General features: G+C 64.5%; 108 protein-coding genes and 3 pseudogenes. 78 read left to right on the forward strand and 33 right to left on the reverse strand.

Annotated elements, in window-relative coordinates; all coding sequences use genetic code 11:
• The first annotated feature begins 105 nt into the window (after positions 1–105).
• Together IE126_RS19115 and IE126_RS19120 are read left to right on the forward strand one after the other, a co-directional pair.
• Positions 106–324 carry a DUF7220 family protein gene (locus IE126_RS19115; RefSeq protein WP_189381874.1) on the forward strand — a complete coding sequence of 73 codons (219 nt, stop codon included), beginning with the start codon at positions 106–108 and terminating at the stop codon, positions 322–324.
• A gap of 119 nt (positions 325–443) precedes the next feature.
• On the forward strand, positions 444–1,220 hold the full coding sequence (locus IE126_RS19120; protein WP_229825671.1) for a hypothetical protein: 777 nt from the start codon (positions 444–446) through the stop codon (positions 1,218–1,220).
• Positions 1,221–1,278: 58 nt separating this feature from the next.
• Here the strand turns inward: IE126_RS19120 and IE126_RS19125 are convergent, their stop codons facing one another.
• Together IE126_RS19125 and IE126_RS19130 are read right to left on the reverse strand one after the other, a co-directional pair.
• Entirely contained in the window at positions 1,279–1,851 is a 573-nt protein-coding gene (locus IE126_RS19125; RefSeq protein WP_189381875.1) for a DUF3489 domain-containing protein, read from the reverse strand.
• 90 nt (positions 1,852–1,941) lie between these two features.
• Complete coding sequence (locus IE126_RS19130; RefSeq protein ID WP_189381876.1) at positions 1,942–2,166, reverse strand: hypothetical protein; 225 nt, start codon at positions 2,164–2,166, stop codon at positions 1,942–1,944.
• A gap of 111 nt (positions 2,167–2,277) precedes the next feature.
• Between IE126_RS19130 and IE126_RS19135 the strand changes: the two genes are divergently transcribed.
• From IE126_RS19135 to IE126_RS19170, 8 genes are all read left to right on the forward strand, one after another.
• Positions 2,278–2,838 carry a hypothetical protein gene (locus IE126_RS19135; RefSeq protein ID WP_189381877.1) on the forward strand — a complete coding sequence of 187 codons (561 nt, stop codon included), beginning with the start codon at positions 2,278–2,280 and terminating at the stop codon, positions 2,836–2,838.
• Complete coding sequence (locus IE126_RS19140) at positions 2,786–4,801, forward strand: phage terminase large subunit family protein (RefSeq protein WP_189381878.1); 2,016 nt, start codon at positions 2,786–2,788, stop codon at positions 4,799–4,801. The genes IE126_RS19135 and IE126_RS19140 overlap by 53 nt, the downstream gene beginning before the upstream one ends.
• Before the next feature lies 1 nt (position 4,802).
• Positions 4,803–5,012 carry a phage head-tail joining protein gene (locus tag IE126_RS19145; protein ID WP_189381879.1) on the forward strand — a complete coding sequence of 70 codons (210 nt, stop codon included), beginning with the start codon at positions 4,803–4,805 and terminating at the stop codon, positions 5,010–5,012.
• Positions 5,012–6,523 (forward strand): phage portal protein, encoded by a 1,512-nt coding sequence (locus IE126_RS19150; protein WP_189381880.1) that lies wholly within the window; start codon positions 5,012–5,014, stop codon positions 6,521–6,523. Before IE126_RS19145 ends, IE126_RS19150 begins: the two co-directional genes overlap by 1 nt.
• A 4-nt stretch (positions 6,524–6,527) precedes the next feature.
• On the forward strand, positions 6,528–8,561 hold the full coding sequence (locus IE126_RS19155; protein WP_229825673.1) for a prohead protease/major capsid protein fusion protein: 2,034 nt from the start codon (positions 6,528–6,530) through the stop codon (positions 8,559–8,561).
• A gap of 77 nt (positions 8,562–8,638) precedes the next feature.
• Positions 8,639–8,974, forward strand: a complete 336-nt coding sequence (locus IE126_RS19160; RefSeq protein ID WP_189381881.1) for a DUF2190 family protein — start codon at positions 8,639–8,641, stop codon at positions 8,972–8,974.
• Entirely contained in the window at positions 8,974–9,285 is a 312-nt protein-coding gene (locus IE126_RS19165) for a head-tail joining protein (RefSeq protein WP_189381882.1), read from the forward strand. Before IE126_RS19160 ends, IE126_RS19165 begins: the two co-directional genes overlap by 1 nt.
• A gap of 5 nt (positions 9,286–9,290) precedes the next feature.
• A complete protein-coding gene (locus IE126_RS19170) occupies positions 9,291–9,914 on the forward strand; it encodes a DUF6441 family protein (protein WP_189381942.1) in 624 nt (207 codons plus the stop codon).
• 37 nt (positions 9,915–9,951) lie between these two features.
• Here the strand turns inward: IE126_RS19170 and IE126_RS19175 are convergent, their stop codons facing one another.
• Positions 9,952–10,680, reverse strand: a complete 729-nt coding sequence (locus IE126_RS19175; protein ID WP_189381883.1) for a hypothetical protein — start codon at positions 10,678–10,680, stop codon at positions 9,952–9,954.
• A gap of 215 nt (positions 10,681–10,895) precedes the next feature.
• Here IE126_RS19175 and IE126_RS19180 point away from each other — a divergent pair, with 215 nt between their 5' ends.
• Positions 10,896–11,315 (forward strand): acyl-CoA transferase, encoded by a 420-nt coding sequence (locus IE126_RS19180; protein ID WP_189381884.1) that lies wholly within the window; start codon positions 10,896–10,898, stop codon positions 11,313–11,315.
• 62 nt (positions 11,316–11,377) lie between these two features.
• Here IE126_RS19180 and IE126_RS19185 read toward each other — a convergent pair whose 3' ends face one another.
• Both IE126_RS19185 and IE126_RS19190 read right to left on the reverse strand, forming a co-directional pair.
• A complete protein-coding gene (locus IE126_RS19185) occupies positions 11,378–11,578 on the reverse strand; it encodes a hypothetical protein (protein ID WP_189381885.1) in 201 nt (66 codons plus the stop codon).
• Positions 11,579–11,623: 45 nt separating this feature from the next.
• Positions 11,624–12,067: a thermonuclease family protein gene (locus tag IE126_RS19190; RefSeq protein WP_189381886.1), complete on the reverse strand. Its 444-nt coding sequence runs from the start codon at positions 12,065–12,067 to the stop codon at positions 11,624–11,626.
• A gap of 73 nt (positions 12,068–12,140) precedes the next feature.
• Between IE126_RS19190 and IE126_RS19195 the strand changes: the two genes are divergently transcribed.
• From IE126_RS19195 to IE126_RS19265, 15 genes are all read left to right on the forward strand, one after another.
• Positions 12,141–13,085, forward strand: coding sequence for a phage tail tube protein (locus IE126_RS19195; protein ID WP_189381887.1), 945 nt, complete (start codon positions 12,141–12,143; stop codon positions 13,083–13,085).
• Between the two features lie 2 nt (positions 13,086–13,087).
• Positions 13,088–13,525 carry a hypothetical protein gene (locus IE126_RS19200; protein ID WP_189381888.1) on the forward strand — a complete coding sequence of 146 codons (438 nt, stop codon included), beginning with the start codon at positions 13,088–13,090 and terminating at the stop codon, positions 13,523–13,525.
• A 50-nt stretch (positions 13,526–13,575) separates the two neighbouring features.
• The gene (locus IE126_RS19205) at positions 13,576–13,755 is read left to right on the forward strand and encodes a DUF7697 family protein (protein ID WP_126976333.1); all 180 of its coding nucleotides are present in this window, start codon (positions 13,576–13,578) and stop codon (positions 13,753–13,755) included.
• Positions 13,748–16,210 (forward strand): phage tail tape measure protein, encoded by a 2,463-nt coding sequence (locus IE126_RS19210; protein ID WP_189381889.1) that lies wholly within the window; start codon positions 13,748–13,750, stop codon positions 16,208–16,210. Before IE126_RS19205 ends, IE126_RS19210 begins: the two co-directional genes overlap by 8 nt.
• Positions 16,203–17,354, forward strand: a complete 1,152-nt coding sequence (locus IE126_RS19215) for a hypothetical protein (RefSeq protein ID WP_189381890.1) — start codon at positions 16,203–16,205, stop codon at positions 17,352–17,354. The genes IE126_RS19210 and IE126_RS19215 overlap by 8 nt, the downstream gene beginning before the upstream one ends.
• Positions 17,351–18,211, forward strand: coding sequence for a phage BR0599 family protein (locus IE126_RS19220; protein ID WP_189381891.1), 861 nt, complete (start codon positions 17,351–17,353; stop codon positions 18,209–18,211). The genes IE126_RS19215 and IE126_RS19220 overlap by 4 nt, the downstream gene beginning before the upstream one ends.
• Before the next feature lie 9 nt (positions 18,212–18,220).
• Complete coding sequence (locus IE126_RS19225; RefSeq protein ID WP_089905543.1) at positions 18,221–18,469, forward strand: hypothetical protein; 249 nt, start codon at positions 18,221–18,223, stop codon at positions 18,467–18,469.
• A complete protein-coding gene (locus IE126_RS19230; protein ID WP_189381892.1) occupies positions 18,466–18,684 on the forward strand; it encodes a hypothetical protein in 219 nt (72 codons plus the stop codon). The genes IE126_RS19225 and IE126_RS19230 overlap by 4 nt, the downstream gene beginning before the upstream one ends.
• Positions 18,674–21,808 (forward strand): phage tail protein, encoded by a 3,135-nt coding sequence (locus tag IE126_RS19235; protein WP_189381893.1) that lies wholly within the window; start codon positions 18,674–18,676, stop codon positions 21,806–21,808. The genes IE126_RS19230 and IE126_RS19235 overlap by 11 nt, the downstream gene beginning before the upstream one ends.
• A gap of 51 nt (positions 21,809–21,859) precedes the next feature.
• Complete coding sequence (locus IE126_RS19240) at positions 21,860–22,537, forward strand: DUF2793 domain-containing protein (RefSeq protein ID WP_189381894.1); 678 nt, start codon at positions 21,860–21,862, stop codon at positions 22,535–22,537.
• Positions 22,534–23,400 carry an SPRY domain-containing protein gene (locus tag IE126_RS19245; protein WP_189381895.1) on the forward strand — a complete coding sequence of 289 codons (867 nt, stop codon included), beginning with the start codon at positions 22,534–22,536 and terminating at the stop codon, positions 23,398–23,400. The genes IE126_RS19240 and IE126_RS19245 overlap by 4 nt, the downstream gene beginning before the upstream one ends.
• Positions 23,397–24,395, forward strand: a complete 999-nt coding sequence (locus tag IE126_RS19250) for an FscB (RefSeq protein ID WP_189381896.1) — start codon at positions 23,397–23,399, stop codon at positions 24,393–24,395. The genes IE126_RS19245 and IE126_RS19250 overlap by 4 nt, the downstream gene beginning before the upstream one ends.
• The gene (locus tag IE126_RS19255; protein WP_161764038.1) at positions 24,392–24,682 is read left to right on the forward strand and encodes a DUF6127 family protein; all 291 of its coding nucleotides are present in this window, start codon (positions 24,392–24,394) and stop codon (positions 24,680–24,682) included. The genes IE126_RS19250 and IE126_RS19255 overlap by 4 nt, the downstream gene beginning before the upstream one ends.
• A gap of 83 nt (positions 24,683–24,765) precedes the next feature.
• Entirely contained in the window at positions 24,766–25,440 is a 675-nt protein-coding gene (locus tag IE126_RS19260; protein ID WP_189381897.1) for a YcbK family protein, read from the forward strand.
• On the forward strand, positions 25,437–25,583 hold the full coding sequence (locus IE126_RS19265; protein ID WP_189381898.1) for a hypothetical protein: 147 nt from the start codon (positions 25,437–25,439) through the stop codon (positions 25,581–25,583). The genes IE126_RS19260 and IE126_RS19265 overlap by 4 nt, the downstream gene beginning before the upstream one ends.
• A gap of 7 nt (positions 25,584–25,590) precedes the next feature.
• Here the strand turns inward: IE126_RS19265 and tnpC are convergent, their stop codons facing one another.
• The 10 genes from tnpC to IE126_RS19315 form a co-directional block, all read right to left on the reverse strand.
• Complete coding sequence (gene tnpC, locus IE126_RS19270; protein ID WP_189381899.1) at positions 25,591–27,243, reverse strand: IS66 family transposase; 1,653 nt, start codon at positions 27,241–27,243, stop codon at positions 25,591–25,593.
• A gap of 60 nt (positions 27,244–27,303) precedes the next feature.
• Complete coding sequence (gene tnpB / locus IE126_RS19275; protein WP_189381900.1) at positions 27,304–27,654, reverse strand: IS66 family insertion sequence element accessory protein TnpB; 351 nt, start codon at positions 27,652–27,654, stop codon at positions 27,304–27,306.
• Positions 27,651–28,067: an IS66-like element accessory protein TnpA gene (tnpA, locus tag IE126_RS19280; RefSeq protein ID WP_189381901.1), complete on the reverse strand. Its 417-nt coding sequence runs from the start codon at positions 28,065–28,067 to the stop codon at positions 27,651–27,653. Before tnpA ends, tnpB begins: the two co-directional genes overlap by 4 nt.
• Before the next feature lie 29 nt (positions 28,068–28,096).
• Positions 28,097–28,255, reverse strand: coding sequence for a hypothetical protein (locus tag IE126_RS19285; RefSeq protein WP_189381902.1), 159 nt, complete (start codon positions 28,253–28,255; stop codon positions 28,097–28,099).
• A gap of 202 nt (positions 28,256–28,457) precedes the next feature.
• Complete coding sequence (locus tag IE126_RS19290) at positions 28,458–31,229, reverse strand: DEAD/DEAH box helicase (protein WP_229825674.1); 2,772 nt, start codon at positions 31,227–31,229, stop codon at positions 28,458–28,460.
• Complete coding sequence (locus tag IE126_RS19295) at positions 31,229–31,729, reverse strand: hypothetical protein (RefSeq protein ID WP_189381903.1); 501 nt, start codon at positions 31,727–31,729, stop codon at positions 31,229–31,231. Before IE126_RS19295 ends, IE126_RS19290 begins: the two co-directional genes overlap by 1 nt.
• A 2-nt stretch (positions 31,730–31,731) precedes the next feature.
• A complete protein-coding gene (locus tag IE126_RS19300; RefSeq protein ID WP_189381904.1) occupies positions 31,732–34,965 on the reverse strand; it encodes a DUF1156 domain-containing protein in 3,234 nt (1,077 codons plus the stop codon).
• A gap of 13 nt (positions 34,966–34,978) precedes the next feature.
• Positions 34,979–35,968, reverse strand: a complete 990-nt coding sequence (locus IE126_RS19305) for a hypothetical protein (RefSeq protein ID WP_189381905.1) — start codon at positions 35,966–35,968, stop codon at positions 34,979–34,981.
• The gene (locus IE126_RS19310; protein WP_189381906.1) at positions 35,968–38,712 is read right to left on the reverse strand and encodes a DUF499 domain-containing protein; all 2,745 of its coding nucleotides are present in this window, start codon (positions 38,710–38,712) and stop codon (positions 35,968–35,970) included. Before IE126_RS19310 ends, IE126_RS19305 begins: the two co-directional genes overlap by 1 nt.
• 12 nt (positions 38,713–38,724) lie before the next feature.
• Positions 38,725–39,594, reverse strand: a complete 870-nt coding sequence (locus tag IE126_RS19315; protein ID WP_189381907.1) for a WYL domain-containing protein — start codon at positions 39,592–39,594, stop codon at positions 38,725–38,727.
• 375 nt (positions 39,595–39,969) lie between these two features.
• On the opposite strand from IE126_RS19315, the gene IE126_RS19320 reads away from it, so the two are divergent.
• The 7 genes from IE126_RS19320 (at position 39,970) to IE126_RS19350 (ending at position 48,919) form a co-directional block, all read left to right on the forward strand.
• Positions 39,970–40,314 (forward strand): MerR family transcriptional regulator, encoded by a 345-nt coding sequence (locus IE126_RS19320; RefSeq protein WP_161764220.1) that lies wholly within the window; start codon positions 39,970–39,972, stop codon positions 40,312–40,314.
• Between the two features lie 3 nt (positions 40,315–40,317).
• Complete coding sequence (locus tag IE126_RS19325; RefSeq protein ID WP_189381908.1) at positions 40,318–42,507, forward strand: VIT domain-containing protein; 2,190 nt, start codon at positions 40,318–40,320, stop codon at positions 42,505–42,507.
• A gap of 1 nt (position 42,508) precedes the next feature.
• Positions 42,509–42,832, forward strand: a complete 324-nt coding sequence (locus IE126_RS19330) for a hypothetical protein (RefSeq protein ID WP_189381909.1) — start codon at positions 42,509–42,511, stop codon at positions 42,830–42,832.
• Positions 42,833–43,302: 470 nt separating this feature from the next.
• A complete protein-coding gene (locus IE126_RS19335) occupies positions 43,303–44,064 on the forward strand; it encodes a hypothetical protein (RefSeq protein ID WP_189381910.1) in 762 nt (253 codons plus the stop codon).
• A 473-nt stretch (positions 44,065–44,537) separates the two neighbouring features.
• Positions 44,538–44,726, forward strand: coding sequence for a type II toxin-antitoxin system Phd/YefM family antitoxin (locus IE126_RS19340; RefSeq protein ID WP_099649511.1), 189 nt, complete (start codon positions 44,538–44,540; stop codon positions 44,724–44,726).
• A 3-nt stretch (positions 44,727–44,729) separates the two neighbouring features.
• Complete coding sequence (locus IE126_RS19345; protein ID WP_189381911.1) at positions 44,730–46,271, forward strand: site-specific DNA-methyltransferase; 1,542 nt, start codon at positions 44,730–44,732, stop codon at positions 46,269–46,271.
• An 11-nt stretch (positions 46,272–46,282) separates the two neighbouring features.
• Entirely contained in the window at positions 46,283–48,919 is a 2,637-nt protein-coding gene (locus tag IE126_RS19350) for a DEAD/DEAH box helicase (protein ID WP_189381912.1), read from the forward strand.
• Positions 48,920–48,991: 72 nt separating this feature from the next.
• On the opposite strand, the gene IE126_RS19355 is transcribed toward IE126_RS19350, so the two are convergent.
• From IE126_RS19355 to IE126_RS19385, 7 genes are all read right to left on the reverse strand, one after another.
• Positions 48,992–49,180, reverse strand: coding sequence for a hypothetical protein (locus IE126_RS19355; protein ID WP_189381913.1), 189 nt, complete (start codon positions 49,178–49,180; stop codon positions 48,992–48,994).
• Positions 49,173–49,358, reverse strand: coding sequence for a hypothetical protein (locus tag IE126_RS19360; protein ID WP_189381914.1), 186 nt, complete (start codon positions 49,356–49,358; stop codon positions 49,173–49,175). The genes IE126_RS19355 and IE126_RS19360 overlap by 8 nt, the downstream gene beginning before the upstream one ends.
• A 176-nt stretch (positions 49,359–49,534) precedes the next feature.
• Entirely contained in the window at positions 49,535–50,764 is a 1,230-nt protein-coding gene (locus IE126_RS19365; RefSeq protein ID WP_194678728.1) for an ImmA/IrrE family metallo-endopeptidase, read from the reverse strand.
• A complete protein-coding gene (locus IE126_RS19370) occupies positions 50,764–51,057 on the reverse strand; it encodes a type II toxin-antitoxin system HigB family toxin (RefSeq protein WP_189381916.1) in 294 nt (97 codons plus the stop codon). The genes IE126_RS19365 and IE126_RS19370 overlap by 1 nt, the downstream gene beginning before the upstream one ends.
• A 149-nt stretch (positions 51,058–51,206) precedes the next feature.
• Positions 51,207–51,623: a hypothetical protein gene (locus IE126_RS19375; protein ID WP_189381917.1), complete on the reverse strand. Its 417-nt coding sequence runs from the start codon at positions 51,621–51,623 to the stop codon at positions 51,207–51,209.
• Positions 51,620–52,945 (reverse strand): recombinase family protein, encoded by a 1,326-nt coding sequence (locus IE126_RS19380; RefSeq protein WP_189381918.1) that lies wholly within the window; start codon positions 52,943–52,945, stop codon positions 51,620–51,622. The genes IE126_RS19375 and IE126_RS19380 overlap by 4 nt, the downstream gene beginning before the upstream one ends.
• The gene (locus IE126_RS19385; protein WP_189381919.1) at positions 52,942–53,397 is read right to left on the reverse strand and encodes a DUF2924 domain-containing protein; all 456 of its coding nucleotides are present in this window, start codon (positions 53,395–53,397) and stop codon (positions 52,942–52,944) included. Before IE126_RS19385 ends, IE126_RS19380 begins: the two co-directional genes overlap by 4 nt.
• Before the next feature lie 391 nt (positions 53,398–53,788).
• Here IE126_RS19385 and IE126_RS19390 point away from each other — a divergent pair, with 391 nt between their 5' ends.
• From IE126_RS19390 to IE126_RS19475, 19 genes and pseudogenes are all read left to right on the forward strand, one after another.
• Positions 53,789–55,984, forward strand: a complete 2,196-nt coding sequence (locus IE126_RS19390) for a hypothetical protein (RefSeq protein ID WP_189381920.1) — start codon at positions 53,789–53,791, stop codon at positions 55,982–55,984.
• A gap of 83 nt (positions 55,985–56,067) precedes the next feature.
• Complete coding sequence (locus IE126_RS19395; RefSeq protein ID WP_036763062.1) at positions 56,068–56,313, forward strand: hypothetical protein; 246 nt, start codon at positions 56,068–56,070, stop codon at positions 56,311–56,313.
• Positions 56,314–56,412: 99 nt separating this feature from the next.
• Complete coding sequence (locus tag IE126_RS19400) at positions 56,413–57,135, forward strand: RNA polymerase sigma factor (RefSeq protein WP_189381921.1); 723 nt, start codon at positions 56,413–56,415, stop codon at positions 57,133–57,135.
• Between the two features lie 84 nt (positions 57,136–57,219).
• Positions 57,220–57,414, forward strand: coding sequence for a hypothetical protein (locus IE126_RS19405; protein ID WP_189381922.1), 195 nt, complete (start codon positions 57,220–57,222; stop codon positions 57,412–57,414).
• A gap of 38 nt (positions 57,415–57,452) precedes the next feature.
• Entirely contained in the window at positions 57,453–57,749 is a 297-nt protein-coding gene (locus IE126_RS19410) for a hypothetical protein (protein WP_189381923.1), read from the forward strand.
• Positions 57,749–58,624, forward strand: a complete 876-nt coding sequence (locus IE126_RS19415) for an ATP-binding protein (RefSeq protein ID WP_189381924.1) — start codon at positions 57,749–57,751, stop codon at positions 58,622–58,624. Before IE126_RS19410 ends, IE126_RS19415 begins: the two co-directional genes overlap by 1 nt.
• A gap of 101 nt (positions 58,625–58,725) precedes the next feature.
• Entirely contained in the window at positions 58,726–59,349 is a 624-nt protein-coding gene (locus IE126_RS19420) for a hypothetical protein (RefSeq protein WP_189381925.1), read from the forward strand.
• Positions 59,350–59,363: 14 nt separating this feature from the next.
• Positions 59,364–61,052 carry a DEAD/DEAH box helicase gene (locus IE126_RS19425; protein WP_189381926.1) on the forward strand — a complete coding sequence of 563 codons (1,689 nt, stop codon included), beginning with the start codon at positions 59,364–59,366 and terminating at the stop codon, positions 61,050–61,052.
• A 3-nt stretch (positions 61,053–61,055) separates the two neighbouring features.
• Positions 61,056–61,466, forward strand: a complete 411-nt coding sequence (locus IE126_RS25995) for a DUF6511 domain-containing protein (protein WP_229825676.1) — start codon at positions 61,056–61,058, stop codon at positions 61,464–61,466.
• Entirely contained in the window at positions 61,463–62,233 is a 771-nt protein-coding gene (locus IE126_RS19435; protein WP_189381927.1) for a PD-(D/E)XK nuclease family protein, read from the forward strand. The genes IE126_RS25995 and IE126_RS19435 overlap by 4 nt, the downstream gene beginning before the upstream one ends.
• On the forward strand, positions 62,230–64,551 hold the full coding sequence (locus tag IE126_RS19440) for an AAA family ATPase (RefSeq protein WP_229825678.1): 2,322 nt from the start codon (positions 62,230–62,232) through the stop codon (positions 64,549–64,551). The genes IE126_RS19435 and IE126_RS19440 overlap by 4 nt, the downstream gene beginning before the upstream one ends.
• Positions 64,552–64,891: 340 nt before the next feature.
• Complete coding sequence (locus IE126_RS19445) at positions 64,892–65,431, forward strand: hypothetical protein (RefSeq protein ID WP_229825682.1); 540 nt, start codon at positions 64,892–64,894, stop codon at positions 65,429–65,431.
• Complete coding sequence (locus IE126_RS19450; protein WP_071796301.1) at positions 65,428–65,628, forward strand: hypothetical protein; 201 nt, start codon at positions 65,428–65,430, stop codon at positions 65,626–65,628. Before IE126_RS19445 ends, IE126_RS19450 begins: the two co-directional genes overlap by 4 nt.
• Complete coding sequence (locus IE126_RS19455) at positions 65,621–66,001, forward strand: DUF6362 family protein (protein WP_189381929.1); 381 nt, start codon at positions 65,621–65,623, stop codon at positions 65,999–66,001. The genes IE126_RS19450 and IE126_RS19455 overlap by 8 nt, the downstream gene beginning before the upstream one ends.
• A gap of 417 nt (positions 66,002–66,418) precedes the next feature.
• Complete coding sequence (locus IE126_RS19460) at positions 66,419–67,795, forward strand: site-specific DNA-methyltransferase (RefSeq protein WP_062563481.1); 1,377 nt, start codon at positions 66,419–66,421, stop codon at positions 67,793–67,795.
• 1 nt (position 67,796) lies between these two features.
• Positions 67,797–68,303: pseudogene (locus tag IE126_RS26000) on the forward strand (DNA cytosine methyltransferase); the annotation flags it as partial.
• A gap of 205 nt (positions 68,304–68,508) precedes the next feature.
• Positions 68,509–68,907, forward strand: coding sequence for a hypothetical protein (locus IE126_RS26005; RefSeq protein ID WP_062563483.1), 399 nt, complete (start codon positions 68,509–68,511; stop codon positions 68,905–68,907).
• Positions 68,904–69,119, forward strand: coding sequence for a DUF7220 family protein (locus tag IE126_RS19470; RefSeq protein WP_062563484.1), 216 nt, complete (start codon positions 68,904–68,906; stop codon positions 69,117–69,119). Before IE126_RS26005 ends, IE126_RS19470 begins: the two co-directional genes overlap by 4 nt.
• 44 nt (positions 69,120–69,163) lie before the next feature.
• Complete coding sequence (locus IE126_RS19475; protein WP_062563485.1) at positions 69,164–69,361, forward strand: hypothetical protein; 198 nt, start codon at positions 69,164–69,166, stop codon at positions 69,359–69,361.
• 49 nt (positions 69,362–69,410) lie between these two features.
• Here IE126_RS19475 and IE126_RS19480 read toward each other — a convergent pair whose 3' ends face one another.
• On the reverse strand, positions 69,411–69,983 hold the full coding sequence (locus tag IE126_RS19480) for a DUF3489 domain-containing protein (RefSeq protein WP_062563486.1): 573 nt from the start codon (positions 69,981–69,983) through the stop codon (positions 69,411–69,413).
• Positions 69,984–70,073: 90 nt separating this feature from the next.
• On the reverse strand, positions 70,074–70,298 hold the full coding sequence (locus IE126_RS19485) for a hypothetical protein (RefSeq protein ID WP_062563487.1): 225 nt from the start codon (positions 70,296–70,298) through the stop codon (positions 70,074–70,076).
• A 113-nt stretch (positions 70,299–70,411) separates the two neighbouring features.
• Here IE126_RS19485 and IE126_RS19490 point away from each other — a divergent pair, with 113 nt between their 5' ends.
• From IE126_RS19490 to IE126_RS19525, 8 genes are all read left to right on the forward strand, one after another.
• Entirely contained in the window at positions 70,412–70,972 is a 561-nt protein-coding gene (locus tag IE126_RS19490) for a hypothetical protein (protein WP_062563488.1), read from the forward strand.
• Positions 70,920–72,926: a phage terminase large subunit family protein gene (locus IE126_RS19495; RefSeq protein ID WP_189381930.1), complete on the forward strand. Its 2,007-nt coding sequence runs from the start codon at positions 70,920–70,922 to the stop codon at positions 72,924–72,926. Before IE126_RS19490 ends, IE126_RS19495 begins: the two co-directional genes overlap by 53 nt.
• A gap of 2 nt (positions 72,927–72,928) precedes the next feature.
• Positions 72,929–73,138: a phage head-tail joining protein gene (locus tag IE126_RS19500; RefSeq protein ID WP_062563490.1), complete on the forward strand. Its 210-nt coding sequence runs from the start codon at positions 72,929–72,931 to the stop codon at positions 73,136–73,138.
• Positions 73,138–74,649 carry a phage portal protein gene (locus IE126_RS19505; RefSeq protein WP_062563491.1) on the forward strand — a complete coding sequence of 504 codons (1,512 nt, stop codon included), beginning with the start codon at positions 73,138–73,140 and terminating at the stop codon, positions 74,647–74,649. Before IE126_RS19500 ends, IE126_RS19505 begins: the two co-directional genes overlap by 1 nt.
• A gap of 4 nt (positions 74,650–74,653) precedes the next feature.
• Positions 74,654–76,687 (forward strand): prohead protease/major capsid protein fusion protein, encoded by a 2,034-nt coding sequence (locus tag IE126_RS19510; protein ID WP_229825683.1) that lies wholly within the window; start codon positions 74,654–74,656, stop codon positions 76,685–76,687.
• A 77-nt stretch (positions 76,688–76,764) separates the two neighbouring features.
• Positions 76,765–77,100, forward strand: coding sequence for a DUF2190 family protein (locus tag IE126_RS19515; protein ID WP_062563492.1), 336 nt, complete (start codon positions 76,765–76,767; stop codon positions 77,098–77,100).
• Complete coding sequence (locus IE126_RS19520) at positions 77,100–77,411, forward strand: head-tail joining protein (RefSeq protein ID WP_062563493.1); 312 nt, start codon at positions 77,100–77,102, stop codon at positions 77,409–77,411. The genes IE126_RS19515 and IE126_RS19520 overlap by 1 nt, the downstream gene beginning before the upstream one ends.
• 5 nt (positions 77,412–77,416) lie before the next feature.
• Positions 77,417–78,085 carry a DUF6441 family protein gene (locus tag IE126_RS19525; RefSeq protein ID WP_062563494.1) on the forward strand — a complete coding sequence of 223 codons (669 nt, stop codon included), beginning with the start codon at positions 77,417–77,419 and terminating at the stop codon, positions 78,083–78,085.
• Here the strand turns inward: IE126_RS19525 and IE126_RS19530 are convergent.
• Positions 78,077–78,820: a sulfite exporter TauE/SafE family protein gene (locus IE126_RS19530; protein WP_062563781.1), complete on the reverse strand. Its 744-nt coding sequence runs from the start codon at positions 78,818–78,820 to the stop codon at positions 78,077–78,079. The genes IE126_RS19525 and IE126_RS19530 overlap by 9 nt on opposite strands.
• A 110-nt stretch (positions 78,821–78,930) precedes the next feature.
• Here IE126_RS19530 and IE126_RS19535 point away from each other — a divergent pair, with 110 nt between their 5' ends.
• From IE126_RS19535 to IE126_RS19595, 13 genes are all read left to right on the forward strand, one after another.
• Complete coding sequence (locus IE126_RS19535) at positions 78,931–79,350, forward strand: hypothetical protein (protein ID WP_062563495.1); 420 nt, start codon at positions 78,931–78,933, stop codon at positions 79,348–79,350.
• Positions 79,351–79,375: 25 nt separating this feature from the next.
• Positions 79,376–80,314, forward strand: a complete 939-nt coding sequence (locus IE126_RS19540; protein WP_062563496.1) for a phage tail tube protein — start codon at positions 79,376–79,378, stop codon at positions 80,312–80,314.
• A gap of 11 nt (positions 80,315–80,325) precedes the next feature.
• Entirely contained in the window at positions 80,326–80,763 is a 438-nt protein-coding gene (locus IE126_RS19545; RefSeq protein WP_062563497.1) for a hypothetical protein, read from the forward strand.
• A gap of 62 nt (positions 80,764–80,825) precedes the next feature.
• Complete coding sequence (locus IE126_RS19550) at positions 80,826–80,990, forward strand: DUF7697 family protein (RefSeq protein ID WP_170848957.1); 165 nt, start codon at positions 80,826–80,828, stop codon at positions 80,988–80,990.
• A gap of 27 nt (positions 80,991–81,017) precedes the next feature.
• Positions 81,018–83,480 (forward strand): phage tail tape measure C-terminal domain-containing protein, encoded by a 2,463-nt coding sequence (locus tag IE126_RS19555; RefSeq protein WP_062563498.1) that lies wholly within the window; start codon positions 81,018–81,020, stop codon positions 83,478–83,480.
• Positions 83,480–84,106, forward strand: a complete 627-nt coding sequence (locus tag IE126_RS19560; protein WP_062563499.1) for a DUF2460 domain-containing protein — start codon at positions 83,480–83,482, stop codon at positions 84,104–84,106. Before IE126_RS19555 ends, IE126_RS19560 begins: the two co-directional genes overlap by 1 nt.
• Before the next feature lie 12 nt (positions 84,107–84,118).
• Positions 84,119–84,409, forward strand: coding sequence for a hypothetical protein (locus IE126_RS19565; RefSeq protein ID WP_062563500.1), 291 nt, complete (start codon positions 84,119–84,121; stop codon positions 84,407–84,409).
• Positions 84,410–84,430: 21 nt separating this feature from the next.
• On the forward strand, positions 84,431–85,081 hold the full coding sequence (locus tag IE126_RS19570) for a lysozyme (RefSeq protein ID WP_062563501.1): 651 nt from the start codon (positions 84,431–84,433) through the stop codon (positions 85,079–85,081).
• Positions 85,078–85,287: a hypothetical protein gene (locus tag IE126_RS19575; protein WP_062563502.1), complete on the forward strand. Its 210-nt coding sequence runs from the start codon at positions 85,078–85,080 to the stop codon at positions 85,285–85,287. The genes IE126_RS19570 and IE126_RS19575 overlap by 4 nt, the downstream gene beginning before the upstream one ends.
• Positions 85,284–86,168, forward strand: coding sequence for a DUF2163 domain-containing protein (locus IE126_RS19580; RefSeq protein ID WP_062563503.1), 885 nt, complete (start codon positions 85,284–85,286; stop codon positions 86,166–86,168). The genes IE126_RS19575 and IE126_RS19580 overlap by 4 nt, the downstream gene beginning before the upstream one ends.
• Complete coding sequence (locus IE126_RS19585) at positions 86,165–86,599, forward strand: NlpC/P60 family protein (protein ID WP_062563504.1); 435 nt, start codon at positions 86,165–86,167, stop codon at positions 86,597–86,599. Before IE126_RS19580 ends, IE126_RS19585 begins: the two co-directional genes overlap by 4 nt.
• 9 nt (positions 86,600–86,608) lie before the next feature.
• Positions 86,609–90,607 (forward strand): baseplate multidomain protein megatron, encoded by a 3,999-nt coding sequence (locus tag IE126_RS19590; protein WP_062563505.1) that lies wholly within the window; start codon positions 86,609–86,611, stop codon positions 90,605–90,607.
• A gap of 11 nt (positions 90,608–90,618) precedes the next feature.
• Entirely contained in the window at positions 90,619–91,695 is a 1,077-nt protein-coding gene (locus IE126_RS19595) for a DUF2793 domain-containing protein (protein ID WP_062563506.1), read from the forward strand.
• Between the two features lie 499 nt (positions 91,696–92,194).
• Here IE126_RS19595 and IE126_RS19600 read toward each other — a convergent pair whose 3' ends face one another.
• The 4 genes from IE126_RS19600 to IE126_RS19610 are packed head-to-tail and all read right to left on the reverse strand — an operon-like array spanning position 92,195 to position 95,594.
• A complete protein-coding gene (locus IE126_RS19600) occupies positions 92,195–93,112 on the reverse strand; it encodes a plasmid partitioning protein RepB C-terminal domain-containing protein (RefSeq protein ID WP_062563507.1) in 918 nt (305 codons plus the stop codon).
• The gene (locus IE126_RS26560) at positions 93,109–93,555 is read right to left on the reverse strand and encodes a plasmid partitioning protein RepB C-terminal domain-containing protein (RefSeq protein WP_263567934.1); all 447 of its coding nucleotides are present in this window, start codon (positions 93,553–93,555) and stop codon (positions 93,109–93,111) included. Before IE126_RS26560 ends, IE126_RS19600 begins: the two co-directional genes overlap by 4 nt.
• A 6-nt stretch (positions 93,556–93,561) precedes the next feature.
• Positions 93,562–94,020 (reverse strand): ParB N-terminal domain-containing protein, encoded by a 459-nt coding sequence (locus tag IE126_RS26565; protein ID WP_229825686.1) that lies wholly within the window; start codon positions 94,018–94,020, stop codon positions 93,562–93,564.
• On the reverse strand, positions 94,020–95,594 hold the full coding sequence (locus IE126_RS19610) for a recombinase family protein (RefSeq protein ID WP_100526008.1): 1,575 nt from the start codon (positions 95,592–95,594) through the stop codon (positions 94,020–94,022). The genes IE126_RS26565 and IE126_RS19610 overlap by 1 nt, the downstream gene beginning before the upstream one ends.
• 93 nt (positions 95,595–95,687) lie before the next feature.
• On the opposite strand from IE126_RS19610, the gene IE126_RS19615 reads away from it, so the two are divergent.
• Positions 95,688–96,122, forward strand: coding sequence for a hypothetical protein (locus IE126_RS19615; protein ID WP_062563508.1), 435 nt, complete (start codon positions 95,688–95,690; stop codon positions 96,120–96,122).
• A 270-nt stretch (positions 96,123–96,392) separates the two neighbouring features.
• On the opposite strand, the gene IE126_RS19620 is transcribed toward IE126_RS19615, so the two are convergent.
• From IE126_RS19620 to IE126_RS19630, 3 genes are read right to left on the reverse strand one after another with little or no spacing between them, the layout of a single operon-like run.
• The gene (locus IE126_RS19620; protein ID WP_062563509.1) at positions 96,393–98,681 is read right to left on the reverse strand and encodes a N,N-dimethylformamidase beta subunit family domain-containing protein; all 2,289 of its coding nucleotides are present in this window, start codon (positions 98,679–98,681) and stop codon (positions 96,393–96,395) included.
• A 35-nt stretch (positions 98,682–98,716) separates the two neighbouring features.
• Entirely contained in the window at positions 98,717–99,115 is a 399-nt protein-coding gene (gene dmfA1 / locus IE126_RS19625) for a N,N-dimethylformamidase subunit alpha (RefSeq protein WP_062563510.1), read from the reverse strand.
• Complete coding sequence (locus IE126_RS19630) at positions 99,108–100,112, reverse strand: helix-turn-helix transcriptional regulator (RefSeq protein ID WP_172413068.1); 1,005 nt, start codon at positions 100,110–100,112, stop codon at positions 99,108–99,110. The genes dmfA1 and IE126_RS19630 overlap by 8 nt, the downstream gene beginning before the upstream one ends.
• A gap of 256 nt (positions 100,113–100,368) precedes the next feature.
• Here IE126_RS19630 and IE126_RS19635 point away from each other — a divergent pair.
• Positions 100,369–100,845, forward strand: a pseudogene (locus IE126_RS19635) (IS6 family transposase); the annotation flags it as partial.
• 218 nt (positions 100,846–101,063) lie between these two features.
• Here the strand turns inward: IE126_RS19635 and IE126_RS19640 are convergent.
• Positions 101,064–101,294 (reverse strand): annotated as a pseudogene (locus IE126_RS19640) (ribbon-helix-helix domain-containing protein); the annotation flags it as partial.
• 624 nt (positions 101,295–101,918) lie between these two features.
• Here IE126_RS19640 and IE126_RS19645 point away from each other — a divergent pair.
• The 3 genes from IE126_RS19645 to IE126_RS26020 form a co-directional block, all read left to right on the forward strand.
• Positions 101,919–102,107, forward strand: coding sequence for a type II toxin-antitoxin system Phd/YefM family antitoxin (locus IE126_RS19645; RefSeq protein WP_189381931.1), 189 nt, complete (start codon positions 101,919–101,921; stop codon positions 102,105–102,107).
• A gap of 3 nt (positions 102,108–102,110) precedes the next feature.
• Positions 102,111–103,658 carry a site-specific DNA-methyltransferase gene (locus IE126_RS19650; RefSeq protein ID WP_189381932.1) on the forward strand — a complete coding sequence of 516 codons (1,548 nt, stop codon included), beginning with the start codon at positions 102,111–102,113 and terminating at the stop codon, positions 103,656–103,658.
• Between the two features lie 11 nt (positions 103,659–103,669).
• On the forward strand, positions 103,670–105,309 hold a 1,640-nt coding region (locus tag IE126_RS26020; protein ID WP_229825687.1), incomplete at its 3' end, for a DEAD/DEAH box helicase.

The following is a 105,309-nucleotide window of genomic DNA, read 5'->3' on the forward strand; positions in this document are numbered from 1 at the left end:
TGATCCATGAAACGCGCCCCTCGCAGCCGTCAACGCCATGATTTATATGCGAAATATCACGATTACGACAGCGAAATCAGCGACTTACTTGGAGAATGTGGGTTCATGTCACTGGTCGAGGCCGTCGCCAATGTGATCGTCGGCTATTGCGTCGCGGTCGGCACACAGATGCTGATGTTCCCGATGTTCGGGCTTCACACGACGCTGGCGCAGAACCTCAAGATGGGCGCAGTGTTCACCGTTGTTAGCATTGCGCGTTCCTTCGCCTTGCGGCGGGTGTTCGAGGCGATCCGTTGCGCGATGAACAAGGAAGACCGACGTTAGGCCGATCACCACCAAGCGGTTTCGAAGTTGCCGCTATACCACTCAGATCCTATGGTTTCTCCGAGTTGGAGGCGGCTGCTGATTTAACTTGCTGCCCAGAGATTTGGATCGAGATTGTAGTGCTGCAGAACCAAGAAGACGGAAATAGCGACGCCGCCGACTTGCTTCCAGACGGCCTAGAGGCGTTGCGGCGGGAGCTCGGCCTCAGGGATGTGATGGGGTTGATCGAGAGGACTGCGCAATGGGTCGATCCGCAAACATTCGAGTATCTTCCCGTCTGGTATCCAGAACATGCGCGACGCGCCCTGTTCTATAAGGCGAACTGGTCTGAGCCGCAGATGAACCGTAATCGGCAGACGGGCGCGATCATCCACAAATTCGAAGGAAACATTCACGCGAACAAGGCTCTAACGCTCGCACTGGGCCTTCGTGCCGAGGAAAGGCCGAACTGGTCATGCTGCCATATATGGGGTGTCGATGATGCCGCTTATCAGATCAGCAATGCCGTGGTGCAGGATCGGCGCTTCTTTTCCTGCGTAGCGAACATGGTCCTTCTCCCCACGCCGCTTAAAGCATTCACGGACGTCATGAGCGAAGTGAAGATGATGCTGCGCGTATGCGCGTTGCAACTCTACGGTTGGTCCTGTGACCATGAGGAGGTCGCAGACAACGCGCGGCAGGTGGCGGAATGGTCGGATTGGGAGGCTTACCCGGAAAGCTGGCCGAAGCCTGATCGGCCCTCGCGCCCTCTCGGAACGGCCAACTTCTCGGCGAGGATCAAGGACGCGGCAGACCGCAGGAAGGCCGCCATTCGCAAGGATCTAGCATCTGCGGGCCCGCACTATCCTCGGGATGATGTCCGCAAGGTGCTCGACTACTGGAACATCTTGCTTTGAGACAAATAAGCCGCCGCCGCGAGGGGCGGCGGTATTCCGACTGGCGTGGAGCGCGGCGCTAGTCGCGCGGCAGGCTGTAGACCCGCCCGCGCCCCTCGACCTTCTCTGAGGTTACTTCGAGCCCGAGCTTCTTCTTCAGCGCCCCGGCCATTGCGCCGCGCACCGTGTGCGACTGCCAGCCCGTGGCGGCGGTGATCTCCTCAATAGTCGCGCCGTCTGGCGCGCGCAGCATGGCGATCAGCGTGGCTTGCTTGGTCCCCTCGCGCGGGGCGCGCGCCTTGGGCGCGGGTTCCGACTGTGTAGCGGTATCCGTCGTGGGCGTGTCGCTCGGCGCGCCGTTGGTGCCCGTGGGCGCGGTGCGTGCATCGTCCGGCTCGATGCCGATGGCGGAAAGCCCTGCGTCGGTGGCGACCAGCGTGGTGCCATGGCCGTCGCCGGTCTCGCGCCACACGGGCTCGCCCTTGCGCAGGTCGGCGTCGACCTCCTGCAGAAGGCCTTTGGCGATCATCGTGCCTACCACCTTGGCGGCGCCCCCGCCGCGCAGGCTCTTGGGCAGCGGCAGGGCGATGTGCTCGGGCCGCCGGGCGGCGGCGCTTAGGATCATTGCTTGGGTGTCGGAAAGCTGGGTCATCGTCTTCTCCCGTATCGGAGCGCGCGGGATGCGGGCCCTTCTACGAGGTCGAGCCCGCCAGTCGGCGGGCGGGACCGGAAGCGGGTCGTGTCACTCGGCGTGTTCGCCTTCCTTGAAGGCCATGTCGGTGATCTCGCGCAGCTTGGCGCGGTAGTGGTTCAGGGTGCCGACGTGCCCCCAATTGATCTCGTCGGGGTGGATCTCGAAATGGTCGGCGCTGAGGGCCGCGAGTCGCTCCAGCATTGCGTCGATCTCGGTCTTGGCGGCAATGAAGGCGTCGAGGGCGTTGGAGTTGTCAGTCGCGCGGCGGGTCATCCTGATGTCTCCGTGGTGAGTTTCATCGTCCTTCTGGAGACACGTTCCCTCTGTTCGCAATGCTTATCAACGAGATAAGCGAATGATATTGAATGATAATCGGAGCCGACGATGCAGGGCATGAGCGAGCGCCAGTACGCCGCCCATGTGGGGCTGTCGCGCGGCGCGATCCAGAAAGCGAAGACGGCCGAGCGGCTGGTGCTCTATTCCGACGGCAGCATCAACGCGGCCGCCAGTGACGCGCGGCGCGCCGAGACGACGGACCCGTCGAAGATCCGCAAGCCGCCCGAACCGAAGCTGAAGCCGGTCCCAGAGGCAGCCGTGGCTGCCGTCGGCGACACGCTCCGCGAACAGGGTCTGGCGGTACCCGCCGTCGGCGGGGGCACGACCTTCCTGCAGGCCAAGACCGCCAACGAGGTACTGAAGGCGCAGGAACGGCGCATCCGGCTTCAAAAGCTGAAGGGGGAATTGATCGAGCGGGCCCGCGCGCTGTCGCTGGTGTTCCGCCTGGCGCGTGAGATGCGGGACGCATGGGTGATCTGGCCTGCGCGCGCGGCGGCGCTGATGGCGGCCGATCTGGGCGTCGAGCCAGCCGCGATGCAGAAGGTTCTGGAGAAACATGTCCGCGCCCACCTCGACGAACTTGCCGAGGTCCGGCCCGACTTCCGATAAGAGCAGCGTTGATCCTGATAGCCTGACGGACTTCGACGGCGCGGGCGAGATCCTGCGGTCCTGGGGCAGCGGCCTGCGGCCCGACCCGGACCTGACCGTCTCGGAATGGGCGGATCGCCACCGCATGCTCTCGGGCCGCGCCTCGGCTGAACCGGGGCGGTATCGCACGGGGCGCACGCCCTACATGCGCGAGATCATGGACCGGCTTTCGCCCGGTGACCCCGCGCAGCGGATCGTGTTCATGAAGGCGGCGCAGGTCGGCGCGACCGAGGCTGGCAACAACTGGATCGGCTTTGCCATCCACCAGGCGCCGGGCCCGATGCTGGCGGTCCAGCCCACGGTGGAACTGGCCAAGCGCAACTCGCGCCAGCGGATCGACCCGCTGATCGACGAGAGCCCCGAGCTGCGGGAACGGGTGAAACCGGCACGATCCCGCGATGCGGGCAACACGATGCTGTCGAAGGAGTTCGCAGGCGGCATCCTGATCATGACCGGGGCCAACTCGGCAGTGGGCCTGCGCTCCACTCCTGCGCGGTACATCTTCCTCGACGAGGTAGATGCCTATCCCGCCTCGGCCGACGAGGAAGGCGATCCGGTCACGCTGGCAGAAGCACGGTCACTGACCTTCGCCCATCGGCGCAAGGTGCTGCTGGTTTCGACCCCCACCATCCGGGGGCTGAGCCGGATCGAACGCGAATACGAGGCCAGCGACCAGCGGCGGTATTTCGTGCCGTGCCCTCATTGCGGTGCGATGCAGTGGCTGAAGTTCGACCGCCTGCATTGGCAGAAGGGCAAGCCAGAGTCGGCGGAATATCATTGCGAGGGCTGCGAGCAGCCCATCTCGGAGCACCACAAGACAGCGATGCTGGAGGGCGGCGAATGGCGGGCGACCGCCATGGCCGCCGACCCGACCACGGTCGGCTACCACCTCTCGGCGCTCTATTCGCCGGTGGGCTGGCTCAGCTGGCAACGCATCGCGCGCGGATGGGAGGCGGCTCAAGGGTCGGACGAGGCGATCAAGGCGTTCCGCAACACGATCCTCGGCGAGACATGGGTCGAAACCGGGGAAGCCCCCGACTGGCAGCGGCTCTACGACCGCCGCGAGGTTTGGAGACCGGGTACCGTTCCTGCGGGCGGGCTGTTCCTGACCGCCGGGGCCGACGTGCAGAAGGACCGGATCGAGGTCGACGTCTGGGCCTGGGGACGTGGTCTGGAAAGTTGGCTCATCGATCACGTCGTGATTGAAGGCGGGCCGGATCGGCACGACGCATGGTCGGAACTGACCGCACTGCTCGACAGGTCCTGGCCGCACGAACGCGGCGCGCAGCTCAGGATCGCGCGGCTGGCCATCGACACTGGCTATGAGGCCCCGGCGGTCTATTCCTGGTCGCGGGCGCAGGGGTTTGGGCAGGTGTCGCCGGTCAAGGGCGTTGAGGGGTTCAATCGCTCGAGCCCGGTCTCGGGTCCGACCTTCGTCGATGCGACTGAAGGCGGCAAACGCCTGCGGCGCGGAGCGCGGCTCTGGACCGTGGCGGTGTCGACCTTCAAGGCCGAGACCTACCGCTTCCTCCGGCTGGAACGGCCGACGGCTGAGGAGCGCGCCGAGGGCGCTGCCTTCCCACCCGGAACGATTCACCTGCCGACATGGGTGGAAAGCGAGTGGCTGAAGCAGGTCGTCGCCGAACAACTGGTGACGGTCCGCACGAAGCGGGGCTTCGCCAAGCTGGAATGGCAGAAGCTTCGGGAGCGGAACGAGGCGCTGGACTGCCGGGTCTATGCCCGCGCCGCCGCCTGGATCGCGGGGGCGGATCGCTGGCCCGATGAGAAATGGCGCGACCTCGAGGATCAGCTCGGGGCGGCGCCGTCGGAAACGGATGGCGCGGGGTGGGTCAACTGGCCGCAATCCTCACCCCAGGGAAAACGGCAGTCGGACTGGCTTGGCCGACGCGGAGGATGGTTCTGACATGACCGACTGGACGGAAACCGAGCTCTCGGCGCTGCGCCGGGCCTATGCCAGCGGCACGACCCGGGTCAGCTATGATGGAAAATCCGTCGACTACGGCTCGGCTGAGGATCTGCTGGCACGCATCCGCACCATCGAACGTGCGATCACGGGCACCACGCGGCCTTTGCCTGTGGCCGGGCTGGCGGGCTTCTCGCGTGGGGACCGGTAATGTCGGCGAACTGGTTCGACAGAGCCATCGCCTCGGTCGCCCCTCGGGCAGCTGCTCGCCGAGTTCTGGCACGGCAAGCCTTTGAGACCCTGACGCGGGGCTATGACGGCGCGGCGAAGGGGCGCCGCACGGACGGGTGGCGCGCGCCGGGATCCTCGGCGGATACCGAGATTGGCGTAGCCGGGGCGCTTCTGCGCGACAGGATGCGCGATCTGGTGCGCAACAACCCGCATGCAGCCAAGGCGGTGGCGGTGCTGGTGAATAACATCATCGGCGCGGGGATCATGCCCCGTGCCGCCAGTGGCGATGACACGCGCGACCGGAAAGTCGATGCACTGTTCACCCGCTGGACGGCGGAGTGCGACGCCGACGGCCAGCTCGACTTCTACGGGCTGCAAACGCTGATCTGCCGCGAGATGGTCGAGGCGGGCGAGGTGCTGGTGCGTCGCCGTTTGCGGCGATCCTCGGACGGGCTAGTCGTGCCGTTGCAATTACAGGTGCTGGAGGCCGACTTCCTCGACGCCGCCAAGTCCGGCGCCTTGGGCGACGGACGTCTGGTGCAGGGGATCGAATTCGACCCGGTCGGCAAGCGCCGGGCCTATTGGCTCCATGCCGCGCATCCGGGCGATGCCTGGGGCGCACTTCAGGGCGGGCTCGGATCGCGACCGGTCCCTGCAACCGAGATTGCCCATGTCTATGAGAAACAGCGCACGCAGGCGCGTGGCGTTCCCTGGGGCGCGCCGGTGATCCGGTCGTTGCGCGATCTCGACGACTACGAGGTCGCCGAACTGGTCCGCAAGAAGACCGAGGCCTGCGTCACCGCCATCGTATTCGGCGACGATGAGGCACAACAGGGCATCGCGCCCTCGGTGGTCGATGCCGATGGAAACCGGGTTGAACAGTTCGAACCGGGGCTGATCGCCTATGCCCGCGGCGGCAAGGACATCCGGTTCAACCAGCCCGCCGCCACCGGCGGCTATGGCGAATACAAGCGCGCCAGCCTGCACACGATCTCGGCGGGGTTCCGGGTGCCCTACGAGCTGCTGACCGGAGACCTGTCCCAGGTCAACTATTCCTCGATCCGGGCGGGGCTGGTCGAGTTCCGCCGGATGATCGACGCTGTCCAATGGCAGCTCTTCATCCCGATGCTCTGTGCCCCGGTCTGGCGCTGGTTCATCGAAGCCGCATGGGCAGCGGGACACATCCCGACGCCGGACGTGCCGGTCGAATGGTCACCGCCGAAGTTCGATGCCGTCGATCCCTACAAGGATGCGATGGCCGACCTGCTGGCGATCCGGACTGGCACCATGACGCTGGCGCAAGCCATCGCACGGCAAGGGCACAACCCGGACGCCGTGCTGGCAGAAATCGCCGCCACCAATGCCAAGCTCGACGGCCTCGGCCTCGTGCTCGACAGCGATCCGCGCCGCGTCACCAAGACCGGCAGCGCGCAGGCGGGCGACCCGACCGACGAACCGGCCGCCCCCGCATCCGAACCAGAGAAGGAATAGGGCCATGCCCGACACGATGATGGCGGCCCCGGTCGCCTTGCCGATGCAGCTGCGGCGCGCGCCAATCCTGCCCGCGACCGTTAATTCCGAGTCCAGATCGGTGGACGTCGTCTTCACCACCGGCGCGGCCGTGCGGCGGCAGCGCTGGACCGGGTGGGACACCTCCGTGCCCTTCGACGAGATCCTCGAGGTGAGCGAGCGGGCCGTGGACCTGACGCGCCTCAATGCCGGAGCCCCGGCGCTCGACAGCCATTCGGTCTGGTCGTCCCATTCGCAGGTTGGCGTCGTCGAGCGCGCCTGGATCGAGGGCAAGGAAGGCAAGGCCACCATCCGTTTCCCGCGCGAAGGGCTCGACCAGGCCGCCGACCGCATGTTTGGCCTGATCACCGACGGCATCATCCGCAACGTCTCGGTCGGCTATTCCATCGAGCGGGTGAAGGTGGTCGAACCCGCCGCCAAGGGCGAGGTCGAGCAGCGCATCGTCGAGCGCTGGACGCCACTCGAGGTCAGCTTCGTGACCGTTCCCGCCGATCCCCGCGCGCAGGTCCGCGCCGCCGATCAAGCCAACTATCCCGTCGAAATCGTCGACACCCGCATGCAAAAGGAGGCATCCATGCCTGAGAGCACGACCACCGTGGCCGGGGATGTCCCCGCCAGCACCGAGACCCGCCAGCAGCCCGTCGCGGCCCCGGCGAACCCTGAACCGACGGCAGCGCGCATGCCTGAACCGGCGCTTGCGCCCGATACCGAGGCCATTGCCACTCGCGCCCGTGAGGCCGAGCGCGACCGCGTTTCCACCATCTACGATCTGACCGGTCGCCTGAACCTCGAACGCAGCTTCGCCGAGGATCTGGTCAAGCGCGGCGTCAGCGTGGACGAGTCCCGCCGCCTGATCCTCGATCAGGTCGCGGCCAAGTCCGACGAGACCCGGACGTTCCCCCATGTCGCGATCCCCCTCGGCGGCCGGGACGAGCGGATCACCCGCCGCGACGCGGTGGCCAATGCGCTGCTGCACCGCTACAGCCCGACACTGTTCCCGCTAGAGGATGCCGCGCGCCAGTATCGCGGAATGACGCTGCTGGAACTGGCCCGCGAAAGCCTCGGCAATGCCGGGGTCAACACGCGCGGCCTCTCGCGCGACGAGGTCGCGACGCGCGCACTGCATTCGACCTCGGACTTCCCCGAGATCCTTTCGGCGGTCACCAACAAGACCCTTCGGCAGGCCTATGACGCCTATCCCCGGACCTTCGCGCTCTTCTGTCGCCAGGTGCTGGCTACCGACTTCAAGTCCATGCACCGCGTCCAGCTGGGCGAGGCGCCGCAGCTTCTGGAAGTGGGCGAAAGCGGCGAGTTCAAGCGCGGCACGCTTGGCGAGAGCAAGGAGAGCTACCGCGTGAAGACCTATGGCCGGGTCGTGGCGATCACCCGGCAGGTGCTGATCAACGACGATCTCGACGCCTTCACCCGGATCCCGGCAATGTATGGCAATTCCATCGCGCAGCTGGAAAGCGATGTCGTCTGGGGCATCATCACCGCCAACCCGGCGATGGCCGACGGCAATGCGCTGTTCCACACCACGCACAAGAACCTCGCAGGCACCGGTGCGGCGCTGGATGTGGCGAGCGTCGGGGCGGCGCGGGCGGCGATGGCGCTGCAGACGGGCCTCGACAAGAAGACGGTGCTGAACATCCGGCCCGCCTTCCTTATCGTCCCCGCGGCGCTCGAACTGAAGGCCGAGCAGCTGGTGGCCCAGAACCTCGTCCCCGCCGACAGCGCCAAGGTGGTGCCGCAGTCGATCCGGACGCTCTCACCGATCAGCGAGCCGCGCCTCGACGCGGCCAGCGCTACCTCCTGGTATTTGGCGGCGAGCCCGAACCAGATCGACACCATCGAATACGCCTATCTCGAGGGTCAGCAGGGCGCCTACATCGAGACCCGCAACGGCTTCGACGTCGACGGGGTCGAGATCAAGTGCCGCCTCGACTTCGGCGCCAAGGCCATCGACTGGCGCGGCCTCTACAAGAACCCGGGCGCGTAACCAGCGCCCAATGACGAAGCCTGACACACGGGCGGTCCAATCGGGCCGCCCTTCGTCTTTCCACGAGGATCCTTCCCATGAAAAACTACGTCCAGCCCGGCAACACCATCACACTGACCGCGCCTTATGCCGTTACCTCGGGCGATGGCTTGCTCGTCGGTTCCATCTTCGGTGTGGCAACCCGCACCGCCGCCCTAGGCGAAACCGTCGAGACCACGCTCGTCGGCGTGTTTGATCTGACCAAGGTCGGCAGCCAGGCATGGGCTGCGGGGGCCAAGGTATATTGGGACAACACCAACAAGCGCTGCACCACCGTCGCGACCGACAACACCCTGATCGGCGTGGCGACCGAGGCCGTGGCGAGTGGCGCGGGCGACACCATCGGCCGGGTGCGGCTGAACGCGAGCTTCTGATGTCAGCGTTCTACGCCGCTGTTGGTGCGCTCTTCGCCGATCCGAACATCGGCCGGGAGGCGGTCTACATTACCGAAGGCGGCGCGCCCCAGTTGGTGCGCATCGTCGCCCGGCGCGCCGATGCGGTCACCGACTTTGGCGAGGCGCGCCTCTGGTCCGAGACTACCCGCGTCGACCTGCGCGTGGCTGAAGTGCCCAACCCGCGCCCCGGTGACCGGATCGAGATCGACGGCGATGCCTTCCTCATTCAGGGCGAGCCAGTCCGTGACCGCGAGCGGCTGGTCTGGACCGTCGACTTGAGGCCAGTGTGATCGCCATGAAGCTGAAGCTCGACATCGATCCCGACATCGTCGCTATGATGGCGGCCGAGGTGGCGGCAGGCGAGCGCGCGGTGTCCGCCGCAATCCGCGAAGCCGGGACCGGGCTGAAGAGTGCCTGGCGGCTGCAGATCACCGGCGCAGGGCTCGGGGCCCGGCTTGCCCGTACCATCCGGTCAGAACAGTTTCCGAAGGCCACGCCCAGCCTGAACGCGGCGGCCATGGTCTGGTCCAACGCCCCCGTCATCGTCGGTGCCCATGACACCGGCCCGTTGATCCGGTCGAAGAACGGCTTCTGGCTGGCGATCCCCACGCCCGCCGCAGGAAAGTCCCTGCGCGGTGGCCGGATCACCCCCGGCGAATGGGAACGCCGCACCGGGCTGAAGCTGCGCTTCATCTATCGCCGCCGGGGCCCGAGCCTGCTGGTGGCCGAGGGCCGGTTGAACACGAAGGGCCGCGCCGTAGCGTCACGGTCGAAAACCGGCCGGGGCCTCGTGACCGCGCCGATCTTCCTGCTGGTGCCGCAGGTCAAGTTGCCTAAGCGCCTCGACCTCGCGCGGGATGCAGAGCGGGCGCATGACGAAGTGCCGGGGCTGATCGTGGCGAATTGGGTGGAAGGATAAGTCGGGTTTTGATCGCGAAAAGGCGCAGCATCACCGATCAATTGGGCGCAGACCGCTTTTCTCGAGCCCCAGTTCGGACATCCTTAGCGATTAGTTTCTGTACATGTTGCTGTAAGGTTCGTTGCTCAGCAGCAATAATGGCCGCCTCTAGCTCAACAACATACTGGTACCAGTCGCGCATGAACGCCTTGCGAGGAGACTCAATGAGTGCTTCTACCGCCTCGGCCATCAGTTCGTGCCCCCGGATCCATGAGCTCACTCGTACGATGTCTAAAGCTGCTATTTGCGCCGTGAGATCCGCTTGGATAGCATCATTCTGTCGGTTCAGCGCCACAGTCCATTGGCCATGAGCAAGTTTGTTCCTGCATAGACTTGGGTCGAACACGTGGCGATCTATGACCTCAAAAAGCTTCTTCTTCGTGTTTGGCTGAAAGCTACCTCGTTTTGCGTCGAGGTGACGCAAGCCAAGATCAACGGCCTTCTTCCAAGCGGAAGCAATACCTTCGCCCTTTGCCTCCTGTATCTGTCTGATCTCGTCGATTTCGAACCCATAGGGCGTGTGGATTATTTTGGAGAAATTCGCTTCAGCCCAGGAACAAAAAATTAGTGCATAAGTCTTGGTAAAAGCTGAAACTCGCGCTTGGTCGTTCGAGCGAAGCGCTTCGTTGACACATCGGTGTACTTGCAGCAGCGCCGTCTTCAATGAACGCGCATTTTGCACTTGAGATTGGAAGACTGCTAGTTTCGCTGCTTGGTCCATGGTCATCCCGGGCTGTCGAGAACTGGGCAGAGGCCCCGCTCTCGACAGCCCGGAATCGAACCGGGACTTCTGATCAAAGATCAGTGCCTCTGCCATATTAAGGCTACTGCCGCTCCGTGCGAATACGGCCCAAGAGAGTTGGCTGTCAAGGACTCAAGTTTGGCTTCACCGACTGGCGTTCCGCAAAGCGGCTGACGCACCACTAAACCGCGAGTACGACAATGCTCACCGTCCGCGAAACCATCCTCACCGCGCTGCACGTGCGGCTCGCGGTGTTGCCCGCTACCGCCCTGCGCGGCGACGTGCTGCCCGAGCGCGTGCCCACTGCGGGCCTGCTGATCCTGCGGGACGGCGAGCCGGGGGAGCCCGAGGTGACGCTGTCGCCGCTGGCCTATCACTACCAGCACCGCGCCGAAATCGAGGCTGTGGTTCAGTGCACTGACCGTGACGTCGCCTTCGATACGCTCTGCGCCAGCGTCGGCGCGACGATTGCAGCCGACCGGACGCTGGGCGGGCTCTGCGACTGGGTCGAGGCCGAAGCCCCGCGCCCGGTCGATCTGGCCGTGGAGGGTGCGGCCAACTTGAAGGCGGCCGTGATCCCGGTCGTGCTGCACTATTCCACTGCCGACCCGCTGGCTTGATGCTCATGCCGCCGAATGGGACGCGTCGAGCCAGGACAGGAATGTGATCAGCCCAAATTCTGTCAGGCGTTGCGGTCAGGAGCGTCGCCCAGCATCCACAGCAGAAGGACTGCCAGAATGGGCGAGAAGAAAAGGCTCACAATAACCCAGCCGATGGCACTCCGTCCGCGCGCTTCTGCCATCCGGGCGGGCAACAGGATGAACAGCCACAGCGTGAACCAAAGGGCCACGAGGCCGAAGAGCAGGGCGACGAGGCCCTCCATCACTTCGCGAACCGTGCTCTTGGGCGCGCGTTGTCGGATCCCTGGTTACCGGCAGGTGCCATAATACCCTCCGGAATACCGGCAGTACTCGGTTGCCACGCCGGAGCGGATCATTTCTGCGGCGATGTCCCGGCCATCAGGCAGGAAACACTGGGCGACGAGGCGACCGTACCGATCAATGTCGACAACGGCGCAGCTCAGGCGCTTGCCGGAGATCAGGCCGCTCAGGGTGGCAGTAGCAGTCGAACCCCCGCGATGGTTCCATTCCGGCGCATCGAGACCCCAGACCCGGATACGGCGGGACTCTCCGCTCAGTGTGAAGGTGTCTCCGTCAAGGATTTTGCTGACCCTTGCCTCAAACATATCGGACGAGCGGGTTTGCGCCTTGGTCTCGCTTACGAGGGCGGCCCCAATCGCAAGGACGACCATAAGAAAAAGCGCACGGCGGAACGGGCGGGTGACGCGGCGAATGAGAAACGTTCCAATCATTGCGACAGCAGACCCGAGAAACGCCTCTGCTGCAAGACAACCATCGACTGCTTAAGGAAAAAAGGACCTATCCATGGCACGTGCGCAAGGCGCGCGGGCGCAGATGGCGCTCGCGTTCGAGACCACCTACGGCACCCCGCCCGCGGGCGGCTTCACCAAGATGACGTTCGCTAGCACCACATTGGGGTCGGAACAGCCGCTCCTGAACAGCGAGCTTCTGGGCTACGGCCGCGACCCGCTGGCGCCGATCAAGGACGCAGTGACGGCGGACGGCAATGTTGTCGTTCCAATCGACGCGGCGGCCTTCGGCTTCTGGCTGAAGGCGGCGTTCGGGACGCCCGTGACGACCGGCGCTGCACCGGGGCCATTCACCCACGAGTTCCGCTCCGGCGCCTGGTCGCTTCCGTCGATGTCAATCGAGACCGGCATGCCGGAAGTGCCGCGCTATGTCATGTACTCGGGCTGCGTCCTCGACAGCCTCAGCTGGCAGATGCAGCGATCGGGGCTCCTGACTGCGACGGCCAGCCTTGTCGCCCAAGGGGAAGCCATCTCAAGTGCCTCCGCAGCGGGCACACCGGCAGAACTCGACCTCCAGCGCTTCGGCCATTTCAACGGGGCGATCACGCGGAACGGTCAGCCGCTCGGCAACATCATCTCGGCCGAGATCACCTATGCCAACAATCTCGACCGGGTTGAGACGATCCGCTCGGACGGCCGGATCGACGGGGCAGGCCCGTCCATCGCTGCGCTCACTGGCAAGATCGAGGTGCGCTTCGCCGATCAGGTGCTCGTGAACCAGGCCATCGCGGGGGATCCCTGCGCGCTGACCTTCGCCTACACGCTGCCATCCGGGGAGAGTTTCAGCTTCACGGCGCACGCCGTCTATCTGCCGCGCCCCCGGATCGAGATCCCGGGGCCGCAGGGCATCCAGGCCACCTTTGACTGGCAGGCCGCTCGCGACACCACGCTCGGGCGGATGTGCACCGCCACGCTCGTCAACGACATCGAGGAATACTGATCATGCTGCGCCTGAACCTCGCCCGTGAGGCTTGCTGGCTGGACCTTGCGCTGGGCGTACGCATCAAGGTCGAGCCCCTGACGACCGCCATCATGGTTGCGGCCCGCACCGACCCGGCCGTGCGCGCCATCGCGCCTGGCACGCCCGATGACAGCATCGCGGTTATCTTCGCCAAGGCCATCGCCGCCCGCGCCATTGTCGATTGGGAGGGTGTTGGCAACGAGGACGACCAGCCCATCCCAGTCAGCCCTGAAGCCATCGACGCCCTTCTGGATCTCTGGCCGATCTTCGAGAAGTTCCAGACCGCCTATGTCGCCCAGGGACTGGAGCTCGAGGCGGAAAAAAACGTCTCACCGCCCTCGCTGACTGGGTCTTCGGCGGGGGCGACGGATACTGCCAGGCCTGTGAAGGGCGCTGCCCGGACTGCCCGCAAATCCTGAACGCGCCTCTGAGCCTCGAGGGCTGGCAGGTCTGGGATCTGGCGCAGCGCATGGGCGGCCAGATCCGCGCCATCCCCGGCGCTGTCCTCGGCTGGGACATGACCGCCGCACTGGCCATGGCCTCCGCCATGGGCATTTCCCCGCGCGCCGTCGTCGAACTCCTGCCGGTGATCGAAGCCGCCATGGTGCGCAAGCTGAACGAAGAGAGAGAAGGTCGCCGTGATGGCTGAGAAACGGGTCTCTGTCCGCCTCGCGGCCGTGGGCGGCCGCCAGGTTCGCGCCGAACTGGAGGGGATCGGCGAGGCCGGGACGCGCGGCTTCGGCCACCTCTCTCGTGAGATGGAGGCCGCGAACACCCGGCTTGCCGCCTTTGCACGCCGGGCCGGGATCGCCATGGCTGCGGCCGCCTCCGCCGCCACGGCGGGGCTTGGCATCATCGTGCGCAACGCGGCCCAGAGCGCCGACCAGATCCGGCAGTTCGCACAAGTGGCCAATGCCACACCCGAGAGTTTCCAGCGCTGGGCGGCAGGGGCGCGCACGGTCGGGGTCGAGCAGGAGAAGCTGGCCGACATCTTGAAGGACGTGAACGACCGGGTGGGGGATTTCCTGCAGACCGGCGGCGGGCCGATGAAGGACTTCTTCGAACAGATTGCCCCGCGTGTAGGGGTCACGGCCGAAGAGTTCGCCCGCCTCACGGGGCCGGAAGCGCTGCAGCTCTATGTGACCTCGCTCGAGAAGGCTGGGCTCAGCCAGCAGGAGATGACCTTCTATCTCGAGGCCATGGCATCGGATGCTACACGCCTCCTGCCGCTTCTGCGCGATGGCGGGGCCGAGATGACGCGTTTCGGCGATCAGGCCCGCTCGGTTGGCGCGATCCTTGACGGCGAGGCGCTCTCCTCGCTCCGCCAGACCCAGATCGCACTGGGCAGTCTCGGCATGGTCTTCGACGGGATCCGCAACCAGATCGCCGTCGCTGTCGCGCCTGCCGTGACCTGGCTCGCCGAGGCCTTCGTGACGCTGGCCTCCGAAGGTGGCGCGCTGCGCACGGCCCTCGATGCGCTGGGTGAGAACCTGGGGCGCATGGCGTCCTATGCCGCGGCTTTCGTGGGCATCATGGCAGGCCGCTGGGTGGCAGGTCTGGCGGCCGCGGTCCTCTCCGTGCGAGGCCTCGCGACGGCCCTCGTCGTACTGCGCGGTGCGCTGATCCGCACCGGCATCGGGGCGCTGATCGTGGGCGCGGGCGAGTTGATCTTCCAGTTCGGGCGACTGGTCCAGGGCACGGGCAGAGTCGGGGCCGCGCTGGGCTTGCTCGGTGATCTCGCCCGCGAGGTCTGGGACCGCATGAAGCTCGGCATGGTGGCGCTCGGTCTCTCGATCCTGGCGGGATGGGCCGAGATCAGCGCGGGTATCACCGCCGCCTTGCAGACCGGCCTCGAGGCGGTGGTGGGGTTCGGGAATGCCACGCTGAACACGTTTCAGGGGGCGATGGAGGCCGTGAAGGTGCTCTGGTCGGCCCTGCCTGCCACCATCGGAGAGTTCGCCTATGGCGCGGCCAATGCGCTGATCGGCGGGGTCGAGGCCATGCTGAATGGTGTGGCCGCGCGCATCGACGGCTTCCTCGAAGGCATCAATGCCGGTCTCGATGTCCTGGGCATCGAGAAGCGTGTGCCGCTGATCGGCACCATCGAACTGGGCGGAATCGAGAACCCGTTTGAGGGGGCGGCGGCCAATGCCGGGGCGGAAGCGCGTGCGGCGTTCGAGGCCGCGTTCAACAGCGATCCCATCGCGCCGCCCGATCTGGGGCTGACGGCGGCGGCCGAAGCGGCGCGGGGCGAAGCGGCAAGGCTGCGCGACATGATGGGTGAAGTTGCGACTGCCGCCACCGCGCCCCTGCAGTCCGTCGCGGCCCTGCGGAACGCCGTCTCGGCCTCCGGCACCGAGGCAGCGGCAGGGCTCGAGGATGCAGAAACGGCGGCAACCGGCCTCGGGACCGCCCTTCAGGGGGCAGGCGACGCTGCGGAAGCCGCAGGCAGTTCGGGGCGCGGCGCGGGCAACGCGCTGCGTGAGGGGGCCGATGCCGCAAAGAACGCCTGGGAGGCCACGGCCGAGGCGGTCCGCAAGGCGCAGGAGAAGTCCCGCGAGATCGCCCAAGGCCTCGCGCAGGACATCACCGGTCCGATCAAGGAAGCCCTGACTTCGGGCGAGTTCACCTGGGAGACATTCGCCGGGGCGATTTCGCGGATCGCGCAGAACCTCGCCACCCGGCTGATCGATCTCGCCTTCAAGCCGATCGAGAACGCCCTGATCAACGCCTTCTCGGGTGGTGGCGGCTTCTTCGGCAGCCTCTTCGGCTTTGCCAAGGGTGGGGTCTTTGCCGGTGGAGCGGAACTGACCGCCTTCGCGCGGGGTGGCGTCGTGAACCGGCCGACAGTGTTTCCCTTCGCCAAGGGCGTGGGCCTGATGGGCGAGGCTGGGCCCGAAGCCATCCTGCCCCTGCGGCGTGGCAAGGGCGGCAGGCTTGGCGTCGAGATGAACGGCGATGGTGCCGCCGCAGCCGCATCCATGTCGACGCGCATCATCAACGTGCTCGACCCCTCCGTGGTCGGCGATTACCTCGCCACGCCCTCGGGGGAACGGGCGATCCTGAACGTGATCCGTCGCAATCGGGGCGCCATCAATGCCTGAACCCATCTGGCCTTTTCCGGCTGCGCAGGAGATCACCGAGGTTCTGGAATGGCGCACGGATGTGCTGCAGTCGCAGGCAGGCGAACAGCGCATCGCACTGCGCTCCCGCCCGCGCGAGATCGTCACCCTCCAGCATCGGCTCGACGCGCTGGGCATGGCGCGCGCGGCAGAACTGGTGCGGGCGGGGTTTGCAGGGGAATGGCGGGTGCCGCTCTGGCACATGGCGGTGCAGCCGACCGGGGATGTGGCGCAGGGGGCGACCGAGATTGCGGTCGACACCAGCGTAGCGGATTTCCGGGCGGGGGATGCTGTGGCCGTTGCGGTGGACGGGCGGGAGGCATCGGTTGCTGAGATCGCTGATATCGAGGCGGATCGGCTGATCCTGGCGGAACCGCTGGCAACGCAACTGCCTGGAGCATCCGTGGCTGCAGCGCGCATCACCGTTGCGCCGGTGCGGTCGGGAATTCCTTCGGCCCCTGTCGAGATCGTACGCCGTCGCCAGAATGACGGGATGGTCACCGCCACCTTCCTGCTGCGCGATGCTCCTGATCTGTCCGCACCGGTCATGCCGACCTATCTCGGCCGTCCGGTCCAGACCGACCCGAGCCTGACCCGTTCGCCGATCACCGCCAGCCTGCGCCGCGCCGTGGAATACGTCGACAACGGTTTCGGGCCGGTCGTGGTCGAACCGCTGCGGGATCTGTTTGAGAGGGGCGAGGCGATCACCCTGAAGGCGCAAGGCGCGGCGGAAAGTTGGGCGTTGCGCTGTTGGCTGTGGTCGTTGCGCGGCAGGCAAACCAGCTTTTGGCTGCCGACTTGGGGGCGCGAGCTGCAACTGCGCGCGGCCATGACCTCCGGGTCCACGCTGATGCGCGTGTCGCCGGTCGCGGAACTGGCGGGTTATGTGGGGCGCGCGATCCTTCTCGAGATGCCGAGCGGGTTCCGGTTCCGGACGATCAACGCGGCTTGGGCGGATGGCGCGGATCATCGGCTGACACTGTCTTCGAGCCTCGGCGAGCCGGTGGCCATCGGCACGAGGGTGCATTCCCTGACGCGGGTGCGGTCGGATGCGGATCGGATCGAGATCCGGCATGGGGCCGTGGCGAGCGAGGTGACACTGCCAGTCGTGGAGGTTGCGGAATGACCTACACCACCATCGAGTCCTCCACCGCCGAGGGCCGCCCCTACTACCTCTACCAGTTCGTCGAGGGCGATCAGCTCTGGCGCTTCACCAGCCGGGCCACGGACTGGACCAGCGCTGCCAGCGAAGGCGGGACGATCGAATGGGAGGCCGCGGCCATCTCCCATGGCGATGTGGTGCAGACGAGCGAGATCGAACGCGGGCGGCTGGAATTGACCTGGCCGCTCTCGCACCCCTTTGCGCGACGGTTCCTCGCGCCCTTGGGCAATACGCCGGTGACGCTGACCATCTTCCGGGGCCATGAGCAGGTGCTGGGCGAGACGGTCGCGCACTGGAAGGGCCGCGTGGTGGGCGCCGAGGTCGAGGGCGTTCGGATCCTGCTGAACTGTGAATCCGTTTTCAGCACGCTGCGACGGGCCGGGGTGCGTGCAAAATACCAGCGGCTTTGCCGCCATGCTCTCTACGGCCGCAGCTGCGGGCTCGACATCGGGTTACACTGGCAAACCGGGACGGTGACGGCCGTCGCGGGCAACGCGCTGACGATCCCGGAGGCGGCGGCACAGCCTGATGGCTGGTTCCGCGGCGGGGTGCTGCGCTTTGGGGCGCAGCTTGGCTTCATCACCGGCCATGTCGGAACGACCCTGACCCTGTCGCGCCCGATGCCCGAACTGGCGGCAGCCCTCGCAGCCCCCGAGGTCGATCCCGAGACCGGTGACCCTTTGCCGGTGGTAGCTGACCTCGCCCCCGGCTGCGACCTGCGCGCTTCCACCTGTGCGGACAAGTTCGGCAATCTCGCGAACTTCGGCGGCTTCCCAGAGATCCCCGGCCGCAATCCCTTCGGCGGCAGTTCCATCATCTGAGTATCCCAAATGGTCTGGACCTTTATCGCACGGCTCGTCCTCGGGCTCGTGCTCTCGGCGATTTCCTATGCGCTGAGCCCGCGGCCCAAGGTCGAGAAGCCCCAGGCGGCGGGGCTCGACGATTTCACGCTGCCGACGGCCGAGGAAGGGCGTCCGATCCCGGTCGTCTTCGGCACCGTCCTGATCACCGGCCCAAATGTCGTCTGGGCAGGCGATCTGAAGGTCGATCCCATCAAGAAGAAAGGCGGCAAGAAGTGACCCGCGTGACGATTCAGGATCTGCGCGCGGCGCGCTACTGCCTTGCAGGCGTGAGGCCATGGTTTCGGCGCCATGGGCTGGACTGGCAGGCGTTTCTGGACAGCGGCATCGAGGCGGACACCTTGCGCGCCACGGGCGATGCGCTGGTCGAACCGGTGATCCTGCAGACCGAACTGCGAGAGACGGCGGCGCGGGAGGCAGACGATGGGCGGTAGGAGCAAGGCCCAGACCGTCGGCTATCGCTATTCGCTTGGGGTCCACCTGGCCCTCTGCCATGGGCCGGTCGATGCCATCCGCGAGATTCTTGTCGACCGCCGCACTGCCTGGTCTGTCACGACTGGCGGGGGTTCTTTCGGAGGCGGCGGCGCTGCGGTCGAGACGTGCATCGGCACGGTCACTGGCATGGCCGCCACAGTGGCACTTGCAGGCGACAGCGGCGCAACCATCAGCTTCCCGGGCACCCGGGCAGGCGTGCGCATCGGGCAGGACTACCGCCTCGCCCTCGCCGACGGGTCGAGCCAGACGATCACCCTTCAAGCCGTCACCTTTGACGCCGCGACCAACATCACCCGCTGGACTGTCCTGCCGGAGGCCCTGAGCTTCGCCGCCCAGATTGTCGAGGTGTTCGAGGCGACCACCGGCGCCAGCAGTGCCGGTGCCGGTGGCGGGCGCATCCGGATGGACAAGCCCGACCTCTTCGGCGGAGAGAGCCGCGAGGGCGGCATCCGCGGCGATGTCGATGTGCTGATGGGCGGGCCGGGCCAGGGGGCGAACGACTATCTCGCCGCACGCATGGGCGGGGACGTGCCCGCCTATCGCGGCCTCTGCAGCCTCGTGCTGCGGCAAGTCTATCTCGGCATCAACCCCTATCTGAAGCCTTGGGCCGTGCGCGTGACCCGCGTGCTGACCGGCGAGGCAGGGGCGGCGCAATGGTATCCCGAGAAGGCGGCCATCGTGCCCGAGGCCAACATCTCGGATGCAGCGATCTACATCGCCCTCGACGTCTCAGGCTCCATGTCGGGCACACGGATGTCGGCACAGAAGGCAGGGGTCGCGGCCCTCATCCGCGAGATCGCGGCGGGCGTGGACCCCGACCGGCCGAACGATATCCGCATCGTTCTCTGGAACGTGGCCGTTGCGGCATCGATCGAACGCCGCAACATGGGACCTGCTGACTATGCCGCGCTCGAGACCTGGATGCTCGGGCTCTCGAACTTCACCAACGGCGGCACCAGCTTCAACGCGGCCTTTGCGGAAGCCAGCGCCTTCTTTGCGGGCGGCGGATCGAAGCGCCGGATCGTGATCTTCGTGACCGATGGCGATCCCGCACCGGTCTCCTCGGTCGATGCGGCGCTCGCGATCATCCGCACCCTGCCGCCTGCCGACATCTTCGGCTTCAACATCGCGCTGGCCGACACGTCCTATACCGGGCGCATCGACAACACGCCCGTGGACGGCGTGCCGGTGATCCCGCCCGGCAACCCCCAGGCGCTGGTCGCCTCCCTGCGCGGCGCCTTCGGCAACGGCCCGGACATGAACCCGGCCCATATCATCCGGGAATGCCTGACCAACCGCGACTGGGGCCTTGGCTATTCCTCGGTCGAGATCGGGGCGAGTTTCACGGCCGCTGCGGATGCGCTCTATACCGAGGGCTTCGGCCTGTCGCTGATCTGGCAGCAGGACTCGTCCATCGAGGAGTTCATCGCCAGCGTCCTCGACCATATCGACGCCACGCTCTTCATCGACCGGCGCACCGGGCTCTGGGAGCTGAAGCTGATCCGGGCGGATTACGCCGCCACATCGCTGCCGCTGTTCGATGAGACGAATGTCGTCGACTGGGGCCGCCTCGGCCGCCGATCACCATCCGATCTGGTGAACTCAGTGACAGTACGTTTCACAGATGCCTGGACCGACGACACCGGCGCGGTCAGCGTGACCGACACGGCCCGTGTACAGGCCATGGGCGAGGTGCTGGCCACCACGCTCGACTATCCCGGCATCCGCTACCAGGGGCTCGCCGTGCGTGTGGCTGAGCGTGACCTGCGCGCGCTGTCGGCGCCGCTCCTGACCGGTGAGATCGTCGTCAACCGCGAGGGAGCGGACCTCGGGCCCGGCGATGTGATCCGTCTGCGTTCGACGCGGCTGGGTCTTGATGACTTGGTGGTGCGCATCTCCGAGATCGGCCAGGGCGACGGCCGCGACAATGGCATCCGGCTCAAGATCGCCGAGGATGTCTTCGCGCTGGGCGCCACCGCTATCGCGGGCGGCCGCATGCCGACCGGCACCGGTGTCGCCGCCCCGCCAAGAGCCCTCGCGCGGCGCATGGTCGAGGAAGCCCCATACTGGCTTCTCGTCCGTGAGCTTGGCCACAGCGAGGCCGACCGCCGCCTCGCCGAGGATCCAGATGCAGGCGCGCTGGTTGCGACCGGCGAACGCCCCAGCGCCGATGCGCTGGCTGCCCAGCTCTGGATCGACCCCGGCACCGGACCCGCGCAGGAGGGCGTGGTCGCCTTCGCGCCAACGGCGCTGCTGGCCGCCGATGTGATCGAAAGCCCGGAGGCGCGTGTGATCCCGGTGACCGCCTGGCGCGACATCGGCGAGGTCGAGATTGGCACACTGGCCAGCATCGGCGGCGAGCTGGTCCGCGTCGATGGGATCACGTCGACCACGATCACCGTCGGACGGGGATGCCTCGACACCGTCCCGCGCGCGCATGCCTCGGGCACGGCGGTCATCTTCTTCGACGAGGTGGCGCGGATCACCGAGGATGCTTGGGCCGCGGGTGAGACGCTGGCGGCACGGCTTCTCCCCGAGACCGGGCGCGGCACACTGGCCTTCGCGCTGGCCCCCGAGGACAGCGTGACGCTCGACCGTCGTGCCATCCGGCCCCTGCCGCCCGGGCGTGTGCAAGGGAACGGCAGCTTCGCCCCGAATCTCGATGCGCTAGTCACTGGCTCACTCGCCCTGACCTGGACCCATCGTGACCGGTTGACCCAGACCAGCCCCGTGATCGTCGACCACACAGGCGCGTCGATCGGCCCCGAACCGGGTGTCGGCTACATCATCGAAGTGCGCTGGGTGGATCCGGACACGGGTGCCGCCATCTTGCCTGCGGGCGTGCTGATCGATGCAGGGACCGCTGCCAGCTGGACCCTCGCACCCGAAGCCATTCCCGAGTTGGGCGCCCCGGATCGCACGGCCGAGATCGAATTGGCCGTGCGGTCCCGGCGTCTGGTCGAGGGCAGCTGGGTCACCGATCGCGAGGCGCGCTGGTTTCGGCTGACGGCGCCCTTCGCTGCCGGATGGGACCGCGGCTGGGGTTTCCTCTGGGGCACCTGACCCTAGCCATCCCGGCCATCAAACCCACCAACATCATGAACGAGGACGAGCATGCCGGAACGGATCATGCCGGGATTGGGGCTGCGCGCCTTCTACGATCCCGGCCAGCGCAACTGGGGTACCAGCCTCAGCGAAGACCTGCGCCGCCTTTCAGCCCTTGTGCAGGCCCGCGTCACATCCCGCACCACGCCGCTGCCCACCACCGGCAGCGCGGGCCAGATGCTGATCGTGCCTGCCGCAGCCGGGACCAATGCCAATGCGCTGGCGCTCTGGGACCAGTCGCCCGCCGGGGCAGCGGCTTGGGTCTACCTGACCCCGCAGGAGGGCTGGCAGGTCTGGATCGCCGATGAGGCGCGGCATGTGCGCTTCACGGCCGGGGCATGGGTCGAGGTGCCGCGCCCAGGCATCGTGCGGATCCGCACCCTGACTGCCATCAGCCACACGTTGGAAGCCGTCGATCTTGGCAGCATCCTCGAGACCACAGGTTCCTCGGCTGTCACGGTGACCATTCCACCCGAGACCACCGTTCCCTTCGAGATCGGTGCGCTGATCAACGTGACACAGGTCGGTGCTGGGGTCGCGACCGTCCTGGCCGCAACAGGAGTGTCGCTCAATGGCGTAGTCGGTGGATCGGTCGCCCTCGATGGCCAATGGTCGGGGGCCGCTCTCGTGAAGCGCGGGGCGGATGCATGGATCATCCAGGGTGCGCTGGCAGGAGCCGTCGCATGAGCCTTCTGATGATGCGCGGCGCCATCCTCGCCCAAGGTGGGGATGCCGCACCCCCAGTCGATATCGGCGCGGTCTGGCAGCTCGACAGCACCCGACGCCCTCCGGGCTACACCCTATCCGACGGCAATCAGACCGCCGTGAACATCTCGGGCGGCACCAACTACATGCGCTGGGTGCCGACCGCCAAGGCGATCCTGCCGACAGACGGGCGGCGCTATTGGGAGGTCCTTTGCGCCCCGGGTGCCGCAACCTTCGACGGCTACATGGGCGTCGTCGCGGCCGCGCAGCGCGAGGAGTTCAACGTCGGCCTCAACCCGATCACGCTAGGCTCGATCGGCTGGCGCGGCACCGGGGCGCTCTGGTCCTCCCCGACTGCGACGGCCGAACAGCGCCTGACGGGTCTCCCCACCTTCGGCGCGGGCGATGTGCTGATGTTCGTCCTCGATCCCGCCCTCGGAGGCCTCTGGATCGGCAAGAACGGTATCTGGCGCGACGATCCCGTCAGCGGTGTCGCGACCTGGACCGCAGGCGGAAGCCCCGCCTTTTACCCGCAAGTGCAGGGACGGAACCCCGGCGACGGCGGCACGATCCGCTCGCTGCCCTCCCAGTTCAGCTACCCCGTGCCCCCGGGCGTGACGGCACTCGGATATCTCGATCCCGATCTGCGCTTCTTCGAAGCCGCTACCTTTCTCGAGATCGGCTGGGGCGGCGGCCTCAGCGTCGCGGGCGCGTCCTTGTGGATCAGCCGGGGCGGCGGGCCGCATCTCACCGCCGCTGATGCCGCGCTTTTCCTGGAGCACGGTGGAGGTCGCGGTGCCACCTGGACCCAAGCCAACCTCTACATCGAAGTGGAACTGCCATGAGCTACATCCTGCATCTCGGCCACCAGCCGACCGACGTCTCGGGCATCGCCGGGATGCTCAGTACCGTCGCTGGCGGCTTCGACGCCAACCTCGACATCAATGGTGTTCGCTTCATCGGATCGCGCACATATGCGGCCCCTTTTTCGGTCGCATTCACGCCGCCCGTGGGCGATCTTTGGCTGGGCTTTCGCTATGTGCCACCCAACGCCGACTCCGAGAACATCACAGAGGCGACGGCGAACTTCCTCGACATCTATGACGCCAGCCAGGTCCGCATCGCGCAGGTCCAGCCCCTGTCCAGCACCAAGCGATACCATGCCATCGCCAGGGGGGACACAACTGTCCAGGGTGGGTCCAGCTACACCGCGTCCAACGGCCAACCGCAGTGGATCGACGTGCGGGTTTCGGTCGGAACGAGCATCACCATCGACTTCTACGTCGATGGCGTGCTGCAGAGTTCTGCCACGGCCGCCAACACGCAAGGCAAGGGCAAGCCGGTGCAGATCGTCTTTGCCAACACCGGTCTGCACGGCACCAGCACGACGCGCACCTGGTACTATGCGCATTTCGCGGTGCTGGATGGGGTGCCAACCATCGGGCGGCGCTTCGTGCGACGCACACCCAATGCCATCGCGACCTTCAGCCAGATGGCGGGCAGCATCGATGCCCTGAAGGACGAGGATGTAGGCACGCGGGTTTCCAGCAACGCGGCGGGGCAGCGGCTCTCCTTCTCGCTGACCGGGCCAACCGGGCCCGCGGCGGTCGCTGCCATCGCGGGCGTGCATGTGAAGCAGGTCGCACAGGCAGGGACGGCGGGGCCGCAGGCGGTGGCTGGTTTCCTGCGCATGGGCGGGGTCAATCATGATGCGGCCCCGATCACCGTACCGTCTCTTGCGCCGCGAGGTGTCTATTCCACCTGGGCGCTGAACCCCACCGACGGCAGCGCTTGGACAAGTGTGACCCTGCCTGCCGAAGTCGGGATCCTCTCCGCATGAGCCCGCGCCGTTCCGGAGAAGGCCATGTCCGCATGCCGGATGCCGAATTCGAGGAACTCCTCGCGCGGGCAGCCGAAGAGGGGGCGAAGCGCGCGCTGGCCGATGTCGGCCTCGATGGCAAGGAAGCCGCCCTCGATATCCGCGACCTCCGCGCACTGCTCGATGCCATCCGCTTCGTCCGCCGCACGGCCGTCCAGAGCGCGGTCCACCTCATCACCACCGGTGTGATCCTGGCGCTGCTGGCCGGGATTGCGCTGAAGCTGAAGATCTTCGGCAGCGCGCCCTGACGGGAAAGCGCTACCGATTTCAACATCAACACGACCACCCCGCCCCGCCCCTCGGCGGGTTTTTCCATTTGGAGGACCCCACCATGCCGACCCTGTCTTTCCCCACCTGGCGCGACGTTCCCGAGAAGGCGTGGCGGTGGCCCAGCTTCTCGCCCGCCGAAATCGCCTGCCGCGGCACCGGCGCGATCAGGATCAACACCGAGGCGATGGACAAGCTGCAGGCCCTGCGCGACCGGCTGCGCAAGCCGATGATCGTCCGATCCGCCTATCGCAGCCCGGAACACAACCGCGCTGTCGGCGGCGCCCCCGCCTCGAAGCACATGCAGGGCACCGCCTTCGACATTGCCATGGCGAACCACGATCCGGTCGCTTTCGAGGCGGCGGCGCGGGGGGTCGGGTTCCTCGGCTTCGGCTATTACCCCCGCTCGGGCTTCATGCACATCGACCTCGGGCCCGCCCGGTCCTGGGGCGATCCTTTCCCAGTGCGGCCGGTACCGTTTGCACCGGAACTGCCGCCTGCGCGCGAGGTCCTGTCGGAGAGCCGGACGCTCCGCGGCGGTGGGGCGGCCGGTGCAGCCACCGTTGGCGCGGCCGGGGTGGAGGTGCTGCAGGACGTCCTCATCGAGACCCAGTCCACGATCCAGCCGCTGGTGCCTTATCTCGACACGCTGCGATGGGTGCTTATCGCCATCGCCGTGATCGGCATCGCAGTCACCATCCACGCGCGGCTCGACGACTGGAACCGGGGCCAGCGGTGATCGGCTGGTTTCTGACCCATGGCCCGGCGCGAAAAGTGCTGGGCCCAGCCCTCACCGCCGCAGCGATCCTGCTCTTCTTCCTGAACCTGCGGCGCGCCGGTGAACACGCCGGGCGCGCGGCCGAACGTAACCATCCGGCGTAGGCCGCGGTTATGCGGCTTTGACGATCAGACCGCGCTGCCAGTTCCAGGGAAGGAGTTCCGGCAAGCGTGAGAGGGTCATGTCCGGCAGTCTTGCAAGAACATCTGCGAGCCAGGCCTGAGGGTCGACGTCGTTCATCTTGGCGGTGACGATGAGGGAATACATGAATGCGGCGCGTTCGCCGCCGCGGGGCGAACCGGCGAAGAGCCATGCCTTCCGGCCAAGGGCGATCCCGCGCAGGGCTCGTTCGGCTGCGTTGTTCGTCAGGCAGATGCGGCCGTCGTCGAGAAAGCGGGTGAAGGCGTCCCAGCGGCCCTCTTCCTCGAACATGTAGTTGATGGCCTTGGCGACGGGGTTGTGCTTCGACATCCGGGCGCGCTCAGCCCGCATCCAGTCATGCAAGTCCTCGACCATCGGGCGCACGAGGCGCTGACGGGCGTCATGGCGGACCTCGGCGGTCAGGCCGGTGATCTCGCGTTCGACATCGAAGATGGCGTCGATGCGTTTGACGGCTTCCAGCGCGATGGGCGAGATCTCTTCGGCGACCGATCTGCCCTTCTTGGCGGTGGCCTTGATGTCGGCCAGTTCGAAGAACTTCCGCCGGGCGTGGCTCCAGCAGAGCGCGCTCAGCACCGGCGCGGGTTTGCGGGCTGCATCGTAAACGCCGTTGTATCCGCCATAGGCGTCGGCTTGCAGGATGCCGGTCCAGCCCGCCAGATGCCGGGTCGGATGCTCCATCCTTCGGTCGGTCGAGAAGGAATAAAGCGCCGCCGGTGGTGCCCCGCCTGCAAAGGGGCGGTCGTCGCGCAGATAGGTCCAGAGCCGGGCTGTCTGCGTCCCACCCTTGGCCATAAGCGGCACGGTCGTGTCATCAGCGTGCAATCGTTCGGCGCCGAGAACATGGGCGCGGATCAGATCGTGGATCGGCTGTAACGCCATGGCACAAGCGCCAACCTGGTCGGCCAGAGTGGAAAGGCTGATCTCGACGCCCTCCTTGGCATAACGCTCCGCTTGCCGGTTCAGGGGCTGGTGCTGCCCGAACTTCTCGAAGAGCACCATGGCCAGCAGGTTGGGACCCGCCCATCCGCGGGGCGTGGGGTGGAAAGGGGCTGGTGGCTGGCTGATCTTCTCGCACTCCCGACAGGTGAACTTCTCGCGGACGGTCTGGATCACCTTCCACTGCCGGGGAATGACCTCCAGCGTCTCGGTGATGTCTTCCCCCATCTTCACGATGCGCCCCGATCCGCAACAGGTGCAGGAGGTCGGGGCTTCGACCACCACGCGCTCGCGCGGCAGATGATCCGGAAACGGCTTGCGAGCGGGCCGGCGACGTTCGAAAGCCGCAACGGTGGTCTTCGACACGGCGGCATCCGTCTTTGCCCGATCCTGCCCAAGGTCGGTCTCCAGATCCTCGAGCTGCATCTCGAGTTGTTCGATCAGCCGGGCATGGCGTTCGGCGCTGTGGCCGAACTGATCACGGCGGAGTTTGGCGATCTGGAGCTGCAAATGCCGGATCATCGCATCAGAGGCGGAAACGACGGCCTTTGCGTCCGCAAGCTCGGATTTGCTTGCTGCCAGGGCCTCTTCCGCAGCCCTCGCGCGAGCCTCTGCTGCAGCGAGGGCGGCACGCAGTTCAGCGATATCCGGGGTGATCTCCAGCATGCCGGAAACCTACCGGAAGCCGTACGAAAAGTCCAATAAAACAAGGAGATTTATGCAGAACTATCCAGCCGAAGCCGGCCTTTGGGTCCAGCGCGGATTGCGCCAGTCGATCCCTTCCAGAAGGTAGCCGAGCTGCGCTGCCGAGACCGAAACAGCCGCCCCGCTCTGGCTCACCGGCCAGATGAACTTCCCCGCCTCGAGCCGCTTCAGATACAGCGACATGCCGACCCCGTCGTGCCACAGCACCTTGATGAGATCGCCCTGGCGCCCACGGAAGCAGAAAATCTCGCCGCCATGCGGATCGCGCCCGAGCCCCTGCTGAACCTTCAGCGCCAAGCTGTTCATCCCGCACCGCATGTCCGTCACGCCACCGGCGATCCAGACCTTCACCCCCGCCGGGAAGGCAATCATCTCGTCACCTTCAGGCCGTTAAGCAACCGCGCGGCGGCCTCCATGTCGAAGTCGGACGGAATGGTCACACGGTAGCGGCCTCCAAGCTCCACCGTCAGCGCAGCAGGTGCCGCAGTTCCAACGGTCATGCCGAAAACAGGGGGCTCCTCCGCATGGTCGCGCTCAGGCGTGCAAGTCAGTTGCGTAAACGATGAAGGCCCCCCGACAAGCAGCCCAAGCCTGTGCCGGTAACGCCACTCGTAAAGCTGCGCCCGCGAAATCTCGTGACGACGCGCCACGTCTGAAAGATTTGCGCCCGCACAATGGCTCTCCGCGACAATGCGCAGCTTCTCTTCATCGGTCCATCGACGACGGCGCCCCGTGTCAACAACGCGAAGAACTTCAATACGGCTGGTGTACTCGTGGTCGTCCATAAGGACACCACCTACAACTCATTTAGCCATCACAGAAAGACGGCCCCCGCCGGAGGCATACGGCCGAACGCCTTGATGCCCGAGAGAGAAACGATGCCATCCACCGCCAGATGCTCGACGCCGCCTCCCGCCGCCCTCCTGATCGCGATGCTCTGGCTGACCGGCTGCGAGATGGTCGGTTCTGACACCCAATCTCCCTGTCCGCCCGTAGTCGAGTACACCGGCGCCGAGCAGGCGCGCGCGGCCAACGAGGTCGAGGCGTTGCCAGAAGGCGCCGTCATCGCCCGCATGCTTGGTGACTATGCGGTTTTGCGCGACCAAGCGCGGGTGTGTCAGAAATAATCCTGCAAGCTCGGTGGGTAAACATTGCCGAACACTTTGCAATCAGCGCTATGAAACGAGCTCGATGTACCCAATCAACTCAGCCGAATAGCTACCTTCACCCGCAGCGGCACCTTTGTGCTTCAGCTCCCGCTGTAAAGTCGGTTCCACATGCTGAGCAAACAAATCAATCCTCTTTTCAGCCGAAAGCATTGCGCCAGTTGGATTTGATCGGAGCACAATTTCCAATTGACGTTCAGCTGCCGGTAATCTGTTGCCTTCAAGATTCAAGGCGATTGCTTGGATTGTGGACCTGTGCTCCCCAGCGCTATTTGACGTTTCGATCATCCAGATAGTAAGGACTGCTGGCCCATAACCGCTGCCTTCAAGGGCGACGCCCAAGGACTCGGGAGCAACGCTGCGCCATCGACCCAGCTCTTCCTGGAGCAACGGGTGATCAAGTCCCATTAGATCGCATTTGTCATTTTCAGTGGCAGTATCTCGGTCGAGTGTAAACCTTTTTCTCAAGCTGCCTTCGGAGCTGATTAGATCGACAGTTCGATCATCAATCTTGACCACTCGCAAATTCTGATCGCTTACTGCTGAGGACAGGAACTCAACCAGACGCCCCATACCGGAAGAAACATCCGAGAATGGCCTATAGTCGTCCAAGCTGAAACCATCCAGGTCTTGGAAAAGGTCAAACACAACTTCGCGTGCCTCACGGGCATTCGATAGCGCTGCCTCAAGTTCAACCGCTGTCCGCTTCAGTTCTGGATCACCAAGCGCTTCTTGATACAGACGATCATAGTTTAGGCGCTCCGAAAGCTGTCCAAGGATCTGTGACCGGAGATCTTCGGCGACATTCCCTTGATCGTCGACTTTGCCAAGGGTGCGGGCAATCTCCGTAAGCTTGTCGTCTAACAACAGGAAAATCCTGCCTTCAATCGTATCAGAAAGAACAAGATTGTAGACTTGTGCCGTGTGGTTTTGACCGTAACGATGGATGCGTCCAATTCTTTGCTCCATATCCATCGGATTCCAGGGCAGGTCGAAATTGAACAGGATACGCGCAAACTGAAGATTTATCCCTTCTCGGCCGGCTGCTGTGCAAACGAGGACCCTCGGCCCATCCTTTTGCTTGAATCGGCGCTCCGCTGCAACCTTTGCGCCGTGGTCGCCTCCTCGCAACACAGCCACCCCTTGACCTGGATAAACCGCTTCAATTTCCTTTGCGATCAGATCGACAGTGCCAAGATACGTGGCAAAAATCACGATCTTTTCATTGGGGTTTTGTCGCCAGAGCACACCCAAGCCGTCGATTAGCTTTTGAGCCTTGGTTTCGCGCTGAGCTGGGAAACTGTTGAGCAAGTCCGCAATTCGAAGACGCTCTTCGGGAAGGTGCAAGTCAATCGCTGCGGATGCCAGATCTTCCAGATGCGAAGACACGAATTCGCTGCCGTAAGGATCAGACGCCAACTCCAGCTCGTCCTCGTCAAGCTTTTTGGCTAGGCGATGTTTCAGGTCTGCCATCACCCTGTCGACTTCGCTTCTCGAAATTGGATCTCTGCCCAGACCCCATTCAATATGAATCAATTCTCGGGCTTCATCGTAAAGGCGCTCGCGTCCCTCGATGTCGAGTTCGCGATCTCTCAGCAGCGCTTCATACAAGGTCAACATGAGCATCCGGCGTTTCAAAGTTCGTCGAACTGCCGCGAAACTGGATGCTGCAATTTTCTGAAAGATTGCCATGAGGAAGCCGAGGGCGCGGCCTTGATTGCCTTTGCGCTTAGCCAGGTCAAAGCCGTCCTCGAGGTATTCACGCAGTTTTTCGTAGAAACCCCGTTCTTCCTCGCTCATCAGGAATGACTCCGTGTGTACCCAGCGACGGGCAAACAGCGGTTCGCCATCAGGCTTGCACGCGTCAGCTTTTGTCCGGCGGAACATCACCGTGTTCAGACGATGCCGGTTCTCCAGCATGTCTTCTGGGCTGCTGAAGAGTGTTGGGTTCAGCAGTTGGATCAGCATCCAAAACTGGAAGTGATTTCCTTGATGCGGGGTTGCTGAAAGCAGAAGCAGGTCGCGTGCATGGCCTTTCAACGCTTCGCCAAGCTTATAGTTCTCAGTCTTTCGCACCTTGCCGCCGATACGGTGTGCGGTGACGTGATGCGCTTCGTCGAAAACCACCAGGTCCCAGCGTGGCGCATCCAACAGGCGCTTGATGCGTGCCGGGCGCTTTAGGGTATCAATGCTGGCGATCAGCCGGTCATGTTTTGCAAAAGCGTTTGTCTTCCGATCTGTGATGTCGCCCTCTGAACCGAAGACCTCGAAATCGAGATTGAATACTTCGTTCAATTCTCGATGCCAGTTGTTCACGAGTCCGGCCGGAACGATCATCAAGGCACGGTTCAGCTCACCCCGACTGGCGAGCTCTCGCAAGATCAAAGCCGTCTCAATGGTCTTTCCCAGCCCAACCTCATCAGCGATTAGGAACCGGCGAGGCGACGCTGTCGCGATCCTGTGGGTCAGAACAACCTGATGGGGCAGCAAGTCGATCCGCGCAGATGTCAGCGCTGATGCACTCTCCATTATGGGTAGGGCATGGGCTTCGTAAGACAGCCAGACAGTCCTTGCCCTTTCAGCAGACCCCTTAACGGAACTGAGGATGCGCTCGGTCCTTGATCGTTCCTTCTTGATGCTGCCAAGCGGTACTCGGCGCTCGCCGCCGCTGAAGAACGCTCGAAGATAGCCTTCACGCGGCGTCTCAAGCACGACACCTGCGCCGTGGTCACTGTGGGTGATCCGCTCACCCGGGCTGTAGGTGGTCTCGGCCGCCATCATTAAGTGATCCGGAGGTGGAAGAGCCCGGCAGGCTTGCCACCGTGCGCGAGGAGGATCTCCTGCGGATATTGGCGAGCTTCCCCCCATAGCACCCGACCAAACTCGATCTGTTCATCGGAATAGGGTGCGGCACAGCGCCAGCGGACAGCATCCGTGGCAAGGTCAACATGAATCCGTCTATGGCCATTAGGTAGCCAAAAAACGAGTGCAGCTTCGCCGGAATATGCGTCCTGGAAAGACAAGATCGTCGATTTCAGCTCGTTGCCCAACCACGCCTCCGCATCGGTTGGCGTCATCAGGTCGAGACAGGCGTCAAGACCTGCAACGACCAAGGTGTTGCTGGCATTGCTGGGCAAGTCATCCGGCCAGTTCCTCGAAGCACGGATCATTTCTCGCAAGCTGAACACCTCGCCAGCTTTGGCGATAGATGAGAATGCGTCGTTCTCCCAGATCCAGCTGACGCCGCGCCGCTGCCAGACGCTGTCGAGAAGCTGCTTCATGCTCAGTCCTCCTGGAACAGCGACAGCTGGCGCACCTGGTCTTTGTTGCTTGTGGCCCAGTTGTTGTAGATCGTCAGCGCCCGCGACGCGGCATTGCGCATCGTTTGGGTCTGTCCCCGCTTGCTCAGCCATTCGAGTAGGCTTTTCAGTGCCGGATGCGGCTTGAAGTTCTCGTTCTTCAGCGTGTCCGACGCGTTGATGCCGCTGCCGTCATAGCAGGCACCCACCATGACAAGGGCCTGGTCGAGGTCGGCCGTCAGCTTCCGCCGATGCTTGCCCTGCCAATCGCGGGCAAAGGCCAGCGGGTCGACAAGGTGGAAGACCTTCTTGTCCTCGTGGCACCAGCCCCGCGTTTCGAATTCGTCCGGGGCGATGCCAGAGCCGCGCAGCATCTTCTGCATCTGGTCGCGGGCGAGCTCGGTCTTCCCGTCGAAGATGCGCAGGAACTGGCGGGTGATCGGTTCTGCGGTTACCGGCGGCGGCTCGGAGGCCTTGTTGGCGTCTTCATCGATTAGCTGGTTGATGCCGACGAGCGCATCCTTCACCGAGATCGGCCGACCTTCGTCTACAAAGACCTTCCCGTAGTGCTGCGAGAAATACTCGAGCGCCTTTCCGCGCCGGATGACCTGAATATCCGCTTCCGGCAGACCACGGCGGGCATGGTTTTCAAGGAGGCCCTGGAGCTGCCTAACATCCTCGAGCACCTCCCTCCTCATTCGAGCCCAACTTACGGGTTGAGGTTCATCAGTTCGCTTTCTACAGACATGGATTATGTCATACTCTATTTTCTGAGAGCCAAATGTACCCGGCTTTGAGCCTTCGCCACGGGTCTCATCTGACCGAATTGGGTATGCGGCCTCGAGATAGAAGCCAGCCTCAAATAGCGACTCTAGAACAGCCACCCACGGTTCGTCAGCGCTGTGGTGGAATGTGAAAGATAGAAGGCCGCCAGGCTTCAATGTCCTGTGAGCCTCCCTCCAGCACGTAGTAAGGAGGCGCTGGTAGAATCCATCAGGATCCTCTGGCTCCCTTGCTTTGTTGGCGACAACTTCCAGCGCCTTAGGAGTCATTTCTGATGAGAAAACGTCTGGATACGTGTCACCCAAAATAAGGCGAAGCCATACATAGAAAAAATCGGACAGTTCAGAGTAGTGAAGGAGCCCTCCAAATGGCGGATCAGTAATCACTAGGTCCAAGCTTGAGCTTTGAATGTGTGCTAAATCCGTGGATGATGAACAGAATATATGAACCTGATCACCAAGGATTCGGTCGCCTGTGCCAACTTTCTCGCTTCGCCCGGATATCTCTTCGGCAATTGAAATGCCGCTCCTCTCCAGATTATCTCGGGCGACAAGCTCCCAAGGTTCTCGAAAGAAATCCATGCTTCGGTGAATGGCCCCAATAGTGGAGCCCCAAGGCCCATAGCCCATAGGCGCAAAGGATCCCACTTCGATCATTGTTGCTTTTGGGTGGAAGTTGCTATTCGAAAGCGCGGGCGCTAGCGTGTCATTCTGGATATGCCAAAAGGACATCATTGACTGATTTCTTACAAATTGAAGAAATGCTCCAATCACGAACTCTACAGTAATTCTAGAATATTCGGAGCTGTTAATTTTTTCTTTCAAGAACTTCAGGAGAATTGCGTGTGTCAAAAGCTGACGCGGGTTAAACATGTGCGACCAATGGGTAATCTGGTGACCTTTTCTGATGTCGCCATTGTTCAGAGCGGTCATGAAGCCGAATGGCACTTCCTCACGAGGCCAAAACCCCGCCAAATCCTTGTTCTTTCTTTCTTCCCACTCGTCGCAAGCTGCATTGAATTGACGAGCAAGGTTGCTATCGAATGCCTTGAAATATCTGGGTCCGTATGAATTGCCAATTTCAGACAGACGCTTGTCGAACGCTTGGATCGCATACCCAGCAATCGGTCCAGTCTTTTTGCTCTGCCTAATCGAAGAAAGCGTGTCTTGGACCGCCCCGCAGCTCCCGCAGGCAAAGTTGGACTTTTTCGGCACTGTGCCGCCTTCTTTTCCTGTGGCGAAGGAGATTCTGGTTTCTGGACACGTAACGGCCTCTGGCAGCTTGCCGCGGACTTCTAGAAGTCGAATGTGAGCAGCACGCTCCATATTCCAAGCAGCTGTTGTTCTCGCATCATCCTGCGCAGATCCTCCATAAATGCCGCCGTCGGGCGCTTTTCCGGGACTGCCCGCAAGCCACTCAGGATGCACCAGGAGCGAAAGCTCGACCTTCTTGGTCTTTCCGTTGTCCAGCTTCACCATTTCAGTGTGACCGCAATGCGGGCAGATCACACGGCCCTTCGGATCGAGGATCGAGTAGGGCTTCTCTTCCGGCGCCACAAAGAGCGGGACGTCCGGCGCCATACGCGCCTCGGCCTCTTCGATGTCAAAGCGCTCGCTGCACGATCGGCACTTGTGCGGCCAGTGTTTCACCGTCAGAGTCTTCACCGCCATGACCGGGTTTGTCATGATCGGCGTACGGTGGCCGCAGCCCGTCACATGGCAGGGGCCGTGCTTGGCCCAGAAGGTGTAGATGATCTCGGGCCCTTCGTAGCTGTAGTCCTTCCGCTCCTCTGGCTTGAGGGACAGCGGATCAAAGTCCTCCCCCATCATCTGGCCCGTGGGCTTGTGCGTCCATGTACCCTTCTCGCCGCTCAGGCCGTCGCAACAGTAGAAGGGCATGACTTGGGGTTTCACCTCGGCCTCGATCTCGGCCAACAGGGCGTTCACTTCGTCGTGGTCAACATTTGCAAGCTCCTGCTTGACCACGAACCACGCCACCGGGTTAAGGTCGTTTCCCGACATCTGCATGCCGAGGCGCGATCCCTCGACGAGCGTCGTACCGCCGCCCATGAAGATGTCCGCGACCTTGAGGTGCTTGAAGGCGCCCTTCTTCTGGTGGTTGGCGTAGTAGTTGTCCCAGACCAGCTTGGCCGCGAGGGACGGATCCTCGGGCGCCTTCGTGGCAGCTGCGATCAGCATCGAGCGGAACACGCTGGACCGCCGCCGCGCCCACCATTTCGACATCTGATAGATCGGTTTGCCCGCGTTGCCTTCGATCACCGCGACCTGGTTCACGGGCAGGATCGGGAAATCAACCTCAAGGCATGTCTTGGGCCGGTTCGGATCGCTGAAATCTACGGTCTCCATGGCGACGGCTTTGCCGGCACCTACCGCACGCGCGACCTCTAGGGCAATCTGTTCTTTCTTAGTCGCCATGGGCGTTAATTCCTTACTTCGTCAATTCAACAAACGGGCAGAGCATCTCGAGCAGGGACAGGCCGCCATGTGCGAGGGTGGGATAGCCGCCTTGGCTTTTCCATTTCCAGCGGCCGAGGGCGAGCAGGTGCTTGCCGTGCGGGCTGTCAGCCTGCAGCGCGACCGGGGGAACGAACGGGCCCGGGTCGTGGTCGCCAGCTGCGAGGCGGCCGCTCTTGAGGGCGTTCTTCAGGAAGGTGCCCTGTTCGTCGGCCGCGTCGAAGAACAAGCCAGTTGCGGCATAGCCGTGGTCGGAGGTGATCACCAAGCGGCGACCGGTCGCCAGCCGCTCCACGAACGACCAGAAATCATCGCTGGTCAGCTGCGCCGCGATGTCCCGTGTGAGCACGTCCAGACCTTGGCCGGCACCGGCGCCATCGTGCAGTTTTGTGTCAGGCCATTGGTGCCAGAATAGCCAGTTGGGTGAGGCGTCGATCAGCCCGGCACAGTCTTTCCAAGGCATATCGATACACTCGGTCCTCGCAGGCGCGAGGCGGTGAAGCAGGCCGCCGCCGTTGTTCTGCAGCTGACTGCGGCTGTTCAACCCGAGCGCCTTGGCAAAGGCGTTTGTTTCACTGGGTATCTCGGCCGCGTAAGCCGTTGTGGTATGCAGCGCGAAGCCGCGCGCCTTCGCTTCCTCGATCAGCCAAGGCAGTTCCCGTAAGCTGAGGCCGTCCAAAACGAGCACCGCTTTGGCGCTGTATGGTTTTCCCCACCATTCGCTGACCTTGTCCGCGTTCCGCGGGACGACATCCCCAAAGGCCCGCCACAAATCCCAAGCCACCGACGAAAGGAAATGGTCCAGCTCACCGATAGCTCGGTCGCGCCTTGTGACCTCTGCAAATGCACTCGCGACATTCAGCGGACTGCCACAGACTTCCAAGGCGCGTTCAATGACGGTCTGCCAAGCCTCTTCGGGTGAAGACTTGGTCAGATCTAGCAACTGTTGTGCATCCAAAGCCATCAGCTGCCCTCCTTGTCCAAGGAAAGCTCGAACGTCATGCCGTCAGGAAGCTTCTTGAGCAGTTCCTTGAGCTGAGCGCCAGTAGCTGCGGTTACCTTGATCGTCACTTCCTTGACGGGCGTTGCTGGCCCAATGCCCCAGCTCTCAACTTTGCCGATAAGATTCAAAGGAGAGGTTGCTGAGCTGGCGAAAGGTGTACGACCGCTTCCTGCCCCCCCTCCAAAGATCCCGCCCGGTGTGGACGTTGGACCTGGGGCGGGTGCGACTGGCGGGTCTCCATTGTTCCCGCCAACCGGAGGGGTCGGTGCCGGAGGGGCGCCGCCGAAGAGACCACCAGTGGGAGGTTCTGTTGTCGGAGGTGTCACGGGTGTCGAGCCGCCAGTCGACGGAACCGCAGACGGGGGCAGAAGGAAAACTTCATCCAGCTGACGACCAGTGAAGGCCAACTTTGGTCTCAGACGTTTCCAAGCCGCATCTTCATCTTCCCCAGCGAGAGCCTGCAGGTACTCCATGCTCCGCAAGTTAATCGCGATCTTTCCACGGGCACACAGACGGACAATTCGTTCCTTCATGGCAGTTTCGCCAAGCCATGGGATGCAGTCTTGGCCAGAGGGTCGCGGTTCCTGAAGCTCCTTCAAGAGCTTGCCAACCGAGCTGTTACTGTTCGCTGCATCAAGGACAAGGTCCTGGAAGTCCTCCGGCACGAACAAATCGTTCGTCAACGCATTCTCGATCGCGTCGGGGATCTTTGAACCTTGCTCTCGCAAGGCTTCAACGTGAAACTCACATTTTGAAGGATCAGAGAAGTTCCAGCGGTACATCACAGCAAAGCGGTCGAAGCGCTTCCGCAAGATGTCCCGCAGTTCGCTTTGATACTTTGTGTGAAGTTTACGATATTCAGCGTTCTGGTTGCCCCACTCCCGTGCTTTCATTTCTGCGCGCGCAAGGATGATCAGGTCACGGTCGTAGAATGCGTTCGTAAAGCCCGAGCGCGGCAGCAAGAAGCGCACGGTGTTCCTGCGCTTTTGCATGTGGTCTTTGACCCAACGCCCAAGACGTTCATTCAAGCGGTCGGGTTCTTCGGGAAGAACTAGGATAGGCAGTCTGTCGTCCCATAGATCAGGGTGTTCACTTTCCTCGAGACCAGTCCACGGGTCGGTTTGCCAGCTGCGCGGCAAAGCGATCACTCGGAAGTTTCGCGCTACCTCTTCGGTTCCGCTGATGACGTAGCGAACCTCCTTCGCGAGCTGGGCGAGATCTGCCCCGTCAGTGAACAGCCTGTCGTTTCGGGCAGATGCCATGACTTTGGCTTGCGGGTTCTCTTCCTCTTTGAAGACCAACCGCGTTCCGTCCTGGTGAATATTGAAGCTGTTTTCGATTATGGTTGCCAGTTCAACCTGGAAGGCGTTGTCGTCCACCTTATTGGTTTTCGTTATGTCGGCCTGCAGGATCGCGGGGTCAGCGCCAGCCAAGTTGCCGACGGCGATCGACCGCAGCCACAAAGCACCGACAATTTCCTGAAGGTGGGGCGCTTTTGATGTGTGGTCCGGTACGGCTTCGACCACAGAAGTCAAATTTCGCAGCGCTTTGTCCCGAAGGGACCGGTGCTGTTGGTTCGCGACCGAGTCAAGCAATGCACCAATACCAGTAGTATCATCGTCGAGCTTGAAGTCCGCAGAGGTAAGGACAGGGGTCGTATCCCCCCGGCTTTTGAACAGGTTTGCGAGAATGCGGATGAGGTCTCGCGTCTCCTGCGCATCAGTTGCAACCAACACTTGGTCTTCGAGTAGTTGCAGGAGATGCGGCGCGAATGGCCAAGCATCGAGAAAATCGCGCTGCTTGCGCTCCTGCTCAGCGGCAGGCACGTTGGTGAGCCTTATGAACTCCGAGACGTGTGTCGCAACGATGCTCTCGATCGCAGACGCTGTGATCTGAAGCCTGTTCTCAAACAAGCGATGCAGCAGCATTCTGCGGCGGTCGACTTGGATCCTGTCAGGACTGCCACCCGCCCGAAAGTCAACCTGAACCGGGTTCACCCGATGGATCTGCTGGTAAGCGTCGCTAGTGCCGTTTCGCACGGACACGACAAGGACAAGAAGCTCTGGATGCTCCTTCGCAATTTCAGAAAGGATCTGGATGAAGTTGAACGCCCAGTTCTTCCAAGGGTACTGCTTTGTGTTGGTCAGGCTGTCGTACCAAGTTTGAAACTCGTCCAGCAACAGCATGGTCGGAGTGTGGCGCAACAGCTCTAGAATAAGCTGATCTGAAGGGATGTCGGTCTTGGCGGACCCCATGCCTTCCCACTTTCCCTTGATGTAGGTGCCATGAGGGTGGCGCTCAAAGAGCATGTCCCACAGGAATTTGTACCGGTGACGGTGAAGGCTTTCACCGAGCACAAGCATACCGTCACGGAGTGGTATCGAACTGATCTTCGGATCGCTGAGGGTGACCGACCAGTTATTCAGCCACGCCCTTGTTGAAGCTGGATCGTGCACAGCGTGGTATAGGGTGGCCATCAAGTGTGATTTACCCAGGCCGCGCTCCCCGATCACAACGACGGGCCGTCCCTGCGCCGGTCCCACAGCGTCAATGCCCTTCAGTAGGTCGAGGGTGGGGTAAGTGATCTCCAGGAAGCTCTGGGCTGGTACTTGGGTAGCGCCTGTGTTGCTGTCGTTGGACAGTTCAATCGCAGTACCCTGCAAGCGGCGGCCAAGAAATTCTCCGCGTAGTTTAAGCCCCAGCATAGAGCACCCCCATCACATTTCAGTTTCAGCGCGGCGCACTTCCGCGCTGGATGCCAGCAATACAATTTGTTGTTCTTCCGGCTTTCGCGAGCCCGGCGGAGAATCGAGGCCGAGACGTCGCAGCGCGTAATACAGGAGCGCCCGCCGTACAGTTATCTTGGCACTGCCGCCACTCATCCCATAATCCAATTCAACAACCCTGCGTTGCGTATCGGATAGATCCGGATGAGGTCCGATTACCAGATCGACCTGCTCGGCCCAATCCTCGTCCGCGGCGCTGCCGCATGGGGATGGTTGAATGCCGCGAGTGTCGAGGATTCTTGAGAGAAGGAAATCCTTGAAACAGTTGTCCAGCAGGCAGAAAGCACGAGTGTGCCAGCGGAAGCCATCGAACGCGATGGCATGCGGAGCAATCCAGCGCCAGATCGGTTCTGGGCGCGACAGCGATTGATACTGCACTTCGATTGTCTCTGCCCGATGAATAGCACCGACAATCGAGCGAAGTGTCATGGGGTTCACGCCCCGAACCGGGGTTGGAGCCGCATCGAAAGTGGGATGGACAGCGATCCATGAATCCTCTGGATCCAGTAGTCCGTCTGCCAAAGACCGAAGCTGCGCAAGATATCGGCCTGCGTCGGGCTGCATAAACTGCGCCTTGAACCTAGGCCCTCGGACATAGGTCCGCGCACTCTTATCGTAGACCATGTTCTCCGGAGCAAAGCCGATGTAGCGATTCAGGTCGGATGACGCCTGGTTCACCGACAGCCCGAACTGCTCCATCACATCGCTGCGGTTCACATGCCCCTCCCAGAACAGACGGAACTCGATGAACTCGAGCCGCTGCTCGACGCCCCAACGAAGTTCCGCGCTGCCGCTTTCCAATGCGTCCCCTTACCTGGTTGGATGCGTACGAAAAATATGCGCGCCCATTTTTTGGACCTGTCCTGAGGCTACTTGAGCTAGGGAGCGCAATCAATCGCAAACTTACACTACGATCAGAGCGATGCGCGGTGAATTGCATTACCAAGCAAGTGGATAGGGCGCAGCAGACGCTTCCATCATTTTGTGACCGAAGTTGGGCTCCAATTGCCGTGCAGAGCGAGCAAAGCTACATCATTGTTCCGCTAAGCGCCCGTCGAGCTTTCAGTTGTGGATCGATAGAGTCTAGCTAATCCGCAATCAACGTGTCAAAATTCTTGTCGCGTTACTTGACGCCGCGATGATCGTGACATATTTCATGTCGCGTTAGGGGGAGTGATGACGCTCGCAGAGCTGGCCGAACGCATCGGCACCGCACCACGTCAGATCCGGTTTCTCATCGCGGAGGGCATACTGCCCCCCGCCAACAAGACGGGACGTGCGGCTGATGCTTATGGCGAAGAACACCTGATCAAGGCCCAAAGATACCTCGCCCTTCACAGGATGGGGATGAAGCCGGCTTCCATCAAGGTGCTCATGGCTTTCGACGACGCGGTGCCGATTGTGCAATCCGGTGGGGTAGAGCTGCGTGTGTCTCCTGACATCGCGCCCGATGCCATCGATGTTGATGCTGTCGTCGCCGAAATCGCTGCAGCCTTAAGGACCTATGTTTCGAAGGGATAATTCATGGCGAACGGTATGGTCTTCGGTCACCTACTCGAAGAACTGAATGACGGCGTCACTATATTCCGCGATGGAGAGGGCAAGCCGATGCCCCTCGGTAGCACCGCAATTGATGCATCCATCCAAGCCGGGCTCGCAATCGTCGTGACGACCCGCACATTCTCAAATGTGGAAGACGTGCCCATCGAGGCCGTGCTTACGATGCCGGTCGGTTTCAATGCCGTCGTTACCGGTCTTTCGGCTAAGATCGATGGGCGCTCGCTCCGCGCCGTTGCCAAAGGCAAGACGGCGGCTCGGACCATATATGAGGGCGCAATTGACCAGGGCAAGATGGCTATCCTTCACGAAGAAGTCTTGCGCGGCGTCCATGTCCTATCGGTAGGTCAGTTGGCTCCCGGAAAAGAAGTATCTGTCGAACTCCGCACAGTCATGCCGTTGGCCGCCACCGAAAATGGTCTTTTGCTGCGCCTGCCCATGACCACAGGTCACCTTTATGGCGTGTCGCCGCTGCAGCCGGCCGATGACCTGATCACCTCGGCGTCTGTTCGGCACACGGCATCGCTGCGTGTTCGTTCGGACAGCGGCGTGCCGCATCTCGTCGGTTTCGGTTCGCTGTCTGATGGGGAGGCGTTCGATGTCCTTATGAACAGATCCATCGAGATCGAAATTGAAGGCGGCAGCGCGGGCACCCTGCTAGGCGTGTCGGCAAGCGGGCGGCAAGTACGGCTCGATCTGCGCCGAGAACCGAACGGTGATAACAGTCTGAAGCTTGCCATCCTCATTGATCGGTCCGGTTCGACGGGTAGCCCGGTCGGGACCGATGGACAAACTGTGCTTTCCGCCATCCGTGACGGTCTTGCGCAGTCGCTGAAGACTGTGACGGACGAAGACCTGATTGCCGTCTGGCAGTTCGATGACACTTGCCAACGGCTTGGTACCGGACGCGGCGCTGAAGTTCTACAGATCCTGAAGAAGTTGAAGCGGCCAGGCGGTGGCACCCGTCTGGGCGAGGCGATCAAGGCCGTCGCCCGCGCCGGTGCGCAGGATATCCTGGTTCTGACCGATGGTCAGACCTGGGACCGTCTCTCGCCTCAGGTCGAAGGGAGGAATGTCCGTGTCAGTGCCGTGCTGGTGGGACGTGCAAGCCTTGACGTGAATATCGGGCACTTCTGTGCGTCCACTGGGGGTGATCTCTTCTACACTCCCGATGCAGATGTGGAGAAATCCGTGTCCTTTGCGCTGTCACAGATGCGGTCGTCTCGTATGGACCGCCACCTTGAAACGGACGGCTCCGACCCGGTTCGTGTCGTGCAAACGCTTGGCGGCGTGACGGTCTGCGCCAAATGGAGCGACGCGATGGCAATGGGCGTCGCCGACGACGTTGGCCGCTACGCCGCCGCGCTGTGCCTGGGTCAGCTTGATGACGCTGCCGCTGAGCGCTTGGCGGTAATGGAGGGTCTTTGCAGCAACGTCACCAGTCTCGTCTTGATCGATGAAGCCGGTGCGCTGAGCGATGGCATTTCCGAAACACGTAAGATCCCTCTGATGGATGCTGACGACGACGGTCAACTTGGGGACTTCATCGAAGATCGAAATACGATCCTTCCTATGGCTAGGGCAAGCGCAAGCTATTCGGCGTCAGAAGACAGGGCACCACGCATGCGCTTCGGGATCAGCAGCATTCCGCCGGCTCGCAGTGCGCCTACGCCGAGTGTTCCGTCGGGTGCCACTCCCAGCCCAGAAGCACTCTCTCGGCTGCAGGCCGCTGTTTCGAAGCCCCCCGTGCCGAGCGGCCAGAGAAGGAAGCTGCGCTCGTTTCTCGACGACGGGATCATTGAGCCTGCGAAGCAAGAGGCACTGCGAAAAGCGAAAGAACATCGCCTTGCTGAAGTCGCGGTGGGCATCGACTGGGAGAACCAGGCAGATCGTTTCCTGTCCTTGGCGTTTGACGGTCTATTGGTGAGCGAGCAGACGGCACTTAAGCGGTTGGTTCAGGATGTGCTGGCCCTTCCCTCATCGCGTTCCGAAGATGCCCTAAAGCTGGATCTGCTTGCTTACTTGTCACTGCGGTTCGTAACCCATTCTCGCGCGGCGCGGCGCTTTGCCGTCAAAGTGCTAGATGGGCGCTCGGAAGCAGCGTTCATCGCGGAATACGACGCCTTGATTTTTTCAGACGTGATTGAAGGGAAATAACATGCTGAAATTACTTACTATCATCTCCGTGCTCGGGTTGCCGACGATTGCTGCAGCACAGGACTGCACGATCTTTGATGACATGGCCATGTGCTCCGACGGGACAAGCGCCATGCGTCTCGGTGACACGACATACTTCGATGACGGCAGCACAGCGACCGAGCTGGGCGACACAACTTTCTTCGATGATGGGTTTACGGCGACCGATATTGGCGGCTCAACATTTTACAGCGACGGCACATCGTCGTCTCAGATCGGTGACACCACGTTCTTCGACGACGGCTCAACTTGCACACAGATCGGGAACCAGCTTTTCTGCAATTGAATCCATGTCGGCGAGGCGAGTGACTTATGCCCGGCTATAATCACTATCCAAGCTGTCAGTGTGGTTGGTGTGTCGCGCATGGCCGAACCGTCGACAAGGCGGCTTTACGCAACGAGATGGCACGCAGGACGTCAGCTGATTTTCTCAAGAGAAACGGTGCATCACGTCTTGGATCGAGCTGTTTCGTTTCTCCAAACGCCACTTGCCCCGTTTGCAAAGCAAGCGTCTATTTTTACGCGAACTCAAACGGAAGCAGGGTATTCTTTGATGATCTCGGGCCGCCATGGCCCAAGCACCCTTGTACCGACAGGCCGAATGTCGCGGCACGAGTGGCCGTACATGGTGCTCGGCCAGAGCGGAGGAAGATAGGACTAATCAAGGAGATCGTCGGACATGCGTGGGTGCTAGATCGAAAGCGCACACCCAGTCTCGACCGCACAGAATCTCCCAACCTCGACGGATGGCGCCTTTTGCTGATTACCGAGGTCAAGGCAAGAGGCGGCAAAGTGCAGCTTTCAGCCGAGTTCGTGGAAACAATACATCAGCACCGGATTACCTTGCTGGCCGACCAAGGTTGCCACTTTTATGTTGGCCAGTTCGCCAGTCTACGACGCGATGTTTTGTCGTTCTTCGATGAAATCGCAGGAGAGCGCCGAGACGTCGGGGTGACTTACGAAGGTATGAAGCCCTCTCAACCGGAGCCCCGTGGTCCAACGCGACCGCCGGCGAACCATCATCGCCTTGATGCGTTTGGACTTCCGGCCGCGTTGAAAACGGAGGGCATCCCCGGACCGGATGAACGAGCGCATTACATTGGGCGGGATCCATCGTCTCGGTACTTCGAGGACGTGAAAGAGATCATACAGAGTGCAGCGAAGAAGGGAGCCAGCTATTTGGCGGATTTCCAGATCGTTCTCAACGATAGTAATGTGAGAACGCTTCGGTCATCAAAATGGACAAGAGAGCTTGTTTCCGCGGTGATCTACGACATACGCCATGAAGACATGCTACGCCCGCACAAACCCAATCGAGCTGGCACAGTCGCCGCAGCCGTACATCAGGCGGATCGTGAAAAGATCGCGAAAGAGCTGCAAGGAATTGAAAACAGAATTGCAGACTTGGAAGCCAGTTGGGATGCTGCATCTTCGGGCACGCAGCGCCAAAAGATACATGATCAACTAAGTGCAGCTCGTCGGAGGCGCACTAAATTATTCGGGATGCTATGGGGTTGATGGACGGCCTTTCAGGCAAGCACCGGACTACTGTCCCCCGTTGATGCGCAGGCTTGCGCAGTCCTCCCGTGCCGCAACCATCGGCACGGGAGAGAGTTAGGTATCGGTTACACTCCCTCCGCCACTTGCCCCCGCGAAAGCGTTCTCCCGATCCGGCTGCGGCCGGATTTTTCCGTTGTTTTCGAGGGTTATGCGGGAGGGGCTGTTAACCGGCCCACGCCCCGAAGGGCGCACACGCGTTCTCTCCGGGCCGATATTCTCCGGACCTGTTGACTGCGCAGTTTTGGTGAAAAGCTTTCAAGCATCTGTTCTATAAGCCGTTTTTGACGGTGTCCGCGCGGACTCCGATCCCAGTTCCATTCGAGCGAAATGCCCCTGGCGTCGAACTCCCTGATGTAGCGATCGCATTTCCGCAGGTCGTTGACCTCATCGCTGCGTTGTGACCATTCTGACCACAAATCAGGGAGGGGCCGATGAAGGCCGTGTCTGCCCGTGAGGCCAAGCATCACTTCGGCCAGTTGATCGACGAAGCGCGGGCCGAGCCAGTGGTGGTCGAGAAGCATGGGCGGCCGGTGGTCGTCGTCCTTGCGGTCGAGGAGTACCAGCGGCTGACTGGCACGACCGTGGAACCCTCCGGCAAGAAACGAGAGGACGAGCGGTAGCGCATGCCGATACTGAACTGGCTGACACGGGACGAGGACATCCGCACGGCACAGCACGTGCCCTATCGCCTGCTGGAGGAAGTCCCGGACTCGTCGGCCGGTGACGTTGGCGCTGGCAACATGCTGATCCAGGGCGACAACCTGGAAGCGCTGAAGGCGCTGCTGCCCTTCTATGCCGGTCGAGTGAAGTGCATCTACATCGACCCACCCTACAATACACGCTCCGCCTTCGAGCACTACGACGACAACCTCGAGCACACGCAGTGGCTGGCCATGATGTGGCCCCGGCTGGAACTACTCCGCGATCTTCTGGCCGAGGATGGCTCGATCTGGGTGTCCATCGACGACAACGAGGGGCACTACCTCAAGGTCATCATGGACGAGGTGTTCGGGCGGCGAAATTTTATCGCCAATACCCTATGGCAGAAGGTATTTTCGCCGAAGAACACCGCGCGGCACTTTTCAGATGATCACGACCATATTCTCGTTTTCGCCCGGAATGCCGACAAGTGGGTGCCAAACCCAATGCCGCGTTCCGACCGGATGAACAAAGGCTACAAGAACCCGGACAACGATCCTCGCGGCGCTTGGACTTCCGGTGACGTTTCCGCGCGAAACTTCTACGGTGCAGGCCGATATGCAATTACGTGTCCCAGCGGCCGGGTGATCGCAGGCCCTCCGAACGGCATGTACTGGCGCGTGTCAGAGGAACGGTTCTGGGAGATGGATCGCGACGGGAGGATCTGGTGGGGTAAAGACGGCAACAACACTCCTCGGATCAAGCGGTTCCTCACGGAAGTGAAGCAGGGCGTTGTTCCACAGACTTTGTGGATGAACACTGAGGTTGGAAACACCCAAGAGGCGAAGAAAGAAGTAGTAGCTCTGTTCGGTGAAGTAAATTTCATGACTCCGAAACCCGAGCGCCTAATTCAACGCATCATCAACATTGCAACCGATCCGAACGACCTCGTGCTTGATTCCTTCCTCGGATCCGGCACAACCGCCGCCGTCGCTCACAAGATGGGCCGCCGATACATTGGCATCGAAATGGGCGAGCATGCCCACACCCACTGCGCGCCGCGCCTGCAGAAGGTCATCGACGGCGAACAGGGCGGCATTTCGGAAGCCGCTGGCTGGAAGGGCGGTGGCGGTTTTCGCTTCTACCGGCTGGGCCCACCCGTCTTCGACGAAGAAGGCCACATCCGGCAGGACATCCGCTTCCCGGTGCTGGCGGCGCATGTCTGGTTTTCGGAGACCGACCGGCCGTGGGATGGTAGTGGCGACAGCCCGCTGCTCGGTATCGAGGACGGCCGCGCCCACGCGCTGCTCTACAACGGAATCCTTGGCGACAAGCGGCCGGGCGGCGGCAACGTGCTGACCCGCGCGACCCTCGCCCTGATCCGTGAGGATATCGCCAAGCTGGCGCCGGACTTCGACGGCCCGCTGACCGTCTATGGCGAGCAATCCCGGCTGACGCCCGCAACGCTCGAACGCCAGCGCATCACCTTCAAGCAGACGCCCTACGACGTCAAAGCGCGGGCCTGAGGGGGCATCTGATGAAACTCAAGCAATACCAGACCGATACTCTCTCCGTTCTCCGCCGGTTTTTCGAGGAGGCGCGCGTGGCGGGCCCGAAGGGCGCGTACGAGGCGATCACCAGGGAACCGGACCAGGCCAAGCGTCTCGGCCGGTACGGCGGCACCTACACGCCGCTCGCCGAGCTGCCGGCCGTTCCCTATGTCTGCCTGCGCCTGCCCACCGGGGGCGGCAAGACTATCCTCGGCGCCCACTCCATCGGCATCGCGCGCGACGCCTGGGTGGAGAAGGACTATCCGATGGTCCTGTGGCTAGTGCCGTCGAACACGATCCGGCTTCAGACGGCCGAGGCGCTGAAGAACGCCCGCCACCCCTATCGGCAGGCGCTGGACGAGGCCTTCGACGGCCGGGTGCGCGTGTTCGACATCGCGGACTTCACGCATATCCGCCCGCACGACATCCGCGACCATTGCTGCATCGTCGTGGGCACAATCCAGACCCTGCGCGTGTCGAACACCGAGGGCCGCAAGGTCTATTCCCACAACGAGAACATGGAGCCGCACTTCACGGCGCTGCCCAAAAGCCTGCCGGGGCTGGAAAAGCTGGAAGGCGGCGGCGTCAAGTTCTCCTTCGCCAATCTGATGCATGTTCATCGGCCGTTGATGATCGTGGACGAAGCGCACAACGCGGTCACCGGCCTGACGCGCGAAATGCAGGCACGCGTCAATCCGTCCGCGATCATCGAGTTCACGGCGACGCCGCGGCTCAACTCGAACATCCTGCACAGCGTGACGGCGCAGGAGCTGAAGCTCGAGGAGATGATCAAGCTGCCAATCATGCTGTCCGAGCACGACACCTGGCAGAACGCCGTGAACGGGGCGATCGCGTCACGGGCGTCGCTGGCCGAGGAAGCCGAGAAGGACACAGCGTACATCCGACCCATCGTCCTGTTCCAGGCGCAGCCCAAGAACCAGGAGGTGACGGTCGAGGTGCTGAAGAAGCACCTGATGGAGGTCGAGCAGATCCCCGAATACAAGATCGCCGTGGCCACCGGCGACCAGCGAGAACTGGATGGCATCAACCTGTTCGATCCGAAATGCCCGATCGAATACGTCATCACCGTCGAGGCGCTGAAGGAGGGCTGGGATTGTTCCTTTGCCTATGCGTTCTGCTCGGTCTCGCGGATTCAGAGCGCGGTGGACGTCGAGCAGCTGCTGGGGCGCGTCCTGCGGATGCCTTATGCCAAGCGTCGCAAGGCCGAGGATTTGAACCGCGCCTATGCGTTTCTGTCGGAGCCGTCGTTCGGCGAGGCGGCGCGGTCGCTGGCCGACAAGCTGGTGGCCATGGGTTTCGAGGAGGATGAGGCGCTCGACAACATCGAACCGGCGCAGACGTCTCTCGATGCCGATACCGGCTTGTTCGGCCCGCGCGACAAGCCGAAGCCGACCTTCAAGCACACGGTGACGGCGACACCCGAGGTGGTTGCAGAACTGAAGAAGCGCGAAGGCGTGAGCGTTCGCGAAACCGACGATGGGAAGGTCGAGATTGCCGTGACCGGGCGTGTTGACGGCGGCCTCGAAAGGGCGATCGTCGAGGCCCTCCCCGAGACCGAACGAACGGGGTTCTCGGCGGCCGTCACCAAGTATCGCGTCGAAGTGAAGGACCAGCTATCGCCTGCAGAACAGGGCGAGGCGTTCGAGGTCCCTCGCCTGGTCTCCGAGATCCAGGGCGAGTTCGAGTTCGCTGACACCGACGTGTTCATGGAATTCCACGACTGGTCGCTGCTCGACCACTCGTCGAAACTGGTTGAAGGCGAGTTCGCGATCCGCGAGACGGCGCGCAGCTTCGAGATCGACCTCGACGGCAACCGCATCACCTACCAGTTCGCGGACGAAGAAGAACAACTGGCGCTCGACGTCGATGTCGAAGGGTGGACACCGGAGGCGCTGGTGCTCTGGCTCGACCGGCAGGTGCGCCAACCGGACATTCATCAGAGCGAACTGCTCCGCTGGCTGCGCGACCTGGTCGGCCACCTGATCACCACACGCGTAATGCACATTGCGGCGCTGATGCGGTGCAAGTTCATCCTCGCCCGCAAGGTTCGCGAGAAGCTCGCCGCCATCCGTCAGCAGGAACGCGATGGCGTCTACCAGCGGTATCTCTTCGCTCCGGAAGCCAAGGTCGAGGTGTCCTTCGACGAAGCTTTCGCGTTCAAGGACGGAATGTATTGGGATCAGCGCCGGTACCGTGGGCGCTGGAAACCTCGCAAGCACTTCCTTGGGCCGGACCATGTGCCTGCCTTCGATGGGGCCGAGAACGGTGAAGAATTCCAGTGCGCGCAAGCCATCGACAGCTTGCCAGGCCTGAAGTTCTGGATCCGCAATGTCGCACGCCACCCCAACTCGTTCTGGTTGCCGACGGCCACGGACAAGTTCTATCCGGATTTCGTGGCTCAATTGGAGGACGGTCGACTGCTCGTCGTAGAGTACAAGGGAGCTCACATCGCCGATGGCCCCGACACCGCTGAAAAGCGGACCATCGGTCAGCTGTGGGAGAGGAAGAGCGGCGGCAAGGGCTTGTTTGTGGTGGTTGAGAAGACCATCGACGGCAGAGACATGCGGGCTCAGATGGTCGAAAAGGTTGGTAGCGATCCGTAGTCTATCCGGTGCACCTACGGTCAGGGCGTTTGTGCGCACGGCCCAGCGAACGCCGGGCCGTGCAAGTTTGTCTCAGGGCTTGCGCCGATGCTGGGTCGGATCGACGAGACGGTACCGCTGGCCCTTCTGTTCAGGCGGAGGGAGCGGTTCGTTGCGCGTAACGGTGCGCTCGACGCCGGTTCCACCACCTCGGGGGCCGGTGATCTCGTACTGACCAGATTTCGGGGCCTTTTGCCCAGGCTTGAAGAGTTTGTCAGACATGTCCCACCTCCATGGACACGGGCGGGATGTCCGCAAAGCGCTTGCCAGTCGCAATCTCGCTGATCCGTCCCTGGTTCAGATCGAAATCTGCAGCGATCCGGTGCTGGAAGTCTCCCCGGGCGAGCCGGGCCTTGATGATCGACACCTCCTGCGGTGTCAGCTTGGTGATGGTAGCCATTCAGGCATACTCCTGGGCGCGGATGAAAAGATTTGCCCTGGAGTCCCGAACCGTCTATCTCTTGCGTACCACCACGAGAGTGCTTCGGACTCCGGAGCCACGGCGGTTGGGTGCGCCTAAACCCTTCCGACGTGTAGTGAAAAGCGGGGTGCCTTGCCGGGCGCCCCGCTTAATCTTTATGCGGCATCCTCCATCAGCAGCGGTCTCACTTCATTCGTGCCGACGAATTGCGAAAGAAGCCGATAGTTGTGCATCTCATGACGGATGCGCCCGGCAACGATGGCGGGGTGCACGTCGGCCTTCCGCGCCAGCGAGAGGACGTTCTGAACGCTCGGGCTGACACGCGCCGGATGCTCGTCCCAAAGCTCTGACGGAATCAACGCCTCCTGCGCCCACTCGTCAGCTTCGCGTTCGCGCTCGTCATCGCGCTCATGGTTGCGCTCGCGTAGCTGAAGATCGTCAATGAAGATCTCGCCGTCTCCATCTGGGAAATGGCGACCGATGTGCGCAAGTTCGTGCAGCAGGCAGAACCAGAAGTTGTCCAGGCGGTCATAACGGATCGTCATTCCGACGACGGGAACCTTGTCGACGGTCCACATCGCGGCGCCGTCGAGATAGGTCTTCGGCAGGTGGGCTGCGACGACAAGGGCGATACCGTGCTTCGCGAGCTTTTCTTGGGCCAGTTTCGGGCCTTCGTCGAAAGTACTTAGCCGAGCGAGCTCTCGCATGAAAACACGGTCGATAGTCCCGGTTTTGTAGACGCCCGCAAGCCCAGCACGGCGTGCCACGCAGAGGATATGGAGGCACCACGCTTGCAGGGCATGCACATCCGACTTGGCGTTCGCGCGAGCGCCGCCACCTTGGCGAAAGAGCGCCTGTGGAAGAGCATTCGGTCCGCCGGCGCACGCTATCAGCTCACGCACGATTTCCTCCGTGCGATCCTTCATGTCCGCAGTCTTCTTGATCCAGCCTCGCTTCGCCATCTCCGCGATCGGGAAGTGATCGAGCTCAATACCCGCTGGAGCCTTTGGCAGGCTTCCCCCATCCCGGATCAACACTTCAGCGGGAATGCCCAGATGCTCATGCAGTGCGCGGATCATCTTCAGAGTCAGATCGCGCTTACCGCTCAAAATCTCAGAAGTCTTGGCCCGGCTTCCGAAGATCGGGGCTAGGTCACTTTGGCTCATCCCAAGCTGTTGCATACGGAATTTGATCGCTTCTACGGGATTGGGCGCATCCATTGGAAAACGCCGGTCTTCGTAGACCTCGACGAGAGTCGCGAGCACGTCGAGTTCGTCATCCTCCGCGGGAGAACGACCCATATCCATGAGCATTTCAACGCGGGCGAGAGCGGCTGCGTAGTCCTGCTCAGAATGAATTGGCCGAATACGATGTTCGCTCATCATCACACTTCCTCCGCGTTGATCTCGTCATACTCCTTGTGTGTCCCTAAAAAACGGACAAACCCTATCCCCTTCTCGTAATCGAACTTCAAGATCAGGCGATATTTGTTGCCGCAGATGTTGAAGACCACACGCCCACCTTTGAGAATGCTCGCGCTGCGGTACTGGGCCTTGATGTCTGCTGGCGTTTTCCATTCTGCTCGCCTTGCCTCAGCCCACCAAACGTCGATCTGCACCTTCGCATCTGGAAAGCGCTCCCCGAAAGCGATTAGCTTGGGCCGGGCGATGATTCTCATTCATCACGTTTATACAGCGATCCCTCGATCTGTCAATGCTATACGATCCCTATGAGGGAACACATAGGTACTGCCTGTCGTGCTGGCAACCTCTGTCAGCCCAACCCGTGCAATCGCACGATGAGGAAGGAGAGCGGGGTCCGAGAAACTTAGCTTCGGGCTAGGTCCGCTGCGGACCCAGGTCGGTAGTGACCACGCCGCTGCGATTGCCAGTCAGTTGGAAGGGTTTCGAGCAGCTGCGACAGCGTACGATCAGGCTCCTGCTTCCCATCCAGGATCGCCTCGACGATGTCGGGCGCGAGCAGCGTGAGCCGCAGGACGCGGGTCATGTAGGAGGGCGCGATGCCCTCGCGCTCTGCCAGTTCGCCGATGGTGGCGAACTCCCCCGACTCCAGCATCCGTTTCCACCGGAACGCGCGGGCGAGAGCCTTGACCAGCGTGCTGTCCGTGCTTCGCGGTAGCGCGGCACCGTCGGGCATCTGCATCTCTTTCCGCCCGCCGCGCTTCACGATGCGGAATGGCACGTGGATTGTGACCGTCTCGGGGACCGCCATCGCGCGGGTCATGCCGCTGCTCCGATGCTGCCAGACAGCATCTCGCGCGCGAGCCCTCCGAGGCCGTCCATCCGGAGCCGGAAGTTGAGCCCGTTCGTGCCGATATCGACGCGCTCAACCAGCAGCGTGACAATGCGCGCCTGCTCGGCGGGGAAGAGTTCGTCCCAAAGCGGGTCGAGCTGCTGAAGCGCTGCGCGGGCGTCGGCCTCGGTGACGTCGTCGGCGTGGGCACGCGCCGCCTTCCACGTCCCCGCCACGATCTCCGGCTGGCGAAACACGGCGCGGAGCTGGTCTATGACGGCGCCCTCGATCTCGCCCGCAGGCACGCGGCCGACCGGACACGAACCAGCACTATGCTTCAGCACGGTCTGACTGACATAGTAGCGGTAGAGACGATCCCCCTTCCGAGTATGCGTCGGTGAGAACGCGGCGCCATCGGGCCCGAACAGCAGCCCCTTCAGCAGCGCGGGCGTGTCGGCGCGGGTGCGGGCCGCGCGCTTGCGCGGGCTCTCCTGCAGGATGGCGTGGACCCGCTCCCAAATCTCAGGATCGATGATGGCGTCGTGCTCGCCGGGATAGCTGTCGCCCTTGTGGACCGCCTCGCCGATGTAGGCGCGGTTGCTGAGCATGCGGTAGATGTATTTCTTGTCGATCCGGTTGCCGCGCGGCGTCCGGAGGCCGCGCGTGCCGACCTCCCGCGCCAGTTCCGTGCAGGACCCGATCTCGAGGAAGCGCGCGAAGATCCAGCGCACATGCGCGGCGCATTCCTCATCCACCACCAGCTTCCGGTTCTCGACACGGTAGCCGTAGGGCGGCACACCGCCCATCCACATGCCCTTCTTCCGGCTCGCGGCGACCTTGTCGCGGATCCGCTCGGCTGTCACCTCGCGCTCGAACTGCGCGAACGAGAGCAGGATGTTCAGCGTCAGCCGGCCCATCGACGTGGTGGTGTTGAAGGACTGCGTGACCGAAACGAACGTCACGCCGTTCCTGTCGAACACCTCGACCAGCTTCGCGAAATCCGCCAGGGAGCGGCTGAGGCGGTCGATCTTGTAGACCACGACCACATCGACCAACCCGTCCTCGATGTCCTCAAGCAGCCGCCGCAGGCTGGGCCGGTCCAGAGTGCCTCCCGAGATGCCGCCGTCGTCATACTGATCGCGGACCAGCACCCAGCCCTCGGAGCGCTGGCTGGCGATGAACGCCTCGCATGCCTCCCGCTGGGCGTGGAGCGAGTTGAACTCCTGCTCCAGCCCTTCCTCGGAGGATTTCCGGGTGTAGACGGCACACCGCAGCTTGCGGACGACCTTCGATTTTTCGGGCGGCTTCGTCATGTCCGCCCCCTGTGGTTCTTGAGCCCGAAGAACACCCAGCCGTTCCAGCGCGTGCCGGTGATGGCGCGCGCGATGGCGGACAGCGACTTGTACTGCCGACCTTGCCACTCGAAGCCGTCGGTCGTGACGGTGACGACCTGCTCGACACCCTGCCATTCGCGCAGCAGCCGTGTGCCGGTGATCGGGCGGTCACGGTCGGCGCGCATGCCACGCTTCTTCCTGTCGCCGCCGTCCAGTTCCTCGCCGAGCCGTTCGAGGCGCCGGATCGTCTCGGGTTTGAGCCCGCCATAGGCAAGTTCCTGGATGCGGTAGGCCAGGCGGCTTTCCAGGTACCGGCGATTGAACGGCGGCGGCTCGCTGTCGAACAGGTCGCGCCACTGTTGCTTCAGGTCGGGCGTCGGCGTGGTCTTGAGCGCGGCCAGGCGCGCGGGGATGGGATCGGGCTTGTTCATGCATTTCTCCGGTGAGTTGGAGTTGCATGACGGCATTGGTCGGGCGGATAGTGTAGGCAACTTTCTCCAGTACCGTCAGATACTTCGCCCTTCTCCCGCATGCGCAACCGAACAAGCCCGAGCGCCAGCAGGCCGCAGAGCTCGGCGCGGCGCTCGGCGGGCGTCATGTGGTCGGGAGGGAGCGGGTTCGGGCGTTTCATGTCTCGGTGGCTATGCTCGGTGGTGTCGTTACCGATCAAAAGCCACCCAGCCGCCCGGGACGGGACATCTCAGATGAACGGAATGCAGAAATGCGAACAGGGAGAGAACATCAGGACTTGCCGATCACGGATATGTCCATGATTATCGTGGGTTGAATCAATCGAGAGCAGTTGTTCATTGAGGTGAGTTCATGGCGCGGAGGAAGAGCGAATTCGGACCGAACCTCGGGAGTATCCTTCAGGGCGCCCCCGCTGCGCTGGTCCGGCAGTTTCTCGCCAGCTTCAAACGGCCCGACGACACTCTTCTCGCTCCGCCGGAAATCACTGAGGGCACGACCGATGATCAGGGCAAGGCAGCGCTGAGTGCGTACCTGCGTTCGGAGGACAAGGAAATCATCGGGCTACTTGAGGGCATCGCTGGTGCTCTGCTCGACATGGGTCAGGACAAGGGAGCGACCTCACTCGATACGGTTGCGGGGCAACGGCTGCAGAATGTCGACTACGACCAGTATGAGTCCCAGCCTGACTTGCTGTGCAAGAGCATCTGGATGCGCACGGTCTTCCCGATGCACTTTCACGACGCCCAGAGCTTCTATGCCGCGCGGCGCTATCGAGAACGGCGGACGTACTACACATGCTGCGAGGTGGACTTCGACCACGCTTCTGTTGCCGACACAGACGGAATCCCTGACGAGAAGCTCTGTGATGCTGTTCAGGAAGCTCTGGGACTGAAGGGCAAGGTCACCGCGTCCGTCCTCGAATTGCCCGAGACCGCCAACTACCCGCCGTCCTTCATGGTCGCCCTGCGCCATCCCGGGCCCCTGTCGAGCATCGACAATCATCGCGAGGAAGGGGGCTGGACCGTCCATTACTACAGGCCCTCGCATGAGGCTGTCCTGATCTACACACCCCAGCTGAAGAAAATTGAGGTCGCGTCTGCCAGCAGCGACGTTCGCGAAAAGACCTCTAAGGTCTTCGCGGAGGTCGTTCTAGGGCGCCCGCCGTCGGCCAAGCCGTTGACCCGCCGAGAATTCAACCTCGAACGCTTCAGGTCTTCCTTCGATCTGGATTGTCCGGATCTCGAGGACGTCGAGATCACGCTGGCGGCGGTAGTCGAGGCCGAGGTCCGCCTCGGCTCGTGGGGCCGAAGGCTGAACATCAAGGTGACCATAAAGGACAAGATGGAGGACGTTGTCCGGAAATACGTCGCCAATTCAGCCAACCTGATCCGGAGTTTCGGCTTCACAAAAGTCGCCATCGCAATTGGTTACACCCGTCGATCGGACGGAAAGGAGGGAACCTTCCGGGTCTCGATCTCGGATGGCAGCAGTTCGGACGTGCAGAGCATGCGCGATCCGTTCCTTCGGGACCTCGGGTTCCGACTGCTCGAACACTGGGGTCTTACGCAGAACCTGCGGACACTCACCGATCAGGAACGGGCGCAGTGGTTCGGCTTTCTTCTGTCGCTGTACGACCTGCCCGGCGACACTGTTGCAGGTGCGTTCTTCAACTCCGCGGGCGTCGATCCAGCGCGCCTGGTCAGTGCGAGATTGATTGCCCGCAAAGGGCGGCAGGTGATTGGGCTCGCCGAGGATGACGATGAGGTTGTCGAAGTTGAGCAGCAAACGGGTCCGGAGCCAGGGACGGTTCGACAAACCGGTTCCTTTGGAGAGGCGGATGGATTGCGTCTCGACACCAATGCGATCGAGTACGGGATCGATCGAGCATGGCTCGCCGAAACCATCCTCAAGGCGATAGCTGGCTCTCTCGGCATCAGGAACATCGAAACCATCAACGAGTTCCTCGTCTCGCTTGGGCCGATGGCACTGGGTGAGAGAAAGGTCCCGCTTTACCTGGCGCGCCGCCTTGCCGATCTGAAAGCCCGCGAGAATGTCGAGAATGCGCTTCGGTCGCGACATACGGCGGGCCCCGGTCTCGTACTCGCCGTTTCCGATGAGCCGCCGCAATTCCTCGGGCCGAACGTCGTGATCGCGCTGCGCGACCTGTTGCTTCAGGACGGAAGCCTCGGCGATCTGGACCAGGAGGAAATGGCTCGGCGATTCGAGGCGAACCGAACGCTGGCGTCCTCCGCGCAAGTCGCCCAAGTTGTACGACACACGCCTCGCTCTGCGACGCTCATCATCCCGGGTCTCGATCCGCTAACGCTTGACGGCGCGGGCCAGATCCAACTCTTCGAAAGCCTTGTTGAAGCGGCGACCGATGGCACAGGCCAGCGGCTGACCAAGGTCCTGATGGACGGGATGGGGTCCGACAATCCCCGACAGCTGTTCTCTTCCGGCGCATGGGCGAAGGCGCATCCGACTTACATCCGGCACGGCTCGAGCAATCGCTATTGGCGTCTCGGCGAGGCGACCGACACCGCGTGATCTAGAGTTCATCTAGGGTTTCGGGCGGGACGGTCTAACAAACCGCTGATTATTGGAAGGGCTCCACATAGAGGAGCACTTCCATGCCGACTCCCTTCCCCTCGCGCCAGGCAGCCCCGACGAGCTGGACCGGCGCCGCGACGACCAAGCCCACCACCTCCAATGCGGAATGGCGCTGCACGCGCTGTGACAAGCTGCTCGGCGTCTGCCGGGACGGCCGCATGCACCTGCGCTTCGCGCGGGGGCACGAGTATCTCGTGGGCTTCCCGGTTCAGGCGACCTGCCGGGGCTGCGGCACGCTGAACAACGCGACCGCGCCCGCGCGCTGACGCGCGCATTCACCCAACCCCCTGAAATCGCAGAGACGCGCGACGTCCTGACCTGGCCACGAGAAGGCGCCGGACGCCTGGCCGCAAGGCAGGCGTCCGATGTCCTTCGCGTGGCACGAGATCCGTGATCACCTCATGCAATCTTCCTCCAACCTTCACTTCCAGCGCAGTTTCGACGCTGTCAGGCGTGCGCAGGCCACCCTCGCACCGTTCCGGGATCCAGCGGCCCTGCTGGATGGGCTGCACCGCACGCCCGGCGATCAGGGCCAGAAGAACGTGATCCTCTCCGCGCTGGTCAGGGCGGCGCAGGGCGACGGACCCGCGTCCGATTGCGCCCTGACGCTGCTGTTGCTGGCACTCTGGCCCGGCCTCGACGCCATCCGGCGCCGGTCGATCTGGCGCAGGATCGGCACCGCCGACGAGATCGCGTCCGACGTACTGGCGCGCACCACCGAGGCAGTCCGCAGCCTCGACCTCGGGCGCGTCAACTGGATCGCGGCCACGGTCCTGCGCAATGTCGAGCGTGACATGATCCGCGCCCGCCAGCGCGACCAGGCGCGCGAACATCTCGCCAGCGGCGCCGACCCCGACGAGGTGGCGGACAGCGGCGACAGCGGGATCGGCGCAACCGGGTACGCACGGCTGAACGGCGCCGTGCGGAAGCTGCTCGGCGACGACGCCTTTCTCGTGATCCGCGTGGCGATCGAGGGCTTCTCCCAGGCCGAGGTCGCCGTGGAACTGGGCCTGACCGAGGCCGCCGCCCGCAAGCGGTACCAGCGCGCGATGCGCCGGCTGCACGACGCCCTCGAGGAAATCCCCTGAACCGATGTCCCGATCCGGTCCCGCCGGTGGCTTTTCCCATTCGAGCGCCCCGAGCGCCTTCCCTCCAACCGAAAGCAGACACGCATGAACCGCACTGCCGATCTGTCGCTCGAGGATTTCAGGCGTCTTCCGGGGCTCTATCGCCGCTGGGAGCTGACCGAGGTCTGCGAGCCCAACCGCAACTATCAGATCGAGGACGCCGGCGCCCATGCCGACGGGACGCCGCTGCTGGCGATCTACGTCGCCGAGCCCGCGCCCGACGTCTGCGAGGCCGCCTGATGGGCCTCCTCGATCACATCATCACACGGAGAACCGCCATGCCGGACCAGCCGGACGACATCACCCGTCTTCGCAAGGCGAGCTACGCGCTCGAAGACCTCCCCGAAACCATGGCCTTACCGCAGCGCGCCGGTGACGAGCCGCGCGAGCCGCTGCCGGTCGTCGAGGCGACCGTCGACGAGATCGCCTTCGCGATCGTGGAGGCGGAGCGCGAGAGCACGGCCGCCTACCGCCGCGCCGACGCGCTGAAGCGGCTCTACAAGCTCGCCCGCGAGGCGGGGTGCATCGGCGCAGATCGCGCGGCCACGGCGGTGATGCAGAGGGAGGGCCAGTGATGGCCCTTCCCATCATCGGCGCCGATGAGCGGCTCGCGCAGCGAAAGGGCATCAAGGGCGTCATCTTCGGCCGGTCCGGCATCGGCAAGACCAGCCTGCTCTGGTCGCTGAACGCCTCGACCACGCTCTTCCTCGACCTCGAGGCCGGGGATCTGGCGGTCGAGGGCCTGGAGATCGACACGCTCCGGCCCCGCACCTGGAAGGAATGCCGCGACTTCGCGGTGTTCATCGGTGGGCCGAACCCGGCGCTGCGCGAAGACCAGCCCTACAGCCAGGCGCATTTCGACGAGGTCTGCGGGCGCTACGGCGATCCCACGGTGATCGGGAAGTACGAGACAGTCTTCATCGACTCGATCACCGTGGCCGGGCGGCTCTGCTTCCAGTGGTGCCGCGGGCAGCCTGAGGCGTTTTCCGAGAAGACCGGCAAGCCCGACATCCGCGGCGCCTACGGTCTGCACGGCCGCGAGATGATCGGCTGGCTGACCCATCTGCAGCACACGCGCGGCAAGCATGTCTGGTTCGTGGGCATCCTCGACGAGCGGCTCGACGACTTCAACCGCAAGGTCTTCCAGCCGCAGATCGACGGCTCGAAGACCGGGCTCGAACTGCCGGGAATTGTGGATCAGGTCATCACCATGGCCGACATCCCGGACCCGGGCGGCCAGCCTCAGCGCGCCTTCGTGTGCCAGACGCTGAACCCCTGGGGCTATCCGGCCAAGGACCGCTCCGGTCGCCTCGACAGGGTCGAGGCCCCGCATCTCGGCCGGCTGATGGAGAAGATCCAGCGCCCCGCGGCGCCTGCCTCCGAACGCCTGACCTGGCCGCCGGTGACCCCGGCCGATCCCGCGCCTGCGCAGGAGCCCGGCCATGGCTGAGCGCATCTCGCCACGCCCGGTGTCCCGATCCGGTCGCCGGGGTGGCTTTTCCCCACTGACGCCGCTGCGCGTCCCATCCTCCAACTGAAAGGAGCCGCGCAATGTCCGGACCCTGGAACGACTTCAACTCCGCCCAATCCAACACCAACGTCATCCCCAAAGGCACCCTCGCGAAGGTGCGGCTGACGCTCCGCCCGGGCGGCTTCGACGACCCCTCGCAGGGCTGGACCGGCGGCTGGGCGCGCCGCGCCGCCACCGGCGCCGTCTATCTCGACGCCGAATACACGGTGCTCGAAGGGCCCTATGCCCGGCGCAAGGTCTGGTCGCTGATCGGCCTCTACAGCCCCAAGGGCCCGGATTGGGCCAACATGGGGCGTGGCCTGATCCGCGGCATCCTCAACTCGGCGCGCGGCGTGTCCGACAAGGACAACTCGCCGGAGGCGCAGGCCCGCCGCCGCATCAACGGGTTCGGCGATCTCGACGGCGTCGAGTTCATCGCCCGCATCGACATCGGCACCGACACGAACGGCGAGGACAAGAACGAAATCCGCGCCGCCGTCACCCCCGATCACCGCGATTACGCCGCGCTGATGGGCGCGGTGGCGCCACAGTTCGCCGCCGCCCCGGTGCAGGGCCATGCCGCGCAGCAGCCCACCACAACCACCCAGCCCAGCCAGCCCGCGTCCGCCCCCGGCGCCGCCGGTCGGCCGAGCTGGGCGCAGTAAGGGGGGAACCGGCCATGCGCCTGCGCCCCCGCCAGAAGACCTTCGTCGAGCGCAGCGTGGCTGCGCTCGCTTCCCGCGGCAACACGCTGGGTGTGGCGCCCACCGGCGCGGGCAAGACCATCATGCTCTCGGCGGTCACCGGCGAGATGATCGGCGACGGCGCGAAGGCCTGCGTGCTCGCCCATCGCGACGAGCTGACTGCGCAGAACCGCGCCAAGTTCCAGCGCGTGGTGCCGGGCGTCGCCACCTCGGTGATCGACGCCACGGAGAAGTCCTGGGGCGGCCAGGTCGCCTTCGCCATGGTGCCGACGCTGGCGCGGGCTTCGAACCTCGCCGACATGCCGCGCCTCGACCTGCTGGTCGTGGATGAGGCGCACCATGCCGTCGCCGACAGCTATCGCCGCATCATCGACCGCGTGCGCGAAGCCAATCCCGACGCCCGGATCTTCGGGGTCACGGCGACGCCGAACCGGGGTGACAAGAAGGGCCTGCGCGAGGTCTTCGACAATGTCGCCGACCAGGTGCGGCTTGGCGAACTGATTTCCTCGGGCCATCTCGTGCCGCCGCGCACCTTCGTCATCGATGTGGGCGTGCAGGACGAGCTGCGTTCGGTCCGCAAGACGATGTCGGATTTCGACATGGCGGAGGTGGCGGGCATCATGGACCGCGCCCCCGTCACCGACGAGGTGATCCGGCACTGGAAGGAGAATGCGGGCGATCGGCAGACCGTGGTGTTCTGCTCCACCGTCGCGCACGCAGAGCATGTCACCGACGCGTTCCGGGCTGCGGGTGTTTCCGCCGCGCTGATCCACGGCGATCTGGCGGCCGAGACCCGCAAGGCGATCCTCGCGGACTACGCGTCAGGCGACATCCGCGTCGTGGTCAACGTGGCGGTGCTGACCGAAGGCTGGGATCATCCGCCCACCTCCTGCGTCGTGCTGCTGCGCCCCAGCTCCTACAAGTCCACGATGATCCAGATGGTCGGGCGCGGCCTGCGCACCGTCGACCCCGAGGAACATCCCGGCATCGTGAAAACCGACTGCGTCGTTCTGGATTTCGGGACGTCGAGCCTGATCCACGGCACGCTGGAACAGGATGTCGATCTCGACGGCAAGACCGAGGCTGGAGAAGCCCCGACGAAATCCTGCCCCGGCTGCGGCGCCGATATCCCGCTTGCCGCCACCGAATGCCCGCTCTGCGGCGAGGCGTTCCCGCGCGAGGATCTGGATGCGGGCGAAGCCGGGGGCGCCGCGCCGCTCTCGGGCTTCATGATGACCGAGATCGACCTGCTGAAGCGGTCCAGCTTCGCTTGGGTCGACCTCTACGGAACGGACGACGCGCTGATGGCCACGGGCTTCGCGGCCTGGGGCGGCATCTTCTGGCTGGACGGGGTCTGGTACGCCATCGGCGGGGCGAAGGGCGAGCGCCCGCATCTGCTGGGCGTGGGCGAGCGCACCGTCTGCCTCGCGCAGGCCGACGACTGGCTCAACACCCACGAGACCGACGAAAGCGCCTTCAAGACCCGCTCCTGGCTCCGCCAGCCGCCGACCGAGAAGCAGCTGCAGTACCTGCCACCCGAATGCCGCCATGACTTCGGCCTGACGCGCTACCGCGCCTCGGCGCTGATGACATTCGGCTTCAACAAGCGCGCCATCCGGCAGCTGATCGACACGGCCGCCCGGCCCGAACGGAGGGCGGCATGACCCATGGCATCCATCACCCCCATCACGGCCGAGGACCGGCGGCGGCTCTGGCATCCGCGTGGAACACTCTGTGCTGTCTGCCGGCAACCCACCCGTGGTCTTGGCTGGTTCGATCCGCACCGGTCGAAGCGACCCCGGCCCTCGGTCTGGTTCTGCTCGATGCCCTGCCAGTCCTTCTGGACGCGCTTGGCCAGGGAGCGTTTCGCCATGGTTGACCTGACCGAGGAAGAGCGCGCAGCGATCACCGCCACCATGAAGCGCGTGGCGCTGCTGATGGACGAGATCGGCTGGGCCACCCCGCTTGCGGATCTGACCGAGGCGCAGGTGCGCGCGCTGATCGAGGAAGCCGTCGAGGGCTTCCGCGAGGCCATGTCCGACATCGCCCGGGCGCAGACGCCTGAGGTGCCGTTTTGACCCTCGATTACAATCATCGCCCCAGCTTCACCGACCGGGTCAACGCCGCCGTCGATCGGGCGCTGACCGCCGATCAGGCGACACGGTCGCCCCGCGACTATCTCGGCGGCTCGCGCCTCGGCCATGCCTGCGAGCGGGCCCTGCAGTTCGAGTTCACGGCGACGCCAAAGGACGAGGGCCAGGACTTCAGCGGTCAGTCGCTGCGCATCTTCTCCATCGGCCATGCGCTCGAGGATCTGGCCGCCGCCTGGCTGCGCGGCGCGGGGTTCGACCTCTACACCCGCAAGGGTAACCGGCCCGATGGCGGCCAGTTCGGCTTCTCGGTCGCGGGCGGGCGCATCCGCGGTCATGTCGACGGCATCGTCGCTGCCGGCCCCGAGGGCTTCGGTCTTGCCGTTCCCGCTCTCTGGGAATGCAAGACGATGAACGCGAAGAACTGGCGCGCCTGCGTGAAGGACGGCGTGACCAAGTCGAAGCCGGTCTATGCCGCCCAGATCGCGGTCTATCAGGCCTACATGGAAACCAGCGTGCCCGGCATCAGCGCCGCGCCAGCCGTGTTCACCGCGATCAACAAGGACACGGCCGAGCTTCACCATGAGCAGGTCGCCTTCGACGCCGATCTCGCGCAGCGCATGTCCGACCGGGGCGTGCGGATCCTGCAGGCGACCGACGCAGGCGAGCTTCTGCCGCGCGTCGCCACCACGCCCGACTTCTTCGAATGCCGCTTCTGCCCGTGGTCCGAGCGCTGCTGGAGGCTTCCCGCATGAGCGACGACGGCATCCTGCACTTCAACCCCTGGACGGACTTCAACGACGGGCCGCCGTCCGAGAACCCCTTCGGCTGCGACCCCGACCCCGAGCAGATCGCCGTCTTTCTCGACACCGTGTTCAGCTGGTGCGAGGGGCTGATCCCGCTCCGGGGCTTCGTCGACAAGGGTCAGGGCCGAGACGGCAAGCCGCACAACATCTGGATCCCGGCCGACGACACTGCGCCCGAGAAACTCGCAACCTTCGCCGGATGGGCGAACCGTGAAGGCGCTGCGGTTTATGTCATCCCCGGCACGGTCGAGGAACAGGGCCAGGCCCGCGCCGCCGATGTGCTGCAGATGCAGGCCATCGTCGTCGATCTCGACGCAGGCGACATCCCGGCCAAGCTGGACCATGTCACCCGCCACCTCGGCGCGCCCTCGCTCATCATCGAGAGCGGTGGGCGGACGCCCGAGGGTGCGGCCAAGCTCCATGTCTGGTGGAAACTGACCGAACCCGTCGAGGGCGAGGACCTGGCCACCCACTGCCGCCTGCGCGGCGAGATCGCCGTGAAGGTCGGCGGCGACACGCATTTCCGCTCGGCGCACCAGCCGATCCGGGTGCCAGGCACAGTCTATCACAAGCACGGCCACCAGCGTCTCGTGCAGATCCGCGAACACCGTGCCGTCGAGGTGGACCTTGTGGATTTCGCCGAGAAGGTCGCCGAGATGCCGCCGCTGCCAGGCGTAGGCTTCGCCAGCGACGTTGCCGCGCCGACCGCGAAGCCCGGCATCGACGCGGTGCTCACCACGCCGGTGCGCGAAGGCGCGGTCGACGATTGGTCCCGTTTCCAGGGGGCGAGCGCCGCCATCGGCCATTACGTGCGCCTGGTGCACGAGGGCCGCCTCGACCCCTTCGCAGGCTGGGAGGCGATCTGCGGCTACAACGCCGCCATGCTGCGCCCGTCCTGGCCGCTCGATCGGCTGATGGCCGAGTCCGAACGGCTCTGGGCGCTGCATGTGAAGCGCAACGGCCCGCCGCTCCTGCGCGCAGCCCACGCGGGTGCCCCGGCCAGCCCGCTGCCGACCTTCAGCCTCGGCGCGCTGCTCGACGACACCAGTCCGATGCCCGAGGACATCATCGGCCCCCGCGTGCTGACGCCGGGCGGGCTCCTGGTGCTGGGCGGCGCGCCCAAGGTCGGCAAGAGCGATTTCCTGATCTGCTGGCTCGTGCACATGGCCGCGGGCGTGCCGTTCCTCGGCTTCACGCCGCCCCGGCCGCTGCGCGTGTTCTACCTTCAGGCGGAGATCCAGTATCACTACCTGCGCGAGCGCATGCAGCAGATCGCGTTGCCCGCCGCCGTGATCGTCGCCGCGCGCGACACCTTCATCGCCACCCCGAAGCTGAAGCTGCTGCTCGACGCGGAGGGCGTCGCCCGCGTCACCGAGGCGATCCGGACGGCATTCCCTGACGCGCCGCCCGACATCATCGTCATCGACCCGATCCGCAACCTGTTCGACGGCGGCCCCGAGGGCGGTGGCGAGAACGACAACACCGCCATGATGTTCTTCCTGAAGGACCGGGTGGAGCTCCTGCGCGAAGCGGTGAACGCGGACGCGGGCGTCATCCTCGCCCACCACACCCGCAAGGCCAGCAAGCACCAGGTCAAGGACGATCCCTTCCTCGCCCTCTCCGGCGCCAGCGCGCTCCGCGGCTTCTACACCTCGGGGCTGCTCATGCACCGGCCCGACGAGGACAGCAGCGTCCGCAGGCTGGAGATCGAACTGCGCAATGGCCCCGCGCTGCCGGGCAAGCTGATCGACAAGGTGAAAGGCGAATGGGTCGAACTGAACCCGCTGAACGAGCGCCTGGTGCGCAAGGAGGTCGGCGCCAGGCTCGATGCCGAACGGCTGCGCAAGCACGATGTCATCCTCGGCATGTTGCTGGATGAGGCGGCCAGCGAGCGCCTCTACACCGCCATGCAGTTCGCCGAGACCTTCGAGAACCGGGGCGGTCTGGGCAGCAAGCACACCATTCGCGAGCGCCTCAGCGTGCTGGCGACCAAGGGCTTCGTTAAGTTCCTTCGTGACCCTTCGGGGTTCGGCTTCCCCGTCACCCGATCCCGGTTCGGCTACCTTTGCGTCGAGGGCATGCAGTTCGGCACGCCCGTCGAGCATGTCGATCCGGCCACCGGCGAGTTGACCACAGCGGTCCGTCCGGTCCTGCCCAGCCACTTCAAGTGCCCCCAATCCGGGCTCTGCCTGCAGGTCGAAAACCCCGCTGTCTGGGTCTACCCGGAGGGGCTCGAGGACGACCTAACTCATATGAGTGAGGCCTGACTCATATGACAGCGCCGACTGTGCACTCAACGAAATCAACGGGTTACGGGCAAATAAGAGTTAGGTCCCTAACTCATGCCCGAAGACTTCATGAAGTCTTATTCCGCAATGATTTCAGCCACTTGTCCTCCCCGGAACAGTTAGGTGTCAAACCCCCATACTACGTATGGGAGGGCCACCCCACAGGGTTGGCCACTCCTCCCATACGTCCGGGCCAGCCGCGCGCGCCGCCGTGACGGCCTGTTGTGCTTCCCGATCCGACGACGGCGGCCCCGTACCGCCAAGCACCAGACCGCCGTCGTCTTCCACCACCACAGGCCACCGGCAAAGGAGACCCATCATGGCTCAGCCGACTCTGATCCCGAATTGCGACGGCGCAAGGTTTGAATCGCTGCCGCTCGACACCCCCCGCAACCGCTGCGTCCTGGCGCTCGACCTCGGCACCTCGACCGGCTGGGCGATCCGCGGCCATGACGGCCTGATCACTAGCGGCACCGTCTCGCTGCGTCCCGGCCGCTTCGACGGGGGCGGCATGCGCTACCTGCGCTTCACCAACTGGCTGACCGAGATCGACCGGCTATCCGGGCCCGTCGCCGCCATCTGGTTCGAGGAGGTCCGCCGCCACGCGGGCACCGACGCGAGCCACATCTACGGCGGCCTCATGGCCACGCTGACCGCATGGGCCGAGCTGCGGGGCGTGCCCTACGAGGGGGTCCCGGTCGGCACGATCAAGCGTCACGCCTCGGGCAAGGGCAACGCCGACAAGGCCGCCATGGTCGCCGCCGTCCGCGCCCGAGGCTTCAGCCCGGCCGACGACAACGAGGCCGACGCCATCGCCCTGCTGCTCTGGGCGATCGAGACGAAGGGAGGTGTCGCATGAGATGGCATCCCCACGGCTACGGCGGCCGACGTCGGGATCCCGAGCAGGTCAAGCGCGAGGGTTGGCGGGAACAGGGCGTCCTCGCGGTCTCCGCCGATGACGACCGCCTCACCTGGCCCGAGCGTGAACTGGTCCGCCAGCTCGGTGAGAAGCTCTACGGGCCGCGCCCTTCCGACAGGGAGGCGCGCCATGGCTGATCGTGAATGGACTGCCGACTGCGTCGCCGATCATTTCGAGGAAGCGTTCCGCACATTGCGCAAGCTGCCGCCTGTGAAGGCGCAGGGCTACTTCAACGTCTGGCCCGAGGTCGTCCGGACCCGGCAGGAGATCGCAGCAATGGAACCGCAGCCGATGCGGGTCTGGCCCTCGGCCGCCGCCATCGGCCGGCTCGAGCAGACCTCGGACTGGGTGCTCTGGATCGAGGAAGCGGAGCGCAAGCTGGTCTGGTCCCGCGCGGCCCGTGTGCCGTGGAAGCTGATCAGCGGCGAACTTGGCTGCGACCGCACGACCGCTTGGCGTCGCTGGCAGCTGGCGCTGACCAAGATCGCGGCGCGGCTGAATGCCAAGTGACTCCAATGTGTTGCAACACTTTTCCCTTCGACATCTGCAACATGATCGTGCTATTCCGAAGGCAAGATGGGGAGAGTGCGCTGGAAAGCTCGCTCTCCCCTTTGCATTGACGGGGGCCACCTGGACCCCGGCATCCAGCGAGGGTCCGGCCGGGGTCCAGCCCAAGGCAGCTTCCGGTTCCTTCCTGGCGATATTCGTATGCTGGCGGGCGAAGCGCGGCACATCGCCAGCGACAGGGCCGGATTTTTGGGAAGCCACCCGGAAGCCGCTGCCTAGTAAACCCGCCTGAAACACCGCAAAATCAAACCCTTGAAGCTGGACACCCGTGGTGGCCGCTGGACCCCGCGTGGAGTCCAGTCTGGACGCCGGAGTCCGGAAGCCAGGGGTTTCCACCCTGATCCGAGGAATGACCCGACGATGACGCTGAGCTTCGCCCCTGAGCGGATCGAGACCTGGCCGCTTGCGCGCCTTCAGCCCTACGCCCGCAATGCGAAGGCGCATGGCGCGGACCAAGTCGCGAAGATCGCCGCCAGCATGGCCGAGTTCGGCTGGACCGTGCCCTGCCTCGTCGGCGAGGACGGCGAGTTGATCGCGGGCCATGGCCGGGTGCTCGCCGCCACTCAGCTCGGGTTGACCGAGGCGCCGGTGATCGTGCTCGGGCATCTGACCGAGGCGCAGCGGCGGGCTTATCGCATCGCGGACAACAAGCTGACCGAACTCGGGACCTGGGACGAGGCGCTGCTGTCGGCGGAACTGAACGATCTGCTGGCCGAGGATTTCGACCTGTCGCTGGTCGGCTTCTCCGACGGCGAACTCGACAAGCTGCTGGCCTACGTGCCGGAGGGGGACGGGGAAGAAGGTGGCGCCGGGGGCTCCGTGCCGCCGGTGACCATCCCAGAGCCGCCGCGCAATCCGGCGTCGCGCCCCGGCGATCTCTGGATCCTCGGGGACCACCGGCTGCTTTGCGGCGACAGCACCAGCGCTGCCGACGTGCGCCGCCTGATGAATGGCGAGCGCGCAATTCTGTTCGCGACGGACCCGCCGTATCTGGTGGACTACGACGGCTCGAACCATCCGACCCGGAACAAGGACTGGTCAGCGTCTTACGGCACCACGTGGGACGACAGTTCGCAGGGCGCGGAGCTCTACGACGGCTTCATCGCCGCGGCCGTGGCCGAGGCGATCACTGATGACGCGGCCTGGTACTGCTGGCACGCCTCGCGCCGCCAGGCGATGCTGGAGGCTTGCTGGGAAAAGGCCGGCGCTTTCGTCCACCAGCAGATCATCTGGGTGAAGGACCGCGGTGTCCTGACGCGGTCGCATTACCTCTGGAAGCACGAGCCTTGCTTCATGGGATGGCGCCGCCCGAACCGCCCGCCGAAGGTCGCCGAGGAAACGCTGCCCTCGACATGGGCGCTACCGTCCTTCGCCAAGGACGAACGCCCCGATCACCCGACGCCGAAACCCCTCGACGCCTTCGGCATCCCGATGCGCCAGCACGTCGCCCGCGGCGGGCTGTGCTATGAGCCGTTCTCGGGCTCGGGCTCGCAGATCATGGCGGGCGAGGCCAACGGCCGCCGCGTCTTCGCGATGGAAATCAGCCCGGCCTATGTCGATGTCGCCGTGGAGCGCTGGCAGGCCGAGACCGGCCGCGACGCGACCCTAGACGGCGACGGTCGGACCTTCGCGCAGGTGAGAATCGAGCGGCTGGGCGACGATGCCGACGCACGGGCCGATGCGACGGACACGGACGCCGCCCCCGAACCCGCGCGAAAGCGCAAGACCGCCGCGTGACATGCATGACCTGGCTTTACCTTCCTCCGGACGCGCTTCCGGAGCCGGAGACGCATGCCTCTTCGGCCTCTCCCTCTGCTCCGGCGCAGGCGGGCTCGATCTCGGGCTTGTCCTCGCCATCCCCGGATATCGTGCTGTGGGCTATGTCGAACGGGAAACCTTCGCCGCAGCCACTCTCGTGGCGCGGATGGAAGATGCGTCCCTGGATCGCGCGCCTGTCTGGGACGACATTGGCACCTTCGATGGCCGCCCGTGGCGCGGCGCGGTGGACATCGTCACTGCGGGCTATCCGTGCCAGCCGTTCTCCGTCGCGGGCAAGCGCCGGAGTACCGACGACCCGCGCCACCTCTGGCCCCATGTCGCCCGCATCATCGACGAGGTCCGGCCGCCCTTCGTCTTCCTCGAGAATGTCGCCCATCATCTCCGCCTCGGCTTCCCCGAAGTCGCCGCAGGACTGGTCGTCATGGGCTACCGCCTTGCGGCAGGCCTCTTCACGGCGGCGGAAGTCGGCGCGCCCCACAAGCGCGAGCGGCTGTTCATCCTCGCCGTCCGAGAGGGGGACAAGTTGGCCGACCCCGCGCGCCTGCTCTGGGACCCGGTCGAGTGGCGGGAACCGGACGGAGCTGCTGCGGCTCTGGCCGACGCCCCGGGCCAGCGCCAACGAGAACCGGCAGACGAAGCCGACGCCCTCGCAGGAAGCCGGTCAGCACGGGATGAACCTTGCGACGACGGCTGCGATGTGGCCGACGCCGATGGCCAACGACGGCTGCAAGCCGAGCGCGGGCAACCGCCGCTCGGCCGACCTGACCCATTCTGCGGGGATGTGGATGACGCCGACGGCCCGCGATCACAAGGACGGAGCGACGACACTCGCGAACACGCCGGTCAACGGCCTGCTTGGCCGCCAAGTCCTGGTGACGCCGATGGCTGGGAACGATACCTGCGATGTGCGCCGAACCTTGAACCCGCTGTTCGTCGAGGCACTGATGGGCTGGCCCACCGGGTGGACCGGCTTCGCCTCTGTGGAAATGGAGTGGTGCCGCTGGTTGCGGCGCATGCGCTGCGAACTCTGGCAGCTGAATTGCTGGCCGATGATTGAGGGGGCGACATGAAGCAGTCGCGCCTCATGTCGCTGGTCGAATCCGTCGCCAACGTGATCGTCGGCTATGGCGTCGCGGTGGCCACGCAGATCCTGATCTTCCCGGTCTTCGGGCTGCACACGACACTGGCCCAGAACCTGAAGATGGGCGCGGTCTTCACAGTGGTCAGCATCGCGCGGTCCTACGTCCTGCGGCGGCTGTTCGAACGGCTGCGGCGAGCCTGATCCGGCGGCTGGCGGTCCGGCTCCTGCGCTGGTAGCCTTCAGGCATGTCCGAAGGCTGGCAACATATCGAGATCAACGATCATGGGACCATCGTCGTCCTGCGTCCGATTTCGGACGAGGGACGGGACTGGCTTGCGGAGCATGTCGGCGAGCCGGAACCGGGTGGCATCTACACCTGCGAGCCGCGGATGGCGCAGGATATCCTGCAGGCCGCCGCCCGCGATCTGCTGTCGTGGCAATGAAAAACCGCCGCCCGGTCGGGGCGGCGGCGGTAGCAATCTTCTCGCGGCGTCAGGCGGCGGGAAGCCGATAGACCCGCCCGCGCCCCTCGACTTTCTCGGAGGTCACCTCGAGCCCGAGCTTCTTCTTCAGCGCCCCGGCCATCGCGCCGCGCACGGTGTGCGACTGCCAGCTGGTCGCGGCCATGATCTCCTCGATGGTCGCGCCCTTCGGCGCGCGCAGCATGGCGATCAGCGTGGCCTGCTTCGTCCCCTCGCGCGGCGTGCGCGCCTTGGGCGCGGCCTCCGGTTCGGTCGGGGTATTCGGCGAGGGCTCCTCGGAAGGCGCGTCCGTCGCGCCTGCAGGCGCGGTGTTCGCGTCCTCGGGCTCTATCCCGATGGCGGCGAGGCCTGCGTCGGTGGCGACGAGCGTGGTGCCGTGGCCATCGCCGGTTTCGCGCCACATGGGCTCGCCCTTGCGCAGGTCGGCATCGACTTCCTGCAGCAGGCCCTTGGCGAGCATCGCGCCGACCACCTTGGCGGCGGCGCCACCCCGCAGGCTCTCGGGCAGCGGCAGGGCGATGCGGTCCTCGCGCTGTGCGGCGGCACTGAGAATGATTGCTTGAGTGTCGGAAAGCTTGGTCATCGTCGTCTCCCGTATCGGGGCGCGCGGAATGCGGGCCCTTCTACGAGGTCGAGCCCGCCAGTCGGCGGGCGGGACCGGGAGCGGGTCGTCTCACTCGGCGTGTTCGCCTTCGTGGAAGGCCATGTCGGTGATCTCGCGCAGCTTGGCGCGGTAGTGGTTCAGGGTGCCGACGTGGCCCCAGTTGATCTCGTCGGGGTGGGTCTCGAAGTGGTCGGCGCTGAGGGCGGCGAGGCGTTCCAGCATCGCGTCGATCTCGGTCTTGGCGGCGATGAAGGCGTCGAGGGCTTTCGTGTTGTCGGTCGCGCGGCGGGTCATCGTGGTGGCTCCTTGGGTCGAGTTGCATCGCTTCGTTGGAGTGACGTTCGCTCTGTCCGCCGCGCTTATCAACGCGATAAGCGCATGAATCTGAATGATAATCGGAGCCGTCGATGCAGGGCATGAGCGAGCGCCAGTACGCCGCGCACGTCGGGCTGTCGCGGGGCGCGATCCAGAAGGCGAAGACCGCCGAACGGCTGGTCCTCTATCCCGACGGCAGCATCAACGCGGCCGAAAGTGATGTGCGGCGGGCGGAAACCACCGACCCATCGAAGACGCGCAAGCCGCCCGCGCCGAAGCTGAAGCCCGTCCCCGAGGCGGCGGTGGCCGCCGTCGGTGACACGCTCCGCGAACAGGGTCTGGCGGTGCCGGCGGTCGGCGGCGGCACGACCTTCCTGCAGGCGAAGACCGCGAACGAGGTGCTGAAGGCGCAGGAGCGGCGCATCCGGCTCCAGAAGCTGAAGGGGGAATTGATCGAGCGTGCCCGGGCGCTGTCTCTGGTGTTTCGCCTGGCGCGGGAGGTGCGGGATGCGTGGGTGAACTGGCCCTCTCGGTCGTCGGCACTCATGGCGGCGGAATTGGGCGTGGAACCGGCCGCGATGCAGAAGGCCTTGGAAAAACATGTACGCGCCCACCTCGACGAACTTGCCGAGGTCCGGCCCGACTTCCGGTGAAACTGGCGACGACCTGACCGACTTCGACGGCGAGGCAGAAATCCTGCGCACCTGGGGCGCGGGGCTGTCGCCCGATCCTGATCTCACAGTGTCACAATGGGCGGACCAGCACCGGATGCTCTCGGGCCGCGCCTCGGCCGAACCGGGGCGCTACCGTACGGCGCGCACGCCCTACATGCGCGAGATCATGGACCGGCTGTCGCCCGGCGATCCCACCCAACGGATCGTGTTCATGAAGGCGGCACAGGTCGGCGCGACCGAGGCGGGCAACAACTGGATCGGGTTCGCCATCCACCAGGCGCCGGGGCCGATGCTGGCGGTCCAGCCCACCGTAGAACTTGCCAAGCGCAACTCGCGCCAGCGGATCGACCCACTGATCGACGAGAGCCCGGAACTGCGCGAGCGGGTGAAGCCCGCGCGATCCCGCGACGCGGGCAACACCATGCTGTCGAAGGAATTCGCGGGCGGCATCCTGATCATGACCGGGGCAAACTCGGCCGTGGGTCTGCGCTCGACCCCGGCGCGTTATATCTTCCTCGACGAGGTCGATGCCTATCCCGCCTCGGCCGACGAGGAAGGCGATCCCGTCACGCTGGCCGAGGCGCGGTCGCTGACCTTCGCCCACCGGCGCAAGGTGCTGCTGGTCTCGACGCCGACGATCCGGGGTCTGAGCCGGATCGAGCGGGAGTATGAGGCGAGCGACCAGCGGCGGTTCTTTGTGCCGTGCCCGCATTGCGGCGCGATGCAATTTCTGAAGTTCGACCGGCTGCGCTGGCAGAAGGGCCGCCCGGAGACAGCGGAGTATCACTGCGAGGGCTGCGACGCGGCAATCGCGGAGCACCACAAGACGGCGATGCTGGAGGGCGGCGAATGGCGGGCAACCGCCACGGCCGCCGATCCGACCACGGTCGGGTATCACCTCTCGGCGCTCTATTCGCCGATCGGCTGGCTGAGCTGGGAGCGGATCGTGCGGGCATGGGACGCGGCCCAAGGGTCGGACGAGGCGATCAAGGCGTTCCGCAACACGATCCTCGGCGAAACATGGGTCGAGACCGGGGAAGCGCCCGACTGGCAGCGGCTCTACGACCGGCGCGAGCATTGGAAATCCGGCACGGTGCCTGCGGGCGGGCTGTTCCTGACCGCCGGGGCCGACGTCCAGAAGGACCGGATCGAGGTCGATGTCTGGGCCTGGGGGCGCGGACTTGAGTCTTGGCTCGTCGATCACGTCGTGATCGAGGGCGGGCCGGATCGGCGCGACGCATGGTCCGAGCTGACGGCGCTGCTGGATCGAAGCTGGCCGCACGAGCGCGGCGCGCATCTCAGGATCGCGCGGCTCGCCATCGACACCGGCTACGAGGCCCCGGCCGTCTATGCCTGGTCGCGCAGCGCCGGGTTTGCACAGGTTTCCCCGGTGAAGGGCGTCGAGGGGTTCAACCGCTCCAGCCCGGTGTCGGGGCCGACCTTCGTCGACGCGACCGAGGGCGGTAAACGCCTGCGGCGCGGCGCGCGGCTCTGGACCGTGGCGGTGTCGACCTTCAAGGCCGAGACCTATCGCTTCCTGCGGCTGGCGCGCCCGACCGAGGAGGAGATGGCCGACGGGGCGGCGTTTCCGCCCGGATCGGTCCACCTGCCGCACTGGGTCGAGAACGAATGGCTGAAGCAGTTCGTGGCCGAGCAGCTGGTGACGGTGCGCACGAAACGTGGCTTCGCCCGGCTGGAATGGCAGAAGCTGCGCGAGCGGAACGAAGCGCTGGATTGCCGGGTCTATGCCCGCGCCGCTGCCTGGATCGCGGGCGCGGATCGCTGGCCCAACGAGAAATGGCGTGACCTCGAGGATCAGCTCGGGGCCGCCCCCACCGACACCGATCCCGCCGGACAGATCAACCGGCCGGGACAGGCCCCGCAGGGCAAGCGCCGCTCCGACTGGCTCGGGCGGCGTGGAGGATGGTTTTGAACATGACGGACTGGACGGAAACCGAGCTCTCGGCGCTGCGCCGGGCCTATGCCAGCGGTACGACGCGGGTCAGCTATGACGGCAAGTCGGTCGACTACGGCTCGGCCGAGGATCTGCTGGCGCGCATCCGCACCATCGAGCGCGCCATCGCGGGAAAGACACGGCCGCTGCCGGTGGCCGGGCTGGCTGGCTTCAGCCGCGGAGATCGCTGATGTCGGCGACCTGGTTCGACCATGCCATCGCCACGGTGGCGCCGCGCATGGCCGCCCGCCGCGTCATGGCGCGTCAGGCGTTCGAGACCCTGACGCGGGGCTATGACGGGGCCGCGCGTGGGCGGAGGACCGAGGGCTGGCGCGCGCCGGGATCCTCCGCCGACACCGAGATCGGCGTCGCCGGAGCCCTGTTGCGCGATCGGATGCGCGACCTGGTGCGCAACAACCCGCACGCGGCCAAGGCCGTCGCGGTGCTGGTCAACAACATCATCGGCTCGGGGCTAATGCCCCGCGCCGCCAGTGGCGACGACACGCTGGACCGGAAGGTCGACGCGCTCTTCGAGCGCTGGACGGCGGAGTGCGATGCCGACGGCCAGCTGGACTTCTACGGCCTGCAGACGCTGATCTGCCGCGAGATGGTCGAGGCGGGTGAGGTCCTGGTACGCCGCCGGTTGCGGCGGGCAAGCGATGGCCTGCCGGTGCCGCTGCAATTGCAGGTGCTGGAAGCGGACTTCCTCGACGCCTCGAAATCCGGCGCCTTGGGCGCGGGACGCTTAGTCCAGGGGATCGAGTTCGACCCGGTCGGCAAGCGCCGGGCCTATTGGCTGCACGCCGAGCATCCGGGCGACGCCTATGGCGCCTTGCAGAACGGCCTGCAGAGCCGCCCGGTCCCCGCGACCGAGATCGCGCACATCTACGAGAAGCAGCGCACGCAGGCGCGCGGCGTTCCCTGGGGCGCGCCGGTGATCCGGTCGTTGCGTGATCTCGACGATTACGAGGTGGCCGAACTGGTCCGCAAGAAGACCGAGGCCTGCGTCACCGCCATCGTCTTCGGCGACGACGAGGCGCAGCAGGGCATCGCGCCCTCTGTGGTCGACGCCGATGGCAACCGGGTCGAGCAGTTCGAGCCAGGGCTCATCGCCTATGCCCGCGGCGGCAAGGACATCCGGTTCAACCAGCCCTCTGCCACCGGCGGCTACGGCGAATACAAGCGCGCGAGCCTGCACACGATCTCGGCCGGGTTCCGCGTGCCCTACGAGCTGCTGACCGGTGACCTCAGCCAGGTCAACTACTCCTCGATCCGGGCGGGGCTCGTCGAGTTCCGCCGCATGATCGACGCCGTGCAGTGGCAGCTATTCATCCCGATGCTATGCGCGCCGGTGTGGCGCTGGTTCACGGAAGCCGCATGGGCAGCAGGGCAGATCCCGACACCGGACGTGCCGGTGGAATGGTCGCCGCCGAAGTTCGATGCCGTCGATCCCTACAAGGATGCGATGGCCGACCTGCTGGCAATCCGGACAGGCACGATGACGCTCGCGCAAGCCATTGCCCGGCAGGGCCACAACCCGGACGCGGTGCTGGCAGAAATCGCTGCCACCAACGCCAAGCTCGATGGCCTCGGCCTCGTGCTCGACAGCGATCCGCGCCGCGTCACCAAGACCGGCAGCGTGCAGGCGGGTGACCCGACCAGTGACCCGGCCGCCCCCGCATCCGAAACAGAGAAGGAATAGGGCCATGCCCGACACGATGATGGCGGCCCCGGTCGCCTTGCCGATGCAGCTGCGGCGCGCACCGATCCTGCCCGCAACCGTCAATTCCGAGGCGCGCTCCGTCGACGTCGTCTTCACCTCCGGCGCGGCTGTCCGGCGGCGGCGCTGGACCGGCTGGGACACCTCCGTGCCCTTCGACGAGATCCTCGAGGTCAGCGACCGCGCGGTGGATCTGACGCGCCTCAATGCCGGGGCCCCTGCGCTCGACAGCCATTCGGTCTGGTCCTCGCATTCGCAGGTGGGCGTGGTCGAACGCGCCTGGATCGAGGGCAAGGAGGGCAAGGCCACCATCCGTTTCCCGCGCGAGGGCCTGGACCAGGCCGCCGACCGCATGTTCGGCCTGATCAGCGACGGGATCATCCGGAACGTCTCGGTCGGCTATTCCATCGAGCGTGTGAAAGTGGTCGAGCCCGCCGCCAAGGGCGAGGTCGAGCAGCGCATTGTCGAACGCTGGACGCCGCTCGAGGTCAGCTTCGTGACCGTTCCCGCCGATCCCCGCGCGCAGGTCCGCGCCGCGGATCAGGCCAGCTATCCCGTCGAGATCGTCGACACCCGCATGCAAAAGGAGGCATCCATGCCTGAGAGCACGACCACCGTGGCCGGGGATGTCCCCGCCATGACCGAGACCCGCCAGCAGCCCGTCGCGGCCCCGGCACAGCCCGAACAGACGGCCGCGCGTATGCCGGAACCGGCTGCCGCACCCGACAGCGAGGCCATCGCCACCCGCGCCCGCGAGGCCGAGCGTGATCGCGTCTCCACCATCTACGATCTGACCGGTCGTCTGAACCTCGAGCGCAGCTTCGCCGAGGATCTGGTCAAGCGCGGCGTCAGTGTTGACGAGTCCCGCCGCCTGATCCTCGACCAGGTGGCGGCGAAGTCGGACGAGACCCGGACCTTCCCGCACGTTTCCATCCCCCTCGGCGGCCGGGACGAGCGCATCACCCGCCGCGACGCGGTGGCGAACGCGCTGCTGCACCGCTACAGCCCGACGCTGTTCCCGCTGGAAGACGCCGCGCGCCAGTACCGCGGCATGACGCTGCTGGAACTGGCCCGCGAAAGCCTCGGCAATGCCGGGGTCAACACGCGCGGCCTGTCGCGCGACGAGGTGGCGACCCGCGCGCTGCATTCGACCTCGGACTTCCCCGAGATCCTCTCGGCCGTCACCAACAAGACCCTGCGGCAGGCCTATGACGCCTATCCCCGGACCTTCGCGCTCTTCTGCCGCCAGGTGCTGGCGACCGACTTCAAATCGATGCACCGGGTCCAGCTGGGCGAGGCCCCGCAGCTTCTGGAGGTCGGCGAAAGCGGCGAGTTCAAGCGCGGGACGCTGGGCGAGAGCAAGGAAAGCTACAAGGTCAAGACCTATGGCCGGGTCGTGGCCATCACCCGGCAGGTGCTGATCAACGACGATCTGGATGCCTTCACCCGGATCCCCGCGATGTACGGCAACTCCATCGCCCAGCTGGAAAGCGACGTGGTCTGGGGCATCATCACCGCGAACCCGGCGATGGCCGACGGCAACGCGCTCTTCCACACGACGCACAAGAACCTCGCCGCAACGGGCGCGGCGCTGGACGTGGCGAGCGTCGGGGCGGCGCGGGCGGCGATGGCGCTGCAGACCGGGCTCGACAAGAAGACGGTGCTGAACATCCGGCCCGCCTTCCTGATCGTGCCCGCCGCGCTGGAACTGAAGGCCGAGCAACTGGTCGCCCAGAACCTCGTCCCGGCCGACAGTGCCAAGGTGGTGCCCCAGTCGATCCGGACGCTGTCCCCGATCAGCGAACCGCGCCTCGATGCCGCCAGCGCCACCTCCTGGTATCTGGCGGCCTCGCCCAACCAGATCGACACCATCGAATACGCCTATCTGGAAGGCCAGCAGGGCGCCTACATCGAGACCCGCAACGGCTTCGACGTCGACGGCGTCGAGATCAAGTGCCGCCTCGATTTCGGCGCCAAGGCCATCGACTGGCGCGGCCTCTACAAGAACCCCGGCGCATAACCGCCACCCCATGCTGAACCCTGACATGCGGGCGGTCCAATCGGGCCGCCCTTCGTCATTCCACAAGGATCCTCCCCATGAAAACCTACGTCCAGCCCGGCAACACCATCACCCTGACCGCGCCCTACGCCGTCGCCGCGGGCGATGGCCTGCTCGTCGGCTCCATCTTCGGCGTGGCCTCCGGCACCGCCGCCATTGGCGAAAGTGTCGAGGCCGCGCTTGTCGGCGTCTACGAGCTGAAGAAGCTCGGCTCGCAGGCGTGGGCCGTCGGCGAGCGCATCTATTGGGACAACACCGCCCGCCAGACCACCAAGGTCACCACCTCGAACACCCTGATCGGCGTGGCGACCGAAGTGGTGGCGGGCGGCGCGGGTGATGTAGTCGGCCGGGTGCGGCTGAACGGGGCGTTCTGATGAGCGCCTTCGCCGCTGCCGTCGGCGTACTCTTCGCCGATCCGAACGTCGGCCGGGATGCGGTCTACATCGCCGATGGCGGCGCGCCGGTCCTGGTGCGCGTCGTGGCGCGGCGCGCCGATGCGTCGACCTCCTTCGGCGACGCGCGGCTCTGGTCGGAGACTACGCGCGTCGATCTGCGCGTGGCCGAGGTGCCAGCGCCGCGGCCCGGCGACCGCATCGAGATCGACGGCGACGCCTTCCTCATCCAAGGCGAGCCCGTCCGTGATCGTGAACGGCTGGTCTGGACCATCGACCTGCGCCCGGCATGACCGCGATGAAGCTGAAGCTCGACATCGATCCCGACATCGTCGCGATGATGGCGGCTGAGGTTTCGGCGGGCGAGCGCGCCGTGTCGGCCGCGATCCGCGAGGCCGGGACCGGGCTGAAGGCCGCCTGGCGGCTGCAGATCACTGGTGCGGGGCTTGGGGCCCGGCTCGCCCGCACCATCCGGTCGGAGCAGTTCCCCAAGGTCACGCCCAGCCTCAACGCGGCAGCCGTGGTCTGGTCCAACGCCCCGGTCATCGTCGGCGCGCACGACACCGGCCCGCTGATCCGCTCGAAAAATGGCTTTTGGCTGGCGATCCCCACGCCCGCCGCAGGCAAGTCCTTGCGTGGCGGTCGGAACACGCCCGGCGAATGGGAACGGCGCACTGGCCTGCGCCTGCGCTTCATCTATCGCCGCAGGGGGCCGAGCCTGCTGGTGGCCGAGGGGCGGCTGAACACCAAGGGCCGCGCCGTCGCGTCACGGTCAAGGACCGGCCGGGGCCTCGTGACAGCACCGATCTTCCTGCTGGTGCCGCAGGTCAAGCTGCCGAAGCGGCTGGATCTGGCGCGGGACGCGGCGCGGGCGCATCATGCGGTGCCGGGGTTGATCGTCGCGAACTGGGTGGAGGGAACGTCTTGTGACGAAGTAAACCCGCTCAGGGACGCAGGACTACAATAGCAACTTGACCCCCGATGCCAGCAGCAGCGCGGCCAGGATGCCTCGCAGCCAGCGGTCCGAGAGGTATCGGCTTCCGACGAACGCGCCAACTGTGCCCCCAACCGCGACTGCCGCAAGCCACAAGGGCAGCGATGCGGGGATCTGATCCCAATAGGCGTAGGCACCGATCAGGGCGGCCGCAGAATTCATCAGATTGTAGAGCGCTGTCGTTGCGGCCGTCTGATGCGCCGTGCCCCATCTCATCGCAAAAATGACTGGCGCGAGAAAAACACCGCCACCGGTCCCTGTCGTTCCCGATACGAAGCCTATCAGCGCCCCTGTCGCCAGAGCAGCCAGGAATGGCGGCGTCCTGGGAGGTGCGACGTTTCCTGCGGATCTTTTCATCACTGATCGTGCCATCTGCAACGCGGAAAGCACCAGGATCGCACCGACGATAGGGTAGTACACCCCTTCCGCCAACTGGATCGACCCACCAAGCATCGAGAACGGGAAGCCCAGAACGGCAAATGGATAGATGTGGCGCCATGACAATCGGCCGGACTTCATGAACCACGCCGTGCCGATTGCGGCCACCATGAGATTCAGGGCGAGCGCGGTCGTTTTCATGGCCAACGGCGCGACTCCGAATAGTGCCATGATCGCGATATAGCCGGACGCTCCTGCCTGTCCTACGGCGGCGTAGATCACGGCAATTACGAGAAAGACGCCGGCAAGCCAGAATACTTCGGTGTCCAATACTCTCTGCGCCTCCACGGCAAAGCATGACTCGGCCACGGCCGCACGTGCCCGAAAATCGGACGAAGGTTCGTGCGCCTTCCGATCAACTATCGCAATTGGCTCGAGCAATGCCCACCCCCCGCGAAACCATCCTCGCCGCGCTGCACGCGCGGCTTTCGACGTTGCCCGCCGCCGCCCTGCGCGGTGACGTGCTGCCAGAGCGCGTGCCAACCGCAGGCCTCCTGATCCTGCGCGACGGCGAGCCGGGGGAACCCGAGGTGACGCTGTCGCCGCTGCGCTACCACTATCAGCACCGCGCCGAGATCGAGGCGGTCGTGCAAGGTGCCACCCGTGACGCTACCTTCGACATCCTCTGCGCCAGCATCGGCGCGGCGATTGCAGCCGACCGCACGCTGGGAGGCCTCTGCGATTGGGTCGAGGCAGAAGCGCCGCGTCCGGTCGATCTGCCGGTCGAGGGTGCCGCCAGCCTGAAGGCAGCGGTGATCCCGGTCATCCTGCACTATTCCACGGCCGATTCGCTGGCCTGACCCCGAATAACGAAAGGAGACTACGATGGCACGAGCCCATGGGGCGCGGGCGCAGATGGCGCTTGCGTTCGAATCTGTCTATGGCACCGCGCCCGCTTCGGGCTACCGCACGGTGCCCTTCGCCAGCACCACGCTTGGGTCCGAACAGCCGCTGATCGCCTCGGAACTGCTGGGCCAGGGGCGCGATCCGCTGGCCCCGATCAAGGATGCGGTCACCGCCGATGGGGATGTGGTGGTGCCGATCGACGTCGAGAACTTCGGCCTCTGGCTTAAGGCGGCCTTCGGACAGCCGACGACCACCGGCACGACGCCCAAGACCCACACCTTCCAGTCTGGCAACTGGACGCTGCCGTCGATGGCCATCGAGACAGCGATGCCCGAAGTGCCGCGTTACGCGATGTACACCGGCTGTGTCTGCGATCAGCTGTCCTGGCAGATGGCGCGGTCGGGGCTGTTGACCGCCACGGCCCGGCTGGTGGCGCAAGGTGAAAGCGTCGCGGCGGCCACGGCCGCAGGCACGCCCACCTCGCTGGCGCTGCAGCGGTTCGGGCATTTCAACGGGGCGATCACCCGCAATGGATCGCCGCTCGGCAATGTCATCTCGGCCGAGGTGACCTATTCCAATGGCCTCGACCGCATCGAGACCATCCGCTCGGACGGGCGCATCGAGGGGGCCGACCCCGGCATGGCCGCGCTGACGGGCCGGGTGGAAGTGCGCTTTGCCGACACCACGCTGATCACGCAGGCCATCGACGGCACGCCGTGCGAGTTGGTCTTCGCCTGGAGCCTCGGGGCCAACGCCAGCTTCACCTTCACGGCGCATGCCGTCTACCTGCCGCGGCCGCGCATCGAGATCCCGGGCCCGCAGGGCATCCAGGCAACCTTCGACTGGCAGGCGGCCCGCGCCACCAGTCCCGCCCGGATGTGCACCGCCGTCCTCGTCAACACCGTCGCAACCTATTGAGAAGGCACGCCATGCTGACCCTCGACCTCACGAACGCGCCGCAGTGGTGTGACCTCATTCCCGGCGTGCGTGTGAAGCTCCGCCCGCTGACCACGGCCCTGATGGTCTCGGCGCGGGGCGATCCCGCGATTGCCGACCTGCCTGAGGGCGCTGCGACCGAGGAAGCCGCGCTCGCCATGGCCAAGGCGCTGGCCCGGCGCGCGATCCTCGCATGGGAGGGGATCGGCGATGCCGATGGCAGTCCCATCGATCCGGGCCCCGAGGCCATCGACGCGCTCCTCGACCTCTGGCCTGCCTTCGAGGCGTTCCAGACAACTTACGTCGCCAAGGCCCTCCTGCTGGACGCGGAAAAAAACGCCTCTGCGCCCTTGCCGACTGGTCCTTCGGCGGGGGCGAAGGCTACTGCGCGGCCTGTGCTGGACCCTGTCCCGACTGCCCCGCACGGCTGAACCGGCCGCTAACGCTCGAAGGCGCGCAGGTCTGGGACCTGGCGCAGCGCCTTGGCGGCCAGATGCGCGTCATCCCCGGCGCTGTGATCGGTTGGGACATGGGTGCGGCGCTGGCCCTGGGCGCGGCCCTCGGCATTTCCCCGCCTGCCATCGCCGAACTGCTGCCCGCCTTCGAGGCGGTGATGGTCCGCCGCGTCAACGAACAGATCGCGGCCAGCCGCGACTGACCCTATCCCAACCGGAGCCCCGATCCCATGGCCGAGAAACGCGTCTCCGTCCGGCTCGCCGCCGTTGGCGGTCGCCAGGTGCGCGCCGAGCTGGAAGGTGTCGGTGAGGCCGGGGCCCGTGGCTTCGGCCGCCTGTCACGCGAGATGGAACTGGCGAACACCCGACTTGCGGCCTTCGCGCGTCGCGCGGGCCTCGCACTCGGGGCCGCCGCTGCCGCCGCCACGGCCTCGCTCGGGCTGATCGTCCGGTCGACGGCCGAGAGCGCCGCGCAAGTCCGACAGTTCGCGCAGGTCGCCAACACGACGCCCGAGGCCCTGCAGCGCTGGTCGGCCGGGGCGCGGACGGTGGGTATCGAGCAGGAGAAGCTGGCCGACATCCTGAAGGACGTGAACGACCGGGTCGGGGATTTCCTGCAGACCGGCGGCGGGCCGATGGCGGATTTCTTCGAGAATGTCGCGCCGCGCGTGGGCGTCACGGCTGACCAGTTCGCGAGGCTTTCCGGTCCCGAGGCGCTGCAACTCTACGTCGACACGCTGGAACGCGCGGGACTCAGCCAGCAGGAGATGACCTTCTATCTCGAGGCCATGGCCTCGGACGCCACGCGGCTGATCCCCCTCCTGCGCAATGGTGGGGCGGAGATGACGCGGCTTGGCGACCAAGCCTCCGACCTTGGGGCGGTTCTGGACAGCGATGCGCTGGAAGCCCTGCGCCGCACGCAGCTGGCGCTGGGCACCGTATCGCTGGTCTTCGACGGGTTGCGCAACCGCATCGCCGTCGCCGTGGCCCCGACCATCGAGGCGCTCGCCAATGCCTTCGTTGCGCTGGCCTCGGACGGCGGCATCCTGCGCTCGGCCATCGACGGGCTGATCGGCAATCTCGGGCGTCTCGCCTCTTATGCCGCGACTTTCGCCGCCGTCATGGCCGGGCGCTGGGTGGCGGGCTTGGCCGCCGCCGCCCTCTCCGTACGCGGGCTCGCAACGGCGCTCGTGTTCCTGCGCGGTGCCCTCATCCGCACCGGCATCGGGGCGTTGATCGTCGGCGCGGGCGAGCTGGTCTACCAGTTCTCGCAGCTTGTCACCCGTGTCGGCGGCGTGGGCGAGGCCTTCCGCCTGCTCGGCGATCTGGCCCGCGAGGTCTGGTCCCGTATCGGGCTGTCGCTGGACGCTGCCCTCGCGCGGATGGCGGCCGGGTGGGAGGGGCTGAAGGCGGCCGGTCTCTCGGCCCTCGAGGGCACCATCGCAGGCGTCGTCAGCTTCGGCGACCGGACGGCCGCGATCTTCCAAGGGGCCTATGATGCGGCCGTGGCGATCTGGGGCAGCCTGCCCGGTGCCATCGGCGATTTCGCCTTCCAGGCCGCAAACGGGCTGATCTCGGGCGTCGAGGCGATGCTGAACGGCGTCGTCACGCGCATCAACAGCTTCATCGAGACCCTGAATGCCGCGCTGGCCCTCCTGCCGGAATGGGCCACTGGCGAAGGTGGGGTGCGGATTGGAACGCTCGATCCGGTGGAACTCGGCCGCATCGGCAATCCGTTCGAGGGCGCCGCGACCGCAGCCGGTGCCGCGGCCGCGGATGCCTTCTCGGCTGCGCTGGCACGCACCTATCTGGAACCGCCCGATCTTGGCCTCGGCGCGATGGCCGAGGATGCCCTCGCTCGGGCCGATGGGTTCCGCGAAGCGGCAGGCATGCTCGCCGATGCTGCCGGTCGGCCGCTGGCCAGCTGGCAGGCGTTGAAGGATGCCGTGACCGGCACAGGGAAGGAAGCCGAGGCCGCACTCGCCGATGCGGCCGCGTCGGCCGATGCTCTCACGGCCGGGCTGAATGACACGGCCACCGCCGCCGATAGCGCGGGCGGTGCCGCGCACGACGCTGGGGCCGCTGCAGCCGAAGGCGCGGACACCGCCCTGATCGGCTGGCAGGCCGTCACCGCGGCGCTCGCCGACTACGCCGCGAAGGCTCGCAACATTGGCGGCGATATCGGCAGCGCGCTGGTCGGGGCGTTTCAGAGCGCCGAGAACGCCATCGGCGACTTCGTGAAGACCGGCAAACTCGACTTCCGAGATCTGGTCACATCGATGATCGCCGATCTCGCCAAGCTCGCCGCCCGGCGTTTCATCCTTGGCCCCATCGCCAACGCCCTTTCCGGCGCGCTGGGCGGGGCAGGCGGGATTTTCGCAAACATCCTGCATGCAGGCGGGATGGTCGGCGGCCCGAGCCCCGGCCGGATGGTCCCGGCCCTGGCATTCGCGGGCGCGTCTCGGATGCACACCGGCGGTTGGGCCGGACTGCGCCCCGATGAAGTGCCCGCGATCCTGCAACGCGGGGAGCGGGTTCTCTCCCGGCGCGAAGCAGCAAGCTACGGCCAGGCGGGCGCGCCCACCGTCAACGTCACGATCAACGCCCGCGACGCCGAGAGTTTCCGCCAGTCCCGGACGCAGGTCGCCAGCGACATCGCCCGAGCCGTGTCCCTCGGGCAGAGGGGGATGTGATGGCCTTCCACGAGGTCCGGTTTCCGGACAACATCAGCCGCGGCGCACGCGGTGGCCCCGAGCGGCGCACCCAGATCGTCGAGCTCGCCTCGGGCGCCGAGGAACGCAACGCCAGCTGGGCCAACAGCCGCCGCCGCTATGACGTCGCCTATGGCATTCGCCGCGCTGATGATCTGGCGGCGGTCGTCGCCTTCTTCGAGGCCCGCAACGGCCGCCTGCACGGCTTCCGCTTCAAGGACTGGGCCGATTTCAAGTCCTGCCTGCCGTCGCAGACGCCGGGGCCGACCAACCAGCCGATTGGCACCGGCAACGGATCGGCCACCCTGTTTCAACTGACCAAGCGCTACACTTCCGGCGCGCAGTCCTGGACGCGCTCGATCACCAAGCCGGTGGCCGGGACCGTCACCCTAGCCCTGAACGGCACGCCGCAGGCCTCCGGCTGGTCGGTTTCCACTGCGACGGGCCTCGTCACCTTCACCACCGCCCCGGCCGCAGGCGTCGCGATCACCGCAGGTTTCGAATTCGACGTCCCCGTCCGCTTCGACACTGACGCCCTCGACGTCACGCTCGATCTCGAACGTCTCGGATCGATCACCACGATCCCCCTCATCGAACTCCGCCTCTGAAGGACCGATCCCATGTCCGAACCCACGACCGTGCGCATGGGCGCACTGGCCGCCTACCTGAGCCTTGCCCTCGCGCTGTCGGCGCAGGGCGGGGCCGCGATCTGGTGGGCGGGCACGCAGAACACCCGCATGACGTCGCTCGAGGCGCGGGTGGCCGAACTGCTCTCCACCTCGCCGCTCTACCACCGGCAGATCGTCGAAGCCGACCGCCGCATCGCCGTCATCGACGAGCGGATCGCAAACATCCTCGCCCGGATCGAGGCGCTGACCGCCGCGCTCGAACGCCGCCACGACGTCCCCTGATTTCCCAAAAGGACCACCGCCATGCAGACCACCGACCGGGGGCTTCTGGCCCTGATCCGGCACGAAGGCGTCGTGCCCGGACCCTATCTCGACGTGAGGGACGTCTGGACCTTTGGCATCGGCCACACCGCTGCTGCCGGGCCGCCCGATCCGGCGCGCATGCCACGCGGGATGCCCGCCGACACGCAAGCCGGGATCAGCGAGGCGTTTCGGCTCTTTCGCACCGACCTCGCGACCTACGAGGCCGAAGTGCTGCGCGCGGTGAAGGTGCCGCTGGAACCGCACGAGTTCGATGCGCTGGTCTCCTTCCACTACAACACGGGTGGCATCGCCAAGGCTGCGCTGACACGTCACCTGAACGCAGGCAACCGCGCGGCGGCCGCAGCGGCCTTCATGGGCTGGCTCAAGCCCGCCGCCATTCGGTCCCGGCGCGAGGCGGAACGCGATCTCTTCGCGAAAGGTATCTACCCGACCGGCACCGTCCCGGTCTGGGCCGTCGACCGCAACGGCAGGGTGGATTTCTCGCGGCCGATCAGGCGGCTGACCGAGGCCGAGGCGCTGGCCTTGCTGCGCCCGAGCGGCACGCCAATGCCGCCTCCCACCCATCCCGCCACCGCGCCCAGCTGGTGGCAGCGCCTCGCCAGCCTCTTCACCGGAAAGGAAACGACATGAACTGGACCTTTGCCCGCGGCCTCGTCTATCTCGCCTGCCTTATCGCCTCCGGCCTCGCGATGGCGGGGCTGGCGGATTTCGACCTGGCGACCGGAACCTTCGACCTCAGGCCCTTCAACCTCTATGCCCTGACCGGCGCGGCAGGCGGGGTCGTCTCCTCGGCGCTGGCCTCGATCGCGCTCTGGCGCGGCTGGGGGCGGAAGTGAAGTCGCTCCCGCCAGCACTGCAGGCCCATCTCGACGAAGGCACCACGACGCTCGCCTGGTGCTGGCGGATCACCCGGGCGGACGGCGTGACCTTCGGCTTCACCGATCACGACCGGACGCTGTCGTTCGACGGGACCGAGTTCGAACCGGAAAGCGGGCTGACGGCGTCCGAAGTCCGGTCGGGGTCGGATCTGTCCGTGGATGCGCAGGATGCCCAAGGGGTGCTGTCGTCGGACCGGATCACCGAGACCGACATCCTCGACGGCCGGTGGGACAATGCGGCAGTCGAGGTCTGGCGCGTGAACTGGTCGGCCCCGGCGCAGCGCGTGCTCCTGCGCCGCGGCGCCATCGGTCAGATCCGGCGCGGGCGGCTCGCCTTCGTCGCCGAGGTCAGGTCGCTGGCGCACATCCTTGGCCAGACCGTCGGACGAACGTTCCAGGCCAGCTGCGACGCCGCGCTGGGTGATGCACGCTGCGGCGTGAACCTTGAGGCCCCGGCCTTCAAGGGCATCGGCGCGGTGATCGATGCGCTGCGCGACCGAGCCTTTACAGCCTCCGGCCTCGGCAGTTTCGCGGCGGGGTGGTTCGCCTTCGGTCTCGTCGAATGGTCGACTGGGGCGAATGCCGGGCGACGGGTCGAGGTGCTGTCGCATGATCTCGTCGACGGTCTGGCGATCCTCACCCTGCTGGAAGCCCCGGTGCGGCCGATCATGGCGACGGATGCTTTTGTGGTCCGGGCGGGCTGCGACAAGCGGATCGCGACCTGCGGGACGAAGTTCGCCAATGTCGCCAACTTTCGCGGCTTCCCCCACATCCCAGGTCAAGACGCGGTCCTGCGCTACGCTAGCAAGGACGGCGGCCACGAGGGAGCTGTGCTGTGAAGGCCGCCGATCCGACCCGCGTCATCGCCGCTGCCCGATCCTGGCTTGGCACGCCCTATCACGACCAGGCGAGCTTGCGCGGGGTCGGCTGCGACTGCCTCGGCCTCGCGCGCGGTGTCTGGCGCGACGTGGTCGGGCCGGAGCCCTTCCCGATCCCGCCCTACAGCCGGGATTGGGGCGAGACCGGTCCGCGCGAGGTTCTGGCGGATGGAGCGCGGGCGATGATGCCGGAGATCGCACCGGCAGATGCCCCACCCGGCGCGCTGGTCCTGTTCCGCATGATGCCCCGCGCTATCGCCAAGCATGTCGGCATCCTGACCGGACCGGGCACCTTCCTTCACGCCTATGAGCGACTAGGCGTGATCGAGGAACCGCTGACGCCCACATGGCGACGCCGCATCGCCTTCGCCTTCCTCTTCCCCGCTCGCTGAGATTTTCCCATGGCCACGCTTGTCCTCGGCGCTGTCGGTTCCGCCATCGGCGGGGCGTTCGGTGGCGCGATCCTCGGTTTTTCCGGAGCCGCCATCGGCGGTTTCATCGGCTCGACCATCGGTTCGGTCGTCGATAGCTGGATCGTGTCCTCGCTGGCGCCCGCGCAGAAGATCGAGGGCCAGCGCCTCGACAGCTTGCGGATCACCTCGGCCACGGAAGGCGCGATCATCCCGCGCCTTTACGGCCGCATGCGCATTGGCGGCAACATCATCTGGGCCACGGATTTCCGCGAGGAGACCAAGACCACGACACAGGGCGGCGGCAAGGGCGGCGGCGGTGGCCGGGTCCAGACGACGGAATACCTCTACTACGCCTCCTTCGCGGTCGCCTTGTGCGAAGGCCCGATCACCGGCATCGGCCGCATCTGGGCGGACGGCAAGCCGCTCGACATGACCGGGATCACCTGGCGCTGGTATCCCGGCGACGAAGCGCAAGCTGCGGACCCCTTCATCGCGGCCAAAATGGGGGTGACCAATACCCCAGCCTATCGCGGGACAGCCTATGTGGTCTTCGAGGAACTGGCGCTCTCGAACTACGGCAATCGACTGCCGCAGCTTTCGTTCGAGGTCTTCCGGCCGCTCGCGGATCCCGACACGGCCGAGGGGCTGGTCAAAGCCGTGACCATGATCCCGGCCTCGGGCGAGTTCACCTATGCTACCGAAGCGGTCCGCAAGACAGTCGGGGCCACGACCACCATCTTTGGCCAGACGACAGGCGGCACCACCTCGGCCGAGAACCTGAACGCGCTGCCCGATGAGGCCGATATCGTCGTGGCCCTCGACCGTTTGCAGGCCATGGCCCCGGCCGTCGAGAGTGTCAGCCTCGTCGTCGCCTGGTTCGGCAATGACCTGCGCGCGGGCAATTGCTCGATCAAACCGGGCGTCGAGGTGGCGACGAAGGTCACCAGCCCAAAGGTGTGGACGGTCAACGGCGTGGCACGGGCCGCCGCCCATCTCGTCAGCCGCGATGCCGAGGATCGGCCCGTCTATGGCGGCACACCTGCGGATTTCGCGGTGGTGCAGGCGATCCGCGAGATGAAGGCGCGCGGCCTGCGCGTCACCTTCTATCCCTTCCTGCTGATGGACGTGCCACCCGGCAACACGCTGCCGAACCCCTACAGCGCGAATGCCGCGACGCCGGGCCAGCCGAGTTTCCCGTGGCGGGGCCGGATCACCTGTTCCCCGGCGTCGGGCTATGCCGGAACTGCGGACAAGACAGCAGCCGCCGCAACACAGGTCTCCAGCTTCTTCGGTACAGCCACCCTGGCGCAGTTCGCAGTATCGGGCGACAACGTGAACTGGACCGGCCCCGCGGGTGACTGGGGCCTGAGGCGCATGATCCTGCATTACGCCCATCTCTGCACGGTGGCGGGAGGTGTCGATGCCTTCCTGATCGGGACCGAGATGCGGGGACTGTCGACGATCCGGTCCAGCGGCAGCGCCTATCCGGCCGTGACGGCGTTCAAGGCGCTGGCGGCGGATGTAAAGTCAGTCCTCGGCGCGGGCACCAAGGTCGGCTATGCTTCCGACTGGTCCGAGTATTTCGGCCACCAGCCCGGCGATGGAACAGGGGACGTGTTCTTCCACCTCGACCCGCTCTGGTCGGACGCGAACATCGACTTCATCGGCATCGACAACTACATGCCGCTCTCCGACTGGCGCGACGGGTTCGACCATGCCGACGCCCTCGAGGGCTGGCCCGGCATCCATGACCGGGCCTACCTGCAGGCCAACATTGCCGGGGGCGAGGGCTTCGACTGGTTCTATGCCAGTGCGGCCGACAGGTCGGCGCAACTGCGCACGCCCATCACCGACGGCGCTGCAGGCAAGTCCTGGGTCTTCCGCTACAAGGATCTCCGCGCCTGGTGGTCGAACCCGCATTTCAACCGACCGGGCGGGATCGAGAGCGGCACGCCGACGGCATGGGTGCCGCAGTCAAAGCCCGTCTGGTTCACCGAGCTTGGATGCCCCGCCATCGACCGAGGCACGAACCAGCCGAACGTGTTCTTCGACCCGAAGTCCTCCGAGAGCTTCACGCCTTACTTCTCGCGCGGCTGGCGCGACGACGCCATCCAGCGTGCCTACCTCGAGGCCAGTTACCTCTGGTGGGGCACCTCAGCGAACAATCCGGTTTCGGCCATCTACGGCGACCGGATGGTGCATGTGCCGGAATGCGCCGCCTGGACCTGGGATGCGCGGCCCTATCCCTTCTTCCCCGAACTGACGGGCATCTGGACGGACGGCCCCAACTGGCGGCTCGGTCACTGGCTGACAGGTCGGCTGGGCGCGGTGTCGCTCGCCGCGCTCGTGCGCCACCTCTGCATGCGCGCCGGTCTTGCGGAAAGCCTGATCGACGTTTCCGGCCTCTGGGGCGCGGTCGAGGGCTATGTCATCGGCGCGCTGGAAAGCCCGCGCGCGTCGATTTCTACTTTGGCCCGCCACTTCGGCTTCGATGCCATCGAGACCGAGGGCGTGATCCGCTTCGTCATGCGCGGCCGGGCATCCAGCCTGACCCTATCGGTCGACGATCTGGCCTCCAGCCGCGAGGGTGAGGTGCTGGAACTGACGCGGGGCCAGGAAACCGAGCTGCCGCAGGCGCTGAAATGGCAACTAGCCCGGGCCGACGAGGACTACGACGCCGCGCTGGTCGAGGCGCGACGCATCACCGTCGATACGGCGCGGATCACATCGGAGAGTTTCCCGATGGCCGTTCCGCCGGAAGAGGCGGAACGCCGCTGCCGCCGCGCTCTGCTCGAAGCCTGGACTGGGCGCGAGAGCGCAATCTTCCGCCTTCCGCCCTCGCGGCTGGCGCTCGATCCCGCCGACGTGATCCGGCTCGCCCATGACGGGCGGGAGATCGAGTTCCGTCTCGTCTCCGTCGCGGATGCCGAGGCACGCGGAGTGGAAGCGATCCGCCAGGACCGCGCGACCTATGATCTGCCGCCCGGCGATCCGCGTGCGGCCTCGCTGACGCGCCCGGTCGTGTTCGGAGCGCCCGACGCGATAGTGATGGACCTGCCGCAACTGACCGAGGATCAGCCGGCGCATCGTCCCTTCGTCGCAGCCCATGCCGTTCCATGGCCCGGCGAGATGGCGGTGTTCCGCAGCGGCTCGTCCGATGGCTTCGAGCTGCTGACCACCTTCGGCGGTCGGGCGCGGATCGGCGTCCTGGTTTCGGATTTCTGGTCGGGGCCGACCTCACGCTTCGATCTCGGCAACGTGCTGGTGGTCGATCTGCTTTCGGGCACGCTGGAGAGCGTCACGGATCTGGCGCTGTTCAGCGGCGCCAATGCACTCGCCATCGAGAGCGCACCAGGCATCTGGGAAATCGTGCAGGCGGGTGCGGCCGAGTTGCTGGCGCCCGGTCGGTATCGTCTGACCCGGCTCTTGCGCGGGCAGCGCGGAACCGAGGGTGCGATGGGCAATCCGGCGCCCGCTGGTGCGCGGGTGGTCGTGCTGGACGAGAGCCTTGCCTCGCTGCCGGTCGCCGAGGCCGATCTCGGGCTTCCCTGGAACTGGCGCATCGGCCCGGCAAGCCGTCCGGTCAGCGACGAGACCTATGTTGCCACGAGCTTCACGCCCGAGGGCGTGGGGCGCCGGCCGTTCTCGGTCGCCCATGTCGAGCAGCCATGGCGAAAGCCACGCACACCGGGTGATCTCACGATCCGCTGGACCCGCCGTTCGCGATCCCTCTCGGCGGACAACTGGGGCACCGGCGAGGTGCCGCTCTCCGAGGAGGTCGAAGCCTATGAGGTCGAGATCCTCGACGGCCCGGCCGTCAAGCGAACCTTGGCCGCCGCCAGCACCAGCGTAGTCTACGCCGCCACCCAGCAGTCCGCCGACTGGGGCGCACCGCTCGGACCCGGCCAGACGCTGGCAATCCGCATCTTCCAGCTCTCCGCCCTGATCGGGCGGGGCGCAGCGAAAACCGTGACCCTCAGCTTCTGAAGGCTTTCCCCATGTCCGACACGACGACCCATCTCCTGCTGCCCTACATCCTGACGGCGCAGGCCCAGAAGCATGTCACCCACAATGAGGCCCTGCGGCTGCTCGACGGGCTCGTCCAGCTCTCCGTTCTCGACCGGAACCTGAACAGCCCGCCAGGCAGCCCCGCCGATGGCGACCGCTACATCGTCGGCTCCGGCGCCACCGGCGACTGGGCGGGCTGGGATCTGAGCGTGGCGCTCTGGACGGACGGCGCCTGGCTGCGCCTGCCGCCCCGGACCGGCTGGCGGGTGTGGGTCGAGGACGAGGACCTGTTGCTGGTCTACAACGGGTCTGGCTGGGCCGGGACAACCCCGGCATCGCTGCAGAACCTCGCGCTCCTTGGGCTGGGGACGACGGCGGATGTGTCGAACCCATTCTCGGCCAAGCTGAATGCGGCGCTCTGGACGGCGAAGACCGTGGCCGAGGGTGGGACCGGCGATCTCTTCTACACGATGAACAAGGAGGCTGCGGGCGACGATCTCGGGCTGACGCTGCAGACCGGCTTCGTGACCAAGGCGCTGGTCGGCCTCTTCGGTTCAGACAAGTTCCGCCTCGCGGTTTCGGCTGATGGCAGCAGCTTCTTCGACGGGCTGATCGTCGACAACGCCACCGGCATCGTCGATCAGCCCCGGCTGCCGCGCTTCAAGGGCTATACCAACTACGACAACTATGTCGCCGTCGACAGTTGGACGAAGATCGGCATCAATAACACCGACTATAACGATCAGGATGCCTTCGATGCCGGCAACAACCGCTTCGTCGCCCCGGTCGATGGCACCTACCTCTTCGGCGCCACGCTGCTCTACAAGGTCAATTCCAGCACCAATGCCCGGATGCGCGGGCGACTGGTGCTGAACGGATCGACCGAAATCCGGGGATCGCGGGGCGAGATTTCCGGGGCCCATGCCTCCGAGGCGACGGCGCTCTGGCTGCAGACCATGGTGCTGCTCGCACAGGGCGACACCGTCGAGCTGCAGGGCACCTTCCGCGCGGCGGATGGGTATTTCGCCGCCGATCACTCCTCGTTCTGGGGCGCAAAGATCGGCTGAGGGAGGCATGCTATTACACTTCAATGACCCAAGGATGACTTCGTCCGCATGCCAGAGCACGGGATCGTCCGAATGTCGGTATGTCTCCGTCCAGTTCCATTATGTGGACACACATGCCGAGGGGATCAGCGAGAAAACCGAGCAAAGGGCGTTGTTGCAGTCGAATCAAAGAACTGGGCCTCGTGGTCATTCCAGACCACCGTGTGTTGCGATTGCTGACAGCCGCAACTCGTTTGCGCTGACTCCACATACAGCGCGCGGGCGCGCCGCTCCTTCAACCGGCACCCAGTATCCGGCTAGTGGCGGCGCGCCCGTCAAACATCGCAGATAGCCACCTATGGGATACCTGCGTGGTCGGCGATATGTCCGCCGACCGTGGTGGGCTCCGAGCGGGTTCGCCGCCATCCCCACCGCCGCACTTGATCCGGCCCACCGTCCGGCGTCTCCTGCGGTCCCCGCGCTTATCGGGTCCGGGTCCCCATCATCTGCTGCCAGCCCGTCAATCGGGGCTATTGGTTTCCACCGGTGTGATCTCAGTAATTGTCTTAAACTCGCCGAAGAATTCTGGATGGTTCTGCGCGAGATACCGCACCACACGAGCGTTCCCGAGGAGCCTGCCGACATATCCTTTGATCACGGTCAAATGCAGGTGATCCTGACCGTATGTGTCCTGGATCGAAGCGATGCCCTCCTGCAGCCGGGCCAGTTCCTGTTCCATCCGCGCCATGGCTTCTGGTGTGATGCCCTTGACCTTCTTCGGCTTCGACGACTCGAGCAATTGCGATTGCGGTGTTCCCGCCAGGATCGCATTTACATAGGCTACGGAATAGTTGTTCGCGTTCACGAGCAGTTCTGCGGTCTCAATCTGGCGCATGGTCTTCATCTTGCGCAGCGCCTCGAAGACGGCAGCCGTGCAGGGTTTATCCTTCAGGATCGCCACCGCCTCCTCGCAGACCCCGTCCAGAAGATGAACTTTTCGCCGAATGCTACTGAGATTGAGAGCGAGCGCGGCCGCGATCTTCTCTTCCGGGACGCCGCGCTCGATTGCCTTGCGGATCATCTTGTGTTCCTGGACCGGGGCGAGGCGGCTGACTTGCCTGTTGTAGGTGAACGCCTCATCGTCGGTGGAAACCAGACATTCCACCTCCTGAACGCCTTGGTCCTTCAATACCTCGATCCGCATATGCCCGTCGAGCAGCAGCCATGTGGCGGATCGATCCGGGTTTCGCGCCACGACCGGTGGCTCGACGAGACCTATCTCGACAATGGAAGCAAGGATCTGTCGATACTTCCGACTTGATTTGGCGGATTTGCCCAGCGTGCGCAGAGGGAGGATCGCCTCGATGGCAATGGTGACGCAGTCGTCCTCGAAGCCGCGATCAACGTCATGCGGGTGCTGGCTCGAATCGCGGATCAAGTCGGCCTCCCATCCGTGACAGCCTTGGCGAGGTCGCCCGGCATCGTCTCGAGTCCTTCGGCTCGCAGAAGCGTCATGAAATGCTCGTCCGTGCGGAGTTTCCGAAACGCCTCGCGCACGAACATCAGTCGGCCCTGCGTCAGTTCGGCCTTCTTGATCAGCAGCTTCTGACGGGTCGCTTCCTGCTGATAGGCCCGCACCAGCCCTTCGCTGGTCAGCGCCCGCTTCGCCCCATCGCGGCGGCCAAAGGGATTGTGGCGTAGCTGCGGCCCGCGCTGTTCACGCTGCTGGATCAGCCGACGGACGAGTGTCAGCTTCCGGCCCCGCAGCTTGTTCTGCGTGTAGGCGTCCATCAGCGCCTTCTGCGCGCCCTTCGCGTCCGTCTTGGATATCTGGATAGCGAGGTTCAGCGGAAGAACCCCGGTCTCCACGGCCGAGACCAGGCGTTCTTAGCCCTTCTCCAACAGGCCGGCGATCATGTTTACGTATTCCGTGGACACGCCAATCTTCTCGCCGATCTGGCGGTCGTTGTAGCCGCGCTGGCGGAGCGCGCCGATCTCGCGCATCAGATCGATGGGGTTGTGCTGCCGCCGCGCGCAGTTCTCGACGAGGCTCATCACAAGGCAATCGCTTTCGTCGGCCTCGATCACAATGGCCGGGATGCGGTCCTGCTTCAGTTCGATGAAGGCCTCGAGGCGGCCCTGTCCACAGACGAGGTCATATTCCTGCGGATCGGTCCCGGCGCGCGGCGCCACGGTGATCGGGCGCTTCAGGCCGATGCGCGCGATGTTCTCCACCATCGCCTCGAAGGTGCGACCGTTGCGGATGCGGGGATTAAGAACCCGGATCCGTTCGGTTGGGATCAGGGTCACCTGCTTCTGGCTGATCGGCTCCATGTCGTCGGGCATCACGCCACCTCCGCGATCCTGGCCCGCGAGGCGAGCGCGTAGAAGAAATCGAGCGTGTCGAACCGGTACGCATCGAGCGCGAGCCCGTTCTGCTCGGCGAATTTCAGTTTCCCGAAGGTGATGTCGATGCTGGGCAGCACGTAGTAGTCGCGCGGCGCCGCGTTCGCCTCGTCCATGCGCACGGCGATCGTGATGTCGGGAACCAGGCCGGTGTCGAGACGGATGCGCCAGCGCAGTGATCCGGTCGCTGTGGCTGTGCAGCGAGCCAGCACGATGGACACCGTGAACTCGCCGTTGACGCGCACCAGGTCGGTGTCGGGGTCCTGCACGGCTGACCCGCCGCGCCGGGCGACGCCAGCGATGATTTCGGCCACCACTTGTGGATGGGCCTGCCGCAGCGCCCGGTTGACCTCGATGTAGCTGTAGTCCCGGTCGGGCTCATAGCCGATCAGTCGGTACGCGCGCAGCAGGCTGCCGAAGCGGCCGCGATAGGCGCTGGAGGACGGCACGTCGTCCTCCTCGTCAATGATCAGCCCCGAAAGCATCCCTTGGCGCTTCAGAATCGCGCGCAGGGCATCCAGCAGCTCCTCGTCCGAGAAATGGCGGCTGCGCGCATCGACGATTTCCCGAGCGCGCAGGAACAGAGCCTCATCGACGATGGCCGGATAAGCGCCCTCGGCGCGGATCCACATCTCGCGCGGGTTCACCACCCGGCGCTGTTTCAGCTTGAAGGAGATCTTGTTGAAGACGTTGTTGCCGATGTATTTCTCGTTGGTCAGCACCTGATGGACCGTCGCCCGCGTCCATGGCCGGTCGAGATCGGTGCGCAGTCCATCGGCGTTCAGGGCATCCACTATCTCGCGCTCGGATCGGCCGTCCTCGACGAACATGCGATACATGCGCCGGACGACATCCTGTTCGTGCTCGGGACCGAGGACGAGAATGACCCTGTCGGTCTGAAGGCTTTTCTGCTCGCCGCGCGACAGTTCACCCTTGGGATTGCCGTGCTCGTCGATCAGCACCCGGCGCAATCCGTATCCGGGCGCGCCGCCCTGGCGAAAACCGAGTTCGACGAGGCGGCACTGGCCCGCGAAAACCTTGACCGAGAGTTCGCGGCTGTATTCGCCAGCCATGACCCGCTTCACGGTTTTCAGCAGGTTCGAGCCGATGCTGCCGTCATTCTCGAACTGCTCGCCGCAGTAGTGGACGCGGATCCCGGCGCGCGAGCAGACATGCTCATGGTAGGCGCCTTCGTCGGCATCCTGAAACCGGCCCCAGCGGCTGACGTCATAGACGAGGATCGCCTTGAAGTCGGCTTGCCCGGATTCGACCTCTCCCATCAAGCTCTGTAGTGCCTCGCGGCCGTCGAGGCGTAGCCCGCTCCGACCGGAATCCTCGAAGATGCGCAGGATTTCAAGACCGCGATCCGATGCATATTTGCGGATGACGTCGAGCTGGTTCTCGGTCGAGTATTTCTGGTGATCCGTCGACATTCGGACATAAGCGACCGCGGGCACATCCACCTCGGGCGCCCCGTCGCTCCTGTCCGAATTGGTCGTCCATCGACCGCCCAAGCGCGCATCTCCTCGTCATTCCAAGCAAATTCCTCCAGTCCGCGCAAAGCTGCGGCTGAATCCCCGTGTCCATGTAACGCGAGGGAGGCCGGAATGTCGTTTCCGAAAAAGGGCAAGTTCTTTCCAAACGAAAAAAGGCATACTGGGAACGGTCAGCACGAGCCGGACAACTGGTTCGCGGCTGAGATCGCATCGACCTTGAAGCGATCACTCGGAGACAGTCGGGCGGGGGCAAAGATCGTCGCCTCCTGGACCGGCGCCAATGAGAAGACGGTGAAGAACTGGTTCGCTGGCAGATACGGCCCGAGCGGAGAGCATTTGGTCGCTCCGGCGCGACACTCCGACGAGGTGCTGGGGATGTTCCTCGCAATGGCGGGGCGGGAGGAACTGATGATGGCCGTGAAACTCGCGGCAGCGGAACAGGCGATCGAGGAGCTACTGGCGACGGTCCGTCGGCTGACAGTCAACGATGAACCCGACGACACCGAAGGATCGCCTGACGAGGCTGATTTTACCGTCCGCCGATAATGCGCAGGATTTCGCGGCGCTCCCGTGCTATCTGATATGGCACGAGACAGAGAGTTGTGTGCCTGATCAGCCCCTCCGCGGGTTTGACCCAAACAGCACCAGCGGCCATCGCGCACAGCGAAAACCGCCGTTTTTCCCCCTGCCATGTTGTTCAGCGCTCAAGCTTTCAGGCCTGCTGAAAAACAACTTCGCTTTGTGCATGGCGAACCGGGGGAACGACGGCCCGAGCGCACGGCGGATATCGTGACAATATCCGCCGCTCGGCTCTGGTCAGACCCGCGGCGCCGGCTCATCCTTGATGAACTGATTCAGCACGTTCTTGGTCATCTTCGAGACATTGTTATCGTAATCATTCCAGGACAGGCTGCCCAGCCAGGAAATGGACGATGTCGCGAACATGCCGCCACCATTTGCGGTCGAGAAGTAGGTGATGTCGGCGCGGACGAAAGGATGTTCGCCACCATTCATCCCCGGATGCGGAAATGCCTTGTCATCGGGGATGACCGTATAGACGACGCTATGCTCGACCGAGCTTGCAAGCAGTAAGGTATTCGGCGGCGTGCCCAGAGCAAGATCGTAGCGATCCAACTCATATCCACCGGCACCACCTCCGACGAGGCCGCCATCGCCGATCCGCTCTTCAGGATCGATCCCCTCCATGATCCAGGCGACGCGCTCGTCCTGGCTGTCGGGCATCTGAACGAAATAACCCGAATGATCGAAACCGAAACTGCTCATTCCGGTGCCCCAGATCTTCTGGGTCGCGCGGGCGCGTCCACGGAAACGACCGCCGCGCCGTCCATTGGTGCTGTAGTGATATTCGCCGGGCGGCGCTTCCCAAGCGGTCACGCCCAGTTCCTTGCGGACCTCCATGACCCAGGGCTTTTCCGGATGAACTTCCACAATCCAGTACATCCCGTTCGCGGCCAGATACATGCCGCGCCCGCCGTCGGCCAGATAATCCTCCCACGCATCGGCATTGGCCCAAGTCTGATATTCGGGATGCGAGCCGGTCAGCACAACCTTATAGCGGCGCAGCAATTCCGCGCCCTGATCGTTCAGATCATGTTCCGTGGCGACGTCGTACTCGAAACCGTTATGGTTCAGCCAGTCGATCAAGTGTAGATCGGCGGGAAGCTCCCAGATCGAGCCGAAACCCTGACGATGTTTCGGGCGAAGGTTCATGATCGGGCGCCGCCATGAGGTGTATTGCACGCCGCGACCGTCGATATGACCATCATAGGTTGACAGCCCGTAATAGCTCAGGTTCTTGTGCAACTCGACGTCGTTTTCGTTCAGAACCGGCGTATGGCCGGCGACGGCCTGTCCGATATCCGCCTTGTGCATGATCTGCTCATTGGCATAGGCGAGATAGCTCAGCGTGCTGGCAATGACGAGGATCGGCGCCGTGGCGGTTCCGCGCGGCGGAAGAACGAAGAACGGAATGTAATCCTCGGTGTCCTCGTAACGGATCTTCACCGCGTAGAAATCGCTTTTCAGGCCCTCTGGAACGGTGAACTCGAAATCCTTTTCCCAGCGGCAGTCGTCCAGGCAGTCCTCGTGAAACCAGAGCGCGCCATACTGCTCGGGGCAGTGGATGAAGTTCTCCTCATGCCCGTCCCAGTTCCACCCGGTCGAGCCGCGATCGGGCTGATTCATGCAGCGGCCGTGATGCCCATTCCCCGAGGCATCGACGACGTGATCGGTGGGAATCCCGTTCAGCCCGATCCCAGCAGAAAAATCCCAATGGGCAAGGCGGGAAATAGGCCTCACGATCTCGCCCCTGGACAGCTTTTCCGCATCGTCTTGGCCCAGCGCGCAGCCATAGATCTTGGGGGCATCGACCTTGCCGTTGTAATGGGCGATGCACCAGGTCCGGCCGTCCTGCGCGGCTGCCTCGCCGAGCCCGGCAATCAGCAGCGAGGTTTCGGAATCGGCAGCCTTTACAGTGGCATCGGCAGAGACGGCACAATCCGAATCGAGCGGGACGACAAGCCCGAAGCGGCTGTTTGTCCGGTTCACGACGGATTTCTGATACAGCCGAAGCTGTTTCTTTTCGGGATCATAAACACCGGTGATCGAATACCAGATCTGCTGAAACAGCGGGCGATCACTGACGACACTGGAGGTCGCACCGCTGCCGTCGCCAATCGTAAACACGACGCGGCCGTCCTCGATCGCGAGGTTCCACCCCGACTGGCGCTCGTCGTTCCATCGCGACGCAATCCCCTGACGGCCACGGCTCGGCGTTGTGGACCAGAGGAACAGATGAACGGAAAACGCACCATCGGGCTGCAACCCGGCGTCGGGATCCGCGACCTCGACATAGCTTCCGAACTGGGTGCGCTGAAAGCGGGCGGGATACTGCCCTTCCAGATCGGATTTGATCGCTTCCTCCTTGTAACCCGGACCCGCCGGATTGCTGTCGCCATGGATCAGCCGGACCAGCTCGGCATCGAATGTCCCCCTGGTTTCGTTGGCGCTGACGTAAAAGCGGATCGTTTCTCCAGTGGCGACGCTGGGGCGGTCACAATATCCGCGAATGGCAATGTCTTTCATGTCTTCCCCCTGTGTGAATTCGTGCTGAGAAATGACTATGCAAGCTCTGCGCGCACATCTTCGATGCGGCGCAGGAACACGGCGTGCATGGCCTCTTCTTCGGTCTTGAATCGCTCATCACCCAACTCCGGCAGCTCGCCGAACTCCCTGATCGTGGCGATCCGATAGGCGTCCCATTCCCTTTCGGAATAGATGTAGTATTTTCCGAAGGTCGGTTGCATGCGGAAATAGTTGTGCACTCGCTGAAGATAGGGGCTGGGGTGCTTCCTGTAGCCGAACGGGTTCGCGGCATGCTCCTCGACGATTTCGGGGTGTTCATCAATGATGTCAATGATCTCCTTTCGCCGCCGCTCGTCATAGAACGCGTACCAGTCGGCGCTCCTGTCACGATAGTTCGACGGATCCCGGACGCAGGATTCGCTGGCTTCAGTCATCTTCTCCTCCCTTTTTGTGGCATTGTGCCGAATTGAAATGTGCGACAAGGTAATCTAGGTTGATCAGGCCGGAGCTCGCGGCGAGATATGCAAGCTCGATCCGGTTTCTGGCGAAGGTTTTTTCTAGTATATTTTCGATATGCCGATCGACGGTCCGTGCAGATATTGTCAGAATGTCCGCAATCTGGGTGCGCGTCATGCCGATAGCAGAGAGTGAGCAGACCTCGGCCTGCCTGATGGTCAATCCGAAGGGTAGGGACGCGGGGACGTGGCTTACAAGCCAGCCGCCATGGCAGATCTTGAAATCGACGCGATGCACGATCTCTCCGCATAGGCACCAGCAGGTGCTGGGCAGACGCGCGCCGATGACATGCAGGCTGTCGATGTTGCCGTATTTTCTGACGGCAATGTTGGACAATTCATGTATCCTGCCGAAGATACATGCCTCATGCCTGTGGGGGCGCTGAGTGTTTCCCTTGTCGTCGATGAAGAGGGAGCAGGCATGTTCCTCCAGCCCTTCGATCAGCGATTTCGGTGTTTCCCAGTTGTCGACCAGCGCAGACAGCACGGGCGAAATGTCATCAATGATCCTCAGGAACCCGACAGATGGCTGGCCGGGATCTTCGCTGCTGGTATGCAGATTGCCGACATATCTGTTTGATCGGCTCTTCAGATAGCTGGTCGACCCCCCCTTGTAGCCAGCCGGGTTCCAGAAATTGCGCGCGGAAATGCTGCGAGAGTAATCGAAATTGGTTGTTTCCCAGCTGAAGAACGACTGGTTGGTGCGCAGGATCCACAGATAAGCCGGATCGATGGACATGTATGAATTGTCCAGGTAGGCGACGGTTTCCCGGGAATATCCGTGCGAAAATATTGAGTTGTGATTGCGGGTCAGCGGGTCATAGATCGATAGCGACATCGCGGCCAGCGGCGCCAGAGTGTTCAGTTCCTCTGCGACCAACAAAATCCTGTTGGCTCGGGACAGGTCTTCAGACATGATTGACATGATATTCGAGACAGACCGGCGCTGTGCGGATGTCGCGTAATGCGAATTATCAATCTGCATGCTTTACCTGCGCTGTTGTTACTTAGAACTCCAGACATGTCATCTTGCTTACACGTTACGAGGGCGGCAGATTCGAGTCATGAGTATATCTACCCATGGCTCGAAAAAAGTTCCCCGATTGCATGCCGGGGCGCTGTCAGGGAAACCTGTCTGGCCGGACTGCGGCGAGCCCCCTACCCACCCTGTCATAACCCAGCCCTCGCCCTTCCGGTACTTTAAGACCTCGCCCGAGGTCATCCGCCTGGCGGTCATGCTCTATGTGCGCTTCCCGCTCTCGCTTCGGAACGTCGAAGACCTGCTGCGCGAGCGTGGCATCGACATCTGCCATGAAACAGTCCGGCAGTGGTGAATGCGCTTCGGCCCAATGTTCGCCGCCGAGATCCGGCGCCGCCGCGCCTCGCGCTTGCGGACGGGCCCTGAATGGCGCTGGCATCTCGATGAGATGTTCGTGAAGATCAACGGCGAGCAGCACATCCTCTGGCGAGCCGTCGACCATGAGGGCGAGGTGCTGGAGGGACTGGTCACGAAGACCCGAAACCGCAAGGCCGCCCTGAACTTCCTCAGGAAACTGATGAAGCGCTGCGGTCCCCCCGAGGAGATCGTCACCGATCTACTGCGATCCTACGCTGCGGGAACTCGGCGCCGCCCAGAAGCAGGTCACCGGGAGGTAAACACTGCGTATCGCTATGGCCGTCCTTGAACCGTTCAATGTGCTGCGAGCAACATATGGGTTCGATTCCGTATAATTCTGATGCTGGCCGATCTCCATGACCACGAGGATCCCGCGATGCGATAAGGTGTATCGAGACGCGGCGGCGGCCCTACGGATGAAGGGGCTGCTGTTCGGCCCCGATGGTGCGGTCTTCTCGCCGACGCGCAGGCCCGGTCGCTGGCAATGACTTCGGCCGCTGTCCGCGGCTTGTAGCTGGTCTCGGGCCCGGCGAAGGGGCGGGTCAACTCGGCCTTCAGCCTGTCGAACGCCTCCTGCTCTGCCCGCTCCTTGTCCCGCCGGATCAGGTCACGCACGTATTCGCTGATGTTCTCGTAGGAGCCGTTCTCGCTGACATTGGCCGCGACGAAGTCGCTGAACGCACCGCTGAGGCAGACGGTCATGGTCGTGGAGCGGGACTTCGCAGACTCCTCATGTGCGGCGCGTATTCAATATAACCAAAGAAACACTACACATCAAGGATGCCGCTGGCCTTGGCCAGCGGCGCAGATGTGTCGGCGCGAGTGCGTGCGGCGCGCTTCGTGGCGCTTGAGGACGGGCGGATCGTCGCGGATCAGCGGAAGGATCGTTGATCAGCCGAATCTTTGGTCCGCTAGGCTATTGAAAACAAACGAGTATAAGTGGAGAAGGTTGTCTTTCAGACCCCCATCCTCCGCCACTTGCCCCCGAGAAAGCGTTCTCCCGATCCGGCTGCGGCCGGATTTTTGCGTTGTTTTCGCGGGTTATGCAGGAGGGGCTGTTAACCGGCCCTGCTGCCGGGTGGGTCCGAAGTGGTTTCTCCGGGCCGATATTCTCCGGACCTGTTGACTGCGCAGTTTTGGTGAAAAGCTTTCAAGCATCTGTTCTATAAGCCATTTTGTCCGGTGTCCGCGCGGACTCCGATCCCAGTTCCATTCGAGCGAAATGCCACTGGCGTCGAACTCCCTGATTTAGCGATCGCATTTCCGCGGGTCGTTGACCTCATCGCTGCGTTGTGACCATTCTGACCACAAATCAGGGAGGGGCCCATGAAGGCCGTGTCTGCCCGTGAGGCCAAGTATCACTTCGGCCAGTTGATCGACGAGGCGCGGGCCGAGCCCGTGGTGGTCGAGAAGCATGGGCGCCCGGTGGTCGTCGTCCTTGCGGTCGAAGAGTACCAGCGGCTGACCGGCACGACCGTGGAGCCCTTCGGCAAGAAACGAGAGGACGAGCGGTAGCGCATGCCGATACTGAACTGGCTGACACGGGACGAGGACATCCGCACGGCGCAGAACGTGCCCTATCGCCTGCTGGAGGAAGTCCCGGAGCTGTCGGCGGGCGACGGTGGCGCGGGCAACATGCTGATCCAGGGCGACAATCTGGAAGCGCTGAAGGCCCTGCTGCCCTTCTATGCCGGTCGGGTGAAATGCATCTATATCGACCCGCCCTACAATACGCGCTCCGCCTTTGAACACTACGACGACAACCTCGAGCACACGCAATGGCTGGCCATGATGTGGCCCCGGCTGGAACTGCTCCGCGATCTTCTGGCCGAGGATGGCTCGATCTGGGTGTCCATCGACGACAACGAGGGGCACTACCTCAAGGTCATCATGGACGAGGTGTTCGGGAGGCGGAACTTCGTCACGTCCTGCACTTGGCAGCAACGAACAACCCGGGAAAACCGCAAAGTGTTCTCGGAGGATTGCGAACGAGTTGTGATCTACTGTCGAGAGCCCGCAAAGTTCGGGGCAGTGCGGAATGATCTTGAACTCTCCGACACGGTAAGGGGCCGCTACAAGAATCCTGACGATGATCCTCGAGGCCCATGGCAGTCAGTATCGGTAAACGCACAGGGAGGACATGGAACTCCGAGTCAGTTCTATGATTTCACGGCGCCAAATGGAAAGGTTCACACCCTCCCAGCCGGGCGCTGCTGGCTTTACACTTGGCCTGTGATGCAGGAAAAAATCGCAGACAATCGGATTTGGTTTGGTGCAACGGGAAATAATGCACCGCGAGAAAAGAAGTTCTTGTCCGAGGCCAAAGCCGGTCTGACCCCGAATACCCTTTGGCTGGCAGCTGACGTAGGCACGAACGACGAGGCGAAGAAAGAGACCGTGAAGCTTTTCGGCTCGACGGTTTTTGATACCCCGAAGCCCGAACGATTGATCCAGCGCATCGTGCACATTGCCACAAACCCGGGAGATTTGGTGCTCGACTCCTTTCTCGGCTCAGGCACGACAGCCGCCGTGGCGCACAAAATGGGACGCCGCTACATCGGCATCGAAATGGGCGAGCACGCCCGCACCCATTGCGCGCCGCGTCTGCAGAAGGTCATCGAGGGCGAACCGGGCGGGATTTCGGAGGCGGTGGGCTGGCAAGGCGGCGGAGGGTTCCGCTTCTATCGGCTCGGCCCCCCCGTCTTCGACGAGGAAGGCCACATCCGGCAGGACATCCGCTTCCCGGTGCTGGCGGCGCATGTCTGGTTCTCGGAGACCGACCGGCCGTGGGATGGAGATGGCGACAGCCCGCTGCTCGGCATCTACGACGGCCGCGCCCACGCGCTGCTCTACAACGGCATCCTTGGCGACAAGAGACCGGGCGGCGGCAACGTGCTGACCCGCGCCACGCTCGCCCTGATCCGCGAGGATATCGCCCGGCTGGCGCCGGACTTCGACGGCCCGCTGACCGTCTATGGCGAACAATCCCGGCTGACGCCCGCGACGCTCGACCGCGAGCGCATCACCTTCAAGCAGACGCCCTACGACGTCAAAGCGCGGGCCTGAGGGGGCATCTGATGAAACTGAAGCAATACCAGACCGATACTCTCTCCGTTCTCCGCCGCTTCTTCGAGGAGGCGCGCGTGGCGGGCCCGAAGGGCGCGTACGAGGCGATCACCAGGGAGCCGGACCAGGCCAAGCGGCTCGGCCGGTACGGCGGCAGCTACACGCCGCTCGCGGAGTTGCCGGCCGTTCCCTATGTCTGCCTGCGCCTGCCCACCGGGGGCGGCAAGACGATCCTCGGTGCCCACTCCATCGGCATCGCGCGTGACGCCTGGGTGGAGAAGGACTATCCGATGGTCCTGTGGCTAGTGCCGTCGAACACGATCCGGCTTCAGACGGCCGAGGCGCTGAAGAACGCCCGCCACCCCTATCGGCAGGCGCTGGACGAGGCCTTCGACGGCCGGGTGCGCGTGTTCGACATCGCGGACTTCACGCATATCCGCCCGCACGACATCCGCGACCATTGCTGCATCGTCGTCGGCACGATCCAGACCCTGCGCGTGTCGAACACCGAGGGCCGGAAGGTCTATTCCCACAACGAGAACATGGAGCCGCACTTCACGGCGCTCCCGAAGAGCCTGCCGGGGCTGGAAACGCTGGAAGGCGGCGGCGTGAAGTTCTCCTTCGCCAATCTGATGCATGTTCATCGGCCGCTGATGATCGTGGACGAGGCGCACAATGCGGTCACCGGCCTGACGCGCGAAATGCAGGCACGGGTCAATCCGTCGGCGATCATCGAGTTCACGGCGACGCCGCGGCTCAACTCGAACATCCTGCACAGCGTGACGGCGCAGGAACTGAAGCTCGAGGAGATGATCAAGCTGCCGATCATGCTGTCCGAGCACGACACCTGGCAGAACGCCGTGAACGGGGCGATCGCGTCACGGGCGTCGCTGGCCGAGGAAGCCGAGAAGGACACCGACTACATTCGACCCATCGTCCTGTTCCAGGCGCAGCCCAAGAACCAGGAGGTAACGGTCGAGGTGCTGAAGAAGCACCTGATGGAGGTCGAGCAGATCCCCGAACACAAGATCGCCGTGGCCACCGGCGATCAGCGCGAACTGGATGGCATCAACCTGTTCGATCCGAAATGCCCGATCGAATACGTCATCACCGTCGAGGCGCTGAAGGAGGGCTGGGATTGTTCCTTCGCCTATGCGTTTTGCTCGGTCTCGCGGATCCAGAGCGCGGTGGACGTCGAGCAGTTGCTGGGGCGAGTCCTGCGGATGCCTTATGCCAAGCGCCGCAAGGCCGAGGATTTGAACCGCGCCTATGCGTTCCTGTCGGAGCCGTCGTTCGGCGAGGCGGCGCGGTCGCTGGCCGACAAGCTGGTGGCCATGGGTTTCGAGGAGGATGAGGCGCTCGACAACATCGAACCGGCGCAGACGTCTCTCGATGCCGATACCGGCCTGTTCGGCCCGCGCGACAAGCCGAAGCCGATGTTCAAGCACACGGTGACGGCGACACCCGAGGTGGTTGCAGAACTGAAGAAGCGCGAAGGCGTGAGCGTTCGCGAAACCGATGATGGGAAGGTCGAGATTGCCGTGACGGGGCGTGTTGACGGCGGCCTCGAAAGGGCGATCGTCGAGGCCCTCCCCGAGACCGAACGAACGGGGTTCTCGGCGGCCGTCACCAAGTATCGCGTCGAAGTGAA

This window comes from Gemmobacter nanjingensis (assembly GCF_014652195.1).
Classification (GTDB): Bacteria; Pseudomonadota; Alphaproteobacteria; order Rhodobacterales; family Rhodobacteraceae; genus Gemmobacter; species Gemmobacter caeni.

Coding starts and splice junctions, on each gene's coding strand:
- IE126_RS19145 (WP_189381879.1), top strand. CDS start 4,803: ATGACCGACTGGACGGAAACCGAGCTCTCGGCGCTGCGCCGGGCCTAT.
- IE126_RS19560 (WP_062563499.1), top strand. CDS start 83,480: ATGGCCTTCCACGAGGTCCGGTTTCCGGACAACATCAGCCGCGGCGCA.
- IE126_RS19455 (WP_189381929.1), top strand. CDS start 65,621: ATGGCTGATCGTGAATGGACTGCCGACTGCGTCGCCGATCATTTCGAG.
- IE126_RS19295 (WP_189381903.1), bottom strand. CDS start 31,729: ATGAAGCAGCTTCTCGACAGCGTCTGGCAGCGGCGCGGCGTCAGCTGG.
- IE126_RS19205 (WP_126976333.1), top strand. CDS start 13,576: ATGGGCGGCCAGATCCGCGCCATCCCCGGCGCTGTCCTCGGCTGGGAC.
- IE126_RS19545 (WP_062563497.1), top strand. CDS start 80,326: ATGCTGACCCTCGACCTCACGAACGCGCCGCAGTGGTGTGACCTCATT.
- IE126_RS19565 (WP_062563500.1), top strand. CDS start 84,119: ATGTCCGAACCCACGACCGTGCGCATGGGCGCACTGGCCGCCTACCTG.
- IE126_RS19225 (WP_089905543.1), top strand. CDS start 18,221: ATGGTCTGGACCTTTATCGCACGGCTCGTCCTCGGGCTCGTGCTCTCG.
- IE126_RS19415 (WP_189381924.1), top strand. CDS start 57,749: ATGGCCCTTCCCATCATCGGCGCCGATGAGCGGCTCGCGCAGCGAAAG.
- IE126_RS19475 (WP_062563485.1), top strand. CDS start 69,164: ATGTCCGAAGGCTGGCAACATATCGAGATCAACGATCATGGGACCATC.
- IE126_RS19510 (WP_229825683.1), top strand. CDS start 74,654: ATGCCCGACACGATGATGGCGGCCCCGGTCGCCTTGCCGATGCAGCTG.
- IE126_RS19155 (WP_229825673.1), top strand. CDS start 6,528: ATGCCCGACACGATGATGGCGGCCCCGGTCGCCTTGCCGATGCAGCTG.
- IE126_RS19480 (WP_062563486.1), bottom strand. CDS start 69,983: ATGACCAAGCTTTCCGACACTCAAGCAATCATTCTCAGTGCCGCCGCA.
- IE126_RS19395 (WP_036763062.1), top strand. CDS start 56,068: ATGCCGACTCCCTTCCCCTCGCGCCAGGCAGCCCCGACGAGCTGGACC.
- IE126_RS19215 (WP_189381890.1), top strand. CDS start 16,203: ATGCCTGAACCCATCTGGCCTTTTCCGGCTGCGCAGGAGATCACCGAG.
- IE126_RS19220 (WP_189381891.1), top strand. CDS start 17,351: ATGACCTACACCACCATCGAGTCCTCCACCGCCGAGGGCCGCCCCTAC.
- IE126_RS19160 (WP_189381881.1), top strand. CDS start 8,639: ATGAAAAACTACGTCCAGCCCGGCAACACCATCACACTGACCGCGCCT.
- IE126_RS19550 (WP_170848957.1), top strand. CDS start 80,826: ATGCGCGTCATCCCCGGCGCTGTGATCGGTTGGGACATGGGTGCGGCG.
- IE126_RS19165 (WP_189381882.1), top strand. CDS start 8,974: ATGTCAGCGTTCTACGCCGCTGTTGGTGCGCTCTTCGCCGATCCGAAC.
- IE126_RS19575 (WP_062563502.1), top strand. CDS start 85,078: ATGAACTGGACCTTTGCCCGCGGCCTCGTCTATCTCGCCTGCCTTATC.
- IE126_RS19535 (WP_062563495.1), top strand. CDS start 78,931: ATGCCCACCCCCCGCGAAACCATCCTCGCCGCGCTGCACGCGCGGCTT.
- IE126_RS19150 (WP_189381880.1), top strand. CDS start 5,012: ATGTCGGCGAACTGGTTCGACAGAGCCATCGCCTCGGTCGCCCCTCGG.
- IE126_RS19245 (WP_189381895.1), top strand. CDS start 22,534: ATGAGCCTTCTGATGATGCGCGGCGCCATCCTCGCCCAAGGTGGGGAT.
- IE126_RS19350 (WP_189381912.1), top strand. CDS start 46,283: ATGAAACTCAAGCAATACCAGACCGATACTCTCTCCGTTCTCCGCCGG.
- IE126_RS19570 (WP_062563501.1), top strand. CDS start 84,431: ATGCAGACCACCGACCGGGGGCTTCTGGCCCTGATCCGGCACGAAGGC.
- IE126_RS19325 (WP_189381908.1), top strand. CDS start 40,318: ATGGCGAACGGTATGGTCTTCGGTCACCTACTCGAAGAACTGAATGAC.
- IE126_RS19485 (WP_062563487.1), bottom strand. CDS start 70,298: ATGACCCGCCGCGCGACCGACAACACGAAAGCCCTCGACGCCTTCATC.
- IE126_RS19240 (WP_189381894.1), top strand. CDS start 21,860: ATGCCGGAACGGATCATGCCGGGATTGGGGCTGCGCGCCTTCTACGAT.
- IE126_RS19170 (WP_189381942.1), top strand. CDS start 9,291: ATGAAGCTGAAGCTCGACATCGATCCCGACATCGTCGCTATGATGGCG.
- tnpB (WP_189381900.1), bottom strand. CDS start 27,654: ATGATTGCCTTCCCGGCGGGGGTGAAGGTCTGGATCGCCGGTGGCGTG.
- IE126_RS19645 (WP_189381931.1), top strand. CDS start 101,919: ATGAAGGCCGTGTCTGCCCGTGAGGCCAAGTATCACTTCGGCCAGTTG.
- IE126_RS19385 (WP_189381919.1), bottom strand. CDS start 53,397: ATGAACAAGCCCGATCCCATCCCCGCGCGCCTGGCCGCGCTCAAGACC.
- IE126_RS19330 (WP_189381909.1), top strand. CDS start 42,509: ATGCTGAAATTACTTACTATCATCTCCGTGCTCGGGTTGCCGACGATT.
- IE126_RS19505 (WP_062563491.1), top strand. CDS start 73,138: ATGTCGGCGACCTGGTTCGACCATGCCATCGCCACGGTGGCGCCGCGC.
- IE126_RS19345 (WP_189381911.1), top strand. CDS start 44,730: ATGCCGATACTGAACTGGCTGACACGGGACGAGGACATCCGCACGGCA.
- IE126_RS19500 (WP_062563490.1), top strand. CDS start 72,929: ATGACGGACTGGACGGAAACCGAGCTCTCGGCGCTGCGCCGGGCCTAT.
- IE126_RS19445 (WP_229825682.1), top strand. CDS start 64,892: ATGGCTCAGCCGACTCTGATCCCGAATTGCGACGGCGCAAGGTTTGAA.
- IE126_RS19180 (WP_189381884.1), top strand. CDS start 10,896: ATGCTCACCGTCCGCGAAACCATCCTCACCGCGCTGCACGTGCGGCTC.
- IE126_RS19410 (WP_189381923.1), top strand. CDS start 57,453: ATGCCGGACCAGCCGGACGACATCACCCGTCTTCGCAAGGCGAGCTAC.
- IE126_RS19490 (WP_062563488.1), top strand. CDS start 70,412: ATGCAGGGCATGAGCGAGCGCCAGTACGCCGCGCACGTCGGGCTGTCG.
- IE126_RS19260 (WP_189381897.1), top strand. CDS start 24,766: ATGCCGACCCTGTCTTTCCCCACCTGGCGCGACGTTCCCGAGAAGGCG.
- IE126_RS19375 (WP_189381917.1), bottom strand. CDS start 51,623: ATGACCCGCGCGATGGCGGTCCCCGAGACGGTCACAATCCACGTGCCA.
- IE126_RS19425 (WP_189381926.1), top strand. CDS start 59,364: ATGCGCCTGCGCCCCCGCCAGAAGACCTTCGTCGAGCGCAGCGTGGCT.
- IE126_RS19595 (WP_062563506.1), top strand. CDS start 90,619: ATGTCCGACACGACGACCCATCTCCTGCTGCCCTACATCCTGACGGCG.
- IE126_RS19290 (WP_229825674.1), bottom strand. CDS start 31,229: ATGATGGCGGCCGAGACCACCTACAGCCCGGGTGAGCGGATCACCCAC.
- tnpA (WP_189381901.1), bottom strand. CDS start 28,067: ATGGACGACCACGAGTACACCAGCCGTATTGAAGTTCTTCGCGTTGTT.
- IE126_RS19440 (WP_229825678.1), top strand. CDS start 62,230: ATGAGCGACGACGGCATCCTGCACTTCAACCCCTGGACGGACTTCAAC.
- IE126_RS19320 (WP_161764220.1), top strand. CDS start 39,970: ATGACGCTCGCAGAGCTGGCCGAACGCATCGGCACCGCACCACGTCAG.
- IE126_RS19390 (WP_189381920.1), top strand. CDS start 53,789: ATGGCGCGGAGGAAGAGCGAATTCGGACCGAACCTCGGGAGTATCCTT.
- IE126_RS19540 (WP_062563496.1), top strand. CDS start 79,376: ATGGCACGAGCCCATGGGGCGCGGGCGCAGATGGCGCTTGCGTTCGAA.
- IE126_RS19460 (WP_062563481.1), top strand. CDS start 66,419: ATGACGCTGAGCTTCGCCCCTGAGCGGATCGAGACCTGGCCGCTTGCG.
- IE126_RS19650 (WP_189381932.1), top strand. CDS start 102,111: ATGCCGATACTGAACTGGCTGACACGGGACGAGGACATCCGCACGGCG.
- IE126_RS19135 (WP_189381877.1), top strand. CDS start 2,278: ATGCAGGGCATGAGCGAGCGCCAGTACGCCGCCCATGTGGGGCTGTCG.
- IE126_RS19405 (WP_189381922.1), top strand. CDS start 57,220: ATGAACCGCACTGCCGATCTGTCGCTCGAGGATTTCAGGCGTCTTCCG.
- IE126_RS19365 (WP_194678728.1), bottom strand. CDS start 50,764: ATGATGAGCGAACATCGTATTCGGCCAATTCATTCTGAGCAGGACTAC.
- IE126_RS19185 (WP_189381885.1), bottom strand. CDS start 11,578: ATGGAGGGCCTCGTCGCCCTGCTCTTCGGCCTCGTGGCCCTTTGGTTC.
- IE126_RS26005 (WP_062563483.1), top strand. CDS start 68,509: ATGAACCTTGCGACGACGGCTGCGATGTGGCCGACGCCGATGGCCAAC.
- IE126_RS19140 (WP_189381878.1), top strand. CDS start 2,786: ATGTCCGCGCCCACCTCGACGAACTTGCCGAGGTCCGGCCCGACTTCC.
- dmfA1 (WP_062563510.1), bottom strand. CDS start 99,115: ATGACTGAAGCCAGCGAATCCTGCGTCCGGGATCCGTCGAACTATCGT.
- IE126_RS19380 (WP_189381918.1), bottom strand. CDS start 52,945: ATGACGAAGCCGCCCGAAAAATCGAAGGTCGTCCGCAAGCTGCGGTGT.
- IE126_RS19495 (WP_189381930.1), top strand. CDS start 70,920: ATGTACGCGCCCACCTCGACGAACTTGCCGAGGTCCGGCCCGACTTCC.
- IE126_RS19195 (WP_189381887.1), top strand. CDS start 12,141: ATGGCACGTGCGCAAGGCGCGCGGGCGCAGATGGCGCTCGCGTTCGAG.
- IE126_RS19115 (WP_189381874.1), top strand. CDS start 106: ATGTCACTGGTCGAGGCCGTCGCCAATGTGATCGTCGGCTATTGCGTC.
- IE126_RS19190 (WP_189381886.1), bottom strand. CDS start 12,067: ATGATTGGAACGTTTCTCATTCGCCGCGTCACCCGCCCGTTCCGCCGT.
- IE126_RS19615 (WP_062563508.1), top strand. CDS start 95,688: ATGTCGTTTCCGAAAAAGGGCAAGTTCTTTCCAAACGAAAAAAGGCAT.
- IE126_RS19370 (WP_189381916.1), bottom strand. CDS start 51,057: ATGAGAATCATCGCCCGGCCCAAGCTAATCGCTTTCGGGGAGCGCTTT.
- IE126_RS19355 (WP_189381913.1), bottom strand. CDS start 49,180: ATGTCTGACAAACTCTTCAAGCCTGGGCAAAAGGCCCCGAAATCTGGT.
- IE126_RS19470 (WP_062563484.1), top strand. CDS start 68,904: ATGAAGCAGTCGCGCCTCATGTCGCTGGTCGAATCCGTCGCCAACGTG.
- IE126_RS19175 (WP_189381883.1), bottom strand. CDS start 10,680: ATGACCATGGACCAAGCAGCGAAACTAGCAGTCTTCCAATCTCAAGTG.
- IE126_RS19420 (WP_189381925.1), top strand. CDS start 58,726: ATGTCCGGACCCTGGAACGACTTCAACTCCGCCCAATCCAACACCAAC.
- IE126_RS19520 (WP_062563493.1), top strand. CDS start 77,100: ATGAGCGCCTTCGCCGCTGCCGTCGGCGTACTCTTCGCCGATCCGAAC.
- IE126_RS19340 (WP_099649511.1), top strand. CDS start 44,538: ATGAAGGCCGTGTCTGCCCGTGAGGCCAAGCATCACTTCGGCCAGTTG.
- IE126_RS19400 (WP_189381921.1), top strand. CDS start 56,413: ATGTCCTTCGCGTGGCACGAGATCCGTGATCACCTCATGCAATCTTCC.
- IE126_RS19630 (WP_172413068.1), bottom strand. CDS start 100,112: ATGTCTGAAGACCTGTCCCGAGCCAACAGGATTTTGTTGGTCGCAGAG.
- IE126_RS25995 (WP_229825676.1), top strand. CDS start 61,056: ATGGCATCCATCACCCCCATCACGGCCGAGGACCGGCGGCGGCTCTGG.
- IE126_RS19250 (WP_189381896.1), top strand. CDS start 23,397: ATGAGCTACATCCTGCATCTCGGCCACCAGCCGACCGACGTCTCGGGC.
- IE126_RS19360 (WP_189381914.1), bottom strand. CDS start 49,358: ATGGCTACCATCACCAAGCTGACACCGCAGGAGGTGTCGATCATCAAG.
- IE126_RS19130 (WP_189381876.1), bottom strand. CDS start 2,166: ATGACCCGCCGCGCGACTGACAACTCCAACGCCCTCGACGCCTTCATT.
- IE126_RS19200 (WP_189381888.1), top strand. CDS start 13,088: ATGCTGCGCCTGAACCTCGCCCGTGAGGCTTGCTGGCTGGACCTTGCG.
- IE126_RS19450 (WP_071796301.1), top strand. CDS start 65,428: ATGAGATGGCATCCCCACGGCTACGGCGGCCGACGTCGGGATCCCGAG.
- IE126_RS19300 (WP_189381904.1), bottom strand. CDS start 34,965: ATGGCGACTAAGAAAGAACAGATTGCCCTAGAGGTCGCGCGTGCGGTA.
- IE126_RS19620 (WP_062563509.1), bottom strand. CDS start 98,681: ATGAAAGACATTGCCATTCGCGGATATTGTGACCGCCCCAGCGTCGCC.
- IE126_RS19590 (WP_062563505.1), top strand. CDS start 86,609: ATGGCCACGCTTGTCCTCGGCGCTGTCGGTTCCGCCATCGGCGGGGCG.
- IE126_RS19210 (WP_189381889.1), top strand. CDS start 13,748: ATGGCTGAGAAACGGGTCTCTGTCCGCCTCGCGGCCGTGGGCGGCCGC.
- IE126_RS19525 (WP_062563494.1), top strand. CDS start 77,417: ATGAAGCTGAAGCTCGACATCGATCCCGACATCGTCGCGATGATGGCG.
- IE126_RS19305 (WP_189381905.1), bottom strand. CDS start 35,968: ATGGCTTTGGATGCACAACAGTTGCTAGATCTGACCAAGTCTTCACCC.
- IE126_RS19310 (WP_189381906.1), bottom strand. CDS start 38,712: ATGCTGGGGCTTAAACTACGCGGAGAATTTCTTGGCCGCCGCTTGCAG.
- IE126_RS19235 (WP_189381893.1), top strand. CDS start 18,674: ATGGGCGGTAGGAGCAAGGCCCAGACCGTCGGCTATCGCTATTCGCTT.
- IE126_RS19125 (WP_189381875.1), bottom strand. CDS start 1,851: ATGACCCAGCTTTCCGACACCCAAGCAATGATCCTAAGCGCCGCCGCC.
- IE126_RS26565 (WP_229825686.1), bottom strand. CDS start 94,020: ATGCCCGACGACATGGAGCCGATCAGCCAGAAGCAGGTGACCCTGATC.
- IE126_RS19555 (WP_062563498.1), top strand. CDS start 81,018: ATGGCCGAGAAACGCGTCTCCGTCCGGCTCGCCGCCGTTGGCGGTCGC.
- tnpC (WP_189381899.1), bottom strand. CDS start 27,243: ATGCTGGAGATCACCCCGGATATCGCTGAACTGCGTGCCGCCCTCGCT.
- IE126_RS19515 (WP_062563492.1), top strand. CDS start 76,765: ATGAAAACCTACGTCCAGCCCGGCAACACCATCACCCTGACCGCGCCC.
- IE126_RS19255 (WP_161764038.1), top strand. CDS start 24,392: ATGAGCCCGCGCCGTTCCGGAGAAGGCCATGTCCGCATGCCGGATGCC.